This is a genomic window from Pseudomonas sp. LBUM1678, from assembly GCF_059695575.1.
This window is the reverse complement of sequence record NZ_CP166775.1, coordinates 3,608,817-3,721,799: the sequence shown is the minus strand read 5'-3', so window position 1 is coordinate 3,721,799 and position 112,983 is coordinate 3,608,817. Positions and strand designations below refer to the sequence as shown.

At 58.2% G+C, this 112,983-nt stretch carries 106 protein-coding genes and 5 pseudogenes (2 of these 111 running past the window's edge); 42 read left to right on the top strand and 69 right to left on the bottom strand.

Annotated features, from left to right (window positions below; all coding sequences use genetic code 11):
• The 5 genes and pseudogenes from ACA070_RS16840 to ACA070_RS16820 form a co-directional block, all read left to right on the top strand.
• A protein-coding gene (locus ACA070_RS16840) for an ABC transporter permease (protein ID WP_429379194.1) crosses the window boundary here: on the top strand, positions 1-543 show its 3' portion. It extends 168 nt beyond the left edge of the window; the window shows 543 of its 711 coding nt (coding positions 169-711); the start codon falls outside the window, past its left edge; the stop codon is at positions 541-543.
• A gap of 53 nt (positions 544-596) precedes the next feature.
• Entirely contained in the window at positions 597-1,358 is a 762-nt protein-coding gene (locus ACA070_RS16835; protein ID WP_497447553.1) for an ABC transporter ATP-binding protein, read from the top strand.
• Positions 1,359-1,370: 12 nt separating this feature from the next.
• Positions 1,371-1,874 carry an Lrp/AsnC family transcriptional regulator gene (locus tag ACA070_RS16830; RefSeq protein WP_497447552.1) on the top strand — a complete coding sequence of 168 codons (504 nt, stop codon included), beginning with the start codon at positions 1,371-1,373 and terminating at the stop codon, positions 1,872-1,874.
• A gap of 32 nt (positions 1,875-1,906) precedes the next feature.
• Positions 1,907-2,893 (top strand): annotated as a pseudogene (locus ACA070_RS16825) (cache domain-containing protein); the annotation flags it as partial.
• Between the two features lie 120 nt (positions 2,894-3,013).
• A complete protein-coding gene (locus ACA070_RS16820; protein ID WP_497451966.1) occupies positions 3,014-3,799 on the top strand; it encodes a methyl-accepting chemotaxis protein in 786 nt (261 codons plus the stop codon).
• Between the two features lie 59 nt (positions 3,800-3,858).
• Here the strand turns inward: ACA070_RS16820 and ACA070_RS16815 are convergent, their stop codons facing one another.
• Together ACA070_RS16815 and ACA070_RS16810 are read right to left on the bottom strand one after the other, a co-directional pair.
• On the bottom strand, positions 3,859-4,647 hold the full coding sequence (locus tag ACA070_RS16815) for a PhzF family phenazine biosynthesis protein (protein ID WP_497447551.1): 789 nt from the start codon (positions 4,645-4,647) through the stop codon (positions 3,859-3,861).
• Between the two features lie 88 nt (positions 4,648-4,735).
• Positions 4,736-5,371 carry a LysE family translocator gene (locus ACA070_RS16810; RefSeq protein WP_497447550.1) on the bottom strand — a complete coding sequence of 212 codons (636 nt, stop codon included), beginning with the start codon at positions 5,369-5,371 and terminating at the stop codon, positions 4,736-4,738.
• A 24-nt stretch (positions 5,372-5,395) separates the two neighbouring features.
• Between ACA070_RS16810 and ACA070_RS16805 the strand changes: the two genes are divergently transcribed.
• The 7 genes and pseudogenes from ACA070_RS16805 to ACA070_RS16775 all read left to right on the top strand — a co-directional run.
• Entirely contained in the window at positions 5,396-5,695 is a 300-nt protein-coding gene (locus ACA070_RS16805) for a hypothetical protein (RefSeq protein WP_497447549.1), read from the top strand.
• A gap of 192 nt (positions 5,696-5,887) precedes the next feature.
• Complete coding sequence (locus ACA070_RS16800) at positions 5,888-7,015, top strand: efflux RND transporter periplasmic adaptor subunit (RefSeq protein ID WP_497447548.1); 1,128 nt, start codon at positions 5,888-5,890, stop codon at positions 7,013-7,015.
• A gap of 13 nt (positions 7,016-7,028) precedes the next feature.
• The gene (locus ACA070_RS16795; protein WP_497447547.1) at positions 7,029-10,091 is read left to right on the top strand and encodes an efflux RND transporter permease subunit; all 3,063 of its coding nucleotides are present in this window, start codon (positions 7,029-7,031) and stop codon (positions 10,089-10,091) included.
• Between the two features lie 5 nt (positions 10,092-10,096).
• Complete coding sequence (locus ACA070_RS16790) at positions 10,097-13,228, top strand: efflux RND transporter permease subunit (RefSeq protein ID WP_497451965.1); 3,132 nt, start codon at positions 10,097-10,099, stop codon at positions 13,226-13,228.
• Entirely contained in the window at positions 13,219-14,628 is a 1,410-nt protein-coding gene (locus ACA070_RS16785; RefSeq protein WP_497447546.1) for an efflux transporter outer membrane subunit, read from the top strand. Before ACA070_RS16790 ends, ACA070_RS16785 begins: the two co-directional genes overlap by 10 nt.
• A gap of 60 nt (positions 14,629-14,688) precedes the next feature.
• Positions 14,689-14,834, top strand: a pseudogene (locus ACA070_RS16780) (GlxA family transcriptional regulator); the annotation flags it as partial.
• 29 nt (positions 14,835-14,863) lie between these two features.
• Positions 14,864-15,055 (top strand): annotated as a pseudogene (locus tag ACA070_RS16775) (ATP-binding protein); the annotation flags it as partial.
• On the opposite strand, the gene ACA070_RS16770 reads toward ACA070_RS16775, so the two are convergent.
• The 8 genes from ACA070_RS16770 to ACA070_RS16735 all read right to left on the bottom strand — a co-directional run bounded on the left by ACA070_RS16770 (position 15,039) and on the right by ACA070_RS16735 (position 22,835).
• Positions 15,039-15,455: a PhzF family phenazine biosynthesis protein gene (locus ACA070_RS16770; protein ID WP_497451964.1), complete on the bottom strand. Its 417-nt coding sequence runs from the start codon at positions 15,453-15,455 to the stop codon at positions 15,039-15,041. The pseudogene ACA070_RS16775 and the gene ACA070_RS16770 overlap by 17 nt on opposite strands.
• Positions 15,452-15,670: a PhzF family phenazine biosynthesis protein gene (locus tag ACA070_RS16765; protein WP_497447545.1), complete on the bottom strand. Its 219-nt coding sequence runs from the start codon at positions 15,668-15,670 to the stop codon at positions 15,452-15,454. Before ACA070_RS16765 ends, ACA070_RS16770 begins: the two co-directional genes overlap by 4 nt.
• A gap of 236 nt (positions 15,671-15,906) precedes the next feature.
• A complete protein-coding gene (locus tag ACA070_RS16760; protein WP_497447544.1) occupies positions 15,907-17,058 on the bottom strand; it encodes an MFS transporter in 1,152 nt (383 codons plus the stop codon).
• Between the two features lie 27 nt (positions 17,059-17,085).
• Positions 17,086-18,189, bottom strand: coding sequence for a GlxA family transcriptional regulator (locus tag ACA070_RS16755; RefSeq protein WP_497447543.1), 1,104 nt, complete (start codon positions 18,187-18,189; stop codon positions 17,086-17,088).
• A 48-nt stretch (positions 18,190-18,237) separates the two neighbouring features.
• A complete protein-coding gene (locus tag ACA070_RS16750; protein WP_497447542.1) occupies positions 18,238-19,587 on the bottom strand; it encodes an MmgE/PrpD family protein in 1,350 nt (449 codons plus the stop codon).
• Between the two features lie 85 nt (positions 19,588-19,672).
• Positions 19,673-20,716, bottom strand: a complete 1,044-nt coding sequence (gene proX, locus ACA070_RS16745) for a glycine betaine/L-proline ABC transporter substrate-binding protein ProX (RefSeq protein ID WP_497447541.1) — start codon at positions 20,714-20,716, stop codon at positions 19,673-19,675.
• A 67-nt stretch (positions 20,717-20,783) separates the two neighbouring features.
• Entirely contained in the window at positions 20,784-21,749 is a 966-nt protein-coding gene (gene proW, locus ACA070_RS16740) for a glycine betaine/L-proline ABC transporter permease ProW (RefSeq protein ID WP_497447540.1), read from the bottom strand.
• Positions 21,750-21,797: 48 nt separating this feature from the next.
• Positions 21,798-22,835, bottom strand: coding sequence for a quaternary amine ABC transporter ATP-binding protein (locus tag ACA070_RS16735; RefSeq protein WP_497447539.1), 1,038 nt, complete (start codon positions 22,833-22,835; stop codon positions 21,798-21,800).
• A 450-nt stretch (positions 22,836-23,285) separates the two neighbouring features.
• On the opposite strand from ACA070_RS16735, the gene ACA070_RS16730 reads away from it, so the two are divergent.
• Complete coding sequence (locus ACA070_RS16730; RefSeq protein WP_497447538.1) at positions 23,286-24,248, top strand: LysR family transcriptional regulator; 963 nt, start codon at positions 23,286-23,288, stop codon at positions 24,246-24,248.
• A gap of 104 nt (positions 24,249-24,352) precedes the next feature.
• Here ACA070_RS16730 and ACA070_RS16725 read toward each other — a convergent pair whose 3' ends face one another.
• Complete coding sequence (locus ACA070_RS16725; RefSeq protein ID WP_497447537.1) at positions 24,353-25,588, bottom strand: aromatic ring-hydroxylating oxygenase subunit alpha; 1,236 nt, start codon at positions 25,586-25,588, stop codon at positions 24,353-24,355.
• 711 nt (positions 25,589-26,299) lie between these two features.
• On the opposite strand from ACA070_RS16725, the gene ACA070_RS16720 reads away from it, so the two are divergent.
• From ACA070_RS16720 to ACA070_RS16695, 6 genes are all read left to right on the top strand, one after another.
• Positions 26,300-27,211, top strand: coding sequence for a dihydrodipicolinate synthase family protein (locus ACA070_RS16720; protein ID WP_497447536.1), 912 nt, complete (start codon positions 26,300-26,302; stop codon positions 27,209-27,211).
• The gene (locus tag ACA070_RS16715) at positions 27,204-28,721 is read left to right on the top strand and encodes an aldehyde dehydrogenase (protein ID WP_497447535.1); all 1,518 of its coding nucleotides are present in this window, start codon (positions 27,204-27,206) and stop codon (positions 28,719-28,721) included. Before ACA070_RS16720 ends, ACA070_RS16715 begins: the two co-directional genes overlap by 8 nt.
• On the top strand, positions 28,718-30,064 hold the full coding sequence (locus ACA070_RS16710) for an NAD(P)/FAD-dependent oxidoreductase (protein WP_497447534.1): 1,347 nt from the start codon (positions 28,718-28,720) through the stop codon (positions 30,062-30,064). The genes ACA070_RS16715 and ACA070_RS16710 overlap by 4 nt, the downstream gene beginning before the upstream one ends.
• Positions 30,065-30,302: 238 nt before the next feature.
• Complete coding sequence (locus tag ACA070_RS16705) at positions 30,303-31,316, top strand: GlxA family transcriptional regulator (RefSeq protein ID WP_497447533.1); 1,014 nt, start codon at positions 30,303-30,305, stop codon at positions 31,314-31,316.
• Between the two features lie 475 nt (positions 31,317-31,791).
• Positions 31,792-32,499 carry a TetR/AcrR family transcriptional regulator gene (locus ACA070_RS16700; protein WP_497451963.1) on the top strand — a complete coding sequence of 236 codons (708 nt, stop codon included), beginning with the start codon at positions 31,792-31,794 and terminating at the stop codon, positions 32,497-32,499.
• Positions 32,489-33,265 carry a pyrroline-5-carboxylate reductase family protein gene (locus ACA070_RS16695; protein WP_497447532.1) on the top strand — a complete coding sequence of 259 codons (777 nt, stop codon included), beginning with the start codon at positions 32,489-32,491 and terminating at the stop codon, positions 33,263-33,265. The genes ACA070_RS16700 and ACA070_RS16695 overlap by 11 nt, the downstream gene beginning before the upstream one ends.
• A gap of 103 nt (positions 33,266-33,368) precedes the next feature.
• On the opposite strand, the gene ACA070_RS16690 is transcribed toward ACA070_RS16695, so the two are convergent.
• A complete protein-coding gene (locus ACA070_RS16690; RefSeq protein ID WP_497451962.1) occupies positions 33,369-35,405 on the bottom strand; it encodes an oxidoreductase in 2,037 nt (678 codons plus the stop codon).
• Positions 35,406-35,766: 361 nt separating this feature from the next.
• Here ACA070_RS16690 and ACA070_RS16685 point away from each other — a divergent pair, with 361 nt between their 5' ends.
• From ACA070_RS16685 to ACA070_RS16675, 3 genes are all read left to right on the top strand, one after another.
• Positions 35,767-36,747 (top strand): isopenicillin N synthase family dioxygenase, encoded by a 981-nt coding sequence (locus tag ACA070_RS16685; RefSeq protein WP_497447531.1) that lies wholly within the window; start codon positions 35,767-35,769, stop codon positions 36,745-36,747.
• A gap of 10 nt (positions 36,748-36,757) precedes the next feature.
• A complete protein-coding gene (locus tag ACA070_RS16680; RefSeq protein ID WP_497447530.1) occupies positions 36,758-37,684 on the top strand; it encodes a 2-hydroxyacid dehydrogenase in 927 nt (308 codons plus the stop codon).
• A gap of 191 nt (positions 37,685-37,875) precedes the next feature.
• Positions 37,876-38,184 (top strand): hypothetical protein, encoded by a 309-nt coding sequence (locus ACA070_RS16675; RefSeq protein ID WP_497447529.1) that lies wholly within the window; start codon positions 37,876-37,878, stop codon positions 38,182-38,184.
• Positions 38,185-38,556: 372 nt separating this feature from the next.
• Here the strand turns inward: ACA070_RS16675 and ACA070_RS16670 are convergent, their stop codons facing one another.
• The 7 genes from ACA070_RS16670 to ACA070_RS16640 all read right to left on the bottom strand — a co-directional run bounded on the left by ACA070_RS16670 (position 38,557) and on the right by ACA070_RS16640 (position 46,198).
• Positions 38,557-39,153: a sarcosine oxidase subunit gamma gene (locus ACA070_RS16670; RefSeq protein WP_497447528.1), complete on the bottom strand. Its 597-nt coding sequence runs from the start codon at positions 39,151-39,153 to the stop codon at positions 38,557-38,559.
• A gap of 3 nt (positions 39,154-39,156) precedes the next feature.
• Positions 39,157-42,054: a 2Fe-2S iron-sulfur cluster-binding protein gene (locus ACA070_RS16665; protein WP_497447527.1), complete on the bottom strand. Its 2,898-nt coding sequence runs from the start codon at positions 42,052-42,054 to the stop codon at positions 39,157-39,159.
• Complete coding sequence (locus ACA070_RS16660; protein ID WP_497447526.1) at positions 42,051-42,353, bottom strand: sarcosine oxidase subunit delta; 303 nt, start codon at positions 42,351-42,353, stop codon at positions 42,051-42,053. Before ACA070_RS16660 ends, ACA070_RS16665 begins: the two co-directional genes overlap by 4 nt.
• A 13-nt stretch (positions 42,354-42,366) precedes the next feature.
• Positions 42,367-43,608: an FAD-dependent oxidoreductase gene (locus ACA070_RS16655; protein WP_415764325.1), complete on the bottom strand. Its 1,242-nt coding sequence runs from the start codon at positions 43,606-43,608 to the stop codon at positions 42,367-42,369.
• A complete protein-coding gene (gene folD, locus ACA070_RS16650) occupies positions 43,590-44,495 on the bottom strand; it encodes a bifunctional methylenetetrahydrofolate dehydrogenase/methenyltetrahydrofolate cyclohydrolase FolD (RefSeq protein WP_497447525.1) in 906 nt (301 codons plus the stop codon). The genes ACA070_RS16655 and folD overlap by 19 nt, the downstream gene beginning before the upstream one ends.
• Positions 44,492-45,358: a formyltetrahydrofolate deformylase gene (gene purU / locus ACA070_RS16645; RefSeq protein WP_497447524.1), complete on the bottom strand. Its 867-nt coding sequence runs from the start codon at positions 45,356-45,358 to the stop codon at positions 44,492-44,494. Before purU ends, folD begins: the two co-directional genes overlap by 4 nt.
• 240 nt (positions 45,359-45,598) lie before the next feature.
• A complete protein-coding gene (locus ACA070_RS16640; RefSeq protein ID WP_046052997.1) occupies positions 45,599-46,198 on the bottom strand; it encodes a helix-turn-helix domain-containing protein in 600 nt (199 codons plus the stop codon).
• A gap of 282 nt (positions 46,199-46,480) precedes the next feature.
• Between ACA070_RS16640 and glnT the strand changes: the two genes are divergently transcribed.
• From glnT to ACA070_RS16615, 5 genes are all read left to right on the top strand, one after another.
• Entirely contained in the window at positions 46,481-47,815 is a 1,335-nt protein-coding gene (glnT, locus tag ACA070_RS16635; RefSeq protein WP_497447523.1) for a type III glutamate--ammonia ligase, read from the top strand.
• 72 nt (positions 47,816-47,887) lie between these two features.
• Positions 47,888-48,796, top strand: coding sequence for a class II glutamine amidotransferase (locus ACA070_RS16630; protein WP_497447522.1), 909 nt, complete (start codon positions 47,888-47,890; stop codon positions 48,794-48,796).
• Positions 48,797-48,805: 9 nt separating this feature from the next.
• Positions 48,806-49,489 carry a protein glxC gene (locus ACA070_RS16625; RefSeq protein ID WP_497447521.1) on the top strand — a complete coding sequence of 228 codons (684 nt, stop codon included), beginning with the start codon at positions 48,806-48,808 and terminating at the stop codon, positions 49,487-49,489.
• Between the two features lie 15 nt (positions 49,490-49,504).
• Positions 49,505-50,833: an FMN-binding glutamate synthase family protein gene (locus ACA070_RS16620; RefSeq protein WP_497447520.1), complete on the top strand. Its 1,329-nt coding sequence runs from the start codon at positions 49,505-49,507 to the stop codon at positions 50,831-50,833.
• A gap of 120 nt (positions 50,834-50,953) precedes the next feature.
• Complete coding sequence (locus ACA070_RS16615) at positions 50,954-52,279, top strand: ammonium transporter (protein ID WP_497447519.1); 1,326 nt, start codon at positions 50,954-50,956, stop codon at positions 52,277-52,279.
• Positions 52,280-52,331: 52 nt separating this feature from the next.
• Here ACA070_RS16615 and ACA070_RS16610 read toward each other — a convergent pair whose 3' ends face one another.
• Both ACA070_RS16610 and ACA070_RS16605 read right to left on the bottom strand, forming a co-directional pair.
• The gene (locus ACA070_RS16610) at positions 52,332-53,375 is read right to left on the bottom strand and encodes an LLM class flavin-dependent oxidoreductase (RefSeq protein WP_497447518.1); all 1,044 of its coding nucleotides are present in this window, start codon (positions 53,373-53,375) and stop codon (positions 52,332-52,334) included.
• A 112-nt stretch (positions 53,376-53,487) separates the two neighbouring features.
• A complete protein-coding gene (locus tag ACA070_RS16605) occupies positions 53,488-53,973 on the bottom strand; it encodes a flavin reductase family protein (protein WP_128872071.1) in 486 nt (161 codons plus the stop codon).
• A 323-nt stretch (positions 53,974-54,296) separates the two neighbouring features.
• Here ACA070_RS16605 and ACA070_RS16600 point away from each other — a divergent pair, with 323 nt between their 5' ends.
• Entirely contained in the window at positions 54,297-55,703 is a 1,407-nt protein-coding gene (locus ACA070_RS16600) for a purine-cytosine permease family protein (protein WP_489078881.1), read from the top strand.
• 847 nt (positions 55,704-56,550) lie between these two features.
• Here the strand turns inward: ACA070_RS16600 and ACA070_RS16595 are convergent.
• The 5 genes from ACA070_RS16595 to ribBA all read right to left on the bottom strand — a co-directional run bounded on the left by ACA070_RS16595 (position 56,551) and on the right by ribBA (position 61,897).
• A complete protein-coding gene (locus ACA070_RS16595) occupies positions 56,551-57,705 on the bottom strand; it encodes an ABC transporter ATP-binding protein (RefSeq protein ID WP_497447517.1) in 1,155 nt (384 codons plus the stop codon).
• A gap of 17 nt (positions 57,706-57,722) precedes the next feature.
• A complete protein-coding gene (locus ACA070_RS16590; RefSeq protein WP_046049776.1) occupies positions 57,723-58,532 on the bottom strand; it encodes an ABC transporter permease in 810 nt (269 codons plus the stop codon).
• 6 nt (positions 58,533-58,538) lie between these two features.
• On the bottom strand, positions 58,539-59,483 hold the full coding sequence (locus ACA070_RS16585) for an ABC transporter permease (RefSeq protein ID WP_497447516.1): 945 nt from the start codon (positions 59,481-59,483) through the stop codon (positions 58,539-58,541).
• Positions 59,480-60,505, bottom strand: coding sequence for an ABC transporter substrate-binding protein (locus tag ACA070_RS16580; protein ID WP_497447515.1), 1,026 nt, complete (start codon positions 60,503-60,505; stop codon positions 59,480-59,482). The genes ACA070_RS16585 and ACA070_RS16580 overlap by 4 nt, the downstream gene beginning before the upstream one ends.
• Before the next feature lie 282 nt (positions 60,506-60,787).
• Positions 60,788-61,897 (bottom strand): bifunctional 3,4-dihydroxy-2-butanone-4-phosphate synthase/GTP cyclohydrolase II, encoded by a 1,110-nt coding sequence (gene ribBA / locus ACA070_RS16575; protein WP_497447514.1) that lies wholly within the window; start codon positions 61,895-61,897, stop codon positions 60,788-60,790.
• A gap of 71 nt (positions 61,898-61,968) precedes the next feature.
• Between ribBA and ACA070_RS16570 the strand changes: the two genes are divergently transcribed.
• On the top strand, positions 61,969-62,262 hold the full coding sequence (locus tag ACA070_RS16570) for a DUF1330 domain-containing protein (RefSeq protein WP_401321708.1): 294 nt from the start codon (positions 61,969-61,971) through the stop codon (positions 62,260-62,262).
• Between the two features lie 6 nt (positions 62,263-62,268).
• Here the strand turns inward: ACA070_RS16570 and ACA070_RS16565 are convergent, their stop codons facing one another.
• From ACA070_RS16565 to ACA070_RS16525, 9 genes are all read right to left on the bottom strand, one after another.
• Complete coding sequence (locus tag ACA070_RS16565) at positions 62,269-62,832, bottom strand: NUDIX hydrolase (RefSeq protein WP_019690464.1); 564 nt, start codon at positions 62,830-62,832, stop codon at positions 62,269-62,271.
• Between the two features lie 2 nt (positions 62,833-62,834).
• The gene (locus tag ACA070_RS16560; protein WP_497447513.1) at positions 62,835-63,587 is read right to left on the bottom strand and encodes a GntR family transcriptional regulator; all 753 of its coding nucleotides are present in this window, start codon (positions 63,585-63,587) and stop codon (positions 62,835-62,837) included.
• An 88-nt stretch (positions 63,588-63,675) separates the two neighbouring features.
• Positions 63,676-64,065, bottom strand: coding sequence for a carboxymuconolactone decarboxylase family protein (locus ACA070_RS16555; RefSeq protein WP_497447512.1), 390 nt, complete (start codon positions 64,063-64,065; stop codon positions 63,676-63,678).
• Positions 64,062-65,537 carry an NAD-dependent succinate-semialdehyde dehydrogenase gene (locus ACA070_RS16550; RefSeq protein WP_497447511.1) on the bottom strand — a complete coding sequence of 492 codons (1,476 nt, stop codon included), beginning with the start codon at positions 65,535-65,537 and terminating at the stop codon, positions 64,062-64,064. Before ACA070_RS16550 ends, ACA070_RS16555 begins: the two co-directional genes overlap by 4 nt.
• A gap of 71 nt (positions 65,538-65,608) precedes the next feature.
• Entirely contained in the window at positions 65,609-66,094 is a 486-nt protein-coding gene (locus ACA070_RS16545; RefSeq protein WP_095152789.1) for a flavin reductase family protein, read from the bottom strand.
• Positions 66,095-66,106: 12 nt separating this feature from the next.
• On the bottom strand, positions 66,107-67,588 hold the full coding sequence (locus ACA070_RS16540; protein ID WP_497447510.1) for an aldehyde dehydrogenase: 1,482 nt from the start codon (positions 67,586-67,588) through the stop codon (positions 66,107-66,109).
• On the bottom strand, positions 67,585-68,418 hold the full coding sequence (locus ACA070_RS16535; protein WP_095152791.1) for an alpha/beta fold hydrolase: 834 nt from the start codon (positions 68,416-68,418) through the stop codon (positions 67,585-67,587). The genes ACA070_RS16540 and ACA070_RS16535 overlap by 4 nt, the downstream gene beginning before the upstream one ends.
• A gap of 43 nt (positions 68,419-68,461) precedes the next feature.
• The gene (locus ACA070_RS16530; protein ID WP_003182108.1) at positions 68,462-69,052 is read right to left on the bottom strand and encodes an amino acid synthesis family protein; all 591 of its coding nucleotides are present in this window, start codon (positions 69,050-69,052) and stop codon (positions 68,462-68,464) included.
• A 794-nt stretch (positions 69,053-69,846) separates the two neighbouring features.
• Positions 69,847-70,683, bottom strand: coding sequence for an NAD(P)H-binding protein (locus ACA070_RS16525; protein WP_497447509.1), 837 nt, complete (start codon positions 70,681-70,683; stop codon positions 69,847-69,849).
• A 179-nt stretch (positions 70,684-70,862) separates the two neighbouring features.
• Between ACA070_RS16525 and ACA070_RS16520 the strand changes: the two genes are divergently transcribed.
• Entirely contained in the window at positions 70,863-71,528 is a 666-nt protein-coding gene (locus ACA070_RS16520; RefSeq protein ID WP_497447508.1) for a TetR/AcrR family transcriptional regulator, read from the top strand.
• Positions 71,529-71,678: 150 nt separating this feature from the next.
• Here the strand turns inward: ACA070_RS16520 and ACA070_RS16515 are convergent, their stop codons facing one another.
• The 8 genes from ACA070_RS16515 to ACA070_RS16480 form a co-directional block, all read right to left on the bottom strand.
• Positions 71,679-71,963, bottom strand: coding sequence for a hypothetical protein (locus tag ACA070_RS16515; protein WP_497447507.1), 285 nt, complete (start codon positions 71,961-71,963; stop codon positions 71,679-71,681).
• Positions 71,964-72,267: 304 nt separating this feature from the next.
• Entirely contained in the window at positions 72,268-72,498 is a 231-nt protein-coding gene (locus ACA070_RS16510) for a hypothetical protein (RefSeq protein ID WP_010460746.1), read from the bottom strand.
• A 115-nt stretch (positions 72,499-72,613) separates the two neighbouring features.
• Positions 72,614-72,835 carry a hypothetical protein gene (locus ACA070_RS16505; RefSeq protein WP_497447506.1) on the bottom strand — a complete coding sequence of 74 codons (222 nt, stop codon included), beginning with the start codon at positions 72,833-72,835 and terminating at the stop codon, positions 72,614-72,616.
• 72 nt (positions 72,836-72,907) lie between these two features.
• On the bottom strand, positions 72,908-73,948 hold the full coding sequence (locus ACA070_RS16500; RefSeq protein ID WP_497447505.1) for a DNA topoisomerase IB: 1,041 nt from the start codon (positions 73,946-73,948) through the stop codon (positions 72,908-72,910).
• A gap of 76 nt (positions 73,949-74,024) precedes the next feature.
• Entirely contained in the window at positions 74,025-75,104 is a 1,080-nt protein-coding gene (modC, locus tag ACA070_RS16495) for a molybdenum ABC transporter ATP-binding protein (protein ID WP_497447504.1), read from the bottom strand.
• Positions 75,105-75,107: 3 nt separating this feature from the next.
• Positions 75,108-75,788 (bottom strand): molybdate ABC transporter permease subunit, encoded by a 681-nt coding sequence (modB, locus tag ACA070_RS16490; protein ID WP_497447503.1) that lies wholly within the window; start codon positions 75,786-75,788, stop codon positions 75,108-75,110.
• Positions 75,789-76,556, bottom strand: a complete 768-nt coding sequence (gene modA, locus ACA070_RS16485) for a molybdate ABC transporter substrate-binding protein (RefSeq protein ID WP_497447502.1) — start codon at positions 76,554-76,556, stop codon at positions 75,789-75,791.
• A gap of 267 nt (positions 76,557-76,823) precedes the next feature.
• A complete protein-coding gene (locus ACA070_RS16480; protein WP_497447501.1) occupies positions 76,824-77,888 on the bottom strand; it encodes an NAD(P)H-dependent flavin oxidoreductase in 1,065 nt (354 codons plus the stop codon).
• A 235-nt stretch (positions 77,889-78,123) separates the two neighbouring features.
• Between ACA070_RS16480 and acuI the strand changes: the two genes are divergently transcribed.
• Positions 78,124-79,107 (top strand): acrylyl-CoA reductase (NADPH), encoded by a 984-nt coding sequence (gene acuI, locus ACA070_RS16475; protein ID WP_497447500.1) that lies wholly within the window; start codon positions 78,124-78,126, stop codon positions 79,105-79,107.
• Here acuI and ada read toward each other — a convergent pair whose 3' ends face one another.
• The 6 genes from ada to ACA070_RS16445 form a co-directional block, all read right to left on the bottom strand.
• Complete coding sequence (ada, locus tag ACA070_RS16470) at positions 79,108-80,172, bottom strand: bifunctional DNA-binding transcriptional regulator/O6-methylguanine-DNA methyltransferase Ada (RefSeq protein ID WP_497447499.1); 1,065 nt, start codon at positions 80,170-80,172, stop codon at positions 79,108-79,110.
• 87 nt (positions 80,173-80,259) lie between these two features.
• On the bottom strand, positions 80,260-80,940 hold the full coding sequence (gene alkB / locus ACA070_RS16465) for a DNA oxidative demethylase AlkB (protein ID WP_497447498.1): 681 nt from the start codon (positions 80,938-80,940) through the stop codon (positions 80,260-80,262).
• On the bottom strand, positions 80,930-81,634 hold the full coding sequence (locus tag ACA070_RS16460; protein WP_497447497.1) for a 2OG-Fe(II) oxygenase: 705 nt from the start codon (positions 81,632-81,634) through the stop codon (positions 80,930-80,932). Before ACA070_RS16460 ends, alkB begins: the two co-directional genes overlap by 11 nt.
• On the bottom strand, positions 81,631-82,137 hold the full coding sequence (locus tag ACA070_RS16455) for a methylated-DNA--[protein]-cysteine S-methyltransferase (RefSeq protein WP_497447496.1): 507 nt from the start codon (positions 82,135-82,137) through the stop codon (positions 81,631-81,633). Before ACA070_RS16455 ends, ACA070_RS16460 begins: the two co-directional genes overlap by 4 nt.
• 137 nt (positions 82,138-82,274) lie before the next feature.
• Positions 82,275-82,451 carry a hypothetical protein gene (locus ACA070_RS16450; protein ID WP_497447495.1) on the bottom strand — a complete coding sequence of 59 codons (177 nt, stop codon included), beginning with the start codon at positions 82,449-82,451 and terminating at the stop codon, positions 82,275-82,277.
• Positions 82,452-82,480: 29 nt separating this feature from the next.
• Positions 82,481-82,783, bottom strand: coding sequence for a DUF1883 domain-containing protein (locus ACA070_RS16445; protein WP_497447494.1), 303 nt, complete (start codon positions 82,781-82,783; stop codon positions 82,481-82,483).
• Between the two features lie 212 nt (positions 82,784-82,995).
• Here ACA070_RS16445 and ACA070_RS16440 point away from each other — a divergent pair, with 212 nt between their 5' ends.
• A complete protein-coding gene (locus ACA070_RS16440) occupies positions 82,996-83,352 on the top strand; it encodes a hypothetical protein (RefSeq protein ID WP_497447493.1) in 357 nt (118 codons plus the stop codon).
• A gap of 72 nt (positions 83,353-83,424) precedes the next feature.
• Positions 83,425-83,655: a hypothetical protein gene (locus ACA070_RS16435; protein WP_497447492.1), complete on the top strand. Its 231-nt coding sequence runs from the start codon at positions 83,425-83,427 to the stop codon at positions 83,653-83,655.
• An 11-nt stretch (positions 83,656-83,666) separates the two neighbouring features.
• Here the strand turns inward: ACA070_RS16435 and ACA070_RS16430 are convergent, their stop codons facing one another.
• Both ACA070_RS16430 and ACA070_RS16425 read right to left on the bottom strand, forming a co-directional pair.
• The gene (locus ACA070_RS16430) at positions 83,667-83,948 is read right to left on the bottom strand and encodes a hypothetical protein (RefSeq protein ID WP_497447491.1); all 282 of its coding nucleotides are present in this window, start codon (positions 83,946-83,948) and stop codon (positions 83,667-83,669) included.
• A gap of 143 nt (positions 83,949-84,091) precedes the next feature.
• Positions 84,092-84,280: a hypothetical protein gene (locus ACA070_RS16425; RefSeq protein WP_497447490.1), complete on the bottom strand. Its 189-nt coding sequence runs from the start codon at positions 84,278-84,280 to the stop codon at positions 84,092-84,094.
• A gap of 258 nt (positions 84,281-84,538) precedes the next feature.
• Here ACA070_RS16425 and galU point away from each other — a divergent pair, with 258 nt between their 5' ends.
• Positions 84,539-85,378: a UTP--glucose-1-phosphate uridylyltransferase GalU gene (galU, locus tag ACA070_RS16420; RefSeq protein WP_010460715.1), complete on the top strand. Its 840-nt coding sequence runs from the start codon at positions 84,539-84,541 to the stop codon at positions 85,376-85,378.
• 130 nt (positions 85,379-85,508) lie between these two features.
• Complete coding sequence (gene gorA / locus ACA070_RS16415; RefSeq protein WP_497447489.1) at positions 85,509-86,867, top strand: glutathione-disulfide reductase; 1,359 nt, start codon at positions 85,509-85,511, stop codon at positions 86,865-86,867.
• Here the strand turns inward: gorA and ACA070_RS16410 are convergent.
• The gene (locus ACA070_RS16410; RefSeq protein ID WP_497447488.1) at positions 86,864-87,883 is read right to left on the bottom strand and encodes a DNA-binding protein; all 1,020 of its coding nucleotides are present in this window, start codon (positions 87,881-87,883) and stop codon (positions 86,864-86,866) included. The two genes, gorA and ACA070_RS16410, sit on opposite strands and share 4 nt — an antisense overlap.
• 178 nt (positions 87,884-88,061) lie before the next feature.
• Between ACA070_RS16410 and ACA070_RS16405 the strand changes: the two genes are divergently transcribed.
• From ACA070_RS16405 to ahpF, 3 genes are all read left to right on the top strand, one after another.
• A complete protein-coding gene (locus ACA070_RS16405) occupies positions 88,062-89,000 on the top strand; it encodes a site-specific integrase (RefSeq protein ID WP_497447487.1) in 939 nt (312 codons plus the stop codon).
• Positions 89,001-89,150: 150 nt separating this feature from the next.
• Entirely contained in the window at positions 89,151-89,714 is a 564-nt protein-coding gene (ahpC, locus tag ACA070_RS16400; protein ID WP_010460707.1) for an alkyl hydroperoxide reductase subunit C, read from the top strand.
• A gap of 134 nt (positions 89,715-89,848) precedes the next feature.
• Complete coding sequence (gene ahpF, locus ACA070_RS16395; RefSeq protein WP_497447486.1) at positions 89,849-91,411, top strand: alkyl hydroperoxide reductase subunit F; 1,563 nt, start codon at positions 89,849-89,851, stop codon at positions 91,409-91,411.
• A gap of 177 nt (positions 91,412-91,588) precedes the next feature.
• Here the strand turns inward: ahpF and gloA are convergent, their stop codons facing one another.
• The gene (gene gloA, locus ACA070_RS16390; protein WP_010460703.1) at positions 91,589-92,110 is read right to left on the bottom strand and encodes a lactoylglutathione lyase; all 522 of its coding nucleotides are present in this window, start codon (positions 92,108-92,110) and stop codon (positions 91,589-91,591) included.
• Between the two features lie 145 nt (positions 92,111-92,255).
• On the opposite strand from gloA, the gene ACA070_RS16385 reads away from it, so the two are divergent.
• A complete protein-coding gene (locus ACA070_RS16385; RefSeq protein ID WP_497451961.1) occupies positions 92,256-92,780 on the top strand; it encodes a DUF4946 domain-containing protein in 525 nt (174 codons plus the stop codon).
• A gap of 175 nt (positions 92,781-92,955) precedes the next feature.
• On the opposite strand, the gene ACA070_RS16380 is transcribed toward ACA070_RS16385, so the two are convergent.
• The 3 genes from ACA070_RS16380 to ACA070_RS16370 form a co-directional block, all read right to left on the bottom strand.
• Positions 92,956-93,318 carry a histone-like nucleoid-structuring protein, MvaT/MvaU family gene (locus ACA070_RS16380; RefSeq protein ID WP_461981899.1) on the bottom strand — a complete coding sequence of 121 codons (363 nt, stop codon included), beginning with the start codon at positions 93,316-93,318 and terminating at the stop codon, positions 92,956-92,958.
• 233 nt (positions 93,319-93,551) lie between these two features.
• Positions 93,552-95,087, bottom strand: coding sequence for an EAL domain-containing protein (locus ACA070_RS16375; protein WP_497447485.1), 1,536 nt, complete (start codon positions 95,085-95,087; stop codon positions 93,552-93,554).
• A 115-nt stretch (positions 95,088-95,202) separates the two neighbouring features.
• Positions 95,203-96,075, bottom strand: coding sequence for a LysR family transcriptional regulator (locus ACA070_RS16370; RefSeq protein ID WP_497447484.1), 873 nt, complete (start codon positions 96,073-96,075; stop codon positions 95,203-95,205).
• A gap of 79 nt (positions 96,076-96,154) precedes the next feature.
• Here ACA070_RS16370 and ACA070_RS16365 point away from each other — a divergent pair, with 79 nt between their 5' ends.
• Together ACA070_RS16365 and hppD are read left to right on the top strand one after the other, a co-directional pair.
• Entirely contained in the window at positions 96,155-97,093 is a 939-nt protein-coding gene (locus ACA070_RS16365; protein ID WP_497447483.1) for a DMT family transporter, read from the top strand.
• 249 nt (positions 97,094-97,342) lie between these two features.
• Positions 97,343-98,419 carry a 4-hydroxyphenylpyruvate dioxygenase gene (gene hppD, locus ACA070_RS16360; RefSeq protein WP_219093983.1) on the top strand — a complete coding sequence of 359 codons (1,077 nt, stop codon included), beginning with the start codon at positions 97,343-97,345 and terminating at the stop codon, positions 98,417-98,419.
• A gap of 140 nt (positions 98,420-98,559) precedes the next feature.
• Here hppD and rarD read toward each other — a convergent pair whose 3' ends face one another.
• The 8 genes and pseudogenes from rarD to ACA070_RS16320 all read right to left on the bottom strand — a co-directional run bounded on the left by rarD (position 98,560) and on the right by ACA070_RS16320 (position 105,985).
• Positions 98,560-99,447, bottom strand: coding sequence for an EamA family transporter RarD (gene rarD, locus ACA070_RS16355; protein ID WP_497447482.1), 888 nt, complete (start codon positions 99,445-99,447; stop codon positions 98,560-98,562).
• 109 nt (positions 99,448-99,556) lie between these two features.
• Positions 99,557-100,510 (bottom strand): D-2-hydroxyacid dehydrogenase family protein, encoded by a 954-nt coding sequence (locus ACA070_RS16350; protein ID WP_497447481.1) that lies wholly within the window; start codon positions 100,508-100,510, stop codon positions 99,557-99,559.
• Between the two features lie 13 nt (positions 100,511-100,523).
• Positions 100,524-101,549, bottom strand: coding sequence for an alpha/beta fold hydrolase (locus ACA070_RS16345; protein WP_497447480.1), 1,026 nt, complete (start codon positions 101,547-101,549; stop codon positions 100,524-100,526).
• A gap of 84 nt (positions 101,550-101,633) precedes the next feature.
• Positions 101,634-102,068, bottom strand: a complete 435-nt coding sequence (locus ACA070_RS16340; protein ID WP_497447479.1) for a YqaA family protein — start codon at positions 102,066-102,068, stop codon at positions 101,634-101,636.
• Positions 102,068-102,514: a DUF411 domain-containing protein gene (locus tag ACA070_RS16335; protein WP_497447478.1), complete on the bottom strand. Its 447-nt coding sequence runs from the start codon at positions 102,512-102,514 to the stop codon at positions 102,068-102,070. Before ACA070_RS16335 ends, ACA070_RS16340 begins: the two co-directional genes overlap by 1 nt.
• Positions 102,515-102,784: 270 nt before the next feature.
• A pseudogene (locus ACA070_RS16330) lies at positions 102,785-103,309 on the bottom strand (methyl-accepting chemotaxis protein); the annotation flags it as partial.
• A 384-nt stretch (positions 103,310-103,693) separates the two neighbouring features.
• A pseudogene (locus tag ACA070_RS16325) lies at positions 103,694-104,776 on the bottom strand (cache domain-containing protein); the annotation flags it as partial.
• A gap of 213 nt (positions 104,777-104,989) precedes the next feature.
• Positions 104,990-105,985, bottom strand: a complete 996-nt coding sequence (locus ACA070_RS16320; RefSeq protein ID WP_497447477.1) for an aldo/keto reductase — start codon at positions 105,983-105,985, stop codon at positions 104,990-104,992.
• Between the two features lie 117 nt (positions 105,986-106,102).
• On the opposite strand from ACA070_RS16320, the gene ACA070_RS16315 reads away from it, so the two are divergent.
• Complete coding sequence (locus ACA070_RS16315) at positions 106,103-107,029, top strand: LysR family transcriptional regulator (RefSeq protein WP_497447476.1); 927 nt, start codon at positions 106,103-106,105, stop codon at positions 107,027-107,029.
• Here the strand turns inward: ACA070_RS16315 and ACA070_RS16310 are convergent.
• The 5 genes in view from ACA070_RS16310 to ACA070_RS16290 are tightly spaced (at most 52 nt apart) and all read right to left on the bottom strand, a layout consistent with a single transcriptional unit that may run on beyond the window.
• A complete protein-coding gene (locus ACA070_RS16310) occupies positions 107,018-107,953 on the bottom strand; it encodes a GNAT family N-acetyltransferase (RefSeq protein WP_497447475.1) in 936 nt (311 codons plus the stop codon). The genes ACA070_RS16315 and ACA070_RS16310 overlap by 12 nt on opposite strands.
• On the bottom strand, positions 107,953-109,239 hold the full coding sequence (locus ACA070_RS16305; protein ID WP_497447474.1) for a phenylacetate--CoA ligase family protein: 1,287 nt from the start codon (positions 109,237-109,239) through the stop codon (positions 107,953-107,955). Before ACA070_RS16305 ends, ACA070_RS16310 begins: the two co-directional genes overlap by 1 nt.
• Before the next feature lie 52 nt (positions 109,240-109,291).
• Positions 109,292-111,694: an acyl-CoA reductase gene (locus ACA070_RS16300; protein ID WP_497447473.1), complete on the bottom strand. Its 2,403-nt coding sequence runs from the start codon at positions 111,692-111,694 to the stop codon at positions 109,292-109,294.
• Between the two features lies 1 nt (position 111,695).
• On the bottom strand, positions 111,696-112,826 hold the full coding sequence (locus ACA070_RS16295) for a LuxE/PaaK family acyltransferase (RefSeq protein ID WP_497447472.1): 1,131 nt from the start codon (positions 112,824-112,826) through the stop codon (positions 111,696-111,698).
• A 20-nt stretch (positions 112,827-112,846) separates the two neighbouring features.
• Positions 112,847-112,983 carry the 3' portion of an MFS transporter gene (locus ACA070_RS16290; RefSeq protein WP_497447471.1) on the bottom strand. It continues 1,105 nt past the right edge of the window, so only the last 137 of its 1,242 coding nucleotides appear in the window; its start codon lies beyond the right edge, outside the window; the stop codon is at positions 112,847-112,849.

Here is a 112,983-nt window from a genome sequence, read left to right as displayed (position 1 = left end):
TGGCCGGTGCAGTTTTACACCTATCTGTTCAGGGGGACGCCGCTCTACATCCAGTTGCTGATCTGCTACACCGGGATCTATAGCCTGGCTGCCATACGAGCACAGCCTGTGCTTGATGCGTTTTTTCGCGATGCGATGAATTGCACCATTCTTGCCTTCGCACTGAATACTTGCGCTTACACCACGGAGATATTTGCGGGGGCTATTCGCAACATTGCCCATGGCGAGGTTGAGGCTGCGAAAGCTTACGGCCTCTCAGGTTGGAAGCTCTATGCGTTTGTGATCATGCCATCAGCCTTGCGTCGCTCGCTGCCGTATTACAGCAACGAAGTCATCCTGATGCTGCACTCGACCACGGTGGCGTTCACCGCAACGGTGCCGGACATTCTTAAAGTTGCCCGTGACGCGAACTCCGCGACCTTTTTGACCTTTCAATCGTTTGGGATTGCGGCACTGATTTACCTGGCGGTGACTTTTGCACTGGTCGGCCTGTTTCGAATCGCCGAGCGTCACTGGCTGGCTTTTCTTGGTCCGACTCACTGAGCCCAGTATCTGACACTGCTGCTCCCAATCCGCTTTAGAGGATGATTGCGAACATGTACAAACTGACTGTTGACCGGCTACACAAAAGCTATGGTAACCATGAAGTACTCAAGGGTGTTTCCCTGCAAGCCAAAACTGGCGATGTAATTAGCCTGATCGGTGCTAGTGGTTCCGGAAAAAGTACATTCCTGCGTTGCATCAATTTTCTTGAAACACCAAACGACGGTGCCATGAGTCTGGATGGCAAGCCGATTTGCATGGTCAAAAACCACTTGGGGCTGCGAGTGGCCGACGACCGCGAACTGCAACGACTGCGTACCCGCCTGGCCATGGTGTTCCAGCACTTCAACCTGTGGGGCCCCATGACCGTGTTGGACAACATCACCCTCGCACCGCGGAGGGTGCTGGGTGTCAGCAAAAAAGATGCGGAAGATCGTGCCCGGCGATACTTGGAAAAGGTGGGGCTGCCGGCCCGTGTTGCCGACCAGTTCCCTGCGTTTCTTTCCGGTGGCCAACAGCAGCGGGTAGCAATTGCCCGTGCACTCGCGATGGAGCCTGAAGTCATGCTGTTCGACGAGCCTACATCAGCACTCGATCCTGAAGTGGTGGGCGAAGTGCTGAAGGTCATCCAAGGGCTCGCTGAAGAAGGTCGGACCATGATCATGGTGACCCATGAAATGGGTTTTGCCCGCAAGGTCTCGAACCAACTGCTGTTTCTTCATCAGGGTCTTGTCGAAGAGCAGGGCGGGCCAGAAATTCTGGATAACCCGCGCAGCGAGCGTCTGCAACAATTTCTGTCCAATGGACTGAAGTGAAAAACCTTCCGTATGAATACTGGAAGTAAAGCCCTGAGGACTTTTGAAACTTTGGAGCGTATCGACGAGGCAATCATTGATGTGCTGCGCCACAACGGGCGCATCACTTATAAAAAACCTGGCTCACTTGTGCACTTGAGTCAGAGCCCTTGCCAGCAACGTGTACGTAAGTTGGAAAGGCTAGGGGTCATTCGTGGTTATGGTGCCTTCATCGACGAGCACAAGCTCTCACCTGGTTTATCTCTGCTGGTGCTGGTTGGATTGGCTGATGGCAAGGGGCTCGGCGCGCAAAAGGCGTTTGAAGCCGTAGTCGATGCTTGCCCGCAGGTCATTGAGTGCCAACTCATCAGTGGTGCGCTTGATTACTGTCTGCGGATGCGTTGCCGGGATATGGAGCATTTCCGCTCGCTCACTGAACGTTGGTTGGAGAGTACTGAACTGCATATCGAGAAACTGGCGGCCTATCCAGAGTTGGCCGTCATCAAGCACTCATCGACACACCTTGGCATCGAATAACAACTACAACACTCCCGGTCTTCGGATAAAACATGATGATTGCCAACCTGAAGTTCAGTCATAAGGTACTGCTTGCGGCATCGCTCGTCGTCGTCGCAGCGTTTTCCCTCTTTACGCTGTACAACGATTCGATCCAGCGCAAAACCATCCGCACGAACCTTGAAAACCATCTTGAAGAAATGAGCAAAATCACGGCGAGCAGCGTCCAGGCCTGGCTCTCTGGACGGATATTGTTGGTTGACCATATTGCTCAGACGGTTGCCAACGATCCAGCACCGGACAGCGTCACGCGCCTGCTGGAGCAGAGGTCATTGCTATCGACCTTTACTTTCACCTATCTCGGAGGGCATGACGGTAGTTTCGCCATACGGCCAAAGGACGAATTACCCGCTGACTACGATCCGCGAACCCGGCCCTGGTATAAGGACGCGATGACTGCCGGGGCAACCACATTGACTGAGCCCTACCTTGACGTTACTACCGGCCAGTTGATGATGACGATTGCGACGCCGGTAAGCCATGACGGCCAGACGCTTGGGGTGGTGGGAGGGGACCTGACTCTCGATACATTGGCGAAGATCGTCAGCTCACTCGACCTGGGCGGAATCGGCTATGCCTTTTTAGTCAGTGCTGATGGCAAGGTATTGGTCCATCCGGACAAAGATAGGGTGATGAAACAGCTGGGCGAGATCTACCCGCAAAACCCACCGACTCTCAGTACCCACATCAGTGAGACTGAGCAGGAAGGGGAACCTCGGATTTTGATGTTCTCCCCGATCAAGGGGCTGCCCTCGGTGAACTGGTACATCGCTTTATCGATCGACAAAAATAAAGCCTACGCAGCACTGACGGATTTTCGTATCTCGGCTTTGTTGGCCGCGTTTATAGCGGTAGTCGTCACGCTTTTACTGCTGGGCCTACTGATCAGTGTGTTAATGCGGCCGATTAAGGTGATGGGTAACGTCATGCGCGATATCGCTCAGGGAGAGGGTGATCTTACCCGACGCTTAGGGATTCACTCACGCGATGAGTTTGGAAGCCTGGCAGGCGACTTCAATCTTTTCGTGGAAAAAATTCATCGTTCAATCCGCGATGTATCTTCGGCTACTACCGAGGTCAATGAGGTGGCCGAGCGCGTGATGACTTCTTCCAAATCATCGATGTCGTTTTCTGACGAGCAGAACCAGCGCACCAATAGTATCGCTGCTGCGATCCATGAGCTGGGCGCCGCCTCGCTGGAAATTGCGCGTAATGCAGGAGACGCATCAGCCCAGGCGACTGAAGCGCGTCGGCAGACCGAGAGCGGCCTAAAAGTGGTCGCGGAGACCATTGAAGCCATGAGCGGTTTGTCAGGAAAAATTCGAGCGTCGTGCGGCAACATTGAAAGTTTGAATGACAAGACGGTCGATATCGGTCGGATATTGGAGGTCATACAAGGGATCTCCGAACAGACCAACCTGCTCGCGCTTAATGCAGCCATCGAGGCGGCGAGGGCAGGTGAGGCTGGTCGTGGATTCGCCGTTGTGGCTGATGAAGTACGCAGCCTTGCATATCGTACCCAGACGTCCGCTCAAGAGATTCATACGATGATCGACGCGTTACAGCGTGGAGCCGATGAGGCAGTGTCCACCATGAGCGAGAGTGAGCGCTATAGTAACGAGGGCGTGATCATTGCCAACCAGGCGGGAGACCGACTGGGCAGAGTCGCACAGCGCATCAGTGAGATAGACGGCATCAACCATTCGGTGGCAACGGCGACTGAAGAACAGACATCGGTGATTGAATCGTTGAATATCGACATCACCGAAATCAACTCGCTCAACCACCAAGGGGCCGATAATCTGCAGGCTACGTTGCGTGCCTGTGATGACCTGGAACGGCAAGCCAGCCAACTCAAGCAGTTGGTGGATAACTTCCGTATTTGATCAACTACAGAAGTTATCGGATATACAACGCCGTTGCGACTAAGCTGGGGGCTACCCTCTCAATCGGGCAGATAAATCTCTGCTTTCATGAAGGTGGCGGCCTTACCTTTGATCAAAACCCTGTGCTCTTGCAGCTCACACTGCAAAATCCCCCCTCTGGACGACGCCTGGAATGCCGACAGGCGAGTCTTCCCAAGTCGTTCGGCCCAGTAGGGCACCAACGTGGCATGGATTGAGCCGGTCACAGGGTCTTCGGGGATTCCGGCACCTGGGGCGAAGTAGCGCGAGACGAAGTCGTACGTTTCGCCGGCAGCGGTGATCACCACACCGATCGGCCCCAGTTGCGCAAGCGTGTTGAAGTCCGGTTGATAAGCGCGAACATCCCTCTCGGTGGCAAGCTGAATAAACACGTTCTCAAAGTTCTTGAAGTGACTGACGGCATTGTCGCGAAACAACGGAGCAATGCTATCGGGCAGTTGAGTGAGGTGTTCCGGCTCAATGCAAGGCAGGTCCAGCAGGTATTCGTTTCCCAATGCCTGCACTTTCAGATCACCCACTCGGGTGGAGAAGCATAACGGGCTGGGCACATCGTATTCGGTTATCAATATATGGGCGGTGGCCAGCGTTGCGTGGCCACAGAAACTTACTTCAACGGTGGGGGTAAACCAGCGTAGCGCCCAGTGGTCTCCGGATGGCTTTACAAACGCGGTCTCTGCCAGGTTGTTTTCATTGGCGATCGATTGCATCAGTTGATCCGGGAGCCAGTCCTCCAGCAGCAGGACCGCCGCTGGATTTCCGCCGAATACGGTTTCAGAAAAGGCATCTACCTGGAACATTTTGAGCATCATACGCATCTCTTTTTATAATGACTTAAAAGGTCAATATACCGACTATGCGTTCGCCGGGGGAGTGCTATTTTGTTTTCTGCTCGTTGTTTCAACTGCGCGAGAGCAGCAGCTTTATCCCCGCCGCACCGAACACAAGTGCAAGGGTTCCTTCAATCCAGCGCCGAGCCTTGCGGTAGCCCCGAATCATCGGTGCAGTGGAGAAGACAATCGCATAGCCACAGAAGATTGTGATGCTCAGTACGGCGCAACCGGCCAAGATAATTGCGACTGTAGTTGGGGTAGCTTCAGGGCCCAGGCCGAGGGTCATAGTTGCGATCCAGCCCAGCAGCGCCTTTGGGTTTGTGAGGTGCATGAGCAGACCGCGTCGGTAGAGGCTAAAACCTGACACAGTTTGCGCAGCAGCCATCATTTGTTCGATTCGCTCGCCAGAGGCAAGGGCGGAGCGGCCGGCTTTGATGGCGAGGTAAATCAGGTAGATCCCGCCGACTATTTTCAGGGCAACAAGCGCCTGTGCAAACTGCGCCAGAATGGCCGAAACGCCCGTGGCGGCCATTGAGCCCCAAAAAAATGAACCGCTGATTACACCGGCTGCCAGCAGCAGCGCAGGCTTGCGCCCCTGGTGCATAGCGACACCCATAATCCGCATGTTGCTGGGGCCGGGGCTGGCTGCTCCGACGACATAGGCTGTGAACACGAGCAACAGATGATGAAGATCAAATGACATGTTGGACCTCTTGGCTATCGCTGCATGCTGAGCATCAGCCTGGGTGGCGGTAATGTGCCTTTCATTGCGCCTACTGTCCAGACGTCCACCAGCACCAACCACTCGTGTGCTGGCGTCGGTGGTGGGAGGCATGGGGCGACGGCCAATGCGTTGCGTTCGGCCTTATACGCGACTACCCCATTGGCAGAGTTGACCCTGACGCAGCCACCGTTGCATGCCGATCTGGTCCGCGGCGAAGACTGTGTCGGCACGCAAGCCGGCCTGTTGTGCCCGCTGGAAGTGGCGGTTCAAACGCCTGGATCACCACAGACCGCACGACGCTGACACCCTACAGGTATCGTTGATTGTCTGTGCGCGGCCTTGCGTTACGGGGCCGCAGGTGATTTTTTCTGTCTTGATGCTGAACGCAAACACGGTTGTACAAACATAGACCGAACGCGCTGTTAGATTGCAATCAGCGAAGTGCCACTTGGCCTTGGCGAGGCATCCTGATTTCGGCGTTCGAGTGAGAAACCCGTGGAGAAAATCAGACGACGTACGTTCGCCTGGGCAGTCGGCACGTTGTTGCTGGTCGCGTTGTTGATTGCCCTGGGTTTGCACTTCTTTGGTGGCCAGCACAAAGGCAAGCCGCCGGTGCCTGGTGAACCGGTCGCGGTGGTACCGGTCGCCTTGCAAGATGTGCCGGTCTATATCGACGCCCTCGGCACCGTCACGCCGACCCGCAGTGTGACCGTGGTCAGCCAGGTCGACGGCATTCTCAGCAGCGTGGAATTCAAGGAAGGCCAGCGCGTGAGCAAGGGCCAGGTCATCGCCCGAATCGACGACCGTGCCTTGAAAGCCCAACTGGCGATGGCCAAGGGCAACCTGGCCCACGACCAGGCGGTATTGAGTAACGCCCAGCGCGACCTGGCGCGCTATCGCGAATTGGTCAAGGCCGGCTCCACCAGCCAGCAAACCCTCGATACGCAAGCCTCCCTGGTCCAGCAACAACAGGGCACCGTGGCCGCCGACCAGGGCAATGAGCAGAACCTTGAGGTGCAACTGAGTTATTGCACCATCACTTCCCCCGTCGACGGCAGAGTCGGCCTGCGCCTGGTGGACCCCGGCAACTACGTCACCACCACCAGCAATACAGGCATTGTGGTCATTACCCAGATGAATCCGGCCACCGTGGTGTTCGCCGTGCCCGAGGATGACCTAGGCGCGATCAACCAGGCCATGGGTCGTGGCGCGGTGACCGTGCTGGCCTACGACCGCGATAAAAAGAACTTGCTGGCCACCGGCAGTCTGTTGGCCTTGGATAACCAGGTGGACACCACCACCGGCACCATCAAGGTCAAGGCGCAGTTCGATGATTCGGGCAATGCATTGTTTCCCAACCAGTTCGTCAACGCGCTCCTCAAGGCCGACACCTTGACTCAATTCGCCGTGGTACCGACCCGTGCGATCCAGCACGGCAGCAAGGGGGACTTCGTGTTCGTGGTCAACGGCACCTTGGCCAGCCTGCGCAATATCAAGACCGGCCCGGCCATGGGCGATGTCTCGGCGGTGCTCGACAACGGTGTGAAGCCGGGCGAACAGGTGGTTACCGAAGGCGCCGACAAACTGGATGACGGCTCGCTGGTGAAGGTCGTCGTACAGTGAGGAGCTGCCGATCATGAATATTTCGCGGCCCTTTATCGAACGTCCTGTAGCCACCACTTTGATGATGGTCGCGGTGCTGTTGCTGGGGATGCTGGGTTATCACCTGTTGTCGGTGTCGGCGTTGCCTGAGGTGGACTACCCGACCATCCAGGTTTTCACCCAATACCCCGGTGCCAGCCCGGACGTGGTCAGCTCGTCGATCACCGCCCCCCTGGAACGTCAGCTCGGGGAAATGCCCGGCCTGAAGTCGATGAACTCCACCAGTTCCGACGGCGCCTCGGTGGTGACCCTGCAATTCGAGCTGTCGCTTTCCCTGGACGTTGCCGAACAGGAAGTGCAGGCGGCCATAAACGCGGCCGGCACTTTCCTGCCAGCCAACCTGCCGTACCCGCCGGTATACAGCAAGGTCAACCCGGCAGATGCACCGGTGCTGACCTTGTCCCTGACCTCTGATGTACTGCCGTTGACCAAGGTCGAAGACCTGGCCGACACCCGCCTGGCGCAGAATATTTCGCAGATCACCGGCGTTGGCCTGGTGACCATCAGCGGCGGCCAGCGACCGGCGGTGCGGGTCGAAGCCAATACGTCGACGCTGAACAACCTCGGGCTTTCCATCGATGACCTGCGCACCTCCCTGGGCACGGCCAACGTCAACCAGGCCAAGGGCAATATCGACGGCAAGTTCCAGGCTTATTCCATTGGCGCCAACGACCAGCTGCAATCCGCCGAGGAATACCGCGACCTGGTGATCGCTTATAAAAACGGCGCACCGATACGCCTGTCGCAGATCGCCAGTTCCACCCAGGGCCCAGAGAACCCGCGCCAGGCCGCATGGACCAACAGCACGCCGTCGATTGTGCTGAATATCCAGCGCCAGCCCGGCGCTAACGTCATTGAGGTGGTGGACCGCGTGCAGCAATTGCTCCCCAAATTGCGGGCCAGTCTGCCGGGGACCTTGAAGGTCGAGGTGTTGACGGACCGTACGCAAACCATCCGCGCCTCGGTCACCGATGTGCAGTACGAACTGGCAGTGGCGGTGCTGCTGGTAGTGATCGTGATTTTCATCTTCCTGCGCAATATCGCGGCCACGATGATTCCGGCGGTCACCGTGCCGCTGACCCTGGTGGGCACACTGGCGGTGGCCTACGCCCTAGGCTTTTCCCTGAATAACCTGACGCTGATGGCGTTGACCATCGCCATCGGGTTTGTGGTGGATGACGCCATCGTCATGATCGAAAACATCACCCGCTACATCGAGGCCGGCGACTCACCGCTGGAGGCGGCGCTCAAGGGTTCGGAGCAGATTGGCTTCACCATCATTTCGCTGTCTATCGCCTTGATTGCGGTGATGATCCCGCTGCTGTTCATGGGCGATGTGGTTGGCAGACTGTTCCGCGAATTTGCCATGACCGTGGCCGTGACCATCGTTATTTCGGCGCTGATTTCCCTGACCCTGACGCCGATGATGTGCGCGCGGATGCTGAGGAATAAGCACGAGGAGCGTCGTGCAGATTTCTTCGACCGCATCAACACCCAGTACGTCCGAGTCCTGGACTGGGTCCTGGCCCACCGCACCCTGACGCTGATCTCGGTGGTGTTCACCGCCGCGCTGACCCTGATGACCCTGGTGATCATGCCCAAGGGCTTTTTCCCCGACCAGGACACCGGCCTGATCCAGGGTATTTCCCAGGCGTCGCCGACCATTTCCTTCCAGCAGATGCAGGTCGAGCAGCAGCGCTTGGCGGCACGGATCCTCAAGGACCCGGCGGTGCAGAGCCTGTCGTCCTTCGTCGGCATCGACCAGACCAACCCCACCATCAACCAGGGCAACCTGCTGATCAACCTCAAGCCCCGGGGCGAGCGCGACAGCGCCACCGAGGTGATCCGCCGACTGGCCGATGTCAACGCCGACGACGCCGGCATCCGGCTGTACCTGCACTCGGTGCAGGACCTGACCCTCGACGCCACGGTGTCCACCACCAGTTATCGACTTGGCCTGCAAGCCAACGACCTGGATGAACTGGAACAGTGGACCAACAAGCTGCTGGCGGCGGTCAAGCAAGACCCAGTGTTTATCGATGTGCAAAGCCAAGCGATGCAGTTCGGCAACCAGATCCAGCTGACGTTCGACCGCGCCACTGCCTCACGACTCGGCATCACCCCGCAAGCCATCGATGACGTGCTGTACGACGCTTTTGGCCAGCGTCAGGTGTCGACCATCTACACCCAGCTCAACCAGTACCACGTGGTGATTGCCACCGATCATCTGCCGCGCAACCTGCCGGATCTGCTCACCGGTTTGTACGTCGACATTCCCGCCGGCGGTGTGGCGCCGCTGTCAAGTATGGCGACCCTGCAGGTGGTGCGCACGCCGCTCACCATCAACCGCATGGGACAATTTCCCTACGCCGATGTGTCCTTCAACCTCGCTCCCGGCCAGACCTTGGGCGCGGCGCTGACGCTGCTGCAGGACATCGAGGCCAAGGTCGGTTTGCCGCTGTCGGTGCAGGCCAACCTGGAAGGCGCGGCGGCGACGTTCGAGTCGTCGTTGTCCAACCAGGTGTTCCTGGTGGTGGCGGCGATTGTGGTGGTGTACCTGATGCTGGGGATTCTCTATGAGAGCTTCGTGCACCCTGTGACGATCCTGTCGACGCTGCTGTCGGCGGCCCTCGGGGCGTTGCTGGCGCTGCTGGTAACCGGTACGCAATTCGACATCATCGGCCTGATCGGGATTGTCCTGTTGATTGGCATTGTGATGAAAAACGGCATCATGATGGTGGACTTCGCCCTGGAGCTGTTGCGCAAGGGCGACCTGAGCCCGACGGCGGCGATTCGCCAGGCGGCGCAATTGCGCTTCCGACCGATCCTGATGACCAGCATGGCTTCGCTGTTTGGCGCGGTGCCACTGGCGCTGGGTACCGGTATCGGTTCGGAGCTGCGGCATCCACTGGGGATCGCGATCATCGGCGGCCTGTTGCTCAGCCAGTTGTTGACGCTGTTTTCCACCCCGGTGATCTTTCTCGCCATGCACGGCCTGGGGCAGCGTTTCAGCCGACGCCCGGTTGAAACGGACTGATGGCGATGAACCTCGGCGCGCCGTTTATCAAGCGTCCTATCGCCACCACGTTACTGGCGGCAGGGCTGGCGCTGTTTGGGGCGCTGGCGTTCATGCTGTTGCCGGTGGCGCCGCTGCCGGAGGTGGACTTCCCGACCATCAGCGTCAGTGCCTCGCTGCCCGGTGCCGATCCAACCACTGTCGCCAGTTCCGTGGCCACACCTCTGGAGCGAGAGTTCGGGCAGATCGCCGGGGTCACGCAAATGACCTCCTCCAGCAGCCTGGGCTCGGCCAACATCATCTTGCAGTTCGACTTGAACCGCGATATCGACGGCGCCGCCCGGGATGTGCAGGCGGCAATCAACGCCGCCCGCAGTAACCTGCCCAGCGACCTGTCCGGCAACCCGACTTACCGCAAGGTCAACCCGGCCGATTCGCCGATCCTGATTATCAGCCTGACCTCCGACAGCGCCACGCCGGGGCAGATGTATGACGTGGCCTCGACCTTGCTGGAGCAACGGCTGTTGCAAACCTCCGGGGTAGGCGACGTCACCGTGGGCGGCGGCGCATTGCCGGCGGTGCGGGTGGAACTGAACCCGGACCGGCTCAACCAGTACGGCGTCAGCCTGGAACAGGTGCGCCAGGTGATCAGCGCCTCCAACGTCAACCTGCCCAAGGGCTCGGTGGTCATCGGTGACCAGTCCTATGGCATCGGCGCAAATGATCAACTGCTCAACACTGAGGACTACGGGCCGCTGGTGGTCAAGGAGCACAACGGTGACCTGATCCGCATAGCCGACCTTGGCTACGTGCGCGAGGACGTCCAGGACCTGCGCAACTTCGGCCTGTCCAACGGCAAGCCCGCGGTGCTGTTGGTGGTGTTCAAGCAGCCGGGGGCCAACGTGATCGAGACGGTGGACGCGGTGAAGGCCTCGCTGCCGTTCCTGCAAAGCTCGATCCCGGCGTCCATCAAGCTCAACCTGCTGATGGATCGCACCACCACCATTCGCGCGTCTCTGCACGACGTCGAGGTGACGTTGTTGGTGTCGATCCTGTTGGTGACCCTGGTGACGTTCGGCTTCTTCCGTGACTGGCGCAGCACCCTGGTGCCGGCGATCGTGGTGCCGCTGTCGTTGCTGGGGACCTTCGGCGCCATGTATTTCCTTGGCTATAGCCTGAACAACCTGTCGCTTATGGCGCTGACCATTTCCACCGGTTTTGTGGTGGACGATGCCATCGTGGTGGTGGAAAACATCATGCGCCACCTGGAGCACGGCAAGACCCGGGTGGAAGCCGCAATGGCCGGGGTGCAGGAAGTGGGTTTCACGGTGTTGACCATCAGTGTGTCCCTGGTGGCGGTGTTTATTCCGCTGCTCTTGATGGGCGGGATTGTCGGGCGGTTGTTCCGTGAGTTTTCGGTGACGCTGTCGACGGCCATCGTGATTTCGATGCTGATTTCCCTGACGGTGACACCGATGCTGGCCAGCGTATTGCTGCGGGCACCGAAGGAAATCCGCGAGGGCAACGAACACCCGGACTCACGCTTTCACCGCTTCTATGACCGCACCCTAGGCTGGGTCATCGACCACACGCTGCTGATGGGCCTGGTGACAGTGCTGGTGATCGTCCTCGCCGGGGTGCTGTACGTGCTGGTGCCCAAGGGCTTCTTTCCCCAGGAAGACACCGGCCGCTTGCAGGGCAGCATCCTCGCGAACCAGAGCATTTCCTATGGGGCGATGCAGAAGGACTTCACTGAGATTAACCGCAAGGTGATGCAAAACCCCAATATTGAAAACACCGCCGGCTTTGTCGGCGGCGGGGGTGGGGGTGGTGGCGGAGCGGTCAACAGTGCGCGGCTGTTTGTGTTGCTCAAGCCACTGGCCGATCGCAAGAACAGCGCCACAGACGTGATCGGGCAAATTCGCCACGCCCTCGGCGACCTGCCGGGGACCAAACTGTACCTGCAATCGGCACAGGACATCACGGTTGGCGGCCGGCAAAGTGGCGCGCTGTACCAATACACCCTGACCGCCGATGACCAGGAATCCCTGGACGAGTGGGTGCCCAAAGTGGTGGAGGTGTTGCGCAAGTTGCCGCAAATCACAGACCTCAATACCGACCAGCAGGACAACAGCCTGCTGGCCAATGTGACGATCAATCGGGATACGGCGGCGCGGCTCGGGGTCAGTATCTCGGCGGCGGACCAGACGCTGTACGACGCATTTGGCCAGCGGCAGGTCGCGACCCTTTACCGCGCCGCCAACCAGTATCACGTGGTAATGGAAATCGCCCCGCAGTACTGGACCGATCCCGCGGCGCTCAAGGGTACTTACGTGCCGACGGGCACCGTGGTGACCACCAAAGGCAGTACGCCAGCCCCCAACCTGGCCATCCAGAAAACCCTGGTGCCATTGTCGGCGATTGCCGATAACTCGGTGGCACGCACGGCGATCTCCATCAGCCACCAAGGCACCTTTCCAGCGGTGACCGTATCGTTCAATCTGGCCCCTGGCACCTCCATCGGCCAGGCTACCGCGCTGGTGGACGACGCCGTGAAGCAGTTGCGCATGCCTGCCAGTGTGGTCGGCCAGTTTGCCGGAACAGCCCAGGTGTTCCAGTCGTCGGTGGCCAGCGAGCCGTTGCTGATCGTCGCTGCGCTGCTGTCGGTGTATATCGTGCTGGGCATCCTCTACGAAAACCTGATGCACCCACTGACCATCCTCTCGACCTTGCCCTCGGCCGGTGTGGGCGCGTTGATCGCCTTGCTGCTGACGGGCACCGAGTTGTCGATCATTGCGCTGGTGGGGGTGATTCTGCTGATCGGTATCGTGAAGAAGAACGCAATCATGATGATCGACTTCGCCATCACCGAGCGCCGGGAGTTCGGACTGACGGCCAAGGAAGCGATTCGCCGCGCCTGCCTGATTCGTTTCCGGCCAATCATGATGACCACCCTGGCGGCCATTCTCGGCGCATTGCCGCTGGTGCTGGGCACCGGCTACGGCTCGGAGTTGCGCCGGCCTTTGGGTATTTCGATTATTGGTGGTTTGCTGCTCAGCCAGGTGCTGACGCTGTACACCACTCCAGTGATCTACCTGTGGCTCGACCGGGCGTCCCAGCGCCTGGGGCGGCGTAAGGAAGCAAGGTTATGGAACTGAAATACAGCGTGCTGTTCATCAGCCTGATACTCGGGGGCTGCATGGTCGGGCCTGACTACCAGAAGCCTGCAATGGAGTTGCCGCAATCGTTCAAGGAAGGCGCGCAGTGGCAGCGAGCGGCGGCCAATCCTCAAGGCGCATTGGACAGCCAGTGGTGGCTGGCTTATCAGGACCCGGTGTTGAACGACCTTGTGGCGCGCTCGGCCAAGGCCAACCAGTCGATCATTGCTGCTGAAGCGGCTTATCGGCTGGCCAAGGCGCAGGTGGCGTCGAGTCGGGCCGGGCTGTGGCCGACGGTTGGCGTTGGCTTCTCGGGTTCGCGGGGGGAGGGCGGCGATAGCACCACCAGCACGACCTCAAGCGGGGTCAAGAACAGCTTCAGCGCCACCTTGACCGCCAGTTGGGAGCCGGACCTGTGGGGCGAGGTACGCCGTAGCATCGAGTCGAGCCAAGCGACGGCCCAGCAATCCGATGCCTTGCTGGCTGGGGTGCGGCTGTCCATCAGCTCCAGCGTCGCCAGTAACTACCTCGCGCTGCGACAGATGGATATCGACGTGCGGCTGCTGCAACAGCAACAGAAGATCAATCAGCAGCTGCTGGACATGATCCAGTCCCAGTACACCCAGGGTGTCGCCACCAACGACCAACTGCTGGTAGCCAAGGACCAACTGACTACCTCGATTGCCGATCTGCAGACCTCGCTGCGCGATCGCGAGCAATATGAACATGCCTTGGCGGTGTTGGTGGGCGTGGCACCGAGCGAGTTTGCTGTAGCACTGCGCAATGACTTCACCTTCGTCCTGCCTCGGCCACCGCTGACCTTGCCTTCGACCCTGCTCCAGCGCCGCCCCGATGTGGTGTCTGCCGAACGCTCGGCGGCGGCGGCCAACGCGAAAATCGGCGTCGCCGAAGCCGCATTCTTTCCCTCCCTGGACCTCACCGCCCAGCTCGGCTATCGCGGCAGCGCCCTTGGTGGCTTGTTCTCCTTGCCCAATCTCATCTGGACCCTGGGCCCTGCATTGGCCGAAACCCTGTTCGACGGCGGCGCCCGCGAGGCAGCGGTCAAACAGGCCGAGGCCAGCTACGACCAAATCGCCGCCAATTACCGCGGCACTGTGCTTAGCGCCTTGCAGAACGTTGAAGACAACCTCTCGGCCATCAACCACCTGCAAACCCAGGCCGACGCCTTCCAGCAGGTTTATCAGCGCAACCAGCAACTGTTCGGTAGTCAGGAGGCGCAGTTACGCGCTGGCACCGCCAGCCAAGAGTCGGTGCTGACCCAGCAACTGGTGTTGCTGCAAGCCGAGCAGAACCTGCGGGACACCCAGGGCCAGCTCAGTCAGGGCAGTGTCGCGCTGATCCAGAGCCTGGGGGGCGGCTGGCAAGCCACCGGGCACTGAACGGCTCGCTTCCCGTGCAGGCCGCGCGTTATTCGCGGCGCACTTTAATTGACGCCGAGATTGATCGAACGACGCCAATTCAGCGGGGCATTAAAGGCAAAAATCTTCGCTACTTGAATGAGACCCCAGGCCAGACCCATCAAACGGTTCGGACAGGGTTTGTGTTGCTCGAGAATCTCTTGCTGCCGGCGTTCACCAAGTCAGTTTGTTGCTCGACGCAGATTTCTAAATCGGCCCAATGCATCGTGACTTGGCAGGTTTCGATTTCAGCGCCTCCAGCGCGGGTGCCCGCCTGGACAGAGAACTGGCCAGCCTGGAGTTTACGGATACCGCTCAGAACGTCGTGCTCATCGGTGGGCCGGGAACTGGTAAGACACACCTTGCTACAGCCTTGGCCTTATCCGGAATCACTACACGCAACAAACGAGATCTTCAGAGCAGAAATAACTTTTACATGTCGGGCAATATAAGATAGCCCTCTCTTCAATTGGAAGATAAATTTCAGCTTTCATGAAAGTTGCTGCTTTTCCTCTTATGGTGACTCTATTTCTTTTTAGTTCACATAACAAAATGCCCTCTCTTTGTGATGCTTGAAACGCAGTTAAATGATTTTTACCCAGTCGTGCTGCCCAGAAGGGAACCAGTGTTGCATGGATAGACCCTGTAACCGGGTCTTCAGGAATACCGGCGCCGGGGGCAGAGTAGCGCGAAACGAAGTCATACTCATCGCCCTTTGCTGTTATTACTACTCCGGTTGGTCCCAGACTAGATAGTTTGTTGAAGTCTGGTTTGTATGATCTAACTTCCCTCTCGTCGGCTAACTCTATGAAAATATTCTCAAGGTTTTATATTCAGTTATCAATAAATGCGCTGCAGCAAGGGTCGCGCGACCACAAAAATCCACTTCTACGGTGGGTATAAACCACCGCAGATCCCAGTGATCCCCCGCTGATCTGACAAATGCTGTTTCCGCTAGATTGTTTTCGCCTGCGATAGATTGCATCAGATTGTCACTAAGCCACTCTTCTTCTAAAACAAGCACAGCTGCAGGGTTGCCACCGAAACCTTGTCAGAAAAAGAATCAACCTGAATCATTGATGTCTCCACGTTTAATTAATTATGCGCCACTGGCTGGTAACTCTGGGGCCAGCTCCCCCTAGCATTCGCCTGCGCATACTGTGAGTTCAGTGATGCATCCATCGAGATGTCTCCTGGCTTTCTGAACGATGAGCTCGATTCGCAATGGCCAATGCTGAAATCGCGCCTGAAAAAATTGAGTTAATTGCGAAGTAATCGAGCTGTCGCACTGACAAAAACCAGCAGAACACTCACGCAACCAAGAGCGAATGACAAGGTGCTCAGATGGGCGACCGCCCCGATAAATACGGGACCTATCAGAATCCCCGCGTAGCCCATCGAGATGACAGCGGGGATGGCGACCGCCTGTGGCATACGTTGCTGGCGGCCTACAGCAGTAAAGAGCACAGGGACAATGTTTGAGCATCCAGCACCGACCAGAGCGTAGCCAATCAAGGACGCGGGCCAGCCATCGATTCCAAGCGACACGATCATGCCTGCGGCTGCGCAGAGTCCGCCAAGCGCAACGACGCGCACGCCACCTAGTTTGCTGACGATGGCATCTCCTGTCAGGCGGCCCACCGTCATCGCAGCGGCGAAGGATGCGTAGCCCAAACCGGCGATGCTCGGCTCTAACTCTCGGCTCGAAACAAGGAAAACCGCACTCCAGTCGAGTATTGCGCCTTCAGTGAGGAAGACGATGAAACAGAGCGCCCCTAAAAACAGCACGATCCCCCTGGGCACCGCGAACAGTGGCCCACCCCGTTCAGTGCCATAAGTCAGCAAAGCAGGCGCAGCTTTGTAAAGCGATCCCAAAACTGTCGCAACGATACAGAGTGTCGCAATGAGTGGATCCAGCCCGAAGCTCAGTAACGCCGTCATCGCCCCGGCGCCCAATATGCCTCCGACGCTGTAAAGGCCATGGAAGCCGGACTGAAGTGCCTGCCCGCTGTTTTTCTCGACAATGACGGACTGTATGTTCATGGCACAATCGAGCATGCCCATACTGGCACCGAAGATAATGACAGCGATGACCAGGCCAGGCAGCCAGACTACGGTGCTCAACAGCGGAAAAACGGAGCACAAGACAATCGTCGCCCAGATTACGACTGGGCGGCATCCATAGTGTGCAGTGAGATATCCGGCGAAGGGCATGGCCACAATAGATCCACCGCCGAGGCCTAGAAGCAGCAACCCCAAGCCACCATCGTCCAAGCCTGCGCGTGCTTTAACCAATGGAACCAGTGGCGCCCATGCGGACATGAGTAAGCCTGCGATGAGGAAGGCGATGCGGGTAGACACCCGCTCGCTGTGATTTGCCGTGGAGATCAATACCGGCGATGGAGCATTCATGATTCTCGGTTGTCCTTATCGATGATGCTAGCCATGATTGCTCGGCTCAGATATTGCGGGTTCATATGTGTGTTGCGTAGGCGGATTTCGGAATACTTCGCGCCTGCGCTCATACGTTGCTCTATAACTACTAGGTGCTACCCCAAAGAAGTCACGAAAGCGCATATGGAAATTGGCGAAACTACAGAAGCCGGTCGCAATCGCGATATCGGTGATGGGCCGATTGCTCTGCAGAATAAGCTGACGTGCTCGAGTCAAGCGCAGTTCCAGATAGTAACGTGTGGGCGTGGCACCTACGAAACGGCAGAAGCGGCGCTCCAATTGTCGTCGGGAAATCTTCACACATTCAGCCAGTTCGTCGATCGACAGCGGCTCTTCGATGTTCTTTTGCATCAGTTCTAAAGCGAGCTTCAGGGTTTGTGGCAAGGTGGGGTCAGAGTCAACTATGACAGTCGATATCCCAGAGACTTCAGTGGTTTGATCGCAACTGAGTATTTCCTCGACGGCATGGGTCAGCGACACGCCTTGTTTAGCGGTGATGAGCTCCAGCATCATTCGTAACGAGCTGCTGGCGCCAGCGCACGTGATACGGTTTCTGTCTATTACGTGAGTTCGACAAGAGACCAGGACTTTGGGGAAAACATCTTCCATCATCGCTCGCCCATCTGGATGGAAGGCACACTCGACACCGTCCATTAGCTGAGCTTCCGCCAGGAAAAATGCACCGTTCCACAAACCTCCCATGGTCGCACCAAGAGAGGCGGCGTTGCGTAGCTTGCGCCGTAATAGCGGGTCGCTAATCAGCTTCACTCGCAAACCACCGGCGACGATGAGAACGTCGATACGATCCGGTAGTTGTGATAGCTCCAGGTCTGCTGAAATCGCAATTCCCAGATCGCTCATTACCAGACGGCTCCTGATGCCGACCGTCAACACCTCAAACGCCGGTGCATCGCTAATCAGGTTGGCGGTCACCAGCGCATCGATAGCGCCGGTGAACGACATCATCGAGAAATTGTTCAAAAGCACGAAAGCCACACGAGTCACTACCTGCGGCTTTATTGGTTTCTTCGCCGGATAGGAGTACCCCATGTTTTTGTCTTTGAGCACGCTCTCGAATACGAATGGCATAAATCCTCTTTGACACCTGAACCAATAGCCAAGAAACCGTTGCGCTATCTAGACAGCGTTTTTTGGAGCGGACAGCAACAAATTAAAAAATGAGTGGCAGTCATCACTACCGGGCAATGCTTCAACACTGTTCTTGATGGCATTGCTGAGTGTGGTTCCCAAGCTGTCATCAGCCAGTAAATGGTATTTAGCAATGAGTTCGACATTCGACATAGGGTTGTCGGGGTCGCCCTTGGCCGTCGCGGTCGGGCTGGTAAGACGCGTACCGTCTTTCAGGGTAACCGTAACGCGGGACAGAATTTCCTCCGGGAACCTTGCTGACAGGTCAGGCGCCTCATGAAGGGTTATCTTCTCGCTGATGCTCAAGATGTCTGGCGCATGAATGGAGTCGCCGGTGACCTCGTTTGGGCCCAGCTTTCCGCGAACGATCAAGGCGGCCAGTGGGAACGCTAGCGCATACTGGGCCTCGTCCGCGTTCTTCGGAAAATGCCCCTGCAAGCACACAGACTCATGGAATGTCTCGACATCGATGGTCTCGATCAACTCCGCCGTGATGACTGGATGTGCTCGCATCAAATCGGTCATGGCCGTGAGTGCCGGTTGCGCCCAGCGGCATACCGGCCACGGTTTGAAATATTGCTCGTCGATCTCCCATCGGGTTCCGATGTCCTGCCAGAAAGTGGAAATCTCCAAAGGTTCAACGGTGGCGGCTGGAGCGCCAGTGACACCTATTTGTGCCATCAGTAGTGCGTTCAGTCCGGCATACGCCCCGGCGCCGTGGGCATCACGCAACATCGTTGGAAAGCTCACCAGGCGCATCATCGGGCACCTCGGGCCAAAATATTCCGCGATACCCAGCGCATGACGGAACGTCGTTTCATCAAGCTTCAGCAGGCGGGCTCCGGCGCAAACGACCCCGATCCCGGAAAAGGCACCTGAAGCATGATATTCCGGGGCAGTGGCCATCAAGGCCTGGCCCGCACGCAAGGCGGTCTCGTACCCGATGCACAGTGCGCTGAGGAATTCCTCTCCGTTGATGTCTCTACCTTGACTGAGATACGCGTCTACCAATGCAACAATGGCCGGGACTACGGTCGCACCCGCATGCCCCTTGGAAGTGAAGTGACCTTCATGTGCGTCCAGGCTATCAACGCAGAAACCGCCTGCATACGCGGCGCCTAACGGATGTACGGCTCTGCCGTCGAACCAAAGGCGGCTGGACAGCTTATTGGCGGAGTAGTGAGCGTCAGCGTAGGTTTTGAGCATAACGCTGGTTTGATTGTTGCGAGCTCCAGCGGCCACACCAATGATGTCGAGCAGGCAAGTTTTAATCAGCTCGCGTGTGTGCAGGGGCGCGTCCTTGTAACTGAAATTCTGGACGAATGAATACAACTGCATTTCATGATTCCTGATTGATAAATGCCGAAACGGGTAAAAAGTTGCCCGGCAAAGGGCAACCTTTACGCAGCTTTAGATGAAGAGATTATTTCTTTGCCGTGGCGGTATTTGCCGCGGCGCGTGCGTCCGCCAACCAACTATCGTACTTCGCGCGATGGGCCGCGATCCATTCTGCGGCATGCCGAGTAATGTCAGCGGCACTTTTCTCACCATTGTGCATTTTAAGATTTTGCGCGCTTTCATCGTCGGTAGTGATCTGCATTTCAGACAGGAATTTCACGGCAGCCGGATTTTTCTCGGCAAACTCTTTGTTAATAACCGCTTTGACACTGTCTACTGCGAAACCAAGGTTTTTGCCATTAAAGGTAGTGTTGGTATCGTTTTTGCCACCTGGAAGATCCGTGCGCGGCACGGTTAACCACACAACATCTTTACCTTCGACTAGAACGCCGGAGATCCACTGAGGCACCCAAGTGTAATAGAGAATCGGCTTACCTTGTTTATAACGAGCAATGGTGTCCGCCATCAACGCAAAGTAGGAGCCTTGGTTATTGGAAACGGTCTTTGTCAGGTCATAGGCTTTCATATGGTGCGCAATGATGAGCTCACAGCCCCAACCCGGGTTGCAGCCCGTGAGGTCAGCTTTACCGTCATCATTGGCATCGAACAGTTTGGCAATTTCCGGTTTCTGTAGATCTGCGATAGACGTGATGTGATGTTCATCGGCAGTTTTCTTGTCAATCATGTAACCCTGCAACACGCCCGGCATAATTTCGCCGGTTTTCACCATCGTCTCATCGCCGCCGGCCTTCTCGTAGAAAGATTTGTGCAGTTCATTCCACAGGTGTACCGAGAAGTCAGCGTCACCATTGGAAATGGCTACCATCATGGTGGCGTACTCGGTTTCCTTTGGGGTTTCAACGTCGTAGCCCAATTCCTTCAGACCCGCCATTGCAATCTCGCCGCGAAACCGCTCTTCGGCGATTGACGGGAAAATGGGGGTGATAGATACCCCTTTTCCGGGCTGCTGTGCCGTGGCGGCCGATGCAAAAACAGGTGCGACTGCTAGTACTAAAAGCGCCACAGAGTGAATGAGTTTCTGCTTTATTCCGAGGATTATGAAGTTCATAGTCGTTTACCTTGGCTGGGTTAATAAGTTGGCAGTTCTTTTGGTTCACAACGCGACGCTAAACGGGTTAACTTTCTTTGGGACTAACTTCTATTTTTGTAACTGCATTTTTTCTTTTCAGACGATAAAAGACACCCGCCGGGCCGGTCTGGTACCAGCGCTCACCTTTGGTTGCTCTGTTACTGCGCTCGCCCATTGCCTGGGTCAGGCGGTCAAGGAAAATTGCCAGCAATACCAGGCCCAGGCCACCGACGGTTGCCAAGCCCATATCAAGTCGGCCAATCCCGCGAAGCACCATCATCCCCAACCCGCCAACCGAAATCATTGACGCGATCACCACCATCGAAAGTGACAACATTAATGCCTGATTCAGGCCCGCCATGATCGTCGGTGCCGCTAAAGGAAGTTGAACTCTCCTCAGCATCTGGCGAGGGGTACAACCGAAAGCACGGGCGGCCTCAACCTTATCTTCCGGCACTTGCCGAATTCCCAGATTAGTGAGCCTGACGAGTGGTGCTACCGAAAAGATGATCGTGACCAGTACACCCGGTACGTTGCCGATACCGAACAGCATCACGACGGGCACCAGATAAACAAATGCAGGCAGCGTTTGCATTGCGTCGAGTACTGGACGCAGAAGCATCTCGAGTCTGTCACTACGGGCACACAGGACACCCAGCGGTATGCCGATAACTGCGCAGAAAAACAGTGAAGTGAGCACCAGCGCGAGGGTAATCATGGCGTCATGCCAGACGCCGATTACCCCTAAAAGAGATAGCGTCACGAAGCACAGAATGCCTATTTTTCTTCCGCCTACCTGCCAGCCAAAGAGCGTCGCGATAGTAATGAATATTGACGGAGGAATAGCCAGCAATCCGTACTGAATACCATTAAGTACCTGGTCGATAGGCCATCTTATCGAACGAAATATCTCGCGGAAATTTTGGACCATATAATTCAGGGCAACTTCTACCCATTGGCCCAACGGGATGTTAATGGATTGAAACGGGTCTAGAAAACTGAATTCGTTCATGCTTACCACCTGAATGTCCGAACCTGGCTAGCCAGCAAATAGAGACTGTTAGTGACGGCTCATTGTCTGGAGCAACAGGCTCTTGGAGATCGTGCCTTTGAACACACCCTGGCGATCCAGCACGGCCACTGGATTGACGGCGTCAGCAACAATGTGAAAGACATCCTGCAGGAGTACGTCGTCGCGCAGCGTAGGCGTGGATTGGTCCATGGCATACGGATGCTCTGCACAAATCCTGGCAACATCGCCAGCCTTGAGGATCTTCGAGGCGTCGAAACCTTTGAAGAACGCTTTGACGTAATCGTTCGCCGGGTTGCACAGGAGCTCTTGCGGCGTACCGATCTGTACCACCCGGCCACCCTCCATGATCGCAATGCGATGGCCTATGCGAATCGCCTCGTCAATGTCATGGGAGATGAAGATGATGGTGCGATGTTGTTCTGCCTGCAGGCGGATCAGTTCGCCCTGCATTTCGTGGCGAATCAACGGATCGAGTGCCGAGAAGGCTTCGTCCATCAGCAGGATAGAAGGGTCATTGGCCAGCGCTCGAGCCAGGCCTACGCGTTGTTGCATGCCGCCCGACAGTTGGTGTGGATAGCTGTAGGCGTGGCCATCGAGCCCCACCTGTTTGAGTGCCTCGAGTGCACGTTTATGCCGCTCACTCTCCTGGACACCGGAGATTTCCAGTCCGAAAGCAACGTTGTCGATCACACTCATGTGGGGCATCAGCGCGAACGACTGAAACACCATGCTCATGTCTTTGCGACGGACGTTAAGAAGATCAGCGTCCGAGAGACCGGTGATTTCCCGGCCGTTAAGATGGATCGTTCCGGAGGTTGGCTCGATCAGTCGATTGAACAACCGTACCATCGTCGACTTTCCAGAGCCGGAAAGCCCCATGATGACGAAAATCTCTCCACGTTTTACGGAGAAACTGGCATCAAAAACGCCGACGACTTGACCGGTTTTGCTGAAAATTTCATTTTTATCAGCACCGCGAGCCAGCATATCCATCGCGAGCTTCGGCTCAGCACCAAAGACTTTATAAATGTTTTTTACCGAGAGTATCTCGTCACCAAGACTCATAACCCCTCCTGCTGCAAATACAACGTAAGATCAAGAATTTAGACTTATGTATCTTGATCAGTTAAGACGGTGCTTGTGGGGGCAGTCAAGCTGGGAGAAAGGTTGGGAATTAGTCATTGTGACCATCCTCTTTATTATGTTTGATGTTTATTATTCTTGTTTTATCGGCGCTGAATTGAGCAGTTCCTTAAGACCCAAGTTATTACCTTATAGAGTCAGCGTCTAACAACATTTCTTCTTACCAATCAATAACGTCATGTTATCAATCAATTTATTATGTCCATTTGCGACTGTGGCAGTGCTGGTTACGAAGACGACTGCCGCTGGCCCTGTCTTAGAACCTCTGTTTCAGCTACGCTCCAGCGTAGTCTCTAGGTGGAACCCTCTTGCCGAGCTCGTCCCAAATGGCCTTTAAAAGGGCCCCGAACTGGATATTCAATACTTTAGGTTATGGTTAAGCACATCGATCCAGATATGACGCTGCTGAAAATGCCGTCTCTGAAAGCCGTGAAGTCATTTGTAGCAGCCGCCAAATATCAGAGTTTTACGCGTGCGGCGGAAGCACTGTGCGTTACGCAAGCGGCAATCAGCCGTCAGATTCGGGAGCTTGAGGCGTACCTTGGCGTGGATCTTTTCAAGAGGGTGGGTCGGGCGGTCGAGTTGACGGAAGCCGGCACCATTTTTTTTGATGCTGCTCAGCTTTCTTTCGTCAACATTTCCCAGGCGGCGGAACGCATTCGCACCAACAATGCCGGCAAGCGCACGTTGACGCTTTGCTGTTCTCCAGCGTTTTCAGCCCTCTGGCTTGCAGCCAAGCTGCCGGGTTTTTTTACCAAGAACGCAGACATCGACCTCAATCTGGTCACCACTCAAAATTTTCTGTCGATGGAACCGGGTGTAACACCGGACATCTTCATCACAAAAATGGCCAGGATTCAGGATGGTTACCGCAGTTATCCGTTGTTTCATGATGTCATCTACCCGGTGTGTACGCCTCGTTACAAAGAGGAGCACCCTGAGCTGTCCAGCCTGGAAGGATTGCGCGACGGGGTTTTGCTAAACCTCAGTCCCTATGGCAGATCCCAGGTAGCGGAGCACGTTGACTGGGGCGTTTGGCTGGCTTATCACGATGTTGATATTGAGAAACGACCCCACGATAGCCCTCACGTTTTCAACGCGAACGACTACAACCTGGTAATCAGCATGGTGTTGACCCATCAGGGTGTAGCCCTCGGATGGAATCACCTGGTTGCAAACCTGATCGAAAACGGCACGCTGATTCGGCCAATAGAAGAGGAAGTGGTTCTCCATGAAAGTCAGCACTATCTGACCTTTCGTGAAGACCGGATCAATGACGACGCCTGTTGCCGGCTACGCGACTGGATTCTCGCCCAGTTTTCCAGAGATGTTTAAAAGATAGGAGTAATGGCGAAGCAGTAACTCGGATTACGAGGAGGGGAGAGGTTGGGTGTGCCGGTGGTGATCATTCGTGGTTCTAACCACCGGCGGTGTTGCACTTAGCCGACAGATCTTAACGGGATCGTGTCATTGAGCTGCTCAAGCATCGTTTTGCAGTACCAATCATCAAATTGGCACACACCAATTTCGCTGGCCACCGACAACGGGCCTGGCTCGAAAGCTGGAGAGCTGACGCCCACCTGTGCGCCTTCAACCAAGGTGCGATCCTGGTCATTGGTTGCAAGCCAAACCTTGGTCAGGCGATCGATGTCGTAGTCGACACCTTCCTGTGCGTTCTTCTTGACGATCCATTTTGTAGTGACCAACGTCTCGCCTGGACCGATGGGCAGCACGCGGAAGCTCAGCGCGTGATCGCCCAGAAAGTGGTTCCAGGTTGATGGGTAGTTGAAATAAAGCAGCGCACCAATGTTAGCTTCACCGGTTGTGTCCAGCCGACCAGCGACCGCAGGCTTGCCATCCATTGTGTAACTGACGGCCCCGGAAAACAGTGGTATGCGCGTCATTCGGAAACGGCCTTCATCATCCATGACCAATCGGCTAGGCAATCCTGCCGCTTCGCAGCGATCCCAGTGCTCTTTGAGTTCGAGATCCTCTTCGCCGCCAGCGCCGCCCACTGATGGGTTGTCCACGAATGAGTGCATCAATTCCGGGTGAGTACAATCGCAGTGGTAGCACTCACGGTTGTTCTCGAAAACCAGTTTCCAGTTGCCTTTCTCAATGATGTTCGACTCAAACGCGACTTTGCAGTCGTCCAGGTTATGAGGCGCAACGAAAGGCGTGACGGATTTTCTGAACGACGAAAAGTCTGGGGCGACATCAGCTACGCACACATAGATGTACGTTTCGACGACCTCACAATGCACGGACTTCAACCCATGCTGAGACTTGTCAAAATCCTCCCCCATGTTTCCGGCGAAAAGCAGTCTGCCATCCAGCTCGAACGTCCATTTGTGGTAAGGGCACACCAGCTTGGCGACCTTGCCGCTGGCTTCCGGGCACACCTTGGAGCCGCGATGGCGGCAGGAGTTGTGGAAGGCCCGAATCTGTTTGTCTCCGCCACGGACGACCGCGACAGGGTAATCACCGATTTGCAGCGACATGTACTGACCCGACTTCTCCAGCTCAAATGTGTGCCCTGCGAAGATCCAGCTTTTGTGCCAGATCTGTTCCAGATCCTGCCTGTAAACGTCTGGATCGCTATAAAGGGCACCTGGCAGCGCGTGGTCAGGCTTGCGCTGCGCGATTAGATTTGAAACTGCCGATTTAGTGCTCACGGTCAACACACTCCAAAATACCAAGGGGGCGACACGTTCAACCTGCTCAGCGAGATGAGGCCAAACGGTCTTGAGTTCGCAGTACCGTCTGTGGATGCAAGCCCATCAAACCGTGCTGCTCTATCCGCGAACCGGAACGGTTTGCCACGTCCAGGAAGCGCCTTTAATGCAGATGTTTGCATCAACAGCCATATTTCTACAGCACCTTAATTCGAGCCCGGGCAAACAGATCCTAACTAATGGGACGAATGTACGAGAAATCCGATTATTCAGTTTTTCGGTAGAATATCGCCGTTGTAAGGCTACGACGACATTCATGCATCAACAAGAAACATTTACTCTTATCAATGCATAAACAAATGTTATCGATCGACGTCGCGGCTTCAGCGTGGAAATCTTAAGTTGTTGATATTCAACGACAAATAATTTTCGCTGTTAAGCGATGCGACCCTTCGTAAGTGTATACGGGAGAAATACACTCTATTGACCACCTTCTTGGCCCATGCGAGTCTGGATTCAACAGTTCACCGTACTAGTTGATAACCAAACTTTTGGAGGTCATTTGTGAAAGGCAGCAGAACTGCTCTTTACGAAGACTTTAAATGTCCGATCGTCTGTCCTGTGAAACATAGAAATTTTTATCGAGCCTCAAGGCATCAAGGCTGACGCGCTCGTTGATCTTCCACGCAACTCGCATTCGGAGAATTTATCTTGAAATTTGAAGGTATTTATACGCCAGCAGTAACTCCTCATAAACCTGACAGGGAGATCGACTGGAGTGTGTACTCGGAAGTCTTAGAGTCGCTGATTGAGGCGAAGGTACACGGCATTATTATCGGCGGGTCGACCGGCGAATATTATGCGCAGACTTCGGAAGAGCGAACCGAGCTGGCCGCCTACGCCAAAGATGTCATCGGCACCCGGGTGCAACTGATCGTCAGTACCGGTGCCATTCGCACCGAAGATGCCGTTCAGTACGCGAAGGAGGCCAAAGCAATCAAAGCGGACGCCATTCTCGTCACTTCTCCGCCATACGCGCTGCCAACCTCCCAGGAAAACGCGATCCACGCATTGACCATCGATCGCGCCGCCAACTTGCCGATCATGCTTTACAACTACCCGGGTCGCATGTGCGTTTCGATGGATGAGGAATACCTCACCCGAGTGAGCGAATCGAAAAACGTCATTGCCATCAAGGAAAGCTCCGGCGATATGGGGCGTGTGCATCTGCTCGCTCGCGAGTATCCGAACATCGGCCTGTCATGTGGCTGGGACGATCAAGCGCTTGAGTTCTTCGCATGGGGTGCCAGAAGTTGGGTGTGCGCAGGTTCAAACTTCCTGCCCAAGGAACACGTGGCGCTTTATGAAGCCTGTGTGATCGAGAAGAACTTCGACAAAGGCCGTCAAATCATGTCGGCAATGATGCCGCTGATGAATGCTCTGGACGGCGGCAAGTTCGTGCAGTCGATCAAGTACGGTTGCGAGTTTGCCGGGTTGAAAGTAGGCGACGTGCGCTTGCCGCTTCAGCCACTTGAAGCAGAAGAAAAACAAAGCCTTGCCTCGGTCATCGCCGAACTTAAACGTAACGTAGCTAACATTTCTTCGGGAGCCAGCCATGGGTGATCTTCTGAGCAAGGCCGAATATGTCGCTCTGGCCAAAGACATTTCGTTGCCATCCAAGGCGTTCATCAATGGCGCGTTTAAACCCGCGATCTCTGGCAAAACCTTCGCCACGAACAATCCGGCGACCGGTGACTTTTTAACCGACGTCGCAGCTTGTTCGTCCGAAGATGTCGACTTCGCGGTAAGTAATGCCAAGGTGGCCTTTGAGGATGGACGCTGGAGATCTATTTCTCCTCGGGAGCGCAAAGCGGTTCTGTTGAAGTTTGCAAGCCTGCTTGAAAGCCATCAACACGAACTGGCCGTCCTCGAAAGCCTTGATAGCGGCAAACCGGTCAGTGAATGTCAGTTGGTCGACATCCCTGACACCATCCACACGATCCGCTGGCACGCAGAACTGATCGACAAGATTTATGACAACACTGCCCCGGTTGGCAGCGACGCGCTGACTATGGTGGTCCGGGAGCCCATCGGCGTGGTGGGCTGCGTACTGCCCTGGAACTTCCCGCTGCTGATGCTGGCCTGGAAAATCGGCCCGGCGCTGGCAGCAGGTTGCTCGGTGATCGTCAAACCGGCTGAACAAACCTCGCTGACCACGTTGCGTGTCGCTCAGCTGGCGTTTGAAGCCGGTATACCCGCTGGTGTACTGAACATTGTGACCGGCACGGGCAAAGACGTCGGTGAACCGATCGGCCTGCATCACGACGTCGACATGGTGAGCTTCACCGGCTCTACCGCGACCGGTCGCCGATTCCTGCACTACGCCGCCGATTCGAACCTGAAACGCATCGTCCTTGAATGCGGCGGAAAGAACCCGGCCGTGGTGATGGACGATGCGCAAAACCTCGATGTCGTCGCTCAGCATGTCGTCAACGGCGCGTTCTGGAACATGGGCGAGAACTGCTCTGCAACCTCGCGCCTGATCGTCCACGCCTCTGTTAAAGACGAACTGCTGGAGCGCATGGGCGCCTACATCCGCGAATGGAAGATGGGCGATCCGCTCGATCCGGTAAACCGCGTAGGGTCGCTGGTCAGTCCTGAGCATTTCGCAAAAGTGAAGTCGTACCTTGAGCACGCCGCCGCCGGAAAGCTTCAAGTTGTTTACGGCGGCGCGACCAAAGACGGTGCCTTCGTAGAGCCAACCGTGATTGACGGTGTCGGTCGAGACAACCGGCTGTTCCAGGAAGAGATCTTCGGCCCGATTCTTTCGGTCACTACCTTCAACACGCTCTCCGAAGCCATTGCCTTGGCCAATGACACGGTGTACGGCCTGGCAGCCTCGGTTTATACCGGCAGCCTGCGTCGGGCGATCAAGTTGTCGCGGGAAATTCGTGCCGGCATCGTCACTGTCAACTGCTTTGGCGAGGGTGATGCGTCGACGCCATTCGGCGGCTACAAAGAGTCGGGCTTCGGCGGTCGGGACAAATCCATTTTTGCCCATGACCAGTACACCGAAATCAAAACAATCTGGATCGATGTCTCTGATCGGTCGGATGAAGAGACCGAAAAATGAGCACCCATACCATCAAGCGCCTGCCGGTAGACACCGGGGTTTCAGGTTGGGAGGCGATTTCCGCACGCACTGCGCCTGTCCGCATGCTTGATGGAAACGTGACGGCGGATTGGCTGATTATCGGTGCTGGTTTTGCCGGCCTGTCCGCCGCTCGCAGACTTTCACAGTTACACCCGGGTGACAGCATTGTTGTGGTCGATGCTCATGAAGTCGCCAAAGGACCAGCAGGCAGAAACTCTGGCTTCATGATTGATGTGCCGCACAGTCTGTCGTCCGGGGAATATTCCGTGGCCAGTGAGTCTGCAACGGCGCTGGAAATCACCCAAAATCGTTTTGCGATTGATTTCGCTGCGCAGGCGGCACGCGAGTACGGTATGTCCGCAGACACGTTCGACCCATCAGGGAAGATCAACGCGGCCGCCACTGAACGGGGATTGAAGCTGAACGTCAATTACGCCAAATCCCTTGAACGTATTGGCGAGAAGTTCGAGATGTTTGATGCCGCGCAAATGCGTAAAATCACCGGTTCCACCTATTACCACGGTGGGATCTATACCCCCGGCGCAGTGTTGATTCAACCCGCGCAATACATCCGGGACCTGGCAGCAGGGCTCGTAGGGAAAATCACGCTGTTTGAACGCTCTCCCATTATTGAATTGACCAAGAAGGGAAGTGGTTGGAGCGCTCGATCTCATAATGGGACGGTGCACGCACCCAAGGTCATCCTGGGGGTTAACGGCCACATTGAAGACTTTGGCCATTATCAAGGACGTCTGCTGCACGTCTTCACTTACGCCTCCATGACGGCCGCTTACAGTGATGATGAGTTCAAGAAAGACGTCCCTGGCAATGCTAAATGGGCATTGTTGCCGGCTGATCCAATGGGAGCGACCGTTCGCAAGATCTCTTCAGACGGTCTCTCGCGTATCGTCATCCGGACAAAGTTCACCTATGACCCGAGTATTCAGGTCACTCCAGAGCGTGTAGCTGCGGTCGCTCAAGAACAGAGACATTCCCTGGATGCACGCTTTCCCGAATTGAAATCCACTGCGTTGGAGTTCAGTTGGGCCGGACGGCTATGCCTGAGTCGTAACAGCGCCGCTGCATTTGGCGAGATTGAAGAAAACCTGTATTCGGCTTGCTGCGAAAATGGACTGGGCACAGTCAAGAGTACCCTCGCAGGCGTGATGGCTGCGGAGTTGGCATCGGGTACGCGTTCGGAGTTTCTCGATAGCTTCAGTCACGCACCAGGCCCCAGCAAGCTCCCCCCCAAGATAATAACGAAACTGGGCGTCAGTTCGGTTATTCGCTGGCATGAGTTTTGGGCCGGGCGAGAAGGTTAACAAGTTTAAGTCGTCGGCTTTTGCAATAAAGGCCGTTAAACAAGTCACTAATAAGAACGGAACAATCCTTGAAGAATATTTGGAAGGCATTCTGCGCGCTCGCGTTTGTGGGCTTGATGAGTTTGCAGGCACACGCTAAAGAAAAAAACATAGTAATCGGTTGATTCTTCGGAAGCGCGGATTCAACTGTGATTTGCACAAAGGCTGCGTTCGTCAGTGTAAAAAAGCGAGGCGTAAAGTGATCGAACGACGAGATTTCAGCGGGTGTATGAAGGGTAAAAACCTGCGCTATCTGGAAGAGACTCGGAGTGAGCCGACGGCTCATGCTCGAGCAGGATTTTTACTTCTCGAAAACTTCTCGTTGCCTGCATTTACGCAAGCGCTCGATACGATTGTCACTGCCAACCTGTTGCGTCCCTCGTTGTTCTCTTCACGAACCTTCGGGTTGCAGGACGGAGAGGTCACCAGCGACCTTGGCCTGGTGATTCGACCGGATGGGCGTTTGCACATCGCAGCACTCAAAGACCTGAATCTGTTGGTCATATGCGGTGGCTACCGTACGGAACTCAAAGTCAATCACGAGCTGATCAGCATCCTCAAAACAGCATCGGAACTGGGTATCACACTGGCCGGGCTGTGGAACGGGGCTTGGTTTTTGGGCGTGTCAGGTTTGCTTGAAGGGTATCGTTGTGCGATTCACCCCGAGCACCGACCCGCGCTCGCAGAAATTTCAAAAGTCACGCATGTCACCAGTGAAGCATTTGTCATGGATCGCGACCGGCTCACGGCTTCGAGTCCGGCGGGTGCTTTTCATATGGCCCTGGAGTGGATCAAGGGGTTGCACGGCAAGGCGCTTGTCGAGGGCATCGAAGACATTCTTTCTTTCGAAGAGTCGCGATATCGGCGGATCAAACCGACGCAGAACATCTCGTTGAGCGCCCCCCTAAAGGAAGTGGTCAAGCTGATGGACGCCAACCTTGAAGAGCCGCTGCAGATGGACCAACTGGCGGTCTATGCCGGACGTTCCCGTCGACAAATAGAGCGCTTGTTCAAGGAACAGCTGGGTACCACACCGCAACGGTATTACCTGGAATTACGCATTACCGAAGCACGGCGATTGCTTCAGCACACAGAGCTGTCTCAGGTTGATGTGCTGGTCGCATGCGGCTTTGTTTCCCCGAGCCATTTCAGCAAATGCTACAGCTCGTATTTTGGTTATCGGCCTTCGAGAGAAACGCGGCTGGTGAAGTAAAGAACGCCTGACCAATCCTTTGTGACCGGCAGTGAAAGCATTCATGAATGCCCAGTCGGCAGCCATGCCCGCGTCTGATACGGACAAACAAATTCTCGCGTTTTTCACCGGGCTTGCCCTGAGCCATCCGTCCTATACCTACGTCTCCTATGGGCCGTGGTGGATGGCGCTATCCGCGCCCGCAGCCCCCAGGATTGGGCCTCACGATTGATCGGGACGTCATCGGTGAACCCGTAGCGGTATATCGCTGAGTGGACCTCCAGCCGCGCGGCGCAAGAAGTACTTTGTGCGCCGCGTTTTTTTGTTTGGAGTCCGTACTTTTTCGACCAGTCAATTGATTCGGCTTCATTGATCGCGTGCTCACTTGATTTGACGATCAAGCGTCTCGAAAATGTACGCCTATGTACATGCCGTGTACGCCAAAGATTCCGGGGTGTACAGTGGCGAAGAATTTTCAAAGAAAGGTGCAACCCCGATGTCGCAGACAGGAAGGGCGAAAACCAAAGCGCAGGACGCAGGCTGGCGAGGCTCTGTCGATGGTTGGCTGGACGCGGCCTACGATGCTCTTAAAGAGTCGGGTGTGGACGCTGTGCGGGTGATGCCGCTGGCCAAACGCTTGAATTTGTCTCGCACCAGTTTCTACTGGTTCTATGAAGATCGGGAGCAGTTGCTCGTGGCACTCCTGGCTCGATGGCGGGACAAGAATACCGGCGGTATGGTCAGCCAATGTGAGAGTTATGCAGAGAGTATTTCCGAAGCGATTCTCAACGTCTTCGAGTGCTGGGTGAATCCTGAGCTGTTCGACTCGCAATTCGAATTTGCCGTGCGCAGTTGGGCGCTGCAATCGGACGAGGTCACTGCTGAAATCGCTCTGGCCGATGAGGCGCGGATGAATGCCCTGGCCGCTATGTTCCGACGGTTTGGCTACGACGGCGAGGGGGCCGACGTTCGGGCCAGGACAATCTACCTGACGCAGATCGGCTACATCTCCATGAAAACCAGTGAAGACATCGTCATACGATTTCGACGGATTCCTCAGTACGTGAGCGTGTTTACCGGCAAGGTACCGAAGCGGCGCGAGCTGGACCGCTTTTATGGAAAGTTCGGCTATGCGGAAAAAGAGCACGGCGTTTTCGTTCCCTTGGTAGAAACGTTCGAGGAGTCCCCGGCCGATGGAGAGTAGAACCCTGGGCATCATCGGAGGTACTGGCTGGCTGGGGCGTGCAATCGCCGAGGCGCTGCTCGCTAGCGGGTTCGTCGAGCCTGACCGGTTGTTGATCTCGAACCGCTCCGGCGTTAGTACCTTCGAGCCTGGCGTGAGACTGCTGGCCGATAACCAGCAATTGGTGGATCTCAGCGATATTGTCGTGCTGTCTATCCGTCCGGAGCAGTTTCGTGAACTGCAGATCAACGCCCGCGGCAAGCTGATGATTTCTCTGATGGCCGGAGTTCCTGCGGCAACCATCAGCGCAGCAACGGGTGCGGATGTCATAGTGCGAGCCATGCCGAATGCGGCCGTGGAAATCAGGCAGTCGTTCACGCCCTGGCACTGTGTCGGAAACCTTGTTGAACGTGACCGCCAGTGGGTGCAGCGACTGTTCGAGTGCGTAGGTTCGGCGGACGAAGTGCCTGATGAAGACTGTATTGATTACCTCAGCGCGCTGTCCGGGACTGGCCCGGCCTTCCCGGCAATGTTGCAAATGGCACTGACTAATCAGGCAGTGGCTGCAGGGATTCCCCTTGCCATCGCGCAGCGTGCTGCACAAGGCGTGGTGGTGGGAGGCGGCCAGATGCTTGCCAGCCGCGATCCGCAGCAAATGATTGAGTCGTTGATGGCTTACCGTGGCGTGACGGCGGCAGCGCTGCAGTCGATGGCCGATCAGAACATCGAGTCCATTGTGGGGCGGGCGCTGGAGGCAGGCGCTGAAGTGGCGCGGCGAGGAATGTAGCCGGGGCAGGGGATATGCAGTGAAGGCCCGTTGAAGGGCCTTCACTGTGGAAAGTGTCAAACGGTAGCAGTAATCCCCTGCCACCACGGAAGGAGGCTTGGATTCAGATTTCTTTCACCAGGCGCAAAGCGTCGTAGATGGCCGCGTGGGTGTTGCGAGCAGACACGGCGTCGCCGATCCGGAACAGCTGGAAGCGTCCTTCGGGATTGGTGACGATGTTCTGTGCCGTGCCGGCGATCAGGTTATGTTGCTCTACCGCGCCGCCATTGGTGGAGAGAGGACGCAGGTCGAAGTACAAGTCGTCCAGGGGAAGGGTGCCGTGGTTGACGACCACCTGATCGACCACGCGCTGCTTGTGCACCTGTCCGTAATCGCTGCCAAAGGTTGCAACGAGCCCGCCATCACGTTTTTCCACTGTATCGACCCGATAGGTGACGGTGAAGGTGACGTCCAGGTCCTGCAGGCTACGCATGTAGGGCACCAGGTTCATGGCCATGACTTCAGGTGCAAACGAGCGGTCAGGGGTGACGATCTCCACGGTCGCACCGCTTTGCGCGATGACCTCTGCAGCCTGCAGGGCAGCATGATCCCCCGCATCGTCGAAGATCAGTACGTTGCGACCGGGCTTGATGTCACCGGAAATGATGTCCCAGGTTGAAACCACGAGTTCATTGCCTTCGCGGAGGACCTCGGTATCAGGGAGGCCGCCGGTCGCAACGATGACCACGTCAGGCTCGAAGGCTTGCACAGTGTCGGCTTCGGCCCAGGTGTTGAAGTGAAATTTCACCCCCAGCCGTTCGCATTGCGCCATGCGCCAATCAATGATGCTGATCATCTCGCGACGACGCTCGCTCAGCGCAGTCAGGCGAATTTGCCCGCCTGGTTGGTCAGCCGCTTCAAGCACCGTCACATCATGGCCGCGCTCACCGGCGACCCGTGCCGCTTCCAGCCCGGCAGGGCCGGTACCGACCACCAGCACCTTGCGCTTGACGGCGGCTTGGGGAATGTCATGAGGCATGGTGGTTTCCCGCCCCGTCGCTGCGTTGTGGATGCAGTAGGCCGCGCCGCCCTGGTAGATGCGATCCAGACAATAGTTGGCGCCTACGCACGGGCGAATGTCTTCTTCGCGCTTCTCGATGATTTTGCGCACGATGTGCGGATCGGTCATGTGCGCGCGGGTCATGCCCACCATGTCCACTTTCCCCGAGGCGATCGCGTAGCGCGCCGTGGCCACGTCGGGAATCTTTGCAGCATGGAAGGTCGGGAAGCCTGTTGACGAACGGATCTCGCCAGCGAAGTCGAGATGGGGCGAGTTGCGCATACCCTGAATCGGGATGACATCGGTCAGCCCTGCATCTGTATCGATGTGACCGCGCACGACGTTCAGGAAGTCGACCAGGCCGCTGTCCTTGAGCATGTGAGAAACCTGCATCCCCTCGCTGGCAGTGAAGCCACCGGGCAATTTTTCGTCACCGGTGTAGCGAACCCCGAGCAGAAAATCTTCGCCTACCCGCTGGCGGATGCCACGCAAGATGTCGAAGGTAAAGCGCATGCGGTTATCCAGCGAGCCGCCGTAAGGGCCATCGAGGTCATTGGTCAACGGCGACCAGAATTGGTCCATCAAGTGTCCGTAAGCCTGCAGCTCCAGGCCATCGAGACCTGCCGCCTTCATGCGCTCCGCGGCGTCTACATAGTCCTTGATGATCCGCTCGATGTCCCATTCTTCCATTTTCTTAGGGAAGGAGCGGTGTGAAGCCTCGCGCCGGTGTGACGGCGACACCACCGGTAGCCAGTCGGCCTTGTCCCAGCGGGTGCGACGGCCCAGGTGAGTCAACTGGATCATCACTGCCGCGCCATGTTCGTGGCATTCATCGGTCAGGTCCTTCAACCATCCGACTACTTCGTCCTTGTAGGCCAGCACATTGTTGAACACCGGCGGGCTGTCTCGGGATACGGCAGCGGAACCGGCAGTCATGGTCAGGGCGACGCCGGCTTTGGCGCGCTCCACGTGGTAGGCGCGATAGAGGTCCTTGGGCATGCCGTCCACAGGGTAGGCCGGTTCATGGGAGGTGGTCATGATCCGGTTTCTGAGGGTCAGATTCTTGATTTTGTAGGGTTGCAGCAAGGGATCGCTGGACATCGTGGTGCGCTCCAAAGTGGGCTTCATCAGGCTCGGTGACTTAAAATTAGGATAAATGTACACTTGTGTCACCGATGGCTGACACTGGTGTACATTTTGCTTGCATGCAAAAAAAACCAGGATTAACATCCGTCAAAACCAAGACTGATTTGGCTCGTCCGCGCCTGTCGTCCATCGCATCGATTGATCAGTGCCCGAAGGAGTTACGAAAGTGTTCGCAGCGGTAAACCGCGCCATCGACCCGAACTCAAAAGTAGGTGTTAAAGGTGACGGTTCAGATGTGTTTCATGGGGGTTAAAGAGGGCGCACCCGTGCTTTCTGAAGCTTCGGACTTATTGAAATTTTGGAAAGGAGAGCAAGCGTGACAGAGTTATTTGATATTCGTTTGGCTAGCAAGCAAACAGCTTTTACTGAGATTCCATTCATAGATATATCGTCGCTCATCAACGACGAAAATCCGCTGCAGGTTGCAAACCAAATAGGTGACGCATGCGAAAAGGTGGGTTTTTTTTATATAAAAAACCATGGTATTGACCAGCAATTGATAGATGAGATGTACACGCTTACCAAAAGATTTTTCGAGCTTCCTTATGAGGAGAAAAACAAGCTCAATGTCGTAAATTCCGGGCTCACGCTACGTGGATATATACCGATGTATGCGGAAAACGTTGACCCTGCCAATACCCGAGATTTCAAAGAGTGTTTTGATTGTGGAGCTCACTATGATGAGATTTCTCCGTTCTTTGGGCCTAATCAAATGCCGTCTGCACTGCCGCAATTCGAGAAGATTGCCGAAGCTTATCATTCCGCTGTATTGGCGCTCGCGAGAAAACTCATCGGCGGGATAGCGCTGAGTTTGGGGTTGCCACAAGATTACTTTGAACGTCTTCAACGCAAACCCATCACTATTCAGCGAATTTTGCACTACCCACCCCAGGCCGGAAAGGTTTCTCAAGAGGAGATCGGTATAGGGGCTCATACGGACTATGGTTTCTTGACCGTTCTATCCCAAGACGCAGTTGGAGGTTTACAAGTCAGGAATCGCGCAGGGGAATGGGTTACTGCCCCACCAGTTGAAGGCACTTTTATCGTCAACATTGGTGATCTAGTTCAAACCCTCACCAACGATCGCTACACCTCCACAATGCATCGTGTCATAAATACTAGCGGTCTAGAGCGCTATTCAATACCTTTCTTTATTGATTTGGATTTCGATGCGGTTGTTGAGCCTGTGCCAACCTGCGTGAGTGAGGCTCTACCTGCGAAGTACGAAGCGTACACTTGTGGTCAACACAAATTTAAGCGTTTCGTAGATAGCTATGCGCATCTGAAAGGCGAATAGGGAGTGTTCAATGTGCATCCTATACATGGCCGACCCAGCCGATGCGGAGAAATGGCGAGATTGCCTGTCAACGCTCGCCCCTGAACTAGAGTTCCGCCAATGGCCTGATATCGGTAACCCGGCGGAGGTGCACTACATCCTGGCTTGGAAGCTTCTTGCCGACGTTGCGGAGCAGTTTGGTAATCTTCGACTCCTCTACGCTGCCGGGGCTGGAGTCGACCAGTTTGATCTGACCCGTTTGCCTGCTCACGTGTCGCTAATACGGCTGGTAGATAGCTCTATGGCTGACATCATGGCCGAGTATGTTCTGTTTGGTGTTCTCGCCTTGCATCGAGACATCCTCGCTTACAGAGAGGATCAGCGCAGTGGTCGCTGGCAACCTCGACCAATCGTGCACGCTTCACAGCGGCGTGTCGGTGTCATGGGGGTTGGCAATCTCGGACGCGCCGCGCTTGATCGCCTTCAGCCATTGGGGTTCCCGCTCAGTGGCTGGAATCGTTCTTTGAAGGAGGTGCCAGGTGGCCACTGTTACGTCGGCCCTGACGAACTGGAGGCGTTTTTAGGGCAGTGCGACATCCTTGTGAACATGTTGCCGCTGACTCCCGAAACAGGCGGGATACTCAATGCAGCAAGGCTTAATTGTCTCCCTCATGGCGCTGGACTGATTAACGTGGGACGTGGCGCTCACGTTATAGAAGCGGCTCTGCTTTCTGCGTTAGATGAAGGCCGTCTCGGAGGTGCTGTACTGGATGTCCTGGTACAAGAGCCTCCCTCTCAAGACAACCCACTCTGGAAACACCCTCGAGTGTTCTTGACCCCTCATATTGCAAGCGATGTGCAGATTGAAGGTGGTGTGGCGTTGATAGTTGAGAACCTCCAAAGAGAGTGCGAAGGAATGCCTCTCTTGAATGTGGTTGATCGGTCTAAAGGCTATTAGATTTCGTGTTGCAGGGGAGCTGCTCGCAGCCTTGTGAGTTGTTACTGGTGCTCGGCGCAGGGGCGGTCGCTCGGTCACTGACATACGCCTACTTGCACATCCGTCCTTCGATTCGCCAGGTCCTGCTGTGGAATCGTTCGCCGGAGAAATTGCTGTAAGCCTGCACTGACTTGCAGCGCCGGGGCATTGAGGTGACCATCGTGCAGGATTTGAACGAGGCGATAGCCCGGGCCGATATCATCAGCTCGGCTACCAGCTCTTCTGCTCCGCTGATCCTCGGATCCCACGTGCGGCCGGGTACTCACGTTGACCTGGTCGTCGGTTTCCGTCCGGACATGCAGGAGGTGGATAACGAGTTACTGGGCAAGGCGCGGATTTTTGTCGATGACCGCCAGTCAGCTGCAGTGGCGGGAGATATCCTGATTCCGTTGGAAGCGGAAGCGATCAGTGATATGCAGATCGAGCGGGATCTTATCGATCTGTCAATTGCTGGCCTTTGAACGGGGTGAGGAGGAGATCACCGTGTGCACTGGTACCGCTGAAGCCAATCACCACCAGAATTAGCTAGGAGCAGAGCCCAGTCGACTGCCATGGAAATTTCTCCTTGGTTTCTCTTGAAACATATAAAAACAAGTCCAGGATTAAGTCTTTTCCTGCTTCGGGAGGAAAATAAATCCCCTAAATTTCAATGGGTCGAACGCCAGGTGCAAGTCTCGTTTCCCGCTCCAAGATTCACAAAAAACGCCACTCAATGAGTGCGTTTTTTTTGTTCGTGACATTTACAAGCGGCATTGTCATCACTGTCGGCATCTGCCCATGCATGCTCAGAATGGAATCTCGTCTCAGCATGCATGACCAGTAGGGCGGCAGAGTCAGCGCGTTGTCACAGCCGTAGCCAGACCTGAATACTCCTGCATTGCATCCTCCAACGCCCCCCGAAAATACTCCTGCGACGCCCGGTCACAAAGGATGTGCAAGCTCGTCTGTTGCACGGTGCCTGAATTGATGACGATCACGTTGATGCGTGCCGCCGACGTCTGGGCCACCGCTCCCGGGCCGAACGCCTGCGGGCTCAGATCAACCCCGCAGAGCTTGGCCAACACTTCGCTCAGATGATCCCCCGTCAGCTGAAAACAGGCATGGCTGTCCTGACGAGGCAGCAGATAGTTGGCTTGATGATCGAGTTCCCAGCGGGCCTCTTCATCCGCCATTCGTTGGCCCTGATCATCTGGACTGCCCAGCAGTAGGTACTCGGTCTGCGACAGCCGCGCCACCTGACTGCCATCGGCTTGAATCACCGCACGGTTGGGCGCATCCGGCAGGGCGAAGCCGCGGCTGCGCAGGTACTCGGCAGTGTGGGCGCCGCGGAAACCGACCCGTGGCAGATCGGTCAGGTCCGCCAGGCAGCACCCCGGCAACGGCGTTAGGGATTGCCGGGTGATGCTGTGTTGTTCTCTCAGACTGGTCATGACTCAAAGCTCCTGGCGTTGGTTGTCGGGATCGAAGAAGGGCAACTTCACCACCTCGGCCTGGAGCACGATGCCGCCTTCGACGCGAATCGGAATCCGTTGCCCAGGCGTGCTCTGGTCGATGCCGGCGTAGGCCAGGCCGATGATCTTGCCCAGGGAGGCGGAATACTCGCAGGAGGTGACGTTGCCGCTGATGTCCGGGCCGTTAAGCACCAGATGGCCTTCCAACGGTTGCAGGCTGCCTTTGGGCAGGCTGAAACCCACCAGTTTGCGTTTCAGTGGCTGGGCTTCGAGGATGTCTACCGAGCGGCGGCCGACGAAGAACGGCTTGGTGCGACTGACCGCCCAACCCATGTCGATTTCTGCCGGGTGGGTCATGCCGTCGGTGTCCTGGCTGATGATCACGTGGCCTTTTTCCAGGCGCAGTATGCGCTGCGTTTCGACGCCAAAGGGGCGGATGTCATAGGCCTTGCCGGCGTCTATCAGCGCATCCCAAAGCTTGAGTCCATGACGTGCCGGGACGTGGATTTCATAACCCAGCTCGCCGACAAAACCGACTCGCAACAGCCGTGCCTTGATGCCGGCGACGGTGCCTTGACGGACGCCCAGATAAGGGAAGGCTTCGGCGCTCAGATCGAGATCACTGCAGACTTTCTCAAGCACTTTGCGCGAGTCTGGCCCGGCGACGTTGACCGCGCAAATGGCCGCGGTGACGTTGGCGACGTCCACGTCCAGGCGCCACTGTGCATTCCACTTGAGCATCTGCTGATAGATCCGGTCGACACCGCTGGTGGTGGCAGTGACATAGAAATGGTTTTCGGCAAACCGCGCACAGACGCCGTCGTCGATTACCACGCCGTGCTCATTGGTCATCAGCGCATAACGGGAGCGGCCGATCGGCTGCTTGAGGAACGCAAAGGTGTACATCCGATTGAGCAGTTCGGCGGCATCCGGGCCGCGCACGTCCAGGCCGCCGAGGGTCGAGACGTCGATGATGCCGACCTTGTTGCGCACGTGCAGGGCTTCGGCCTGCATGCACGCCTCGCGATCCTTCGCGTTGCCGTAGTAGGCCGGGCGTTGCCAGATGCCCGTAGGCATCATCTTCGCGCCAGCTTGCAGGTGACGAGCGTGCATCGGCGTTTGCCGGTACGGGTCGAACGCGCGACCGGCGACATGCGCCAGTTTTTCAGCCACAAACGGTGGTCGCGCAGTGGTCACGCCGGTTTCACTGATGTTGCGTTGGGTGGCCCAGGCCACCAACCGCGCGGTCGGCAGCGCCGAGTGACGACCTTGAGACGGGCCCATGCCGACGGTGGAGTAGCGCTTGACCAGTTGCACGTCGCGATAGCCGATTTTGGTCGCGTTGACGATGTCGGCCACTTGCAGGTCTTCGTCGAAGTCGACGAAGTCCTTGCCTTTGGGGTGCGGGAAGATTGGCCAATTAAAGTTGACCCGAGCCTCGCCGCTCAATGGCGCGCGTTGCGTGCCGACTGTCAGGCCCAGCGCGAGGGCGGCTTCGGTACCGGCATTCACGCCATCGGCAATCACGTTATCCAGCTGGTGACGACCGTTGACCGAGCCGGCGACATTTAGATTCTTTGGCAGGCCGCTGAGCGTGAACTCGGCACGCTGATCGTCGTAGGCCAGTTTGCCGCCGGCCTGGCACAGCAGTTGATAGACCGGCATGTAGCCGGCGGACATACACAGTAAATCGCACTCCAGGCGTTGTCCGCTCTCGGCGACCTGGCCTTGTGCGGTGATTTTGCGCACGTCGACGCCGTTGATATGGCGCATGCCTTTCTCGTGCAGGGCTTCATAGACGGTGCTGTTGCCCTGGCGGTAGATCTTGCGTTGCGCCAGTGCGCGGAGCAGGGATTCGTCCGAAGGACCATGACGCAGGTCCACCACAGCGACGACCTCCACTCCCTGGTCATGCAGATCCAGCGCGGCGAGGTAACCGTCATCGTTGCCCGTCAGCACCACGGCGCGTTTACCGGGTTTGACCGCGTACAGCTTCATCAGCCGTTGCGCCGCGCTGGTCAGCATCACACCCGGCAGGTCGTTGTTGCGAAAGATCACCGGCTGATCGAAGGAGCCACTGCACACCAGGCACTGGCGGGCACGGACCTTGTACATGCGTTTACCCTGAATCACCGGCAGGTAGTTATCGGTGAACCAGGCGTTGCAAGTGGCCTCGGTCAGGATCTGGATATTGGCGTGTTGCTCTACCGCCGCGAGCAGTTTTCGGCGCAGGGTTTCAGCCCTGTCGCCTTCGATATCGAAGCGGGCATAGGTTAACGAACCGCCGAGAACAGGTTGTTGCTCGATGAGCAACACGTTGGCCCCTGCGTTGGCTGCCATCAGCGCTGCATGGAGCCCGGCGGGACCCGCGCCGATTACCGCGACGTCGGTAAACAAGTAGGCCTTGTCGTAGTACTCGGGCTGAAATTTCAGGTCGAGCACGCCGAGGCCGGCCTTCTTGCGAATGATCGGTTCCCAGACTTTCCACATGCCCTTGGGCTTGTAGAAAGAACGGTAGTAGAAACCCACCGGCATGAATTTGGAGAACTTGCCCAGGTAGGCGTCACGATCATTGTCCAATGAGCCGTTGACGTTCTGCGCCGTCACCTGCAACCCGGCGGACAAGGTGTGGGCATCGGCCAGCACGTTGGGTTCTTCGGGCAACTGCACCAGGCTGTTGGCGTCCTGGCCGGCCATGGTCAGCGGGCCACGCGGGCGATGGTATTTGAACGAACGGGAGATCAGGAAACGCCCGTTGGCCAGCAAGGCGCTGGCGATGCTGTCGCCCTGCAAGCCTTGGTAGCGCTGGCCGTCGAAGCTGAAATCGAGCGGTTGATCACGGTCGATCAGCAAGCCCATGGGGGCGGGTAGGCGATTCATCCTGCGATCTCCTTGGTGGCGGCGTTGAATTCGACACGGGTGCTGAAGAGCTCTTTGGGATCGAAGGTGCGCAGGATTTCGTCGGTTACGGTGTGCCGCTCCGCGAGAAACCAATAGCTGGAGGGCGTGTGCATCCACCACTCGCGCACCACGCCGGCGAGGTTGTCGGTGTTGAACACGTAATCGGCCCATTCGGCATCGCTGCAACTGACGGGATCAGGCATCGGCTTGAATTCACCGCCATAAGTGAACTCGCTGATATTGCGCGGCCCGTTGAGCGGGCAATTCATGATTTTCATAGTCCGCTCTCCGTCAGTGACTGGCCGCTGTGGCGCCCATTTCGTTGACTTGCTGGAAGGTTGAGAAGCGCTCAAGGCTGAAGGGCTTGATCAGCTCCGGCACCTTGCCGCCGCTGGCCACCAACTCGGCCATGGTCTTGCCGCAGATCGGCGTGGCCTTGAAGCCCCAGGTGCCCCAGCCGGCGTCGAGGTAATAATTCTTCACCGGCGACAGGCCCATGATCGGGCTGTAATCCGGGGTCATGTCGGTGATGCCGGCCCATTGGCGCATCAGCTTGGCGTTGGCCAGGAACGGGAACATTTCGATCGCATGGGCGAGCAGGCTTTCCTTGAGGTCCAGCGTCGAGCGGGTGTTGAACAGCGGATAGGGATCGGAGCCACCGCCGAAAACCACTTCACCACGGCTGGTCTGTTGCACGTAGCAGTGCAGGGCGGAGGAACTCACCAGCGGATCGAGAAACGGTTTGAACGGCTGGGTGACCATCGCTTGCAGCGGGAAGGTCTGGATCGGCGAACGGATCCCGGCCTTGGCCATCAGCAAAGAACTGTGCCCGGCAATCGCCTGCACCGCACAGCCGCATTTGATGGTGCCTCGGTTGGTCTTGACTGCGGTGATGGCGCCGTTCTCGATGATCAGGTCCTGGACTTCGGTGAGCTGATGGATTTCCACGCCGCGCTTGGCGGCTTGTTTGGCGTAACCCCAGGCCACCGCGTCATGGCGGGCAGTGGCGCCGTCGATATGCCAGAGCCCGGCTATCACCGGCAAGTGGCCGGGATCGAGGTTGAGGCTGGGTACCAGTTCGCGGATCTGCTGCCGGTCGATCATCTCCGTACGGCCGCCAAAGTGTTTGTTGACCTCGGCGCGCTGCCGGAACGAACGCACCGTGGCATCGGTGTGGGCCAGGGTCAGTTGGCCGCGCTCGGAGTACATGATGTTGAAATCGAATTCGTTGGACAGCGACTGGAACATGCGCACCGACTCGGCATAAAAGCGCACACCTTCGCTGGTCAGGTAGTTGGAGCGAATTACCGCGGTGTTGCGCGCGGTATTGCCGCCGCCCAGGTAAGACTTTTCCAGCACCGCGATGTTGGTGATGCCGTGGTACTTGGCCAGGTAGTAAGCGGTGGCCAGACCGTGGCCGCCGGCACCGATGATCACCACGTCATAGCTCGACTTGAGTTCCTTCGGTGGCGGCAAATCCACTTCCACCGGGTACTCCGAACTCAGCCCGTATTTCAATAGATTGAATGGCATAGGGCCTCCGATTGGCTGCGTTGAGCCTGGTGCTGCGCAAGGGCTGCGGTCACGGTGTTTTTCATCAGAAAGGCGATGGTCATCGGGCCGACGCCTCCGGGTACCGGGGTGATTGCCGCGACGTGGGGCAGGGCGCTGTCGAAGTCGACATCGCCTACCAGACGGCTGCGGCCATCGTCTTCGATGCGGTTGATGCCGACGTCAATCACCACGGCGCCTGGCTTGAGCCAACTGGCGTCGATCATTCGCGGCCGACCTACGGCGGCAATGACGATGTCTGCCTGACGACACAGGGCCTGTGGATCCGGGCTGCGCGAATGCAGCACAGTCACCGAACAGTCAGCCTTGAGCAGCAGGGCGGCCATGGGTTTGCCGACGATGTTCGAGCGACCGATGACCACCGCATGCTTGCCGCGCAGATCGCCGCAGGTTTGCTCCAGCAAAAACAAACAACCACTGGGGGTGCAGGGCGCGAGTACGGTGCGACCCTGGCTGAGACCACCGACGTTCTGGCTGTGGAACCCGTCTACATCCTTGTCCGGAGCGATAGCCTCCAGTGCGCGTAATTCATCGATATGCGAAGGCAGCGGCAGCTGCAGAAGAATGCCGTGGATCGAGCGATCGGCATTCAATCGGGCGATCAGAATGAGTAACTGTTCAGTGCTGGTGTCCGTGGACAGCCGATGTTCCAGCGAGCGGATGCCCACCTCTTCGGCGCGCAGGATCTTGTTTCGCACGTAGACCTGGCTGGCCGGGTCGCTGCCCACCAGAATCACCACCAGTGCCGGTTGAATATCTTGCTCGCGCAGGCGCTCCACGTCCTTGCGGACCTGTACCAGCACGCGGGCAGCGGTGGCTTTGCCGTCGATCAACTTGTGCATGTTCACCGGAAGATCACCGTTCTGTCCTGGTTGAGGAAAACCCGGTGCTCCAGGTGGTACTTGACCGCCTTGGACAGGGCCACGGTTTCGGTGTCGCGGCCGGTGGCGACCAGGTCGTCGGGCAGGTAGACGTGATCGACACGCTGCACTTCCTGTTCGATGATCGGTCCCTCGTCGAGGTCGCTGGTGACGTAATGGGCGGTGGCGCCGATCAGTTTCACGCCACGCTGGTAGGCTTGGTGATAAGGCTTGGCGCCTTTGAAGCCGGGCAAGAACGAATGGTGAATGTTGATCGCCCGCCCCGAGAGTTGCTTGCACAGGTCATCGGAGAGGATCTGCATGTAGCGCGCCAACACCACCAGTTCAGTGTTGGTGTCGTCAACGATCTTCATCAGCTCGGCTTCCTGTCGAGCCTTGGTGTCCTTCGTCACCGGCAAGTAGATGAAGCGAATGCCCTCGCGTTCGGCCATGGGCCGCAAGTCGAGGTGATTGGAGACGATGGCGGTGATGGTCATGTCTATCTCGCCCTTGTGGTAGCGGTAGAGCAGGTCGGTCAGGCAGTGGTCGAACTTGCTGACCATCAGCAGCACGCGCATCGGCTCGCGGGTGTCATGCAATTCCCAGGTCATCTCGAACGCCTTGGCGACGTCGGCGAAACCGTCCTTGATCTGTTGAATGTCGCCCTGATGGCCGTCGTTGAAACGGAACACTGCACGCATGAAAAAACGGCCGCTGAAGTCGTCGTCGAATTGCGCCATCTCCCCGATGTAGCAACTTTTGTCCGCCAGGTAGGTGGTGACGGCAGCGACAATGCCGGACACCGCGGGACAGGTGATCTTGATGATGAAATGGTTTTTTTCGTGTTGCATGACACGTCCTCGGGATGATGGCGGCAGCTCATCGCATAGCGAAAAAAGTGTCAGCGGACAGCAGGCTCATCCATGAGCGCAATTTCTTGTGGGGAATAAATTATTCCTGTTGGTGGCTTTATAGGGGAAGTGGGTGTGTCACGTCCAGAGCTTTTAAGAAAGTTTTTTAACTGACAGGAAAATGCGTGAGGCCGACGTGGGTCGGCCTCAATGCAGGGCAAAGCGGGGGAAGAGGGGGCGTTACTCTTTGTCGCTGCCGTAATTCATGATCGACAGCAGGCGGATCGGCACGTGCACCAACTGCTCCGGACCGTGAGGAATTTCACCCTCGAACGTCAAGCTGTCACCCGCCTCCATGCGGTACAGCTGATTGCCGTGGCGATAGATCAGTTCACCTTCCAGCAGGTGGAGGAATTCGGTGCCGGGGTGGGAGAAGGTCGGAAACTCCTCACTCGCATCATCCATGCTGACCATGTAGGCCTCGAAGCTCTTCTTCGGCCCACGGGTGTGGTTGAGCAAATGGTACGTATGGCCTTTCTCGGTGCCGCGGCGCACCACTTCCATGCCCTGATCGGCCTTGACCAACAGCGCGCTGCCGTCCTGCTGGTCATATTCGCTGAACAACTTGGACAGTGGCAGGCCAAGCACGTCGCACAGACGGCTCAGAGTATCGAGGCTGGTGGACACCTGGGCGTTTTCGATCTTGCTCAACATGCCCTGACTGATATCGGCAATCTTGGCCACGTCAGACAATTTCAGATCCTGAGCCTGGCGCTGGCGCTTGATCTGCAATCCCAGATATTGCTCAAGCTTGAGGCGCGGGGCGGTTTCGGTCGACATAGTCATCAGATCCTGCACACTTTCCGTTCAGTAATATTAGTTTCGCACTGAGAAAGTGCAAATGGCGACGCTTGGCGCCTACCCTGTGGGCAGTATTCCCACAGGGAAAAGAATATTCCCATATATACAGCACAAAAGCGCCTGTCACGGCGTTTCGACGTTTCACTCGCGAATCTGGCAAGGGCTTTGCATTCCTATTGGGAAAATAACTTTCTTTTTAGGAATAAAAAGACGGTCAAGGCCCATCCAGAATGTTTTGCCTTTCGCGAGGAGTGACGAGCAATGTTGCCAGCAGAAACCCAGCGCATCATCGACAAGCACGGGATCAAGTACGTGCTTGCGCAATTTGTGGATATTCACGGTGCGGCCAAGACCAAGTCGGTGCCGATCTGTGGGCTCAAGACCGTCGCCGAAGAGGGGGCGGGTTTTGCCGGGTTCGCGATCAGTGGCATGGGCATGGAGCCCCACGGTCCGGACTTTATGGCTCGCGGCGACTTGTCCACCCTGACCCCGGTGCCCTGGCAGCCGGGTTACGGGCGGGTGGTGTGCGTCGGCCACGTCGACGGTAAGCCGCATCCGTATGACAGCCGTTATGTGCTGCAGCAACAAGTGCAGCGTATGGAAGAAAAGGGCTGGACCCTCAACACCGGTCTGGAACCCGAGTTCAACCTGATGCGTCGCGACGAGCAGGGCAAGCTGCAATTGGTCGACCCCAGCGACAACCTCGACAAGCCTTGCTACGACTATAAAGGCCTGTCGCGCTCCCGGGTGTTTCTTGAACGCCTGACCGAAGCCTTGCAGGCGGTGGATTTCGAGGTCTATCAAATCGACCACGAAGACGCCAACGGCCAGTTCGAGATCAACTACACCTACAGCGATGCCATGACCTCGGCGGACCGATTCACCTTCTTCCGCATGGCCGCCGGCGAGATCGCGAACGATCTGGGCATGATCTGCTCGTTCATGCCCAAGCCTGACCCGAAACGCGCTGGCAACGGCATGCACTTTCACCTGTCGATCAGCAGCGCCGAGAACACAAACCTGTTCCATGACGCCAGCGACCCGAGCGGCATGGGGCTGTCGAAAATGGCCTATCACTTCGCCGCGGGCCTGCTTGCCCACGGCCCGGCGCTGTGTGCCTTTGCCGCGCCGACGGTCAACTCCTACAAGCGTCTGGTGGTGGGTAATTCGTTGTCCGGTGCGACCTGGGCGCCAGCCTTTATCGCCTTCGGCGCCAACAACCGTTCGGCCATGGTGAGGGTGCCTTACGGGCGCCTCGAATTCCGTCTGCCGGACGCTGGTTGCAACCCTTATCTGGTCAGCGCCGCGATCATCGCCGCCGGCCTGGATGGCATCGATCGGCAGCTGGAAATCGACCAAGTCTGCAATGAAAACCTCTACAGCCTGAGCCTCGAGCAGATCGCCGCGCGGGGCATCAAGACCCTGCCGCAATCGCTCAAGGAATCCTGCGACGCGCTCGAAGCCGACCCGTTGTTCGCCGAGGTGCTCGGCCCGCAGATCGTTGGCGAGTTCATCAAGCTCAAGCGTATGGAGTGGGTGGAATACAGCCGCCACGTCTCTGACTGGGAGATCCAGCGCTACACCGAATTTTTCTGACTGTGTGCTTTGACAACCATTCGGGCACCCGGCACGGCGCCGGGCGTTCACTGCCTCCGAAGGAGACTTGATATGTGTGGAATCGTAGGTCTTTACCTGAAAAATCCGCAGCTGGAATCCCAGCTCGGCAAGCTCTTCGAGCCGATGTTGCAGGCCATGACTGATCGTGGCCCGGACAGTGCCGGCTTCGCCATTTACGGCGATGAAGTGGCGGACGGCTGGGTCAAGCTGACCTTGCAGGCGACCACCGAAGGCTTCGACTGGAAACTCCTGATGGGCGAATTGGAAGGGCGCCTCGGCTGTTCGCTGGACTGGTTCCAGAACGCCAGCGCCGCCGTGCTGAAGATCCATGCCGAAGAGTTGCCGGTACGTCTGGCCCTCGCCGAACTGGCGCCGAGCGTGCGCATCATGAGCGCCGGGCAAAGCATCGAAATCCTCAAGGGCATGGGCTTGCCCCAGGAGATTTCCCAACGCTTCGGCCTGGCCGGCATGAAGGGTAGCCACATTATTGGCCACACCCGAATGGCCACCGAAAGCGCGGTCACCATGGAAGGCAGCCATCCGTTTTCCACTGGCGCCGACCTGTGCCTGGTGCACAACGGCTCGTTGTCGAACCACTTCCGCCTGCGTCAGGAACTCAAGCGCGAAGGCATTCACTTCGAGACCGACAACGACACCGAGGTGGCCGCCGGCTACCTGACTTGGCGCCTGCAGCAGGGCGATTCATTGAAGGAAGCGCTGGATCACTCACTGGAGGATCTCGACGGTTTCTTCACCTTCGCCATCGGCACCCGCAACGGTTTTGCGGTGATCCGCGACCCGATCGCCTGCAAGCCGGCGATCCTCGCCGAGACGGACGACTACGTTGCCATGGCCTCCGAGTACCAGGCGCTGTCGAGCCTGCCGGGTATCGAACACGCCAGGATCTGGGAGCCGGCACCGGCCACTCTGTACATCTGGGAACGCGAGACAGCTGCTTAAGGAGCGCACATGAAAACTATCGATCTTTCCACTGCCACCGTGCGTGACCTCAATCAGGCGCTGCACGATCAGGTCAATAACGTGACCGATCACGAGTGGCTGGTGACACACTCCGATGGCATGCACAACCTCGCGGTCGGGGTGAATGAAGCGGTGTCCATCGATATCCAGGGGCACGCCGGTTACTACTGTGCGGGGATGAATCAGAAGGCCTCGATCACCGTTCACGGCAACGTCGGTGTTGGTTGCGCCGAAAACATGATGTCCGGCTACGTCCGGGTCAAAGGCAGCGCCTCGCAGGCGGCAGGTGCCACGGCACATGGCGGCTTGCTGGTGATTGAAGGCGATGCCGGGGCGCGTTGCGGGATTTCCATGAAAGGCATTGACATCGTGGTCGGCGGCAGCATTGGCCACATGAGCTGTTTCATGGGGCAGGCCGGTCGCTTGGTGGTCTGCGGCGACGCCGGCGATGCGCTGGGCGATTCGTTGTATGAAACCCACATCTACGTGAAAGGGACCGTTGAGTCCCTGGGCTCGGATTGCATCGAGAAAGAGATGCGCGCCGAGCACCTGGAAGAGCTGCAAGGGCTGCTGAACCGTGCCGGTTTCGAGCACAAGGCGGCTGACTTCAAGCGCTACGGTTCGGCCCGTCAGTTGTACAACTTCAAAGTCGATAACGCGTCCGCGTACTGATCCAGGAGCCATAACATGAGTGAGAAAACCCCTCCAGTGTTGCGCGAGTCGGCCACCTTCGACCGCCTGACCATCCAGGAAATCCAGCGTGCCGCGGAAACCGGCATCTACGATATTCGCGGCGGTGGCACCAAGCGCAAACTGCCACATTTCGATGACTTGCTGCTGCTCGGCGCCAGCATTTCGCGCTACCCGCTGGAAGGCTATCGGGAGAAGTGCGGCACCGATGTAATCCTCGGCAACCGCTTTGCCAAGAAGCCGATTCACCTGAAGATTCCGGTGACCATCGCCGGCATGAGCTTCGGTGCTTTGTCGGCCAATGCCAAGGAAGCCCTGGGCCGTGGCGCAACCATCGCTGGCACTAGCACCACCACCGGTGACGGTGGCATGACCCCGGAAGAACGCGGCCAGTCGCAGCATTTGGTGTATCAGTATTTGCCGTCCCGCTATGGCATGAACCCGGACGATCTGCGCAAGGCCGACGCCATTGAAATCGTCCTGGGGCAGGGCGCCAAACCCGGTGGTGGCGGTATGTTGCTGGGCATGAAAGTCACCGAACGCGTGGCCGGTATGCGCACCTTGCCGATCGGTGTCGACCAGCGCAGCGCCTGCCGTCACCCGGACTGGACCGGCCCGGATGACCTAGCGATCAAGATTGCCGAACTGCGGGAAATTACTGACTGGGAAAAACCGATCTACGTGAAGATCGGCGCGAGCCGACCGTACTACGACGTCAAGTTGGCGGTAAAAGCCGGGGCTGACGTGATTGTGCTCGACGGCATGCAAGGCGGCACTGCAGCGACTCAGGAAGTGTTCATCGAACACGTCGGGATCCCGATTTTGTCGGCCATCCCGCAAGCGGTACAAGCTTTGCAAGAGATGGGCATGCATCGCAAGGTTCAGTTGATCGTTTCGGGAGGGATTCGCAACGGTGCCGACGTCGCCAAGGCGATGGCGCTGGGTGCGGATGCGGTGGCCATCGGGACGGCGGCGCTGATTGCCTTGGGCGATAACCATCCACGCCTGGACGAGGAACTGAAGAAAATCGGCTCGGCTGCCGGTTTCTACGATGACTGGCAGAACGGCCGCGACCCGGCCGGGATCACCACGCAGGACCCGGAGCTGTCCAAGCGTCTGGACCCGGTGGAGGGGGGGCGGCGTCTGGCCAACTACCTGCGCGTGCTGGTGCTGGAAGCCCAGACCATGGCCCGGGCTTGCGGCAAGTCGCACCTGCACAACCTCGATCCCGAGGATCTGGTGGCGCTGACGGTGGAGTCGGCTGCCATGGCTCGGGTGCCGCTGGCGGGAACCAGTTGGATTCCTGGTTCTGGTTCCGGTTACTGAGAGAGTGCTCGTTCCCACGCAGGAGTGGGAACGAGCAGATTGAGAGGCCCGCCAAGAGGCCCATGAAATAACCATTGCTCGCTGCCAGACACTTTCCATTCTTTTGCAGGAGCTTTGAAAATGGTCAATCGTCTTCTCGGCAAATCCCTTCTTGTCTTATTGGCGGCCGGCGCGCTCGCGCCGCTCGCCCAGGCGGCCGATGCACCCACCTTGAACACCGGCAGCACCGCCTGGATGGTGACCGCAGCGGTGTTGGTGTTGTTCATGTGTCTGCCGGGCCTCGCATTGTTTTACGGCGGTCTGGTGCGGGCGAAAAACATGCTCTCGCTGTTTACCCAGTGCTTCGGCATCGCCGGCCTGGTCGGCGTGCTGTGGGTGATCTATGGCTACAGCATGGTGGTCGACAGCACCGGCATGGTTGATGGGCAAGTGACCTTCAACAGCTTTGTCGGCGGTCTGAACCGGGCCTTTCTGGCGGGCATGACCCCGGAGAGCCTGGTCGGTGACATCCCGGAAGGTGTGTTTGTGACCTTCCAGATGACCTTCGCGATCATTACCCCGGCGCTGATTGCCGGCGCGTTCGCCGAGCGCATGAAGTTCTCAGCGGCGCTGTGGTTCATGGCCTTGTGGTTCACCCTGGTGTACGCCCCGGTGGCGCATATGGTCTGGGGTGGTTCGGGCGCTTTGATGCATAACTGGGGTGTCCTCGATTTTGCCGGCGGCACTGCGGTGCATATCAATGCTGGCGTTGCCGCGTTGGCCGCGTGCCTGATTCTCGGCAAGCGCAAGGGCTATCAGAATACGCCCATGCCGGCCCACAACCTGAGCCTGACCATGGCCGGTGCGGCGATGCTCTGGGTTGGCTGGTTCGGCTTCAACATCGGTTCCGGCGGCGGCCTTAGTGGCACTTCCGGCATTGTCATGCTCAACACCCAACTGGGCGCTTGCGCGGGGATTCTCGGCTGGATGTTCACCGAGTGGTTCAAGGTCGGCAAGCCGAGTGCGTTGGGCCTGGCCAGCGGTGCTTTGGCCGGTTTGGTCGGCATTACTCCGGCGTGTGCGTATGTGGGCGTCGGCGGCGCGTTGGCCATCGGTCTGCTGTGCGGAGTGTTCTGCTACTTGAGCGTCACTGTGCTGAAACGCCGCTTCGGTTATGACGACAGTCTCGACGTGTTTGGCCTGCACGGCATCGGCGGGATGATCGGTGCGGTATTGACCGGGGTGTTCTGCGTACCGTCGATGGGCGGATTTGTCGAAGGCGTGACGATGGGTGCTCAGGTCGTGGCGCAAATCAAAGGCGTGCTGTTGACGACGGTTTACTGCTTTGCCATCAGCTGGATCATTCTCAAGGTGATCAACGCCGTGATCGGCTTGCGCGCCGATGAGTCGGTGGAGGAGATGGGTCTGGACCTGGCGGAGCACAACGAGAGTGCCTACAACCATTGAGGTGTTTGTGACTCCATAAAACGCCGGGCATCAGCCCGGCTTTTTTGCAGGATCAGCGAAATGCTGGCACCACGTGTTTGATAAACAGCTCCAGGGATTTTTTCTTCTCGGCATGGGGCAGGCTGTTGTCGCACCAGAAGCTGAACTCATCGACTCCCAGTTCCTGGTAATACTTGATGCGCGGGATGATTTCTTCCGCGGTGCCGATCATGGCAGTCTTGTGCAGGCTCTCCAGTTCAAACTCCGGGCGCGCGGTGAATTTCTCTTCCGGGCTTGGCGCCAGGAAACCATTGACCGGCACTTCCTTGTTGCCGAACCAGGCATCGAACGTGCGGTAGAACTTCGAGATCGCCTTGGCCCCGACTTTCCAGCCCTCGGGATCGTCGACCGCGTGAACGTGGGTGTGGCGCAGCACCATCAGTTGTGGGCGTGGCACGTCCGGGTTGTTGTCCAGGGCGGTTTGGAATTTGTTCTTCAGGTCGAGGACTTCTTCGTCGCCCTTCATCAGCGGCGTGACCATGACATTGCAGCCGTTGGCCACCGCGAAGTTGTGCGAGTCCGGGTCGCGAGCGGCGATCCACATCGGTGGATTAGGCTTCTGGATCGGCTTCGGCACGCTGGTGGACGTCGGGAATTTCCAGATGTCACCGTCGTGGGCGTAATCGCCTTGCCAAAGGGCGCGCACCACCGGAACCATCTCACGCAGGGCTTGACCGCCGGAGGAGGCGGGCATGCCGCCGGCCATGCGGTCGAACTCCACCTGATAGGCGCCACGGGCCAGACCGACTTCCATGCGGCCGTTACTGATGACGTCCAGCAGTGCGCATTCGCCGGCGACCCGCAACGGGTGCCAGAACGGCGCGATGATGGTGCCGGCGCCGAGGTGAATGGTGGTGGTTTTGGCCGCCAGGTAGGCCAGCAGCGGCATCGGACTTGGCGAGATGGTGTATTCCATGGCGTGATGTTCGCCGATCCAGACAGTGCTGAAACCGCCGGCTTCGGCCATCAGGGTCAGTTCGGTCAAGTCTTCGAACAGCTGACGGTGGCTGACGCTTTCGTCCCAACGTTCCATGTGCACGAACAGGGAAAACTTCATGACGCTTACCTCGGATCTTTTGTTGTTGGCCGGTCGATCGAGAGTCGACCGGGCTAATTATTGGAATCTGGATATTCGCAATGTACCCAAGCTATCTCTGAGTATTGTCGAATCAGGCGAGCACGGGCAGGGCGCCCATTTTGCCGTGGCAATACACCAGTGGCCCGGCGTTGTGCTGGGGCACGATCAGGTTCTTCACCGCGCCGACCATGATCGCGTGGTCGCCCCCTTCGTATTCGCGCCACAGCTCGCATTCGATCACCGCCGTGGCGTTAGCCAGAATCGGGTTGCCCAGTTCGCTCAAGGTCCATTCGATGCCTTGCGCCTTGTCTTTGCCTTTGCGCGCGAAGGCATAGGCTTCGCTCTGCTGGCCGCCGGACAGGACGTGAATAGCAAAGCGTTTGTTCTTGATCAGAACCGGATAGGAATCGGAGCTGTAATTGGGGCAGAACAGCACCAGGGCCGGGTCCATGGACAGCGAGCTGAAGGCGCTGGCGGTCAGACCGACGATTTGGCCGTCGTCATCCAGCGTGGTGATCACAGTCACTCCGGACGGAAACGAACCCATCACTTGTTTGTAGATGGCGGCATCGATCATGGGACGGTCCTCTGGCGGTGAAACAGGTTCTTATGAGTTGGTAGGTCTGATGGTATACCGTAATACATAGTTTGCAAGGGCTTTTTCTTTCGCCCGATAAACGCACATATTGGGCGTAAAGCCCAATGATTACGGGGAATTCAACGAGAGGACGTTAGCGGTCATGCATCGGGATTACGGGTCAGATGGGCGCTAAAAGACCGGATCAGTCTTGTTTAAAAGTTGGAATACCATAATATGGCTCGCATCTGAGGGGCAGCCAAAGAGCTCCCCCGGTTTGGCTTCGTACAACTATAAGATCAGACAAACTAGAGTTCATGCACATGTCCCAGATGTCCCGGCAAGATCCCCTGATCGAGAATCACACGGTCGATTACGTCCCACTCGCGGAACGCCACGGGAAGGCCCGCGACCTTTTCACTTTATGGTTCAGTACCAACATCGCGCCGTTGCCCATCGTGACTGGCGCCATGGTGGTTCAAGTGTTCCACCTCGACCTGTTCTGGGGGCTGCTGGCGATTGCGCTTGGGCATATGGTCGGCGGCCTGGTGATTGCCCTCGCGTCGGCCCAGGGGCCGCGCATGGGGATTCCGCAGATGGTACAGAGCCGCGGGCAGTTCGGCCGTTATGGTGCGCTGCTGATCGTGTTCTTTGCGGCGATCATCTACATAGGTTTTTTCATCTCCAACATCGTGTTGGCTGGCAAGTCGATTGTCGGCATTGCGCCTTCGGTTCCGGTGCCGGCGAGCATCCTCATCGGCGCCCTCAGCGCTACCGCGATCGGGGTGATCGGTTACCGCTTCATTCACACCCTCAATCGCATCGGCACCTGGGTCATGGGCACTGCCTTGCTTGCCGGTTTCCTTTACATCTTCGCCCACGACCTGCCGGCGGACTTCTTCACTCGCGGCGGTTTCAACTTGTCGGGTTGGCTGGCAACGGTGTCGTTGGGGATCATCTGGCAGATCAGCTTCTCGCCTTATGTGTCGGACTACTCGCGTTACCTGCCGGCGGATATCGGGATTGCCCGTCCGTTTTTCGCCACGTATCTGGGCGCGACCCTGGGCACTATTTTGTCGTTCACCTTCGGCGCGGTGGCGGTACTGGCCACTCCGGAAGGCACTGAAGCGATGGCTGCGGTGAAGCAATCCACCGGCTGGCTGGGACCGATTTTGATGGTGCTGTTTCTGCTCAACATCATCAGCCACAACGCCTTGAATCTGTATGGCGCCGTGCTGTCGATCATCACCTCGATTCAGACCTTCGCCAGTCAGTGGACGCCGAGCATCAAAGTGCGCGTGGTGTTGTCGAGTGCGGTGCTGGCGGGTTGCTGCGTGGTGGCGTTAGGCGCTTCGGCGGACTTCATCTCGCAGTTCATCGGGTTGATTTTGGCGTTGTTGCTGGTGTTGGTTCCTTGGGCGTCGATCAACCTGATTGATTTCTACCTGATCAAGCGTGGCAGCTATGACATTGCCTCAATCTTTCGGGCGGATGGCGGGATTTACGGGCGGTTTAATCTGCATGCGGTTGTTGCGTATTTCATCGGGATTATTGTGCAGCTGCCGTTTGCCAATACGTCGTTGTATGTCGGGCCGTATGCCAATTTGGTGGAAGGTGCTGACCTGTCGTGGCTGGTGGGGCTGGTGGTGACTTGTCCGTTGTATTACTGCCTGGCGACGCGTGGGCAGGTGCAAGAGAGCAAGGCAGCGAAACTGGGTTACACAAACTAGCGCCCGACTTGAGTTCGTCTGGAATGCCCGGCCTCTGCCGGGCATTTTTATTTGCGGGAGGTGGTGTGTATATCCGTTTCTGCGGTAACGGCGGCTATTGGTTCCGCCCTTACGGCGGGTCACTTTGAAAAGCGCAAAGTAACCAAACGCTCTTGCCCCTTTCGTTCGGTGCCTCGCCCAGGCTCGGCATGCCCTCGCTCCAGTCCTGCTCCGTGGGCCCGCCGCCATCGGCCATCCATGGCCGGGGGCGGCTAACCCGGCATCCATGCCGGGTTGCCCACTGCGCAGAACCTCCACTCGGCCTCTCGAGGGGGCGGTGCATCAAGATCAAAAGCTGCAATCGAGCTAACGCTCGGCCTGTTGAGTGGTAAGGAGCAAAAGATGTGTGCCGATCTGCTTCATGTGGGAGCAACTGTCTTCCCCCTGCCATTTGTCACCGCCACTCGGTACCGTTGCCGTTGTTTTGGCTTTGGCTTTGGCTTTGGCTTTTGATCTGTTGCCCCTTTCCCAGAGGCCGAACGCAGGCGTTGCGCAGGGGGCTACCGCGGCAAGGATGCCGCGGTAGCTGCCCCCGGCGATGGATGGCCGATGGCGGCGGGCCCCGGAGCAATGCCGAGTGAGGGCATGCCGAGCCTGGGCGAGGCACCGAATGGCGGGGCAAGAGCCCTTGGTTACTTGGGGCTTTTCCAAGTGACTCGCTGTAAAAGCGAAACCATAAGCCGCCGTTACCAAAACAATGGATATGCCCCCCACCCAAAAAGCAAAAAAAAGGTCGCCGCAACCCGACGTTGCAGCGACCCGAGGGTGACAGATGAATCACGGCCCACTGGCATGGACCGGCGCCAAATCAATGAGCCCCAGCAGCCTTGTTCAGATCACTCTCAGCCCATTCGGTATAAACGCAAGCATCCGCAGTGGCCCATCGCACGCGCACCGGGTCGCCAGTCTTAAGCGGCATGCCGGCAGCGGAGAGCGCCTTGACGGTCATCGAGGTGCCGCCCGAAGTCATCACCGTGCAGGTCTGGCTTTCACCCAGGAACAGCACCTCACCTACAATCGCCGACACTTCATTCCAGCCTGCCGCCAGCGGTTCCTGAGCCGCTTGCTCAACGCTCAACGCCAACGCTTTCTCCGGACGCACCATCAGCAGCACATCCTGATCGGTTTGCAATCCTGCGGTCAGTCGAATCGACAACGATTGCCCTTCAAACGAAGCCACCGCGTTGCCCTGAGCCTTGAGTTTGAGGAAGTTTGAGTTGCCGAGAAACGAAGCGACAAACGCATTCGGCGGGTTCTGGTACAGGTCGAAACCGCTGCCCAAACCGACGATCTTGCCGTGACTGAAAATCGCGATGCGCTGCGACAAGCGCATGGCTTCTTCCTGGTCGTGGGTCACGTAGACAATGGTGATGCCCAAGCGCCGATGCAGCTGGCGCAGTTCATCCTGCAAGTCTTCACGCAGTTTCTTGTCAAGCGCACCGAGCGGTTCATCCATCAGCAGAATGCGCGGCTCATAAACCAGCGCCCGAGCAATCGCCACACGTTGCTGCTGGCCGCCGGACAATTGCGAAGGGCGGCGATGCGCAAATTGCTCAAGCTGCACCAGTTTGAGCATGGCATCGACCCGGCGCTCGCGTTCGGCGCTGGCCAGTTTGCGAATGGCCAGCGGGAACGCGATGTTGTCGCGTACTGATAGGTGCGGGAACAGCGAGTAGCGCTGGAACACCATGCCGATGTCGCGTTTGTGCGGCGGCACGTTGACCAGCGATCGGCCATTGACCAGGATCTCGCCGCTGCTCGGGGTTTCGAAGCCGGCGAGCATCGACAGCGTTGTGCTTTTACCAGAGCCGCTGGAGCCGAGGAACGTGAGGAATTCACCGTCCTTGATGTCCAGCGAGATGTTGTCCACGGCGGCAAAATCGCCGTAGTACTTATTCAGGTTGCGCAGGCTAACCAATGGTTGGTCGTTCTGATGCGCGGAATCTTTGATCACTGCACTCATGTCGTACTCCTGGGCGCTCAGGCGCTGATTGGGTTGCGCCGGCGAAGGGCGGCGGCGATGACCATGACCAGTACCGAGAGGCCGATCAGCAGCGTCGAGGCGACGGCGATCACGGGCGTCAGGTCCTGGCGCAGGGTGGTCCACATTTTCACGGGAAGGGTTTGCAGGGTCGGGCTGGCCATCATCACGCTCAGCACCACTTCATCCCAGGACACCAGGAACGCGAACAGGGCGCCGGCCACCATGCCCGGACGAATCGCCGGAAAGGTCACCTTGAACACCGCTTGCAGGCGCGAGGCGCCACAGATCACCGCGGCATCCTCGATCGACTGATCGAACAGCTTCAGCGAGTTGATGATCGAAATGATGGTGAACGGCAACGCAACAATGACGTGGCTGACTACGAAAGCGAACATCGTCCCGGTGTAGCCCAGTTTCAGGAACAGCGCGTATACCGCCACCGCGATGATCACCAGCGGCACGATCATCGGCAGGGTGAACAGGCCGTAGAGCATTTCCCGTCCCGGGAAGCGTCCACGTACCAGCGCAAAAGCGGTCGGCAGGCCCAACGCCACAGCAAAAAATGTGGTCAGTACCGCGACCTTGAGGCTGGCCAAGGCCGCGTTCATCCAGTCGGGGTTGGAGAAGAACTGGCCGTACCATTTCAGTGTCCAGCCCGGCGGCGGGAACACCAGCCACTGGGAGGAACCGAAGGACAACAGCACGATGAACACGATCGGCAGCAACAGGAACAGCGCGATCAATCCCGTCGTGAAGTACAGGCCGAAGCGCATGCGCCGGCTCATGGCATTGGGGGTCAGGAGCATGACGGCTTACCTCGCGTTGCTGGCGCCAACCGGGGATTCCGGCTGGAGCTTCAGGTAGAAGTAGAACAACACCAGCGTAATGACGATCAGCAACGCGGCGCCGGCGCTGGCCAGGCCCCAGTTGAGGAATGACTGCACCTGCTGAATGATGAACTCGGGCAGCATCATGTTCTGCGCACCGCCCAGCAACGCCGGGGTGACGTAGTAACCGAGCGACATCACGAACACCATCAGGCCACCTGAGAACAGCCCCGGCCGGCACAGCGGCAGGAATACCCGGAAGAAGTTGGTCCAGGGGCTCGCGCCGCAGATCGAGCCGGCTTGCAGGATCATCGGGTCGATGGCCTGCATGGTCGCTTGCAGCGGCAGCACGACGAACGGGATCATGATGTAGCTCATGCCGATCACCACGCCAGTGAGGTTGTGCACCATCTCCAGCGGCTGATCGATGATGCCCATCGCCATCAATGCCTTGTTGATCACCCCGGAGGCTTGCAACAGCACCAGCCAGGAATAGGTCCGGGCGAGGAGGCTGGTCCACATCGACAACAGCACGATGTTGAGGATCCAGCGACCCCAGCCACGGGGCACCAGGGTAATGGCCCACGCGAGTGGAAAGCCCAGCAGCAGGCTGAACAATGTCACCAGTCCGGCCACTGAGAAGGTGTTGAGTAAGACCCGCGCATACGCCGAGTTGGCGAACAGCTGCTCGTAGTTGCCCAGACCCGGCACCGGTTCCAGCACGCCGCGCAGTAGCAGCCCAATCAACGGCGCCAGAAAAAACAAACCGAGGAACAGCAGGGCGGGGATCAGGTTACTTGCGCCACGCCAGCGCTGTGCCCGTGAAGGGGATTGGTTCATCGCAGCCGCCTTGCCGAGTGCCGAGCCGGCAGCGCCAGTGGCGCTCCCGGTCTGCGGGGGGTGGCGGGACGCGGTTGCCGTCATTTTCATTTGACCAGCCATTCGTTCCACCGTGTCGCGATGGCCGGACCGTTTTTGGCCCAGTACGCGAAATCAAGAGTGATTTGATCCTTAGCGTAGGCAGTCGGCAGGTTAGGGGCCAGCACCGAATCCAGGCGTGCCACGCTGTCGACGTTGACCGGCGCATAGGCGGTCAGGTTGGAGAAGTCAGCTTGTCCTTTGGCGCTGCTGGCGTTGGCCAGGAACTTCATGGCTGCGGCCTTGTTTTTCGTACCTTTGGGCACGACCAGAATGTCGGCCATGACCAGGTTCTGTTTCCAGCTCACGCCTACCGGTGCGCCGTCTTCTTGCAGGGCGTGGATCCGGCCATTCCAGAATTGCCCCATGCTGACTTCGCCTGAGGCCAGCAACTGTTGCGACTGGGCACCGCCGCCCCACCAGACGATGTCTTTCTTGATGGTGTCGAGTTTCTTGAAGGCGCGATCCAGGTCCAGCGGGTAGAGCTTGTCGGCGGCTACACCATCGGCCAGCAGGGCCAGTTCCAGCACGCCAGGGCTTGGCCATTTGTAGAGGGCGCGTTTACCGGGATAGGTCTTGGTGTCGAACAGCGCGGACCAGTCCTGAGGTTTGCTGGCGCCGAGCTTGCCTTCGTTGTAGCCGAGGACGAAGGAGAAGAAGAACGAGCCGACGCCATGATCGGAGACAAACCGCGGGTCGATCTTGTCGCGCTGGATGACTGAGAAATCGAGGGGTTCGAGCAAGCCTTCGGCGGCGGCGCGCAGGGCGAAGTCGGCTTCGACGTCGACCACGTCCCACTGCACATTGCCGCTTTCGACCATGGCTTTGAGTTTGCCGTAGTCGGTCGGACCATCCTGGACCACGGTGATGCCGCTGGCTTTGCTGAACGGATCGGCCCAGGCCTGCTTTTGCGCATCCTGGGTGCTACCGCCCCAGCTGACGAAGTTGACGCTTTCGGCCGCCATTGCCACGTGACTGGCCGTGGCCAGTAAACCCGCGAACAGTACTGCGGTTGCACGTTTGTTCAACACCATTTTCACGCCCTCATTTGTTGTGTTTTGAGCGGGCTTTGTAGTGCCCGCCTATCGGGAGCAGTAGGTCCATCTGGCCTCTAAAGGCGACCGTGCCAAGGGCTGTTATTGGTGCTTTCCCTGTCGGGGGCACTTGGCTGAAGCGTCCGGTCTATGGAATATCATATTATGGTATTCCAAACTTTGTGCAAGCACTTTGCCTTACCGGCTATCAGCCAAAAGTGTTTTTTTTTACCGTCAGGCCACAGGGCAGCGGCCTGCACGTTTATAGAGAGAAGCCAGGAATCATTCGGTGAAAAGAATGCTCTCCACCACTTCCAGGTTGTAACCGGTCAATCCCGCGTATTTCAGCGGAGGACCAAGATGACGCAGCTTACCCACGCCAAGATCCTGCAGAATCTGCGCGCCGGTACCGACTTCAGAATAGATGCGCGATTGGGAGCGGCTGAATTGTTTTGGCGGCTGGGTGAGTTGGGGGACGCGTTCGAGGAGCGCTTGCGATGACTCATGATTGGCCAGCACCACCACCACGCCACGACCTTCCTCGGCTACTCGTTGCAGCGCTGCCCACAACGTCCAGTTGGACGGCCCGCTGTATTCGGCGCCCACCAGATCACGCAGCGGGTCGATCACATGCACGCGCACCAGCGTCGGTTCGTCTCGGTGCAACTTGCCCATGACCATTGCCATGTGGACGCCGCCTTCGATGCGGTCTTCAAAGGTGATCAGGCGGAAGGTGCCATGCACCGTGGGCAATTCACGTTCACCGATACGCACCACGGTGTGTTCGGTGCTGAGGCGATAGTGAATCAGGTCGGCGATGGTGCCGATCTTGATCCCATGCTTGCGCGCGAACACTTCAAGGTCCGGGCGGCGGGCCATGGTGCCGTCATCGTTCATCACTTCGACGATCACCGAGGCCGGGGTGAAGCCGGCCAAGCGTGCCAGGTCGCAACCGGCCTCGGTATGACCGGCGCGAGTCAGCACGCCGCCTTCCTTGGCGCGCAACGGAAAAATGTGGCCGGGTTGCACGAGGTCGGTGGCCCCTGCGTCGGGGGCGACAGCGGCTGCAACGGTGCGCGCCCGGTCGGCGGCGGAGATGCCGGTGGTCACGCCGACGGCGGCCTCGATGGATACGGTGAAAGCAGTACTGAAGACGCTGCCGTTGCTCGGCACCATCTGCTCCAGCCCGAGGCGTTGGCAGTGCTCGTCGGTCAAGGTCAGGCAGATCAGGCCGCGCGCTTCCCGAGCCATGAAGCTGATGGCCTCGGCCGTGCAGCAATCGGCGGCCAGCAGCAGGTCACCTTCGTTTTCACGGTCCTCGTCATCGACCAGGAGCACCATCTTGCCTTGCCGATAGTCTTCGATAATTTCTTCGATGCTGTTGAAGGCCATGTCAGGATTCTCAGTGTTTGATGGAAATATATTGTGGTATACCATAATACAAAATAAACCGAGAGGTCACTATGAAGGCGTACTGGATTGCTCATGTAGATGTCACCGACCCCGATCAATACAGCCAATACACCCAGCGGGCGCCGGCGGCCTTCGCGTTGTATGGCGGGCGGTTGTTGGCCCGGGGCGGGCGCAGCGAAGCACTGGAAGGCGGGCCCACACCGCAGCGCAACGTGGTGATTGAATTCGACTCGTACGAACAGGCGCTGGCCTGCTATCAGTCGGAGGAATATCAGGAAGCGAAACGGCACCGCGAGGGCGTGGCCCGGGCCGAGATCATCATTGTCGAGGGCGTGGCGCCCTAAGGGCTGTCAGCGGATGAAGTGGATCTTGCCGGTATCGTCGTTACCAATGTAGATGCCATACACCCCGGCCTGGCGTTCCTCGATATAGCGTTCGAGGATCTGCCGGATCGCCGGGTAGTAGATGCTGTCCCAAGGGATGTCCTCGGGCGCGAAGAATTTGTAGTCGAGGGTTTCCGGCCCGTACTGGCCGGTGATCTCCAACGCAATGGCGCGGAAGATGATGTACACCTCGCTGATCTTCGGCACGCTGAAGATCGAGTAGGGCGAGAGAATTTCCGCGCGCACGCCGCTCTCTTCCCAGACTTCCCGCAACGCTGCCTGTTCGGTGGTCTCCCCGCCTTCCATGAAGCCTGCCGGCAGCGTCCAGGTACCAGGGCGCGGCGGGATGGCGCGCTGACACAGCAAATACTTGCCGTCCTGCTCGATGATGCAGCCGGCAATGATTTTCGGATTGACGTAGTGGATGTAGCCGCAACCGCGGCACATCAGGCGCTCGTGCGTATCGCCCGGCGGCAGCTGAGACCTGAGGTCATTGCCGCCGCACTTTGGACAAAAGCTCGGGCTGAACATGGTTAGCGACCTATGCGAGGTTCTTTAAGCGCGATGGGCAGGGTGATTTCGGGGATCTTCCCGGTCTCTTCCTGTTTGCGCTTGAGGTAGTCCAGAGCGACCGCAGCGGCGGCGCGCACGTGATCGACGCATGCTTGGTGGGCGACCAGTGGATCACCGCCCTTGATTGCCTCGACCATGCGTTCCATTTCCTGATTACTGGCGCCACGACGATTTTCCTGGGACACCGAGGTAGCCCGAAGGTAGCTGATCCGTGCCTGCAACTGACGCAGTTGAGTGGCCGCCACGTGGTTGCCGGAGCCTTCGAGCAAGACGTCGTAGAAACCCTGGACCGAGTCGATGACCTGCTGCAGTTCGCCTTCTTTCAGGGCCTTGCGGTTTTCCTCAAGGGCTTTTTCCAGGGCCTTGATGTCCTTTGCCTTGGCGCGCAGGGTAAACAACTGGACGATCAAGCCTTCAAGCACGCAACGCAGTTCATAGATATCGACCGCATCGGCCAGCGTAATGATGGCGACCCTGGGTCCTTTGGCGTCCGCGAACTCCACCAGACCTTCGGATTCCAGGTGACGCAAGGCCTCGCGAACGGAAGTGCGACTGACCCCCAGGCGATCGCACAGATCGCGTTCGACCAGACGGTCTCCCGGCATGAGCTGGAAGTTCATGATGGCGCTTCGCAGTTTATCCAGCACGATTTCGCGCAGGGTAACGGGGTTGCGATTGACCTTGAAGCTGTCGTCGAGTGGCAGGCGTTTCATGGGGTCCGCTCTGAATGTGGCTGTCCATGCAAAAAGAGCACTTTGATTGCAAGAATCTCCGTGCTCGGTCCGATCAAACAGCCAAGGGTTAACTGGAGGCCTCGGCATCGGCTTCGGCGAACGCTTCACGGGCGAGCCGGAAACTGTCTACGGCAGCGGGGACACCGCAATAAATACCGACCTGAAGCAGAATTTCGCGTATTTGTTCACGAGTCAGTCCGTTACGCAAGGCGCCACGCACATGCAGCTTGAGTTCGTGAGGCCGATTGAGGGCCGAAATCATGGCCAAGTTTATCATGCTGCGCTCTTTAAGCGACAAACCCTCACGGCCCCAGACATGGCCCCAGCAGTACTCGGTGACCATTTCCTGCATCGGCCGGGTGAAGTCGTCGGCGTTCTCGATGGAGCGTTTCACGTAGGCTTCACCCAGCACCTGGGTGCGGATTTTCAGCCCCTGTTTATATTTCTCGTTGCTCATCGCTGTGTACTCCCGAAGTCTTCCAAACCGCCCATCAGGGTGTATTTGAGTTCCAGATAATCCTCGATGCCGTACTTGGAACCTTCACGGCCCAGGCCCGAGGATTTGATGCCGCCAAAAGGCGCGACTTCGGTGGAAATCAGCCCTTCGTTTATCCCGACCATGCCGTACTCCAACGCTTCGCTCATGCGCCAGGCGCGACCCAGATCGCGGGTGTAGCAATAGGCGGCGAGGCCGAATTCGGTGTCGTTGGCCATGTGGATCGCCTCGGCTTCAGTCTCGAAGCGGAACACTGCCGCCAGAGGGCCAAAGGTTTCCTCTTGGGCGACTTTCATTGAGGAGGTCACGCAGGCCAGCACCGTCGGCTGGAAGAAGCCGTGTCCGAGGGCATGACGCTCACCGCCGCAGAGAAGTTGAGCCCCCTGAGCGAGCGCGTCCTGAACGTGGTCTTCGACTTTGGCCACGGCGCGTTCGTTGATCAGCGGACCTTGATTCACGCCGGTGTCAAAACCGCTGCCGACGTGCAGTTGCTTGACCCGCTCAGCGAGGCGAGCGACGAAGGCGTCGTGAATGCCGTCCTGCACCAGGAAGCGATTGACGCATACGCAGGTCTGCCCGGCGTTGCGGAATTTGGCAATCAGCGCACCCTCAACGGCACGCTCCAGGTTGGCGTCGTCGAAGACGATGAAGGGCGCATTGCCCCCCAGTTCCAACGAGACTTTCTTCAGCGTAGGCGCGCACTGGGCCATCAGCAATTTGCCAATGGCGGTGGAGCCGGTGAACGACAGTTTGCGCACCAGCGGACTGGCAGTCAGCTCGCCACCGATGGCCACCGCATCGCCGGTGATCACGTTGAAAATACCTGGCGGAATGCCGGCCTGTTCCGCCAGCGCGGCCATCGCCAATGCCGAGAACGGTGTTTCCGGTGCCGGTTTGACGATGCACGGACAACCGGCAGCGAGCGCCGGGCCGGCCTTGCGGGTGATCATCGCCGCCGGGAAATTCCACGGTGTGATGGCAGCAACGACGCCGATCGGCTCTTTGCTGACCACGATGCGCGCATCGCCTTTATGGCTGGGAATGGTGTCGCCGTAGATGCGCTTGGCTTCTTCGGCAAACCACTCGATAAAGCTCGCGGCGTAGAGGATTTCACCCTTGGCTTCGGCCAGTGGCTTGCCTTGTTCGAGGGTGAGGATTTCTGCCAGCGCATCGGCATTTTCAATCATCAGCGCGTGCCAGCGTTTCAGCGTCTGGCTGCGTTCTTTAGCGGTCAGCGCACGCCAGGCCGGCCATGCTTTATTGGCGGCGGCGATAGCCTGACGGGCGTGCAAGGCACCAAGGTTCGGCACCCGGCCGATCAGCTCGCCGGTGGCCGGGTTAAAGATGTCCTGACAGGCGCCGTCCGGGGCATCTAGCCATTGGCCGTCGATGTAGGCCTGCTGACGGAAAAGTTGCGAGGCTGCTGGGCTCATACCGGCTCCCGTAGTAGTAATAAAAAAAGGGCCACACCGGGGGGTAGTTAGATGCAGCCCAAAAACAGACGTCAGGCCAGGGCGGGCAGGGGACCCAGCTTGCCTTTGTGATAGATCATCGGCGTTACCGGCTGGTCGGGCAGAATCAGATTCTTCACCGCACCGACGATAATCGCGTGGTCACCGCCGTCGTATTCGCGCCACAGTTCGCACTCGATGATCGCCGTGGCTTTGCCCAGCAGCGGGTTGCCCAGTGCGCTGAGGTGCCATTCGATATCCTTGGCCTTGTCCTTGCCTTTACTGGCAAAGGCATAGGCTTCGGCGGTCTGATCGGCAGACAACAAGTGAATCGCAAACTGCTTGCTGTCGCGCAGGATCGGGTACGTGTCAGAGGCATAGTTGGGGCAGAACAGCACCAGTGCCGGATCAATCGACAGCGCACTGAACGCACTGGCGGTAATGCCGACGATGCCGCCATCCGGGTCCAGGGTGGTGACCACCGTGACTCCGGACGGGAACGAGCTCATGACGTCTTTGTAGATGCCGGGTTCGATCATTTCGTCAATCTCCTAGCGCATCACAAACGGATCAGGCATTGGCGCCTGGGAAAGGTTGATCCACACCGTTTTAAGCTCGGTGTAGGCCAGCACCGAATCGATGCCGCTCTCGCGTCCATAGCCGCTGTTCTTGAAGCCGCCGATCGGCGCCATGGCCGACACGGCGCGATAGGTGTTGACCCAGATGATCCCGGAGCGCACGTCCCGGGCGAGGCGATGAGCCCTGCCCAGATCGCGAGTCCAGATGCCGGCAGCGAGGCCGAACTGCGAGTCGTTGGCAATCGCCAGCGCCTCGGCTTCGTCCTTGAATCGAATGACCGAGGCCACCGGACCAAAGACTTCTTCCTGCATGATCTTCATCGAGTTGCGGTCGCATTCGAACAAGGTCGGCTCGTAGAACCAGCCATCGCCCAGATTCTGCGCACGCTTACCGCCCAGACGCAGGCGCGCACCTTCGGCGATGGCATCGGCCACCAGGCCTTCGACGACGGCCAGTTGTTGCGCGGTGGCCATAGGGCCCATTTCGCTGCTGTCTTCCTGCGGGTTACCGATGCGGATGCGTTTGGCGCGTTCGACCAAACGATCGACGAACTCATCGTAGATTTCGTCCTGCACCAACAATCGCGAGCCGGAGACGCAACTCTGACCGGAGGCCGCGTAGATCCCGGCAATCGCGCCGTTGATCGCGCTGTCGAGGTCGGCGTCGGCAAAAATGATGTTGGGCGATTTGCCGCCCAGTTCCAGCGACAACTTGGCGAAGTTCTCGGCGCTGCTGCGCACCACATGCCGTGCCGTCGCGGCGCCACCGGTGAAGGCGATTTTGCGGATCAGCGGATGACGGGTGAGGGCCGCGCCGGTGCTTGGGCCATAGCCGGTAACGACGTTGACCACGCCCGGCGGGATGCCGGCTTCCAGCGCCAGACGGGCCAGCTCGAGAATGGTCGCCGAGGCGTGCTCCGACGGTTTGATCACGATAGTGTTGCCCGCGGCCAGGGCCGGGGCGAGTTTGATCGCGGTCAGGTACAGCGGACTGTTCCAGGGAATGATCGCGGCGACCACGCCCATGGCTTCGTGCACGGTGTAGGCAAACAGGTCCGGCTTGTCGAGGGGCAGGGTGCCGCCTTCGAGTTTGTCCGCCAGGCCTGCGGTGTAGTGGAAGAACTCTGGCAGATAGCTGACCTGGCCACGGGTTTCGCGGATCAGCTTGCCGTTGTCACGGCTTTCCAGCTGCGCCAGATGTTCCTTGTTTTCCGCGATCAGATCGCCCAGGCGTCGCAGCAGTTTGCCGCGGGCGGTGGCGGTCAGACTGCGCCAGGCCGGGCTGTCGAAGGCGCTCTGCGCCGCTTGTACGGCGCGCTCGACGTCGGCTTCGTCGGCATCAGGCAATTCAGCCCAGGCTTCGGCCAGCGCCGGGTTCAGGCTTTCAAAGGTCTTGCCGGACAGGGCATCGACCCATTCACCGCCGATGCACATCTGGAAGCGTGCGAGTGTCATGCAACGATCCCCTTTATTTGGTTTTGTCGGGAGTGCGCGGTGTCGAGAAACCCCAGCAGCAGCTGGTTGACCAGGCGCGGTGATTCTACGGGCATCATATGCCGCTGCTCGGCGAGCACGGCAACTGTCGCGCCGGGAATGCGGGCGGCCAATTGCTCGGCCATTTCCGGTGTCGAACCCGGGTCCAGTTCACCGGTGGCGATCAGGGTCGGCACCTGAATGCTGGCCAGATCATCAGCGCGGTACATGTCCTGGGTCGCGAACAGCTCATAGGTGGTCAGGTAACCCTGCGGGTCATTGTCTGCCAGGGTTTGGCGCAAGGCCGCGATCTGCGCCGGGTTAGCCGCCTGATATTCGCGGCTGAACCAGCGCGACAGGGCGGCTTCGGCGTTGGCATCCGGTCCGTGCTCGGCCGCTTGAGCAGTGCGGGCGATGACGCCGGCACGCTGTTCGGGGCTGCGATTGAACACGCTGTTGAGCACCACCAGACCTTGCAGGCGTTGCGGGTAATGCAAGGCAAATGCCCGCGCTACCAATCCACCCATTGAAAAACCGATCACCGTCGCCTGGGGCAATTGCAGGTGATCGAGCAGCTCCAGCAACTGGTCGGCATAGCCGAGCAGCGGAGTGCCGCTTTCCGGGCGCGGGCTGGCGCCATGGCCCAGCATGTCATAGGCAATCACGCGGTACTTCGTGGCCAGGCCAACGACCTGGCCGCCCCACATTTCTTTGTTCAGGCCCACGCCGTGGATCAAGACCACGGGCTGGCCTTGGCCGGTCGCCAGGTAACTGGTGCCAGCCGGGGTGAGTTCAGCGGTGAGCCGAATCATGGAGCGCTCCTGCATGCCTTTTTGTTGTTCTTACCGACCTTGATTACTGGGCGTTTTCAGCGGCCAGCTCTTCCAGGTCGATGTAACGGTTGCCGATGCGTGGGTGCAGGCGGCCGCCATCGGCGCAACCCAGCACCACCACGATTTCGTCGGCGCGCGGTGCATCTTCGATTTGCATTTCCAGGGTGATGTAGTGCGAACGCAGGCCTTCGTCGTCCTTGTGCATCATCGGGATCTGGATCGAGGTGCCCGGGCCGCCGCGCTTGTTAGTGAAGCTCAGGTAGCTCTTGGCTTTCACCGCTTCACGGTAATGGTTGCCAAAGCGCAGGGTGTGGATGACAGCGGAGGCGTGTTCAATTTCACCGTCGGCGCCCACGACAGCGGCCTTGCCATAAGCCTCGATCTTCTCGGCGCCGCCAATGATGCCCACCAGGCGCTCGACCATCAGCGCACCGAGGTCGGAGCAGTTGGCACGAATTTCCGGTTTCAGGTCTTCGACAAAGCCGCGACCCAGCCAAGGGTTTTTCATCACCACTGCCAAACCGACCATGGTCACTGGCTTATCAGTGGCCTTGCCGCCTTCGATAAAGGTTTCTTCGACATAGCTGACGATCTTGCGGATTTCGAAACTCATGAGCTGCTCCGTGTAGGGTGAGAGTGTCTGTGCGTATGATGGTATACCATAATACCGGCAGCGCAAGTCCCTGAAATGAGTTTCTGGTCGGCAGGCGATAAAAGGAGGGCAGGTATTGAGCCGTTGCCCGGAGTACATCGCTGCATCAAGGCTGGTTCTATCGATCGTGTAGCGGTCGATGGTTGATAGACGGTGAGGCGTACGACTACGGTACCTGTTGGGTCGAAAACCAGGATGTTCATTGCACCGGGATTTGTTGCTGTTCGGAATCACGCCTTGGGGAGGCTGTTATCGCGCTGCTGCTGTTGACGTCCTTGATCTGGACATCGGTCAACCTGCACGTAGGATTCTGGACTGCGGCTTCTATCGAATTCGATGCTCGATGAGTTAGGTGACGTTCGAATCCGAAGACAAGTGCAGTTATGGCTCAGCTACCGAATCGTAAAAAGTTGAGATTTGGAGGGGCCTTCATATGTGATTAAACCAGTGAAGGTAGAAGGGGGCGTGAACCGGCACGTTTTCACGGCGGTTTGACGAGGAACGCAAAAACACCCGGGATATTTTCGTCTACGCGGTGCCCCACTGCGTTCCAGTCGTACCATTGGAAAAGCCCAATGAAGGTACACATAGAGGTACAGAAATTTTCGAACTTAAAATTTTCCTCTATTTTCAGCGACGAAGAGGAGGGTTCGATTCCGGCTTCGACCATACATATCAAAGGCCTGCATGAGGAAACTCATGCAGGCCTTTGTCGTTTCTGCTCCGCAATTTTTGACAGGCAATCCTCGTCGACCTCAACTCTGGTGCCGCCATGCTCCGGAAGCGGCAGTGCGCCGAACGTAATCGCTGAAGTCTCGTGCAGGCCGGCCTAGTGCACGCTGAACCCCATCAGTCAGTGGCGTGTTGCGACCATCGAGCACCGTTGTGAAGAGGTACAACACCAGGTTGATTAACTGGGTTGGAAGCTGTGCCTGTTCTAACGCCTGACGATAATCTTCCGACGGCACAGCGGCGAAACGGATATCGCGCCCGGTTCCCTGAGCGATCTCATCGACCGCCTCGGCAAACGTCAGCGCCCGTGGCCCGGTCAATTCATAGAGTTGGCGCGAGTGCCCGGGTTGGGTCAGCGCCTGGACGGCGATTTCGGCGATGTCCTCCACATCGACGAAGGGTTCCGCGATGTTGCCGACGGGCAGCGCCAGTTCTCCTTCAAGAATGGGCTCCAGAAAATGCGCCTCACTGAAGTTCTGGAAGAACCAGCTTGCCCGCAGGATCGTCCAGTCGACACCGCTGTCCTGTATCACGCGCTCGGCTTGTTCCGCTTCGATCTCGCCGCGCCCGGACAGCAACACCAGTTTGCCGACGCCACTTTTGACGGCCAGGTCGGTAAACGCCTGAACTGTCTCAAGGGCGCCTGGTACGGCGAGGTCCGGCTGATAGGTAATATAAACCGCGTGAACACCATCAAGCGCTGCATCCCAGGTCGTCCGGTCTTCCCAGTCAAAGGGTGGATTCGCCTCGCGCGATCCCAGGCGCACAGTCAATCCCGCGGCGTTGAGATGTTGAGTGATTCTGCGCCCTGTTTTACCGGTCGCACCGAGAACGAGGATGGCGTCTTGTTTGTTTTTCATCGCGTTCATCTCCATCGGGTTATGTGAGTGATGCTCACGTTTAGAAGATGATAAACGCTCATGTTCTGCCGTCAACCAACGTGGGAGAGAAAACCGACGTGCGGACGCAACCTCTTGGGGGCATCCGTGGCGGGTGCTAAGGTGAGTGCTTGTCATGTTATTAATCGGGAACCACGCCAGTGCGAAAGAAAGCCGCCGCAGGGCTTGAGCAACCTGTTTCAGAGCCGAGCCGACGCAATCCCACGCAACAACGCAGTCGCGAGCGCCAGGAGCGAATTCTTGCCGTGGCGACTCAACTGATCGCGACCAAGGGCAGCGATCAAGTCAAGATGAGCGAAATTGCCGAACGCTCTGAGATCTCGATCGGATCGCTTTATCAGTACTTTCCCGACAAGAGTTCGGTCATTCGCACGCTGGCCGAGCGCTACAACGCCGCAAGCCGTCGCTGTATCGAAGAGGCGCTGGTCGCGGTGCAGGATGCGCAAGGGTTGGCGGATGCCTATTCGGACCTGCTGGATCAGTACTACGAGATCGTTCAGGCCGAGCCTGCGATGCGTGATATCTGGTCGGGTATGCAGGCGGACAAGCAGCTGCTGGCGTTGGAGCTGGAGGAGAGTCGCGTGGCGGGCGGGTTGCTGGCCGATGCGATGCTGCGGGTGTTTCCAGGCAGCGATGCGCAGCGAGTTGCTGATTCTGCCTTTCTGATCTGGCAGCTCGGAGAGGCGACCATGCGGCTGGCCATTTCATGTGCGCCCGAGGAGGGGCGGCGGTTGTTTGAAGCATTCAAGCGCATGTCGCTCGCGGAGATCATGGAGCCCATGTGCATGAAAGCGTCGGAGTCATAACCGAATCGGGCTGAGCAGAGCAAGTCGCCCCAAATGCAATTCACTGTGGGAGCGAGCCTGCTCGCGATGGCTGAGTATCAGTCAACATCAATGTTGAAAGACCGTCCTCATCGTGAGCAGGCTCGCTCGCACATTGAATCTTCATTGCCTTTAAACAAAAGGCTGGCCGGTAAAACCACGAGGTAGTCTTTGCAACCCGGTCATGGCGGTAAGCCGTTCTACCCAGGCTGCGCGCCAGTCATTGGCGGTGTGGGTGACTTTGGCCTTGCGTGCAGCACGGCGTGCTGCGTTGCGTTCGTCTTTGCGCGCGTCCTTGAACGCGTCGGTGTTTCGGCAGCTTCTGCACTTAACGCGGGTCAATTCGCTGCTTGATGTGAGATTGCTGCCTTTGTGACCGCAGGCCAGATGCCCGCTGACTTTGAAGTGGGTGACCATGGGACGTCTCCTTCGCGACGTGTGATCGTTTGACCCCCCGATAACGTCGACGTTCGCTGGCTGACAGACAGGCAAAAAAAAGGCCTGCATGCGGGCAGACCAGGGTATTTCTCAAAGGAGTGGTTCACTGTAGGACGTGTGTTGTGAACATTACGTGAAAAGAGGGCCACAAAAAAATCCCGGCGAAAGGCCGGGTGTGTGTGTAGCGCAAGATAATCAGACAGGCACGGGCGCGGTGACGATGGAGTCGCCGTTCATGCTTCCTGAATCAGGCCCTGTACTCGTGTCGCGCGTCCAGATCGAATCATCTGAACCGCGGAAGAGGCGGGTCGACAGGTTTTAACGAAGACAGGGTGTTTCGAATCAGTGGCGCGTCTTTCTCGATGTCGTTCAGGCGGTCACGAATTCTGAGGGCTGTCGGGTGCCCTCCTTGATGATCTACCCAGTCGGCAATCTCCTTGCACGCAGCGGCAAGTCGAGCCTGGCGGGAGTCGAGCAGGGTGAGCAGGGTGGTGATGGACTCTTTTTCGGACATGGCAAACACCTCCGTTCAAGAAACCTGACAAATAGCAGCAAAAAGCCCGCGTGGTGCGAGCTCTCTGCCGATGGGGTCGCTGGTCCTTCAGCTGATTTCAGTATAGACGCAGACTTCAGCCTTGGCGGACCTTCACTTGTGACCTGGCATTGAGCTGCTGGCATTCACGCTTGGCATCTTTTTCAAGATCAAAACCGTCACCGATGAAACCATGGGTGCGGGTATCGAAGATGCGATACCAGACTTCGGCCTCGGGTGGCGAGTGACCAACTTCTCCGGCACGGCGGCCATGAATGATGATCTTGTTGCATTGTTGCACAACGAAAATGTCTTCCATGGCGTCACCGCAGCTGGTTCATGTCCACATCAACTATAGAAGTTCTTTGCGATCGTGCAAAAAACGGACGGGTCATTTCGTCGATTCGGTTGCCGCGATCATCTTTTCCAGATACATGGCCAGCCCGACTTCCTCTGCCCTGAGCCCTTTACGCAGCCTCGGCCGGGGCAGTTGGGCCAGGGCGCCGAGCATGAAGCCTTCGAGCACCGCCGGGTGGATGTAGCACTTGCGGCACACCGCCGGGGTGTTGCCGAGTTGCCTGGCGACGTTCTTGACCATCTCCACCACATGCCGTTTCGCATCCGACTCGGGTTCCCACTGCAACTCGCGCAGCACCGACAACGCCAGAGCACTACCCGCCCAGGTGCGGTAATCCTTGGCCGTGAAGTCGGCGCCGGTAAGGGTTTGCAGGTAGGCATTCACGTCTGAGGAACTGACGGTGTGCCGCTCGCCATTTTCGTCCAGGTACTGAAAGAGGTTTTGCCCGGGAATCTCCAGGCAGCGCTTGATGATTCGCGCCAGGCGTCGGTCTTTTACGGTGATCTGGTGCTCGACACCACTCTTGCCGCGGAACTGGAACAGAATCGCACTGCCGTTGACCTCGACGTGACGGCTGCGCAGGGTGGTCAGGCCGTACGAGCGATTTTCCCGCGCATATTGAGTGTTGCCGACCCGGATCAGCGTCGCATCGAGCAAGGTAATGACGGTGGCCATGACTTTGTCTCGGCTGAAACCGGGTGCGTCCAACAGTGCTTCAAGTTGTTTGCGCAGTTTCGGCAGTGCCAGGCCAAAGTCCCGCAGGCGCGAGTATTTGTCGGCATCGCGGACTTCGCGCCAGCGCACGTGATAACGGTATTGTTTGCGCCCGCGAGCGTCACGCCCGGTGGCTTGCAAATGGCCGCGTGGGTCAGCGCAGATCCACACATTTGTGTAGGCCGGCGGCACCGCAAGGGCGTTGAGGCGTTTTATTTCGTCGGGATCGGTAATGCGCTGGCCTGCCGGATCGAAGTAGCAGAATTTGCCACGCAATAGTTTGCGGGTGATTCCAGGCTGCGTGTCATCGACATAATGCAGGTCGGGTGGCAGCACATCGGGCAGCGCGGTGTCGGACATGGCGAAAATCCTTGGCGATCAAGTCAGGGGGCCTGTACAGCCATTGACCGCGCCCGTTCGCCGTGGTGCCGACGATTTACGCCAGGACGGCCACCGCTTTGATCTGCGCCCAGAGTTGCTGGCCGGGGTGCACGCCCAGTTGGTCCCGGGAGTAGCGAGTGATGCGTGCCAGCAACGGCGTGCCAGCGGCATTCAGGCGGATCAGCACGTGGGCGGCGTTATCGGCGCCGATTTCACTGATCACCGTCACCGGCAAGCGATTGAGGATGCTGCTTTGCTCGACACCTTGCAGGCTCAGGCTGACATCCCGTGCCTGGACCTTGCAGCGCAGTGCCTGACCTTGGCTCATCGGAGCGTGCGCCACGCGAATGCTCAGGTCGGTATCGGGCAGTTGCAACGTCAGCAATTGGTAGTGGGGGTCATAGGCGCTGACCTGTCCTTCAATCACCACGCCGGCATCGTCGCCCAGCGCCAAGGGCAAGTCGAGACGCGCCAGGGTTTCGCCGATGGGGCCACTGGCCAGCGCCTTGCCGTCGCTCATCAGGACGATGTGGTCGGCCAGTCGGGCGACCTCATCCTGAGAGTGGCTGACGTACAGCACCGGGATGTCGAGCTCATCGTGCAGGCGTTGCAGGTAAGGCAGTATTTCGTTTTTGCGCTGGCTGTCCAGCGCCGCCAGCGGTTCGTCCATCAGCAACAGCTTCGGGCTGGTGAGCAGCGCACGGGCGATGCCGATTCGCTGCCGTTCGCCACCGGAGAGGTGCTGCGGATGGCGGTCCAGCAGATGACCGATGCCCAGCAGCTCAGTGGCATGCGCCATGTCGACCCGACGTTGCTGCTTGGGAATGCGCTTGAGACCAAATTCCAGATTGGCCAGCACCGACAGATGGGGAAACAGACTCGCTTCCTGGAAGACGTAACCCAGCGCGCGTTTATGCGGCGGTACGAAAATCTTCCTGTCGCTGTCCTGCCAGACTTCATCGTTGACCTGGATAAAGCCCTGTTCGGGGCGTTCCAGACCAGCGATACAGCGCAGGCACGTGGTCTTCCCTGAACCGGAATGTCCGTAAAGTGCCGTCACCCCACGGCCGGGCAATTGCAGATCCACCTCCAGGGCGAATCCCGAATAATTCAGTTTCAGTCGCGTATGAATCATCGATCAGCTCCAGCCCGCTTTGGTTTTACGGCTGGAGTAGAGCGCCAGCAACACGACAAAGGAGAACACCAGCATTGCCCCGGCCAGCCAATGGGCCTGGGCGTATTCCATGGCTTCAACGTGATCGTAGATCTGCACCGAGACCACGCGGGTCTTGTCGGGAATGTTGCCGCCGATCATCAGCACTACGCCGAACTCGCCGACGGTATGGGCGAAACCGAGAATGGCCGCGGTGATGAAGCCGGGTCGAGCCAGCGGCAGGATCACGCTGAAGAAGGTGTCCCAAGGATTGGCGCGCAAGGTGGCGGCCACCTCCAGCGGGCGAGTGCCAATGGCGGAAAAAGCGTTTTGCAGCGGCTGGACCACAAAGGGCATCGAATACAGCACCGAACCGATCACAAGGCCTGCAAAACTGAAAGTCAGGGTGCCGAGCCCCAGTGACTGGGTGAATTGGCCGACAAAGCCGTGAGGGCCAAGGGCCAACAACAAATAAAAGCCGATCACCGTGGGTGGCAGGACCAGGGGCAGGGCGACGATGGCCCCGACCGGGCCGCGCCACCAGGATTGGGTGCGCGACAGCCATAACGCAATCGGAGTGCCGATGATCAACAGGATAACCGTCGTCAGGGACGCCAGTTTCAGGGTCAGCCAGATGGCGGAAAAGTCGGCACTCGTCAGCGTCATTTAGAGTTGGTAACCGTAGGATTTGATGATAGCGGCGGCTTTTGGTCCCTTGAGGTAGTCAACCAATGCCTTGGCAGCCGGGTTGTCCTTGCCCTTGTTGAGGATCACCGCATCTTGTTTGATCGGGTCGTGCATGTCGGCCGGAACGATCCAGGCCGAACCGCCGGTGACTTTGCCGTCTTTGTAGATCTGCGACAAGGCCACGAAGCCGAGTTCGGCGTTGCCGGTGGAAACGAACTGATAGGCCTGGGTGATGTTCTGGCCCTCAACAACCTTGTCTTTGACCTTGTCGGTCAGTCCCTGCTTGGCCAGCACTTGAGTGGCGGCCAGGCCATAAGGCGCCGCCTTCGGGTTGGCAATGGAGAGATGCTTGTAATCGTTGTTTTTCAGCACATCGCCCTTGGCATCAACGTAACCCTCTTTGGCTGACCACAGCGCCAGCGTGCCGATGGCGTAAGTGAAGCGCGAACCCTTGACGGTATCGCCTTCGGCTTCGAGTTTTTGCGGGGTGGTGTCGTCCGCCGAGAGGAACACTTCGAACGGCGCACCATTCTTGATCTGGGTGTAAAACTGGCCGGTCGCACCAAAGGAGGTGATCAGTTTATGCCCGGTGTCTTTCTCGAAATCTGCAGCGATGGCCTGGAGCGGCGCGGTGAAGTTGGCCGCGACGGCCACCTGGACTTCGTCCGCCTGAGCGGACCCGAAAGCGAATACAGCGAGCAGGCTTGCGAGGCAGATGGGGGCAAAACGTGAGTCACGAATGGACATGAAACGGCTCCGTTATAGGCAAATGCAGCGAGGTGTAACGCTATATAGCGAAATATATAGCGAAATGCCTGAAAACGGAATTGTTGGACGCTGAAGTCGCGCATGACCTGTAGCAGCTGCCGAGTAACACGAGGCTGCGTTCGGCTGCGAAGCAGTCGTAAATCCAGGCGCCACGGTTAACCTGAATGACCGCGGTGGCTGGTTTGACGACTGCTGCGCAGCCGAACGCAGCCTCGTGTTACTCGGCAGCTGCTACAACAACATGCGTTACCGATGAAGCAACTTGGCCAGGCCTTCCTCCGCCAAACGCCGGGTCAGCTCCGCCGTGGTCATTTCAACGCCCAACGTGAACGCCTGCCCGGCCCAGAGGTTGCTGAAATCCGCTTCACCCTTGGCGCGCAACGGCATCAACGCACCACCGGCCAAAGGGAAGGCTGGTGCTTTATCGCTCATGGGCCCGAGTTCGCGCATCACCCGATTGAGAATCCCCCGTGCCGGGCGGCCGGTGAAAAGGTTGGTCACCGCGGTTTCGCTTTCCTTGGCTGTGCGCAACGCTTTGTGGTGAGACGCGCTGACCTTGGCTTCCGGCGTGAACAGATAAGCCGTCCCCACCTGCACCGCAGAAGCGCCCAACAGAAACGCCGCCGCAACGCCCCGGGCATCGCTGATCCCGCCCGCTGCAATTACCGGCACTTTTACCGCATCGACGATCTGAGGCACGAGGGCGAATGTGCCCACCTGGCTGCTCAAGTCATCGCTGAGAAACATCCCGCGATGTCCGCCCGCCTCGTAGCCCATGGCGATGATCGCGTCGCAGCCCTGTTGTTCCAGCCAGATGGCTTCTTCGACCGTAGTCGCCGAAGAGAGAATTTTCGCCCCCGTGGCTTTTACTCGATCCAGCAGCGATTTTTCCGGCAGGCCGAAGTGAAAGCTCACGACTTCGGGGCGAAATTCTTCGAGCACTTCGCAGGCGGCGTTATCGAAAGGGGCGCGATTGGATACCGGCGTGGGTGCATCAAAATCGACGCCCAGTTCCCGGTAATAAGGTTCCAGCAAATTCTTCCAGTCCCGAGCGCGTTGCTCATCGGCGGCTGGCGTCTGATGGCAAAAATAGTTGATGTTGAACGGGCGCTGGCTGTGTTGACGGATGGTCGTCAGCTCTTCGCGCAGCTGTTCGATGCTCAGCATTGCCGCAGGCATCGAGCCCAGGCCGCCGGCGTTACTCGCCGCGATGACCATGGCCGAACCGGTTGCTCCGGCCATGGGGGCCTGGATGATCGGCAGTTCAATGCCAAGCAGGTCAAGAATGCGGGTGTCTGGCCATTGGCTCATTTGAATAATTCTCCGACGGGTAGACCGGTTTTTTACCAGCAATGGCTGACGCAGGGCCAGCCGACTTTTGTATCCGGGACGTTTTCCGGTATTCCAGGACCGAAAAAAAAGCGTAGCCGCATGTCATGGAAAGGCTCGGCGCTTTGGCGGTTTGGCTAAAGTCTTGTACGGCCAGATGTTTCTTTGTGGTATTTCAATGGCCTCACCACCTGATTGATTCCATTGAGAGGCAATGATGTTCAAAGGTATTTTGATCGACAAAGACGACAGCGGTTACCGGGCCACACTGCAAGAGATCAATGACGATCAACTGCCTGAGGGCGATGTGACGGTGCGCGTGGCGTACAGCACGCTGAACTTCAAGGATGGCCTGGCGATCACCGGCAGCAGCCCGGTGGTCAGGAAATTCCCGATGGTGCCGGGGATCGATCTGGCCGGTACGGTCGAAGTCAGTGATCATCCGGACTACAAGGTGGGAGACCAGGTCCTGCTCAATGGCTGGGGCGTGGGTGAAGGGCATTGGGGCGGACTGGCGCAAAAAGCGCGACTTAATGGCGACTGGCTGATTGCTTTACCCAAGGAATTCACCGCGGCCCAGGCCATGGCAATCGGCACGGCCGGTTACACGGCGATGCTGTGCATCCTGGCGCTGGAACATAACGGCGTAACGCCTGAGCAGGGCGAAGTCCTGGTCACCGGTGCCAACGGCGGTGTAGGCAGTTTCGCCATCGCGCTGCTGAGCAAGCTCGGCTATCGCGTCGTGGCGTCCACGGGCCGCACCTCCGAGCACGATTATCTCAAGCAACTGGGTGCCAGGGAGATCATCGATCGCGCCACGCTTTCCGAGCCGGGCAAACCGTTGGCCAAGGAGCGCTGGGCGGCGGTGATCGATTCGGTCGGCAGCCACACGTTGGCCAACGCCTGCGCCAGCACCAAGGCCAATGGCACGATCGCCGCCTGTGGGCTGGCACAAGGCATGGACTTTCCGGCCTCCGTCGCGCCGTTCATTTTGCGCGGCGTGACATTGGCCGGGATCAACAGCGTGACCCAGCCCAAAGCCAAACGGGTACAGGCCTGGAATCGCCTGGCCAAGGATCTGGACTTCACGTTGCTGCCGCTGATCAGCCATGAAATCGGCTTGAGCGAAGCCATCGACGCCGCGCCGTGCTTGCTCGCCGGGCAATTGCGCGGGCGGGTTGTGGTCGATGTGAATCGCTGATCAGCGAGTCTCGCGTTCCAGCAACTGGCGCTTGCGTTCAACGCCCCAGCGATAGCCCGACAGGTTGCCGTCACTGCGCACCACGCGGTGGCAAGGAATCGCCACCGCAATGCTGTTCGCGCCACAGGCCTGGGCCACGGCGCGCACGGCTTTGGGAGCGCCGATACGCTGAGCGATATCGGCGTAGCTCGCGGTACTGCCCGCAGGAATCTCCCGCAGTGCCTGCCAGACTCGCTCCTGAAACGCCGTACCGCGCACGTCCAGCGGCAAGTCCAGGCCAATGGCCGGGGCTTCGATAAACCCCACAACCTTGGCGATCAACTGCTCGAACGCGTGATCGGAGCCAATCAGATTCGCACGCCGAAACTTGTCCTGAAGATCGCAGACCAGTTGATGCGGATCATCCCCCAACAATATCGCGCAAACGCCGCGTTCACTTTGCGCCACCAGAATCGCCCCCAGGGAACACTGACCGACGGCAAAGCGGATGTCGGTGTTCTGGCCCGCCGCGCGGTAATCGCCGGGCTTCATGCCCAGCAGCTGATCGGCCGACTCATAGAAGCGACTATTGGAGTTGAAACCGGCGTCGTACAGGGCGTCGGTGACCGAGCCGCCGTCGGCCAGGCGTTCGCGAACCTTGCGTGAGCGATGGGCCGTGGCGTAACCCTTGGGTGTCAGCCCGGTCACCGCTTTGAACACTCGGTGAAAGTGGAAGCTGCTCAGACCCGCAGCGTCTGCCAGTTCAGTCAACGCAGGTAGATTTTCGGCGGACTCAATGTACCGGCAAGCGGCGGCCACGGTTGCCGCGTGCTGTGCGGCGGCGTCGCTTTGATCCTTTGTGGCCCGTTTGCTCGGACGATAACCCGCCGCCTGGGCTTGTTCCGCCGTGTCGAAAAACTCGACATTCTGCGGGTTCGGCAAGCGCGCCAGGCTGCTGGGGCGGCAATAGATCCCGGTGGTTTTCACGGCATAGACAAACTGCCCGTCGGCGCCGGGATCCCGTGCAACGACGGCGGCCCAGCGAGGATCGTTCTCGGTGGCAATCTTTGTCGAATGAGTTGTCATGGCTTCATGTCCGTTGACCCGTTTCCTTCAGATTAACCAGCCCGCAAAACCGCGGCACCCCGAGTCTTGCGGTTGAATTCGAGGGCTTCATCCGGCGGTTCGAAAGGTGAAGTTGATCCGTTGTTCACCCAGGCGCGGGTGATGGCCGTCCTTGATCGGCAGCACGCCGTGATAACGCAAGCGATCAACGCCGCCCCAGACCACGATATCGCCATGCAACAGCGGTACGCGTTGGCTTTTATCGCTTCGTTCAAAACCGCCAAACAGGAAGATGGCAGGCAACCCCAGCGACACCGAAACGATCGGTGCTGCGTAGGAACCTTCGTCCTTGTCCTGGTGCAATGACATCTTCGCCCCGGGGACATAGCGGTTGATCAGGCAGGAATCCGGCACAAAATCGGCAAATCCCGCTTCCCGTGCCGCGGCCTGTGCCAGTTCGAAAAACACCTGGGGCATCTCGGGCCAGGGTTTTCCGGTCTGTGGGTCATTGCGCGTGTATTTGTAGCCGCTGCGGTCCGTGGTCCAGCCCCAGGTGCCGCAACTGCTCAAGGCCACCGACATGGTAAAGCCGCCGGGCGTGATCATCTGCCGAAACGGCGCGGCCGTCAGAACCGCTTCCAGTGCGGGTAGCAACTGATCGAGCCGGGGCAGGGCGAAGCCGCGCAAGACGTAGGACTGTTCGCCGATCTGCTCGCGTCTTGGCGCTTGCTCGGGCTCGGCGTCGGCAAACAAATCCAGGGTGGTCGGGCTCATGGGGTCATAACGCATCGTGAAAGATGATTCCAAGGGTATGCCGTTTTCCACTGTGCAGGCGACTCACGCCATGGCGCATCGTCACTCGGTAATAGCCACGAACGCCTTTGACCGGGCGCTGGCTGACCGCAAAGATCAAACCATCGCCTTTTTTCAGACCGATAACCTGAGGCCGTGACTGCATCCGCGGGCGTTGTTCGGTCAGCACAAACTCGCCGCCGGTGAAATCTTCGTCCGGTTCTGACAGAAGAATCGCCACTTGCAGCGGGAACACGTGTTCGCCGTACAGATCCTGATGCAAGCAGTTGTAGTCCTGCGGGCCATATTGCAGCAATAACGGAGTCGGGCGCTCCTGACCGGCGGCATGGCAGCGTTGCAGAAATGCTTCGTGCGTGTCCGGGAAACGGGTCGGCAGGTCCATGCATTCGTACCAGCGGTTGGCGATCGGCACCAGCCGAGGGTAGAGCGCGCTGCGCAAGCGGGCGACCGGGTCCGGTAGCGGGTATTTGAAATACTTGTACTCGCCACGGCCAAAGCCGTGACGCGCCATCACAACTTGCGAGCGAAAGGGGCCTGGCTGGGCGTAGAGGGCGCTGACTTCGTCGCACGTCTGCGTACTTAAAAGCGACTTGATGACGGCGCAGCCATCCTGATCGAGTTGTTGCTCCAGGGTTGCCCAGTCCAGCGCATCGAAGGCTTGCTCGCTCATCGTTGAGCCTCGCGATCCAGCAACTGCCGTTTGCGCTCCAATCCCCAGCGATAGCCGCCAAGGCTGCCGTCCTGGCGCAGCACCCGATGGCAAGGCACGATAACGGCCACCGGATTTGCGCCACAGGCATTCGCCACCGCCCGAAAAGCGCTGGGCTGGCCAAGGCGTTGGGCGATATCGCGGTAGCTGGCGGTTTCGCCGACGGGGATTTGCCGCAAGACTTCCCAGACCCGGCGTTGAAATACGCTGCCGGTCAAATCCAGTGGCAGATCGAGTGCGCTGCGCGGGTCTTCGAGGTGCCGCAGGGTTTGCTCCAAAGCCGGCATCAAACCTTCATCGTGCTGCGGGGTGGGTTGGCCGGGGAAGCGCCGAGCCAGATCGCGCTCGAGCGTGATCAAGTCGTTGCCAAGCAACAACGCGCACAGGCCCTCGGCGCTGAACGCCAGCATCAAGACGCCAAGGCTGGAAGTGCCGCTGATGTAGCGAATCGGGGAAGTAAGCATGTTCTGACTCCTTAACCAAAGGTCGAGGTGGCCAGTCTAGGGAGCGCCATGGGAGTGAACACTCCGGCGCTTGCGGTCGAATTCGAAACGGGCGCGGAGCATGACGTCCTTGTTGTCGCTCCGGATGCCGGGTCGCGTTACAGCGCTTTGCTGACGGCGATGTCGCTGATGACGTCTTCGCTCGAACCATGAAGGGCGTCCAGCGCGACTTTGGCTTCTTCTTCGGTGCCGTTTTCAAGCTGGGCAAATTCGAAGCGGCGTTCGCCGTTGAGTTTGTATTTGATGACGTACTTGGTCGTCTGGGCCACGGTCATACCTGCCTGTCTTCGTGTGGGAGCGTCACTCAGCTCAGTTTCGTGCTGGAGCGACGGATGATCTTGATCGAGTGCGTCAGGGTCGGTTTGCGGGTCACGCTGATCGGCCGGCGGTTGACCGTGTCGATGGTGATGTTCCAGAAACCGGTAGTTGGCGCAGTGATTCGGGCCGGGAAGGTGTCGAACGCACCGCCGTGGTAAGTGTGACGGCCGCCGTTCTTGAAGCTGCGGAAGTTGGCGTCGTTCATCAAACGGATGTTGCAAGTTTGGGAGCACTGGATGACGACGATGTCGTCTTCGTTGAGGTGCTCGCGCTGGTGGATAAATTTCATGAGGCGCCTCCAGAAGGGCTTTTTCTACAAAATCAAAACGATAGCATGGGCGATTGGCGCAGTTTATCAGCCCGGACAGGTTATTATCCGGTCGTCGGGGTTCGCTTTGACAATTAAAAACAGTTATTCGGAATTCTATGAGCGATAAACGCAGTGAGCCTCGGAGAAAATTGGCATTTGTGCTGTCGGAGGGTCTTTATCGGAGGTTATATATGAAGTGGGGTTCGTTGGTCTTGCCGTTGGCATTGGTAGTGAGTGGCTGTGCGAGTGTCTCGGAGATTAACCAGACGCTGCCTACCATGAACGTGATCTCAGGCAAAAAGCCCAATGAGTACGCGCAATGTCTGGTTGAAAAACTGGCCGACAGTCGTGGTGCCCTGCAAGTGGAGTCGCACAAGGACGGGATGCGCGTGATCGTACCGGCGAAATTCTCGACGGCCCCGGCAGCGGTGTTCGACATCGAAGACCGCTCGGGTGGCAGCGGTATCAAGCTGCATGAGCGCATGTCCAATGTGCCGGTGCGTCCAAAGGACGTACAGAAAGCCGCCAATGCGTGCATTTCCGGCTGATAGACTGGCCACTGTTCATACCGATGCCGTCAAAGTCATGCTTTGGCGGCATTGTCATTTCTGGAGTCAAGCATGAAGCGAGAGCAGGTACGGGAATGCCATGCAGAGGGGCTGATCTCTGCCACCCACGTCATTCAAAATCCGGCGAATCCCGGGGAATGGATCGTATTTTTCAAGAAAAGCGCCGGGCGCAGTTATTTCCTGGTGGATGATAATGACGAGGTCGAATCGTTTGGTCGTCTCGACGATTTGATCGAGACCGTGCGCGGCCTCGGGATCAAATTCGCGGAAATTCACATGTAGGGCAGGGCGCCTTACTTGCAGACCACCACGACGCTGCGGTTCTTGAAGTTGCCGACATCAACGCCCAGGGTCTTGTCGCTTTCCTCGGGCGCCGGTGTTCCATCGGTGCCGACAATCCGGTAGCCGGTACCGGCGCAGGACGCATCGGCTTTTTCATAGCACGTGGCCCAGGAATTGGCTTCGCCGGAGCAATCGATTGCCAAACCTTGCTCGCCGTTGTTCAGGTACATCTTTTCGGAAGTGGCGCAACCGCTCAGGGCCAGGATCGCAATCAGGGGCAAAAATCTGTTCATGTTCATAGTGTCGTCTTCAGCGAGGGGGGGCTAGACGCTCTGACAGCGCCAGTGTGAAAAGGTTATAGCGATTGGCCACTTGTTTGCACCCGACCACAAAAAAGCCCTGCTCGATGGCAGGGCTCTGCGAGTGCTGCAGGAGATCAATCCTGATTCTTGCCGCGTCGCTTTGGCGCGGGGGGCGTGTAGTCGAGCACCGACGCCACTTCAATCGCCATCGCTTCGGTGGGTAACGGCCCGGAAACATCTTCGCCATTGGTGGCGGTAATGTGCCACTGGCCATCTTTTCCTATGTCGACCGTGTACCCGTTGATGATTTTTGCTACGGTCATCTATCTGTCTCGTTCACTGGTTCAAAGTCGCCATGATACCGGCAAATGCTCGCATCGGGGGACGATAAGCGTATGGTAGTCCAGTTTGCCGGCCTCTTTGAGCTACGCTGATTTGACCGCACAAAAATGCGGATGGAACTATCCGCGGGAATATTTCTCTATGATGGCATCGGTTAGCCAGTGCGGGGCATTGTAAGGTGCACGCCGCCTGATTAGACTGCGCCGAAACTCGTACACACAGCCCTTTCAAGGACTTATATGATCAAGAAATGCTTGTTCCCAGCAGCCGGTTACGGTACTCGCTTCCTGCCAGCGACTAAAGCCATGCCCAAAGAAATGCTGCCGGTGGTAAACAAGCCACTGATCCAGTACGGCGTCGAAGAAGCACTGGACGCTGGTTTGACTGAAATCTCCATCGTCACCGGTCGCGGTAAACGCGCCCTGGAAGACCACTTCGACATCAGCTACGAGCTGGAAAACCAGATCAAAGGCACCGACAAAGAGAAGTATCTGGTCGGTATCCGCAAGCTGCTCGACAACTGCTCGTTCTCCTACACCCGCCAGACCGAAATGAAAGGCCTGGGCCACGCGATTCTGACCGGTCGGCCGTTGATCGGCGACGAACCGTTCGCCGTAGTCCTGGCGGATGACTTGTGTGTCAATCTGGAAGGCGACGGCGTACTGACCCAGATGGTCAAGCTGTACAAGCAGTTCCGCTGCTCGATCGTTGCTATCCAGGAAGTCGATCCGCAAGAAACTCACAAGTACGGCGTTATTGCCGGTGAAATGATCCGCGACGACATCTACCGTGTTCACAGCATGGTCGAGAAGCCAAAGCCTGAAGATGCACCGTCGAACCTGGCGATCATCGGCCGTTACATCCTGACCCCGGACATCTTCGACCTGATCGAACAAACCGAGCCAGGCAAGGGTGGTGAAATCCAGATCACCGACGCTCTGATGAAGCAAGCCCAGAACGGCTGCGTCATGGCCTACAAGTTCAAAGGCAAGCGGTTTGACTGCGGTGGCGCCGAAGGCTACATCGACGCGACCAACTTCTGCTTCGAGAACTTCTACAAGACTGGCAAGGCTTACTGATAGCGCTTGACCTACTTGTATTGAAAAGCCACCTTCGGGTGGCTTTTTCATTTTCCGCCCCCATATCGCTTGCAGCGCTTGCCCAACGGACGTCTGCGGGTATGCTGGTTGCCTGCCGAGGAGATTGAAAATGGCCTACGATTTTGACCTTTATGTGATTGGCGCCGGTTCTGGCGGTGTGCGAGCTGCGCGTTTTGCCGCCGGTTATGGCGCGAAAGTGGCTGTGGCCGAAAGCCGTTACCTGGGCGGTACGTGTGTGAACGTTGGCTGCGTGCCGAAGAAGTTGCTGGTCTACGGCGCGCACTTCGCCGAAGACTTCGAGCAGTCTTCGGGCTTCGGCTGGACGCTGGGCGAAGCGAAGTTTGATTGGGCAACGCTGATCGCCAACAAGGATCGCGAGATCAATCGCCTGAATGGTATTTATCGCAATTTGCTGGTCAACAGCGGTGTGACCTTGCATGAAGGCCATGCCAAAATCGTCGACCCGAACACGGTCGAAATCAATGGCGAACGCCACACCGCCAAGAATATCCTGATTGCTACCGGCGGCTGGCCGCAGATCCCGGAGATTCCGGGGCACGAGCACGGGATCAGTTCCAACCAGGCGTTCTTCCTCAAAGAGCTGCCAAAACGCGTTCTGGTAGTGGGCGGTGGTTACATCGCTGTCGAATTCGCCGGGATCTTCCACGGGCTCGGCGCCGAGACCACGTTGTTGTATCGCGGCGAGCTGTTCCTGCGCGGCTTCGACGGTGCAATACGCAAGCATCTGCAGGAAGAGCTGACCAAACGCGGCATGAATCTGCAATTCAACGCCGACATCGAGCGCATCGACAAACAGTCTGATGGCAGCCTGAAGGTGACACTCAAGGATGGTCGCGAGCTGGAGGCGGATTGTGTGTTCTACGCCACCGGTCGCCGTCCGATGCTCGACAATCTCGGGCTGGAAAACACCGGCGTCAAACTCGACAAGAAAGGTTTTGTCGAGGTCGATGATCAGTATCAGACCGCAGAGCCGTCGATCCTGGCGCTGGGCGATGTGATCGGCCGTGTTCAGCTGACGCCCGTCGCACTGGCTGAAGGCATGGCTGTGGCGCGTCGTTTGTTCAAGCCTGAGCAATATCGCCCGGTCGATTACAAGATGATTCCGACTGCCGTGTTCAGCCTGCCGAACATCGGCACGGTGGGATTGAGCGAGGAAGAGGCGCGCGAAGTCGGCCACGACGTGCAGGTTTTCGAAAGCCGTTTCCGCCCGATGAAGCTGACCCTGACCGAATGCCAGGAGCGCACGCTGATGAAACTGGTGGTCGATGCCAAGACCGACAAGGTCCTGGGTTGCCACATGGTCGGGCCGGATGCCGGTGAGATCGTTCAGGGTCTGGCGATTGCCTTGAAGGCTGGCGCAACCAAGCGCGATTTCGACGAAACCATCGGCGTGCATCCTACTGCCGCCGAAGAGTTCGTCACCATGCGTACGCCGGTTGCCGGTTAATCACTCTTATCGGTCTCTGATGCGTCTGGCGCTGTCGCAATGACGGCCGCCAGGCGCAGGCTTTCATCGAGGCTCGCCTGAGTCTTGAGCAATTCCATTTCCAGCACTTTGTTTATCTGCGACTGCTCGTCGACGTTTTGCTTGAGCGACTGACTTTCCAGCAGGGCGGCGCGCAAGCGTTCCTGGAGGAGGGTGCGTTCGCTGTCGATGCGGTTGACCTGCTCCAGCAGTTGATCCTGGCGGCTGTGGGTGTGTTTGAGTTGCTCCTGCAGCAGCCCCAGTTCCCGCAGCGTTCCGCGGTTCTCGGTGAGCAAGCGCTCATTGTCGCGGTGCAGTTGAGTAATCTCATCCTGACGCACCAATGCGCTTTGCTGGGCCTGGCGCAATTCCATTTGAATCTGCTGCACCTGGCCTTCGTGGCGGCTTTGCTCCTGCTCGCGCTGTTCCTTGACGGCGTTGCGGTAGTGTTCCAGGGCCTCGCGTGCGTGCAGGTGCTTTTCTTCCAGTGAGCGGATCTGCTCATCCTTGTCCTGCAAGCGCAGTTCGAAATCGGCCAGCGCCTGGTTCAGTCCGGCGTTGCGGGTTTGCTCGGTCTGCAACATGGAGCGGATTTCTTGCAGGGTATCGGACTCTTGAGTCAGTGCCAGGCTTTGAATCTCGTATTGCTGGTGCAATTCAGTGTTGGCTTGCCGGGCTTCAGTCAGCTGAATTTCCAGCTCTTTTCGTTGCTGATCGAACTGCGCGCGAGCCTGGTCGATGGGTTCTTGCGCCTGCTCCTTGAGGCGTTGCGCCAGGCGCGAGACCAGGCCTGCCAGCTCATCATCGATAGGTTCTGAAGGCGTTTCGGCGCGTTCGCTGCCGTCATCCAGTTCCTTCAAATAGCGGTGAATGGTGGTTTTTGAGCCGGTATTGCCCATCTCGATTCGTACTGCATCGATGCTGGGGTTTTCGCCACGGGCGAGGATTGCCAAACGTGCCGCCTGCACCACCGCTTTATTTACGCCGCCACGAGCCATGTGTTCTCCTACGATTTCGTACTGTGGTACATACCACCAAAGTACGCAGTGTACCATCTTGTTTGAGAAGATAAAAATTGTGAGTTATTGATACGGGATATACTGGTATTACCCCGTGTGACACAGCTTGCGAACGGTTTCGCGTCGTTGCAGAAGTACGTTTTAGAGAATTGAGCCCATGACCGATCTGGATCGCTACCTGCAAGCCGCCACCCGCGACAACACCCGTCGCAGCTACCGCGCGGCCATCGAACACTTCGAAGTCGGTTGGGGTGGTTTCCTGCCTGCGACGAGCGACAGCGTGGCGCGTTATCTCGTCGCCCATGCGGGCGTGCTGTCGATCAATACGTTGAAACTGCGGTTGTCGGCGCTGGCGCAGTGGCATAACAGCCAGGGTTTTGCCGATCCCACCAAGTCGCCGGTGGTGCGCAAAGTCTTCAAGGGCATACGGGCGCTGCACCCGGCCCAAGAGAAACAGGCCGAGCCTCTGCAGCTTCAGCATCTGGAACAGGTGGTTGCCTGGCTGGAACAGGAGGCGCAAACCGCCAAGGCGCAAAACGATCAGCCGGGATTGCTTCGCGCCAGACGCGATACCGCGCTGATCCTGCTGGGCTTCTGGCGTGGCTTTCGCAGCGATGAGTTGTGCCGCGTACAGATCGAACACGTGCAGGCGAGCGCCGGTTCAGGCATCACCCTTTACCTGCCACGCAGCAAGAGCGATCGCGAGAACCTCGGCAAGACTTACCAGACCCCGGCCTTGCAGCGTCTCTGCCCGGTGAACGCCTACATCCAATGGATCACCGAAGCCGCACTGGTCCGCGGGCCGGTGTTCCGCGGTATCGATCGCTGGGGCCACTTGAGCGAGGAGGGCCTGCACGCCAACAGCGTCATCCCCTTGCTGCGCCAAGCCCTGGAGCGTGCCGGCATCTCCGCCGACCACTACACCAGCCACTCACTGCGACGCGGTTTTGCCAGTTGGGCCCATCAGAGCGGTTGGGATTTGAAATCGTTGATGAATTACGTGGGTTGGAAGGATGTGAAGTCAGCCATGCGCTATGTTGAAGCCAGCCCGTTTCTCGGGATGGCCCGAGTCGCTGAAAAGCCATTGGCGCGCTAGATACCGTTTTCTTCTATTAATACTGTCTGCTAATAGCGAAAACCAATCAGCAGCATGAGCTTTGCCAATGAGCCAGGCGGTGATCGAGTGGGTAGGATTCACCACATCAACTTTTCAACCAAACTTTTCAACCCTGACGGAGAGTCATCGATGCCTATCATCAACAGCCAAGTTAAACCGTTCAAAGCTGACGCCTTTAAAAATGGCGACTTCGTAAAAGTGTCGGACGCTGACCTGAAAGGCAAGTGGTCTGTCGTGTTCTTCTACCCAGCCGACTTCACCTTCGTTTGCCCGACCGAACTGGAAGACCTGGCTGACAACTACGACGCGTTCCAGAAACTGGGCGTCGAAATCTACAGCGTTTCCACCGATACCCACTTTGCTCACGCTGCCTGGCACAACACTTCGCCAGCCATCGGCAAAATCCAGTACACCATGATCGGCGACCCGACTCACGCCATCTCCCGCAACTTCGACGTACTGATCGAAGACGCTGGCCTGGCTGACCGTGGCACTTTCGTGATCAACCCTGAAGGCCAGATCAAAATCGTTGAACTGAACGATGGCGGCGTTGGCCGTGACGCTTCCGAGCTGCTGCGCAAAATCAAGGCTGCTCAATACGTCGCTGCTCACCCAGGCCAGGTTTGCCCAGCCAAGTGGAAAGAAGGCGAGGCCACTCTGGCTCCGTCCCTGGACCTGGTCGGCAAGATCTAAGTCTGTGAAAGCATCATCAGGGCGGGTTTCCGCACCTAAGTAAGCTGCAACCGCCCTTTAAAAAACGCCCGGGCGAGATTCGCTCGGGCGTTTTTTTTGAATCGACTTTTTACAAAATCAAGGAAATCGCCCGTATGTTGGACGCCAATCTTAAAGCCCAGTTGAAGTCATACCTGGAACGGGTCACCCAGCCGATCGAGATCATTGCATCCCTCGACGACGGTGCGAAATCCCAGGAAATGCTCGCATTACTCAAAGACGTTGCCAGTCTTTCCAGCCAGATTACGTTGCTCGACAACGGTGACGATGCACGCAAACCATCGTTCTCGATCAACCGCCCGGGTGCCGATATCAGCCTGCGTTTTGCCGGCATCCCGATGGGCCACGAATTCACCTCCTTGGTGCTGGCTTTGCTGCAAGTTGGCGGCCACCCTTCTAAGGCCAGTGTGGAGGTGATCGAACAGATCCGCTCGATCAAAGGCGAATTCAGCTTCGAGACTTACTTCTCGCTGTCCTGCCAGAACTGCCCGGATGTTGTCCAGGCGCTGAACCTGATGGCGGTGCTGAACCCGAACATCCGCCACGTCGCCATCGACGGCGCGTTGTTCCAGGCAGAAGTCGATGATCGTCAGATCATGGCCGTGCCCAGCATTTACCTGAACGGTGTGAACTTCGGTCAGGGCCGCATGGGCCTGGAAGAAATCCTCGCCAAGATCGACACCAGCGGCATCGAGCGTCAAGCCGAGAAGATCAGCGCCAAGGAAGCCTTTGACGTGTTGGTCGTCGGCGGTGGCCCGGCCGGTGCTTCGGCCGCGATCTACGCTGCTCGTAAAGGCATTCGCACCGGTGTAGCGGCTGAACGTTTTGGTGGGCAGGTGCTCGACACCATGGCCATCGAGAACTTCATCTCCGTGCAGGAAACCGAAGGGCCGAAACTGGCCGTGGCGCTGGAAGAACACGTCAAGCAATACGACGTCGACATCATGAACCTGCAACGCGCCGACAAGTTGGTGCCGGGCAAAACTGGTGAGCTGCACGAAATTCACTTCGCCAGCGGCGCGACCCTGAAAGCTAAAACCGTGATCCTCGCGACCGGTGCTCGGTGGCGTGAAATGAACGTCCCGGGCGAGCAGCAATACCGCAACAAAGGCGTGGCGTACTGCCCGCACTGTGACGGTCCGCTGTTCAAGGGCAAGCGCGTGGCGGTGATTGGCGGCGGTAACTCCGGTGTCGAAGCCGCCATCGACCTGGCGGGCATTGTGTCTCATGTCACCTTGCTGGAGTTTGACGTACAGCTGCGTGCCGACGCGGTGTTGCAGCGCAAGTTGCACAGCCTGCCGAACGTCACCGTGATCACCAGTGCGCAAACCACTGAAGTGTTGGGCGACGGTCAGAAGGTCAACGGCCTGCGTTACAAGGATCGCCAGTCGGACGAGTTGCGCGACGTCGAGCTGGAAGGGATCTTCGTGCAGATCGGTTTGCTGCCTAATACTGATTGGCTCAAAGGCACCATCGAACTGTCGCCTCGCGGCGAGATCATCGTCGATGCCCGTGGTGAAACGTCGATGCCGGGTGTGTTCGCTGCCGGTGACGTCACCACCGTGCCGTACAAGCAGATCGTGATTGCGGTGGGCGAGGGCGCCAAGGCTTCGCTGAGCGCATTTGATCACCTGATCCGCACCTCTGCGCCGGCATAAACGCCGACGCTGAAAACACAAAACCCCATGAGTGATCATGGGGTTTTTTTGTGCCTTACACATTCCTAATGTGGGAGCGAGCCTGCTCGCGATAGCGGACTGTCAGTCACATCCCATTTTGAATGTACCGACGCTTCGCGAGCAGGCTCGCTCCCACAGGGATCTGTGGCGAGAATGTTACATCGGGGCTGGCTGTATGATCTCAACCCAGTACGCATCCGGGTCTTTGATGAACGCCAGGCTCTTCATGCGACCATCATTCAGACGCTTCTGGAAATCACAGCCCAGCGCCTCGAAACGTTCGCAAGCAGCGCGAATGTCCGGCACGGAGATGCAGATATGGCCGAAGCCACGCGGGTCGGTGTTGCCGTTGTGGTAGGCGAAATCCGCGTCGTTCTCGGTGCCGTGGTTGTGGGTCAATTCCAGAATGCCCGGGATCGATTTCATCCATTCGGTTCGGGCGGCAGCGTCGGCTGGAATCTGGTTTTTATCGACCAGCGCCAGGAAATACAGGCTGAACTCGGCTTCAGGGAAGTCGCGTTTTTCCACCAGCGAAAAACCCAGGATGCGCGTGTAGAAATCCAGGGACTTGGTGATGTCCTTGACCCGCAGCATGGTGTGGTTGAAGACGAACTTCTGGGTGGCGGTGTCAGGTTGAGCGGTCACGCCGGGGAAAGTGTTCAATTCGTGCAGGCTCATGGGCCCTCCGGAAAATAAGTGGGGCTAACGAATGGCGACAATGATACGCAAGGGCTGGGACATCACCAAACGCAAACAGTCGGCTATTGCCTGACAGACGGGTGAGGCTCAGACTTTACGGTTCAATCCGTGAGTGTTCATTGCAATGATCCGATTCTGTAAATCGACGTTCGTCCTGTTCTGCCTGCTGTCGGGTATTACCAGCGCTCATGCGGATGCGCCGGTGGTGACGTGGCCGGAAGGTTGGGAGGTCGAGGCCGTCCCGCAGGAAGATGCCAACACAACGGTGTCACGTCAGCGCGCAGTGAAAAACGATCAGGGCGGCACACCGGTGATGGTGATGGAATTGACCATGACGCCAGTAGAAAGCGGTCATCAAGTCAATCTGGAAGGCGTGTTGCTGGAAATGCGCAAGTCGGTGCAGAAAGACTTTTTTCAAAGCGGCTATCAAAGCGTCTGCAACAAAATTCATCCAGCGCCCTTGAGCCGCTTATCGGGGTTGGAAACTACCTGCACGATTACACAGAATGGTCGACATGTGCTGTCGCAAACATTGGTCGCGGCAGTGGATGCCGATAAAGCCTATGTTCTTTCCTACGCGGGCCAGGCCGAGGCTTATAAGGCAAGTCAGGACGAAATAGCAGCAGCTCGTAACAGCTTGAAACTTTAGCTGGCGATTTGCATGACTGCAGATTTCAGCGCGATCCGAAATTTTTAGATACCCAAATGGATTAAGCACAAAGTTGAGTCGACAAGTAGCGAGTTGATCGTCTCCTTTCGTTGCATTTAGATGGCGTCCATAAAAAAAGCCCTGCGTTGGCAGGGCTTTTTATCACCGCGAGTGCTTAGCCTCGCAGCCAGGAATCAACGGTAGCGGCACCGTACTGTTCCTTCCAGGCTTTCAAGCCGCGGTGGTTGCCACCCTTGGTTTCAATCAGTTCGCCGGTGTGCGGGTTATGATAAACCTTGACCACGCGAGCACGGCGGGTTTTAGGGGCTGCTGTCTGCAGGCCGGATTTTGCCGGGTTCGGATCGAGGATGGCGATGATGTCGCGCAGGCTTTTGCCGTAGGTTTTCATCAGCCCCTGGAGCTTTTCTTCGAATTCGATTTCTTTCTTGAGCCCGGCATCATTCTTCAGCGATTCCAGCTGCTTGAGCTGTTCTTGAAGGGCCTTTTCAGCGGCACGAAATTCAGCGAGTCTGGACAAATTCATTACTCCAATAGTGTGTTTGGCTGATACCAACCGCAAACAAAGCTATAAGCCAAGAGCCTTGAAGCGACTCGGTGATAGTGGCTCACCTGCTAATCTTGCACAGGCATGAAAAATTGTAGTAGTTAATTGGCCAAGAGTAAATCCTGACTTTTTCTTCATGTAACAACAGTAGTCTTTTGATTCAATTTGGTGCGCCGTTTCGTAGTCTCGTCGCTTAAAACCGCCGGTTAATGGTGCCTTAATGCATTAATGAACTCTGTGCCGGGCATTGGTCGACCGAACAAATAACCTTGCAGGAAGTTCACACCATGGGCGGCCAGATAGTCACTTTGCTCCTCGGTTTCCACGCCTTCAGCGACGATCCCCAGATCAAGCTTGGCCGACAGTTCAATAATACTGTCCAGAATGTGCCGGGAAAGCGCGTCAACGCCGATCATCGCGACAAAACTCTGATCGATTTTCAGGAAGTCCACATTGAACTGGCGCAGGTAACCGAGGCTTGAGTGACCGGTGCCAAAGTCATCGATGGCGATCATCACGCCCAATGCGTGGAGCTGCTCAAACAGTTGGTGCGTGATGGCCGTCGGCTCGATCAGTTCGCGCTCGGTTAACTCCAGCACCACGTTGACGGCACCCGGTGCAAAGGCACTTAGAAACTCACGGCAGTCTTCGACCAGGTCCAGGTCCTTGCAATGGCTGGCGGTGATGTTGATGCCGATGTGGAACGGTCCGTCGAACGAGGACGCAGCGGGTGCCAACAACGCTGCGGTCTGGCGCATCAACGAGCGGGTCATCGGCACGATCAGCCCGGAATGCTCTGCAAATGGAATAAACAGGTCCGGGCGCACCAGGCCTTCCTTCGGATGATTCCAGCGCATCAACACTTCGGCCCCGGACCAGGTTTTAGTATCGCCATGCACCACGGGCTGAAAATACGGAACGAACTCGGCAGCCTCAAGCGCGCGCTGCATTTCGTGGCTGGGGGACGACGAGCGTTTCTGCAGGACATGTCCGATTGCTCCCGACACCATCCCGAAGAAGATCAGCAAACTGAACAGCGGCGGATACTCGCTGCTCATGTAACGCCAGGTTTCTCCCTCGGGAAAGCCGGCTGCGACCGTAAAGCCATAACGCGTGGACGTCAGTTTGCTTTCGGCCACGGGCAGGACGGGCAGGGGATCTTCGTGAACCTTGCCGTCGGCGGATAACCACTCGGGACCGACTTGCAGCAGCAGCGTCGTCTTGCGGCCAATCATGCGCAGCGCGTTGCTCAAGTGATAACCGTCCAGCGTGCTCAACGCCCCCTGTTTTCCTTCACTGAGCCGATACACCAGAACCGGGGTATCTGGCGTGACCGGATTGCCCTTCATCAGCAACAAACGGCCTTTGGAGTCCTCGCCGGCTTTGAGCTTTTCCTGATAGTCCCCGAACAAGGAACTGCAATAGATGTTGTCGTCCCACACCAGATTCGTCGCACGTACGAATGGACGACGGGTGACCTGTTCACGCAGGGCCAATTTGACGTCATAGCAGCTTTGGCCGGCCAGCGGCAGCAGTTCGCGTGCAGCCTGGGCGGTATTGTCGAGCATCAACTCGAATTGGCGGACGGCTTCTTCGGCCGTCATTTCGGAGCTCTGCTGGAGCGTGCGCTCAGCCTGCATACAGAGGATGACGCCCCCCAACAGCACCGGCAGCACGCCGCTCAGCAGAGTAACAACCAGTCGCTTGCCGTTTTTATGGCGGGTTTTGGCGTTCAGTGGCATTCGCAAAGCCTGTGGCGATGAGGGACGGCTCTCAAATGCTGGGAGGACGACGGCACGCCTCCCATAAAGAGTTCAGGTAGTGGGCATGATAGATGGCCCTGGATACTTATGCCGCTCAACGATAGTTCAGGCTTGAAGCCAGCTGGATAAACGCCAGCGTTGCGGGCGACGACTGGCGCTGGTCGAGCACCGCCAGGCCTACCTGCCGATTGACGGGTGGCGACAGCGGTGTTTTCACGTAGCGGCTGTCGTTGTCGTCGGGCAATGAGCTTTCAGCAACAACGGTCACGGCATCACCACGGCCCACGGTGTCGAGAGTACTGAGTAGCTGCGAGCAGCGATAACGGATGTTCGGTGTCAACCGGGCAGCACTGAACAGCCGTGAAACCAGCTCCGAAGACCCGGCTTCGGTCAGCACGAACGGGTCGTGACACATGTCGCTCAAACTCAGGCTGTCGCGACCCGCCAGCGGATGATCAGCGGGCAGCAGCGCGACCATCCGGTCTTCGATCAGTGGGAAGGTGTCGAAACGATCTTCGGGCAGCACCACGAAACCGATATCGATTCGCCGCTCTTCCAGCCACTGGAGAATCTGACGGTCCGGACCTTCGTCGATGTGGACTTCGATGCCGGGGTGAGCGGCACGGTAGTGTCGCAGGATCTGTGGCAGCAGTTTGATCGATGAGGTCGGGCCGAACGAACCGATGCGCAACGTGCCGCGCTTCATCCCCCGAGCATCGGCCGCTTCCTGGCGCAAAGTGTTGGCCAGCCCGAGCATCGCCCGGGCGCGCGACAAGAGCTGTTGGCCGATGTCGCTCAGTTCGATTTGGGACTGGCGGCGCCTGAACAACTCGACGCCCAATTCCTGTTCCAGCGACTTCAGGGCATGAGACACCGCCGATTGGGAAATCCCCAAGCGATTGGCCGCCGCCGTGAAACCACGCAGTTCAGCGACCAGCGAGAAAATCTCAAGTTGTGTCAGGGTCATGAGTCTTTACTCATTTTACGATGATGGCGCATTAGTCGAATGATACGTCATCTACCCCTGATTAAAGTCCTGACGCCTTATGAATAGTTACGCGCAAACCACATCATCGAATATGCCGGTGTACCTGAAACTCGCCGCCGTCACCATGATCTGGGGCGGGACGTTCGTGGCCGGCCGGTTTCTTGCGGACAGCCTCAGCCCGTTGTTCGCCGCCAGCCTGAGATTCCTCCTGGCCAGTGTGGCGTTGCTGGTGTTTTTGCTGCTGGCCCGAGTGCCGTTGGCGAAACCGAGTCCCAGGCAATGGCTGCAACTCACGCTGCTGGGGTTCTTCGGGATCTTCTTCTATAACCTGTGTTTTTTTTACGGGTTGCATTACATCAATGCGTCGCGTGCGTCGTTGATCGTGGCGCTGAACCCCGCCGTGATCGGACTGGCGTCATGGCTGCTCTTCAAGGAGCGCTTGAGCCGGACGAAGGTCGTAGGGATCGCGATTTGTATCGCCGGGGCGAGTCTGGTGATCGTCAGCCGAAACCCGCAGCTGCTGGCCGGCAATGCCGACGCCTGGATCGGCGACCTGTTGATTCTCGGGTGTGTGCTCGGCTGGGGGATTTACTCGCTGTTCTCCAAGGACCTGAACCAGACGCTGGGGCCGGTGCAGACGGTGACGTATTCGATTCTGCTGGGCACGCTGATGCTCTGGGTGGCCAGTGCGGTGCGCGGTGAACTGAGTGTCAGCGCGCTCGTCGGCCTTGGTCCGCAACAATGGTTGAGCCTGATGTACCTCGGTGTATTGGGCTCGGCGCTGGCCTACATCGGCTATTACGACGGCATTCGCCAGATCGGCGCGACGCGTTCGGGGGTGTTCATTGCCTTGAATCCGCTGACCGCGGTGATCCTCGGCGCGTTGCTGTTGGGTGAGCAGTTGACGCTGGCGATGTGCCTGGGAGGAGGGCTCATTCTCGCGGGGATTTTCTTGTGCAACAAACCCCTTGCGCGAGTAGGGAAAAAGGGGATTTGATACAGAAGGCGGACAAACCTATTTACGCTGTGTAGAATCGGGTTACGCATACAATAATAATCGTCTTCTGGAAGCAGAAGCCACGCCCGCATCAGCCTTGGGTCGACAATGAAAAGTTTCGGGTTTCAATTGATCTACGGTGACTTCCTCGCCCGCAGCGTGCGGGGCATCTCCTGCGCGCCACCCGCCGGCTTCAGCATTCTTAGCATCTAACGTTCCGTTAATTCTAAAAAATGATGAGGCGCCAAAATGGCAGATTTATACGAAAACCCAATGGGCCTGATGGGCTTTGAATTCATCGAGCTCGCATCGCCGACCCCGAACACCCTGGAGCCGATCTTCGAGATCATGGGCTTCACCAAGGTCGCAACCCACCGCTCCAAAGACGTGCACCTGTATCGCCAGGGCCAGATCAACCTGATCCTCAACAACGAACCGCACAGCGTCGCTTCATACTTCGCGGCCGAGCACGGCCCGTCGGTGTGCGGGATGGCGTTCCGCGTCAAGGATTCGCAGCTGGCCTACAAGCGTGCGCTGGAAATCGGTGCCCAGCCGATCCACATCGAAACCGGCCCGATGGAGCTGAACCTGCCCGCGATCAAAGGCATCGGCGGCGCGCCGCTGTACCTGATCGACCGTTTCGGCGAAGGCAGTTCGATCTACGACATCGACTTCGTGTTCATCGAAGGTGTAGACCGTAACCCGGTCGGCGCAGGTCTGAAAATCATCGACCACCTGACCCACAACGTGTATCGCGGTCGCATGGCTTACTGGGCCAACTTCTACGAGAAGCTGTTCAACTTCCGTGAGATCCGTTACTTCGACATCAAGGGCGAATACACCGGCCTGACCTCCAAGGCCATGACCGCACCGGATGGCATGATCCGCATCCCGTTGAACGAAGAATCGTCCAAGGGTGCCGGGCAGATCGAAGAGTTCCTGATGCAGTTCAACGGTGAAGGCATCCAGCACGTGGCCTTTCTCAGCGATGACCTGATCAAGACCTGGGATCACCTGAAAAGCATCGGCATGCGCTTCATGACCGCGCCACCGGAAACCTACTACGAAATGCTCGAGGGCCGCTTGCCGAACCACGGCGAGCCGGTCGATCAGCTGCAATCGCGCGGAATCCTGCTGGACGGTTCGTCCGAGTCGGGCGACAAGCGTCTGCTACTGCAGATCTTCTCGGAAACCCTGATGGGTCCGGTGTTCTTCGAATTCATCCAGCGTAAAGGCGACGATGGTTTCGGTGAGGGCAACTTCAAGGCGCTGTTCGAATCGATTGAGCGTGATCAGGTTCGTCGTGGCGTACTCGCCACCGAATAACCCGCTTCAGATGTATAAAAAACCGGTCAGCAGCAATGCTGGCCGGTTTTTTTTGGATCATGCAAAACCCATGTAGGAGCGAGGCTTGCCCGCGAAGCTTTTAGCGTCTTCATTGGCCCCTTCGCGGGCAAGCCTCGCTCCTACATTGGTTTGCGTCGTTGCCGGACCAGGTGTTTGAATCCTTCGAACACCAGCACCACCACCGCCAACCAAATCGGAATGTAAGTCAGCCATTCTCCGGGCTTGATGCTTTCCCCGAGCAGCAACGCCACGCCCAGCAACAACACCGGTTCCACATAGCTCAACAGCCCGAACAGACTGAACGGCAACAGGCGGCTGGCGATGATGTAGACCACCAGCGCCGACGCACTGATCACCCCGAGAATCGGGATCAGCAGCGACAACCACGGATGTTGATCAAACACGCCGAAACCCTGTTCACCACTCTGCACGAACCAGAACGCCACCGGCAGCGTCAACGCCATGTCCAGCCATAAACCGCCAAGGTTGTCGGCTGCCAGACGCTTGCGCAGGATGAAATACAGGGGATAGCCGATGCAGACCAGCAAGGTTGCCCAGGAAAAACCACCGACCTGATACACCTCGTTGATCACGCCGAGGCAGGCCAGCACCACGGCGATTTTTTGCAGATAGGACAGGCGCTCGCCATAAGCAAGCCGCCCGGTCAGCACCATGGTCAGCGGCAACAGAAAATACCCGAGCGACACATCCAGGCTGTAGCCGTTGAGTGGCGCCCACATGAACAGCCAAAGCTGCACGCCGAGCAGGGCCGAAGAGGCGACCAGGCCGGCCATCAATTTCCGGTTGCCAGCGATGCGCCGGAAAATTTCCAGCACACGCTTCCATTCGCCGGAGACCACCATGAACACGGTCATGCACGGTACGGTCAGCAGCATGCGCCAGCCGAAAATCTCCACGCCACTCAGGGGCGTGAGCAACGAGGTGTAGTAATACATGACGGCAAACAGCACCGAGGCCGAGACCGATAAAGCGATACCTTTAGACAAACTGCCCTCGCGAGGTTGGACGTGAAACGGGCGCAGAGGATACGTGGTTTTCGCCTTCAGTATTGACTAACCGATTTACATCGGTCGATTGCGAGAGCGGCGGTGCGGCTTAGCTCAGAAGCCGAATCGGCTCACCGGCCGACCACGCCTGAATGTCCTCGATCATCTGTGAAAAGAACTGATGGTAGTTCTGTTGACTGACGTACCCGACATGGGGCGTCGCCAACACGTTGTCCAGCGTTCTGAAAGGATGATTCGCCGGCAATGGCTCCACGTCGAACACATCCAGTGCAGCCCCCGCCAGACGACTCTTCTGCAACGCCTTGATCAGCGCGGCCTCATCAACAATCGGCCCGCGGGCGGTGTTGACCAGCAGCGCCGAAGGTTTCATCCAGTTTAGCGCCTCGGCGTCGACCAATCCGCGGCTGCGATCACTGAGTACCAAGTGGACCGACAGTACATCGGCCTGCTCGAACAGCTGCTGCTTGCTGACATAGGTCACGCCCACTTCAGCAGCACGTTCAGCCGTGAGGTTCTCGCTCCACGCGATCACCCGCATCCCGAACACCTGACCGAACTGCGCGACACGTTGGCCGATGCTGCCAAGACCGAGGATCGCCAGCGTCTTGCCGTGCAAGTCGCCACCCAGGCCTTGCTGCCATTTCCCTGCGCGCAAGGCATTGGCTTCCACCACAAGATTGCGGGTCGCGGCCATGATCAGCGCCCAGGTCAGTTCCGGAGCGGCGTGTTTGTAGCTGTCGGTGCCACTGACCTGGATACCCAGCGCTGCAGCGGCCTTGAGGTCCAGCGCGGCATTGCGCATGCCGCCGGTGACCAGCAATTTGAGTGTCGGTAACTGGCGCAGCAGGTCTTCATCGAACCGGGTGCGCTCGCGCATCACGCAGATCACCTCGAATTTGCGCAGACGCTCAGCCAGGGTTTCGTTGTCGGCCGGGTAATCATGGATAAAACTCACTTCGCCGAGGCTGTCCAGCACTGACCAGTCGACCACGTCACGGGCCACGTCCTGCCAATCATCGATCACCGCAATCTGCACAGCCATCAGCCTTACCTCATCAACGAGCGGGATTGGATTTGTTCAGCCAGTCGAGCAGTGCCTGGTGGAATTGCGCCGGTTCTTCCATCTGCGGCGCGTGGCCCATGCCGGGGAATTCAACCAGTGTGGACTGGGGAATCAGTTTCGCCACTTGCTTGCCGAGCACGTCGTAATGACCGAGCTTCGCCTTGACCTCCGGGGAGGCAATGTCGCTGCCGATGGCCGTGGTGTCGGACATGCCGATCAGCAACAGCGTCGGCATCTTCAGGTCCTTGAATTCGTAGTACACCGGTTGGGTGAAGATCATGTCGTAGATCAACGCCGAGTTCCATGCCACTTGCGTGTGCCCCGGGCCTTTATTCAGGCCGGCAAGCATATCGACCCAGCGATCGAATTCGGGCTTCCAGCGGCCACCGTAATAGGTGTTGCGTTCGTAAGTGCGGATGCCGTCGGCGCTGAGTTTGAGTTCGCGCTCGTACCATTGATCGACGGTGCGATACGGCACGCCGAGGGCTTTCCAGTCTTCCAGGCCAATAGGGTTGACCAGCGCCAGTTGCTCGACCTGATCGGGATATTGCAGCGCATATCGGGTGGCGAGCATGCCGCCGGTGGAATGCCCGAGGAGGCTGGTTTTCTGGATGCCAAGGGCTTTGAGCAGTTGCTGGGTATTGGTCGCCAACTGCTGGAACGTGTACTGATAGTTGTCCGGTTTACTCGACGTGCAGAAACCGATCTGGTCCGGCGCAATGACCCGGTAACCGGCTTCGCTCAGGGCTTTGATCGAACTGTCCCAGGTGGCGCCGCAGAAGTTTTTGCCGTGCATCAACACCACGCTGCGCCCGTTGGCCTTGCCGTGGGCGGCGACGTCCATGTAACCCATCTGCAGGGATTTACCCTGGGACTCAAACGCGAAGTGCTTGACCGTGTAGGGATACTCGAACCCTTGCAGTTCCGGCCCGTATTCCGGGCCGTCAGCGTGGGCCAGAACAGGCAGTGCAGCCGTCAGGAACAGGCCGGGCAACCAGCGCGAGAGAACAAGGGACATGGGTGAACTCCGTAGGAAACGGCCGATGCTGGATCGGCATGATTAGGGCGACATTAAACACAGGCAATCGCCGCAGCTGATCGTTCAACCGATCCAGCCCAGCGTGGCCAGGGCCAGCACCCCATAACGAGCGCCCTTGGCGAGGGTCACGATCAGCAGGAACCGCCCAAGCGGCTCGCGCATGACGCCGGCCACCAGCGTCAGCGGGTCACCAATGATCGGCACCCAGCTCAGCAGCAATGACCAGTGACCATAGCGTTGATAGTGTTTTCGCGCGTGTTCCAGATGGCGCGGGCTGACCGGGAACCAGCGCCGGTCGCGAAACTGTTCGATGCGCCGGCCGAGCCACCAATTCACCACTGAGCCGAGGACATTGCCCAGCGTCGCGACCGCCAGAAGCGACCACAGCCAATACTGTTCGCTGAGCAACAGCCCCACGAGCAGCGCTTCGGACTGTAGCGGCAGCAAAGTCGCAGCACCGAATGCCGCAAAGAAAAGCCCGATGTACGCGCCGCCCATCAATGGGCAGGGTAGTCCGCCACCACCACATCAGTGCCGTCTTTTTTCAGGCCGATCACTTGATAAGCATCGCTCATGCCGTCCATTTCCATGCCGGGCGAGCCCATCGGCATGCCCGGTGCCGCAACACCCAGCAGGTCATCGCGTTTGCTCAAGGCCAGGACTTGATCCGCCGGAACGTGGCCTTCGACGAATTTACCGTTGATGAGGCCAGTGTGGCAGGACGCCAGGCGCGGAGGCACGCCGTGCTGTTGCTTGAATTCGCTCATGTTGGATTCGACGTGGTCTTCAACCTTGAAGCCATTGGCTTCGAGGTGGCTGATCCATTTTTTGCAGCAGCCGCAGTTGGCGTCACGGTGGACTTCGATCGGGACCAGGTCGGCGGCCTGGGCCAGGGAGGAGATAAAAAGGGCGCTCAAGGCGACCAGACGCAGGTGGTTTCGCATGGGGGGATCTCGTCTCGGGGTTGCAGCCAAAAAGATGCATTTTGACCATTTTTTGCCGCGAAGAGATACGAGGTTGTTTCGAAGTAATACCGCCCAACCAAGTTGCACCGCATTCCTTGTAGCAGCTGGCGAAGCCTGCGTCCGGCTGCGCAGCAGTCGTAAAATCTGAACCCGCGGTGCAACAGACAGACCGCACATTCCGGATTTACGACTGCTGCGCAGCCGGACGCAGGCTTCGCCAGCTGCTACAGGTTTAGCGATGGGCGCATATTAACGCACCTTGAACCGCCCCATAATCGCGCTGACGCGAGCGTTGGCTTGCAGCAGTTGTTGGGTATTGAGTTCGCTGGCCTGACCGCTTTTCACCAGTTCATCCACCATGTGGCGGATCTGCACCATGCTGCGGTTGATCTCTTCGGTCACCGCGCTTTGCTGTTCGGCGGCGGTGGCGATCTGCGTGCTCAGGCTGTTGATGTGGCTGACCGAACCGGCCATTTCATCCAGCCCCGTGTTGACCCGCGCCGTGGCATCGGCGGCGGACTGGCAACTGGCCTGGGTATTTTCCATGGCGCTCACTGATGAACTCACGCCTTGGGTCAGGCGCTTGAGCATTTCATTGATTTGCGAAGTGCTGGCCTGCGTGCGAGCGGCGAGGGCGCGCACCTCATCGGCAACCACCGCGAAACCGCGACCTTGCTCACCGGCCCGGGCCGCTTCGATCGCGGCGTTGAGTGCCAGCAAGTTGGTCTGGCCGGCAATGGCGCCAATCACCCCGAGAATCTCGGTGATGCGTTGCGCATCCTCCTGCATGCTTTCGACTTTATGAGTGGCGCTCGCCACTTCGCCGATCAAGGCGATCACGCTGCTGGACGCTTCGCCGACGACGACGCGCGAACGGTCAGCGTTTTCGTTGGCGCGCTGGGTGAAGGCAGCCGTTTCTGCGGCGTTCTGCGCGACGCTCTCGGCGGTCGAACTCATCTCGGTGATCGCCGTGACCGTTTGATCGGTTTCAGAGGCATGGCGCACCAGAATCTGGCTGGTGTGGGCGGAGGTGCGTTGCAGGTTGTCCAGGCTGGACGCCATCGCGCCGGTGGCCTGGGTGACTTCGCCGATCATGTTCTGCAAGTAGACGATGAAGGCGTTGACCGAGTGCCCGATGGCGCCCAGTTCGTCTTCGGCGCGGATGGTGATGCGCTTGGTCAAGTCGGCATCGCCAGCGGACAGTGCGTCGATGTTGGCCTTCAGAATTCTCAAGCGCTGGACCAGTTGGCGAATCGCGTAGATTTGCAGCAGTGCCAGCAGGATCACCATCGGGATTTGCAAAAGGCTCAAGGTGCTGAGCACATCGTCACGCTGGGCGGTGATCAGCTTGGTCGGCAGGGCTGTGGCGAGGAACCACGGGGTTCCTTCGATCGGGCGCATGAAGAAGGTGCTGGCTTCACCGTTGTTATCGAACTCGACCCGCTGCGACTGATCACGGTTTTGCAGGCCAGCCTTTACTTGGCTGGCGAAGGGCGAGTTGCCGGCCAGTTCGCTGATGTTTTTCAGCACGATCGGCCCACTGATCCGCGAGCTGTTGCTGATGATCTTGCCGTCAGCCTCGACGATCAGCATTTCTGCGCCGAGGTCTTTTTCCTTGCGCGCGATCAGGTCATTGAAGAAGCCCAGGGTCACGTCGATGGTCGAGACGCCATACGCCGCGCCATTTTTCTGAATGGCCATGGCGCAGTTTGTCCGCGGCTCGGCGCTGGCATCATCTTTATAGGCTGCAGCCCAGGCGCATTGGCCGCGCGGGGTTTGCATGCCGCCCTTGTACCAGGCCTGGTCGTAATAATTGGGGGCGGCGTCACTGTTCCAGAATGTATTGATCGCCAGCTTGCCCGTGGCATCGCGGTGCCAGAAGGTGCTGAATTTGTTGCGTCCGGCCTCACGCTGGCCGGGCAGCGGCCAGATCCCGCCACCGAACACCTTCAACTCACCGTACTGATCGACCAGGCCGGGCAGCACCGTGTCGATGGCGGCGCTGTCGAGCAACGGAATGGTCTGGGTGATGCTGCGTTGTTGGGCCTGAACCTTGTTCAGTTCGCCCTGGATTTGCTCGGCCACTTCGGCGATGCGGTTGAGGGCCACCTGTTCTTCAGTGTGGCGAAGTTTAGGGGCGACCAACTGGCTGATGCCAACCACTGTCAGGACGAATAACAGCAGGATAAACAGGACCAGAAACAGCGTATAGCGAGCCTGGATGGTGCGGAATGCGGGCATGGAACCGGTCCTTGTGCAGCGTTTTTATTGTGGTTTTCGATCAAAAGATCGGCGCTTCGAAGGGCTATCGGCCTGCAACAGGCGAGCTTTAGGTACGAACGTACAAGAATGGGGCAGGGGGACGGACGGTCAGGGCTTGAAAGGTGTCAATATCGAGGTCCTGACGCTCGGAAGTGCTGGCCCACTCAGCTTGTGGAGTGGGCCAGGCGTCGGTTACCGGTCAAGCAACTTCATGACTTCCTCTGGATAGCGCAAGCCCGCGGTGGCATTGGCCGGGAAGATCGCTTCCAGTGCGTGCAGTTCGTTGCGGCTGAGCTTCACCTCCAGTGCGGCGACATTCTCTTCAAGGTATTTACGCTGTTTAGTCCCTGGAATCGGGATCAGGTAGTCACCCTGCGCCAACACCCAGGCCAATGCCAATTGGCCTGCTGTTACACCTTTGTCGGCTGCCAAGGCCTGCACTCGCTGCACCAGCAACAGGTTTTTCGCAAAGTTTTCCCCTTGAAAGCGCGGGCTGAAGCGTCGGTAATCATCGGCAGCGAAGTCATCCGGGCTTGTCAGTGCGCCCGTCAGAAAGCCGCGACCCAATGGGCTGTAGGGGACAAACGCAACGCCCAGGCGCTGGCAGGCGGCCAGGCAACCGTTCTCTTCCTGATCGCGACTCCACAGCGAATATTCACTTTGCAGAGCGCTGATGGGATGAACCTTGTGCGCCCGTTCCAGGGTAGCCACTGACGCCTCACTCAAACCCAGGTAACGCACCTTGCCGGCTTTCACCAACTCGGCCATGGCGCCGACGGTTTCTTCGATGGTCACCTGCGGGTCGATCCTGTGCTGGTAATACAAATCCAGGGTTTCAACGCCCAGGCGTTTAAGCGTGCCGTCGATAGACTTGCGGATGTAGTCCGGTCGACCGTTGACGCCCCGTGCGTCGGGGTTGGACGGATCGCGGACAATGCCGAACTTGCTGGCCAGGAATACCTGCTCGCGCTTGCCGACAATGGCCTTGCCGATCAGCTCTTCGTTGGTGTGCGGGCCGTACATGTCAGCGGTGTCGAGCAGGTTGATCCCCAATTCCAGCGCCCGATGCAGAGTGGCGGTGGCTTCGCGGGTATCGACACCGGTCGTATAGAAATCGGTCATGCCCATGCAGCCCAGACCGATGGCAGAAACCTGCGGGCCGTTTTTGCCCAATTGACGTGTTTGCATGAAATCAACTCCCTGTGGTGTAAGCCCCCAGTGTTGACCTCGACAGAAACAAGATAAACCGGCTAAAACTGCTATCACTGTTTGTAATTTCTAAATAATCATCCGGATCACCTGACAATGGACCGTTTTAACGCCATGCGCGTGTTCACCCGAATCGTCGAGCTGGGCGGCTTTGCCAAAGCGGCGGACAGCCTGCAGTTGCCCCGCGCTTCGGTGACTATCCTGATCAAGCAACTTGAGGCGCATCTTGGCGTGCAACTGCTGCAACGGACCACGCGGCAGATCAGTCTGACCCTCGACGGCGCCGCCTATTACCCCCGGTGCGTGCGATTGCTGGCCGACCTGGAGGAAACCGAAGCGGTGTTTTCCGCCGCCCACCACAATCCCAAAGGTTTGCTGCGCGTGGACATGCCGTCCGGGATCGGGCGCCTGATCGTGATTCCGGCATTGCCGCAATTCACCCGCCGCTATCCATTGATCGAACTGGACATCGGGTTGAATGACCGTCCTGTCGACCTGATCCGAGAGGGCGTCGACTGTGTGCTGCGCGGCGGTTCAGCACTGGATGATTCGCTGGTGGCGCGGCCGCTGGTCATGCTGGACCAGGTGACCTGCGCCAGCCCGGAGTACCTGCAACGCCACGGCTCGCCTCAACATGTGGCTGACCTTGAGGGCCATCTGATGGTCGAGTATTTCTCCAGCACCACCGGCAAGCGTTACGGGCTGGAGTTCGTGGTCGATGGCCAGCTCCAGCTGGTCGACCTGCCCAAGCACGTGTCGGTCAACAGTGCCGACGGTTACCTGGCCGCTTGTGAGGCAGGCTACGGATTGATCCAGACACCTTACTACCACGTCGCCCGCCAGCTGAATGAAGGGCGATTGTGCGAAGTATTGAAAGCGACCCCACCACCGGGGATGCCGTTGACGGCGCTCTATCCCCCACACCGCCAGTTGTCCCGGCGGGTGAGGGTGTTTGTCGACTGGCTGGTGGAGCTGTGCGCGCAGCCGGGCAATGACTTTCACAGAAAAGACTCAAGCGGCTGAGCGAGCGCTGCCCAGTGTTTCGGTGTTGCGCTGCAAGCCGTCGTGCAACTGTTGCATGTAGGGGCAATGCAGGTTGAGGGGCCGAGGTTGCGCCCCTCGATGAAACAGTGCGAACCATCCATGACTGCCGGCCGCGGGCATCAACCCGGTGAAGGTGAAACCAAGCCGCGTCAAGCCGCGCAGGTCCTCGGCAAAGTGCTGCGACAACGCCAGTCGGGTCGAGATCATCCAGTGACCGGGTAATTGCCGGACCTGTTCGAGCAGGCGTTTGCTCAAGCGGTGAATGACCATGTCGAAGCGGTGGTGGTGTTGCGTGATCTGCAAGGGCAGCGAAGGGGGTGTTGTGGTTTGCGGGTGAGTCCCGAACAGCGAACACATGTGCTGCATAAACCCCCGGTAGCGCTCGGGCCAGGGAATGTCGGGGAGCGGCCGCGCGTGACCGTCGACCAGGTAGCAACCCATCACGATGGTTTCCGGGTGCGGCTCGGCGAACGGCGAAGGAACGTAGTCGGGAAGCACGCCCGTGCTGTGGAAGCCAATGTTTGCGGCCATGCGTTGCGTGTAGGGATGGTGGGTCACTTGTTTGATCAGGACGCTGTTGAAACCCAGCGGCCCTGCCTGCAACAGTAGCTCCCGGCCCAGACGGGTCGCGATACTGTGTCCCTGCGCGGCAGGATGCACCACGCTGAGGGCCAGTTCTGCGGTCTGCGGCGACGCGTCATGGCACAACGCGGCATGCCCGAGAACCCGTACGTCGTCCACCGCCAGCATTGATTTCCAGCGTCCGTCGGCAATGTGCTGGCTGATCATGTCCGGCAGGTAAACATCCGGTTGAACGTAATGATCGCCATAGACCTCGCGAAACAACTGACTCACGGCGCGGGCGTCGGAAGGGCGATAGCGTCGAAAAATCAGATGAGACATCACGCAATCTCCGGCGATGGCGCGTCATAGATGCGCAAGTCCAGAACCCGCATCTGCTTGCCCGAACGAGGGTGAAGCTTCAGTTCGGTGACGGTGCAGGACAGCACCCGCAACTCCAGCAGCCCTTCACGATTCAGATGCTCGAGCGCGGGGTAGTGGGCCACAAGCGCTTCATACAGCGCCTGGCACATCGCAGCGGTGGCCACGGTTTTAGCATCAGGCACCCATTTCACGCTCACGATGTCCTTGTAGCCGTCATGTTCGATACGCAATTGCCATTGGTCGGTGTCAGCAACGCGCTGGACGATCTGCTGCATTTCGTCGATCAACAACGACATCGACCCCACCCGAACCCGCTGACTATGGGCACTGCGTCCCTTGAGGGCGAATTTGCGCATCGGGGTTGTGCCAGGCTCACGCCAGCAGGCGCGGTCGCCTACCGGATAACGCAGCAGTGGCATGAGCCGGCGTGTCAGGTTGGTCACCACCAGCAACCCGGTGCGGTCGCATTCGTCGATGACTTCACCGGTGAGCTCATCGACGATCTCCAGCAAGGTCTGTGGTTCAAACACCCGATGCTCGCCCAGAGCGCAGTCGCGGCTGGTGGCCCCGATCAGGCCCGCATCGACGCTGGCGTAGCCGATTGAGGCGATGCGCACGTTGGGAAAAACCTGGGTGAGAATTGCCAATTGCGGACCGAACAGGCTTTCGCCGCCGTACAGCAACGTATCAACCCCACACAGCACTCGCCGATGCTGGGTCAGGTACGCCGCGAAGCGCAGTAACTGCGCCGGCACGCCGACCAGCACGTTGATCCGGTGCTGATCAAGCGCATCGGCCAGGACGTCCATGCTGACTTCGCCGGTGAACGGAAACTCACAGATGGAGCGTTTGACGTGCGCCAGCGAGTCGTGGATGAACAGAAAACTGGCGTAGAGATCGCCGGAAAAGAACAGGTTGGCGACCCTGTCGCCGTTCTCCAGTTGAGAGGAGACACTGTCTCCAAAGGTACTGACCAAGGCCTGCCACTCGCTGGTCGAGTAGACCGTCAGTTTGCCGTGGCTGGTCGATCCGCCTGTTTTGAATACCAGCGCGTCATCGATTTGGCCGGTCAGCACAGGCCACTCATTCAGGTCGTTACTGTCAGCCCAGTAGTCGGCCACGTTGGTGAGCGGCAAGTCTTTTAAAGTAATACCTTCTGCCGGTAAATGGCTCAGGTGGGTGCGGTAGAAGTTTGAATGCTGCCTTATGTAAGGCACGAGTTGTTCAAGCGAAGTTGTTTTCACTGGGTTCTCTTTTTTATCAGGCGTGTTAATGGTTAAAAGACAAACAATCAGTTTATTTTCTATTGTCGATCACCAAAGGTGTTTTTCCGCTGTGGTTGTTTCTGGTGAACTTGGATTCAGCACACTCGTGAACTTCCACTGTTAAAAGCGCAGCGTTCACGGCATTGGCCAGTGCTTCATGGGTCAATAATTTTTCATAAACCTTTTCGGCCGCCAGGTTCGCTGAAACTTTCAGCCGCTCCCTGCCATCGGGGGCGTGGTCCAGGACCAGTTGCACAGGCATGCCGACGCTATCTTGCAGCGCCAACGGTGAAATGAATTCCGTGCCCATCCGTATCAGCTTGCCGTGGCGCTGCAGCAATTCGAATCGCGGAGCGTCAAGTCCGCACGGGCAGGCTCCGGGGACCCAGCGCCCGGTGTCGCCAACGTCACACCGGCGCACTTCCTGGCCTTGCCGGGCTCGGGAGGTGAATAGCAGCCGGCCGATCTCATTGCCCTGCACCGGCACATCGTGTTCGAGGTGCACGATTTCCAGATGCTGGGTATCGCACATCAAATGAAAGACGCCGTCCTTTGTTGCCGTGCAGGCATGCCCCAGCGGGCCCGCATCGACCGAGCCATAGATCGCCGAGCGGATCGTAGTGACCCCGCAGCTTTCCATCAGGCGAAGGCTGGCCTGGCCGGGGTGCTCACCGCCGAGGAATACTTTGCCGATGCCGGCGTACGCGCGGAGCAGGCTTTGTTCATTGAAAAACAGCCGATGCAACGTACTTGGCATGCCGATCAACACGGTAATTCGGTGGTCCACAATCAGCTGGGCAATTTCGCTGAAATCATCATGCTGCGGCGCGCCCATGGGGAAATGCGTAGCGCCCATCTGTTCCAGCACCTTGGTGAAGCTGGAGAAACCTCCATACAGGCTGCCGCCGTAAAACAGGTTCATCACCCGGTCCGTTGAAGGGTCGAGGCCGGCGGCAAACATCCCGTCAGCCGCGGCGCGCATCTGCCGTTGAAAGTCGTGGTAGCTGAACCCGGCCAGGGCCGGCGTGCCGCTGCTTCCCCCGGAGCGGAAATACAGCTGTGCCGTGGCGTTGATCGGCTGGGTCATGAACGTATTTTTGTCCATGATCGGTTCATGACGTGTATCGGGCGCGGTGGGTAGCGCATCAAGCGTTGCCCGGCCCGGCACGGCCTCCGGCGTCAGACTCACCGAGAGGCGACGACTGAAGCGTGACAGCGCGTAGACGCCGTCATGGGGTTCGCCGGGGTAGCCGTCATGAATCAACCCGCACGGCGCGATACGCGTGACACCGGCGTTGACCAGCGTCCGCACCAGCCCAGGCGTCTCTGCCGGAGCGCACATCAACGCGCAGCTTTGCAGGACCGTGCGCCAAGGCAATAGCGTCTCGGCGATCAAATGTTGCGGCACGGGTTTGAGCAGCAGCGTGCGAAACAGCGGCGAGGGCGCGAGCGTTTGGTGGTGGTCCCAGATGACTCGCCATCCTTCGCCGGCCCAGACCTTGCCGGTCTGGTTCGCAAAGCAATGTTCCAGTTTCGCCATGGCGGTGCGGGTGGTGATCTCGGAGGCCTCCTGATCTGTCGGAACCAGCGCCGGCCACTGCGAGGCGCGGCGTGCGAAGGCTTCAGCCAGGCGTTCACCCACGTCCAGCAAAACTGCCGGATCGCTGCTGTCCACCAACAGCCATTGCGGGCTGGAACACGCTTGCTGATCGAGACTGCACACCTCATCCACCAACGCGTCCAGCGTCGATGGACTCGCAGCGTCCGGCGACAGGTACGCGAAACTGATCCTGTGGCCCCAATCGATCCAGCGACACCCGGCCGGGATCTGCTGACGAATCGCCTTGAGTGCCTTTTCACCGCCCCAGGCGGCGACACCATCGGCGTGCATACAGAGTTGTGCGATCCGAGCGGTGTCGACCGGCAGCACCGCAATGAAGTCAGCTAGCTTGCCGCTGGTGTCGCAGTGCACCAGCGCCGCGAGTAACCGGGCGGTCAATCCGTCATCGCTTGAACTGGGGCGCAGCCAGTTGATATTGCCGGCCAACAGGCTTTCCAGGACCGCGCAGAACGCCAGCATCGGCGCATTGCCCGGCGTCACGTGCACCACCAGTCCCAGCGGGTGCCAGCTTTCAAAACACGCTTGCCGGTAATCGATCCGCCGCAGCGAACGCGGTTGCACACCGAGCTCTCGCTCAAGCTTGGTGCCAAGGTTGCTGCGCTGGCAGAAGTCGACAAGCCCCAGTCGTTGATCGTTGTCGAGGGACACATCCAGCCTGTCCGCCTGCAATTGCAGGGCAAACCGGGCCGCTGCGTCGATCACGGTGTCGCTGTCGATCGGCGCACTCAGCAGTCGCGGCAGTTGTGGGTGCAGCGCCTCGAGCGCTGCTTCGAGGGTGATATCGTCACGCAGTTCGCCATTGATCAAGTACATGTCAGGCTCCTCCAATCAGTTCAGACGCGGCCATCGCGCAGCTTCGGCTGGCGGTCGTGCCAGCGCGTCCATGCAGTTCAAACCAGTCGGTCTTCAAGCCGCACCCGCAGCTTGCACCGGGGTGCAACGTCGCCAGATCCCCCATGACCACGGCGTGCGCGGGGCTGGACGAAATGTACGGCGACACGAACGCCAGCAAGCCGCGCCGGCCGTAGGGCTGGACGCTGAAATCGGAGGGATTGCGCACGAAGACCTTCGAGTAAACCGGCACATGAAAATGCTGGCGAGCACACTGGATGTAGGGCACGGCATGCTCGACAGCGCCGTAGCCGTCACGGCAGCGGGACAGGTCGATACCCAGTTGGCGGTTGATCCGCTCATACAACTGCGCCAAAGGAATCTCCTGCGCCGCCTGGGTTTTCCAGCCGCCACCAAGAAACACCAGTGACTCGGCCGGTAGCCTCAGGTCCGCCACGCCGGTGTCTTCCATGTGTTGCAATGCGTGGGACAGGAAGGCCGGGAAGCCGAGAATGCGCACAGGCAAACCTTCTTCGGCAAACGCCTGCAAGGCGCTGATCACCCCGAACAGATCGAACTCATGACCGTTGCCAGTCAGGCGCAATCCATAAGCGATACGGTTGACCGGCGCATAGCTGCACAGAAACTGGTCGGTGTAGGCAGTGCCCAACGTGATCGCAGCCTTGGGTTCATAGCTCAAGAGCAAGTAATTGCAGGGACTGTGCGGAGTGTCCCAGCCGTAATGGCGAAAAATGTGGCTCACCATGCCTTGGGCAGCGGCCATGCTGCGTTGGTCGTAGCGCAGGCGACTTTTCTGGCCGCTGGTGCCGGACGATGTCAGTTCCAGCGCGCCTTCGCCTGTGGGGCCGTACAACAAGTGACGTTTGAAATAGTTGGCGAAAATCGGCGGCAGTCTTGACCAGTCATCCAGCGTCTCCAGGTCCTGCGTATCGAGGCCGTTGGTATTGAGCCAGCGCTCATAGCCAGGCGTTTGGTGACAGTGGAACAGGCTGATTTCCCTCATGGCCCGGTCGAACAGGCCTTCAGGCACGGATTCCAGGCAATAAGGTTGCGTTAACGCGCAAAGCGCATCGGTGTGGGGTAAATGGATCATCAAAGGACCTATCGGGTGGGTCAGGCAGCAAGCGGGAGGTGGGAGCGCCGCAGGAACAGGCGCAAGGGCAGCAGGCACATGAGCCCTGCGATACCTGCCATCAGGGCGAAGGATTCGTGGCTGTCACCGGCGCCGGCCGCCGCGATCAGTGAGCCGC

Excerpts from the sequence above, each read along its gene's own strand:
- ACA070_RS16835 (WP_497447553.1), top strand. The coding sequence starts at position 597 with ATGTACAAACTGACTGTTGACCGGCTACACAAAAGCTATGGTAACCAT.
- ACA070_RS16830 (WP_497447552.1), top strand. The coding sequence starts at position 1,371 with ATGAATACTGGAAGTAAAGCCCTGAGGACTTTTGAAACTTTGGAGCGT.
- ACA070_RS16820 (WP_497451966.1), top strand. The coding sequence starts at position 3,014 with ATGACTTCTTCCAAATCATCGATGTCGTTTTCTGACGAGCAGAACCAG.
- ACA070_RS16815 (WP_497447551.1), bottom strand. The coding sequence starts at position 4,647 with ATGATGCTCAAAATGTTCCAGGTAGATGCCTTTTCTGAAACCGTATTC.
- ACA070_RS16810 (WP_497447550.1), bottom strand. The coding sequence starts at position 5,371 with ATGTCATTTGATCTTCATCATCTGTTGCTCGTGTTCACAGCCTATGTC.
- ACA070_RS16805 (WP_497447549.1), top strand. The coding sequence starts at position 5,396 with ATGCTGAGCATCAGCCTGGGTGGCGGTAATGTGCCTTTCATTGCGCCT.
- ACA070_RS16795 (WP_497447547.1), top strand. The coding sequence starts at position 7,029 with ATGAATATTTCGCGGCCCTTTATCGAACGTCCTGTAGCCACCACTTTG.
- ACA070_RS16790 (WP_497451965.1), top strand. The coding sequence starts at position 10,097 with ATGAACCTCGGCGCGCCGTTTATCAAGCGTCCTATCGCCACCACGTTA.
- ACA070_RS16785 (WP_497447546.1), top strand. The coding sequence starts at position 13,219 with ATGGAACTGAAATACAGCGTGCTGTTCATCAGCCTGATACTCGGGGGC.
- ACA070_RS16760 (WP_497447544.1), bottom strand. The coding sequence starts at position 17,058 with ATGAATGCTCCATCGCCGGTATTGATCTCCACGGCAAATCACAGCGAG.
- ACA070_RS16755 (WP_497447543.1), bottom strand. The coding sequence starts at position 18,189 with ATGCCATTCGTATTCGAGAGCGTGCTCAAAGACAAAAACATGGGGTAC.
- ACA070_RS16750 (WP_497447542.1), bottom strand. The coding sequence starts at position 19,587 with ATGCAGTTGTATTCATTCGTCCAGAATTTCAGTTACAAGGACGCGCCC.
- proX (WP_497447541.1), bottom strand. The coding sequence starts at position 20,716 with ATGAACTTCATAATCCTCGGAATAAAGCAGAAACTCATTCACTCTGTG.
- proW (WP_497447540.1), bottom strand. The coding sequence starts at position 21,749 with ATGAACGAATTCAGTTTTCTAGACCCGTTTCAATCCATTAACATCCCG.
- ACA070_RS16735 (WP_497447539.1), bottom strand. The coding sequence starts at position 22,835 with ATGAGTCTTGGTGACGAGATACTCTCGGTAAAAAACATTTATAAAGTC.
- ACA070_RS16730 (WP_497447538.1), top strand. The coding sequence starts at position 23,286 with ATGGTTAAGCACATCGATCCAGATATGACGCTGCTGAAAATGCCGTCT.
- ACA070_RS16715 (WP_497447535.1), top strand. The coding sequence starts at position 27,204 with ATGGGTGATCTTCTGAGCAAGGCCGAATATGTCGCTCTGGCCAAAGAC.
- ACA070_RS16710 (WP_497447534.1), top strand. The coding sequence starts at position 28,718 with ATGAGCACCCATACCATCAAGCGCCTGCCGGTAGACACCGGGGTTTCA.
- ACA070_RS16700 (WP_497451963.1), top strand. The coding sequence starts at position 31,792 with ATGTCGCAGACAGGAAGGGCGAAAACCAAAGCGCAGGACGCAGGCTGG.
- ACA070_RS16695 (WP_497447532.1), top strand. The coding sequence starts at position 32,489 with ATGGAGAGTAGAACCCTGGGCATCATCGGAGGTACTGGCTGGCTGGGG.
- ACA070_RS16690 (WP_497451962.1), bottom strand. The coding sequence starts at position 35,405 with ATGTCCAGCGATCCCTTGCTGCAACCCTACAAAATCAAGAATCTGACC.
- ACA070_RS16680 (WP_497447530.1), top strand. The coding sequence starts at position 36,758 with ATGTGCATCCTATACATGGCCGACCCAGCCGATGCGGAGAAATGGCGA.
- ACA070_RS16670 (WP_497447528.1), bottom strand. The coding sequence starts at position 39,153 with ATGACCAGTCTGAGAGAACAACACAGCATCACCCGGCAATCCCTAACG.
- ACA070_RS16665 (WP_497447527.1), bottom strand. The coding sequence starts at position 42,054 with ATGAATCGCCTACCCGCCCCCATGGGCTTGCTGATCGACCGTGATCAA.
- ACA070_RS16660 (WP_497447526.1), bottom strand. The coding sequence starts at position 42,353 with ATGAAAATCATGAATTGCCCGCTCAACGGGCCGCGCAATATCAGCGAG.
- ACA070_RS16655 (WP_415764325.1), bottom strand. The coding sequence starts at position 43,608 with ATGCCATTCAATCTATTGAAATACGGGCTGAGTTCGGAGTACCCGGTG.
- purU (WP_497447524.1), bottom strand. The coding sequence starts at position 45,358 with ATGCAACACGAAAAAAACCATTTCATCATCAAGATCACCTGTCCCGCG.
- ACA070_RS16640 (WP_046052997.1), bottom strand. The coding sequence starts at position 46,198 with ATGTCGACCGAAACCGCCCCGCGCCTCAAGCTTGAGCAATATCTGGGA.
- glnT (WP_497447523.1), top strand. The coding sequence starts at position 46,481 with ATGTTGCCAGCAGAAACCCAGCGCATCATCGACAAGCACGGGATCAAG.
- ACA070_RS16630 (WP_497447522.1), top strand. The coding sequence starts at position 47,888 with ATGTGTGGAATCGTAGGTCTTTACCTGAAAAATCCGCAGCTGGAATCC.
- ACA070_RS16625 (WP_497447521.1), top strand. The coding sequence starts at position 48,806 with ATGAAAACTATCGATCTTTCCACTGCCACCGTGCGTGACCTCAATCAG.
- ACA070_RS16620 (WP_497447520.1), top strand. The coding sequence starts at position 49,505 with ATGAGTGAGAAAACCCCTCCAGTGTTGCGCGAGTCGGCCACCTTCGAC.
- ACA070_RS16615 (WP_497447519.1), top strand. The coding sequence starts at position 50,954 with ATGGTCAATCGTCTTCTCGGCAAATCCCTTCTTGTCTTATTGGCGGCC.
- ACA070_RS16610 (WP_497447518.1), bottom strand. The coding sequence starts at position 53,375 with ATGAAGTTTTCCCTGTTCGTGCACATGGAACGTTGGGACGAAAGCGTC.
- ACA070_RS16605 (WP_128872071.1), bottom strand. The coding sequence starts at position 53,973 with ATGATCGATGCCGCCATCTACAAACAAGTGATGGGTTCGTTTCCGTCC.
- ACA070_RS16600 (WP_489078881.1), top strand. The coding sequence starts at position 54,297 with ATGTCCCAGATGTCCCGGCAAGATCCCCTGATCGAGAATCACACGGTC.
- ACA070_RS16595 (WP_497447517.1), bottom strand. The coding sequence starts at position 57,705 with ATGAGTGCAGTGATCAAAGATTCCGCGCATCAGAACGACCAACCATTG.
- ACA070_RS16590 (WP_046049776.1), bottom strand. The coding sequence starts at position 58,532 with ATGCTCCTGACCCCCAATGCCATGAGCCGGCGCATGCGCTTCGGCCTG.
- ACA070_RS16585 (WP_497447516.1), bottom strand. The coding sequence starts at position 59,483 with ATGAAAATGACGGCAACCGCGTCCCGCCACCCCCCGCAGACCGGGAGC.
- ACA070_RS16580 (WP_497447515.1), bottom strand. The coding sequence starts at position 60,505 with ATGGTGTTGAACAAACGTGCAACCGCAGTACTGTTCGCGGGTTTACTG.
- ribBA (WP_497447514.1), bottom strand. The coding sequence starts at position 61,897 with ATGGCCTTCAACAGCATCGAAGAAATTATCGAAGACTATCGGCAAGGC.
- ACA070_RS16570 (WP_401321708.1), top strand. The coding sequence starts at position 61,969 with ATGAAGGCGTACTGGATTGCTCATGTAGATGTCACCGACCCCGATCAA.
- ACA070_RS16565 (WP_019690464.1), bottom strand. The coding sequence starts at position 62,832 with ATGTTCAGCCCGAGCTTTTGTCCAAAGTGCGGCGGCAATGACCTCAGG.
- ACA070_RS16560 (WP_497447513.1), bottom strand. The coding sequence starts at position 63,587 with ATGAAACGCCTGCCACTCGACGACAGCTTCAAGGTCAATCGCAACCCC.
- ACA070_RS16555 (WP_497447512.1), bottom strand. The coding sequence starts at position 64,065 with ATGAGCAACGAGAAATATAAACAGGGGCTGAAAATCCGCACCCAGGTG.
- ACA070_RS16550 (WP_497447511.1), bottom strand. The coding sequence starts at position 65,537 with ATGAGCCCAGCAGCCTCGCAACTTTTCCGTCAGCAGGCCTACATCGAC.
- ACA070_RS16545 (WP_095152789.1), bottom strand. The coding sequence starts at position 66,094 with ATGATCGAACCCGGCATCTACAAAGACGTCATGAGCTCGTTCCCGTCC.
- ACA070_RS16540 (WP_497447510.1), bottom strand. The coding sequence starts at position 67,588 with ATGACACTCGCACGCTTCCAGATGTGCATCGGCGGTGAATGGGTCGAT.
- ACA070_RS16535 (WP_095152791.1), bottom strand. The coding sequence starts at position 68,418 with ATGATTCGGCTCACCGCTGAACTCACCCCGGCTGGCACCAGTTACCTG.
- ACA070_RS16530 (WP_003182108.1), bottom strand. The coding sequence starts at position 69,052 with ATGAGTTTCGAAATCCGCAAGATCGTCAGCTATGTCGAAGAAACCTTT.
- ACA070_RS16525 (WP_497447509.1), bottom strand. The coding sequence starts at position 70,683 with ATGAAAAACAAACAAGACGCCATCCTCGTTCTCGGTGCGACCGGTAAA.
- ACA070_RS16515 (WP_497447507.1), bottom strand. The coding sequence starts at position 71,963 with ATGGTCACCCACTTCAAAGTCAGCGGGCATCTGGCCTGCGGTCACAAA.
- ACA070_RS16510 (WP_010460746.1), bottom strand. The coding sequence starts at position 72,498 with ATGTCCGAAAAAGAGTCCATCACCACCCTGCTCACCCTGCTCGACTCC.
- ACA070_RS16505 (WP_497447506.1), bottom strand. The coding sequence starts at position 72,835 with ATGGAAGACATTTTCGTTGTGCAACAATGCAACAAGATCATCATTCAT.
- ACA070_RS16500 (WP_497447505.1), bottom strand. The coding sequence starts at position 73,948 with ATGTCCGACACCGCGCTGCCCGATGTGCTGCCACCCGACCTGCATTAT.
- modC (WP_497447504.1), bottom strand. The coding sequence starts at position 75,104 with ATGATTCATACGCGACTGAAACTGAATTATTCGGGATTCGCCCTGGAG.
- modB (WP_497447503.1), bottom strand. The coding sequence starts at position 75,788 with ATGACGCTGACGAGTGCCGACTTTTCCGCCATCTGGCTGACCCTGAAA.
- modA (WP_497447502.1), bottom strand. The coding sequence starts at position 76,556 with ATGTCCATTCGTGACTCACGTTTTGCCCCCATCTGCCTCGCAAGCCTG.
- ACA070_RS16480 (WP_497447501.1), bottom strand. The coding sequence starts at position 77,888 with ATGAGCCAATGGCCAGACACCCGCATTCTTGACCTGCTTGGCATTGAA.
- acuI (WP_497447500.1), top strand. The coding sequence starts at position 78,124 with ATGTTCAAAGGTATTTTGATCGACAAAGACGACAGCGGTTACCGGGCC.
- ada (WP_497447499.1), bottom strand. The coding sequence starts at position 80,172 with ATGACAACTCATTCGACAAAGATTGCCACCGAGAACGATCCTCGCTGG.
- alkB (WP_497447498.1), bottom strand. The coding sequence starts at position 80,940 with ATGCGTTATGACCCCATGAGCCCGACCACCCTGGATTTGTTTGCCGAC.
- ACA070_RS16460 (WP_497447497.1), bottom strand. The coding sequence starts at position 81,634 with ATGAGCGAGCAAGCCTTCGATGCGCTGGACTGGGCAACCCTGGAGCAA.
- ACA070_RS16455 (WP_497447496.1), bottom strand. The coding sequence starts at position 82,137 with ATGCTTACTTCCCCGATTCGCTACATCAGCGGCACTTCCAGCCTTGGC.
- ACA070_RS16450 (WP_497447495.1), bottom strand. The coding sequence starts at position 82,451 with ATGACCGTGGCCCAGACGACCAAGTACGTCATCAAATACAAACTCAAC.
- ACA070_RS16445 (WP_497447494.1), bottom strand. The coding sequence starts at position 82,783 with ATGAAATTTATCCACCAGCGCGAGCACCTCAACGAAGACGACATCGTC.
- ACA070_RS16440 (WP_497447493.1), top strand. The coding sequence starts at position 82,996 with ATGAAGTGGGGTTCGTTGGTCTTGCCGTTGGCATTGGTAGTGAGTGGC.
- ACA070_RS16435 (WP_497447492.1), top strand. The coding sequence starts at position 83,425 with ATGAAGCGAGAGCAGGTACGGGAATGCCATGCAGAGGGGCTGATCTCT.
- ACA070_RS16430 (WP_497447491.1), bottom strand. The coding sequence starts at position 83,948 with ATGAACAGATTTTTGCCCCTGATTGCGATCCTGGCCCTGAGCGGTTGC.
- ACA070_RS16425 (WP_497447490.1), bottom strand. The coding sequence starts at position 84,280 with ATGACCGTAGCAAAAATCATCAACGGGTACACGGTCGACATAGGAAAA.
- galU (WP_010460715.1), top strand. The coding sequence starts at position 84,539 with ATGATCAAGAAATGCTTGTTCCCAGCAGCCGGTTACGGTACTCGCTTC.
- gorA (WP_497447489.1), top strand. The coding sequence starts at position 85,509 with ATGGCCTACGATTTTGACCTTTATGTGATTGGCGCCGGTTCTGGCGGT.
- ACA070_RS16410 (WP_497447488.1), bottom strand. The coding sequence starts at position 87,883 with ATGGCTCGTGGCGGCGTAAATAAAGCGGTGGTGCAGGCGGCACGTTTG.
- ACA070_RS16405 (WP_497447487.1), top strand. The coding sequence starts at position 88,062 with ATGACCGATCTGGATCGCTACCTGCAAGCCGCCACCCGCGACAACACC.
- ahpC (WP_010460707.1), top strand. The coding sequence starts at position 89,151 with ATGCCTATCATCAACAGCCAAGTTAAACCGTTCAAAGCTGACGCCTTT.
- ahpF (WP_497447486.1), top strand. The coding sequence starts at position 89,849 with ATGTTGGACGCCAATCTTAAAGCCCAGTTGAAGTCATACCTGGAACGG.
- gloA (WP_010460703.1), bottom strand. The coding sequence starts at position 92,110 with ATGAGCCTGCACGAATTGAACACTTTCCCCGGCGTGACCGCTCAACCT.
- ACA070_RS16385 (WP_497451961.1), top strand. The coding sequence starts at position 92,256 with ATGATCCGATTCTGTAAATCGACGTTCGTCCTGTTCTGCCTGCTGTCG.
- ACA070_RS16375 (WP_497447485.1), bottom strand. The coding sequence starts at position 95,087 with ATGCCACTGAACGCCAAAACCCGCCATAAAAACGGCAAGCGACTGGTT.
- ACA070_RS16370 (WP_497447484.1), bottom strand. The coding sequence starts at position 96,075 with ATGACCCTGACACAACTTGAGATTTTCTCGCTGGTCGCTGAACTGCGT.
- ACA070_RS16365 (WP_497447483.1), top strand. The coding sequence starts at position 96,155 with ATGAATAGTTACGCGCAAACCACATCATCGAATATGCCGGTGTACCTG.
- hppD (WP_219093983.1), top strand. The coding sequence starts at position 97,343 with ATGGCAGATTTATACGAAAACCCAATGGGCCTGATGGGCTTTGAATTC.
- ACA070_RS16350 (WP_497447481.1), bottom strand. The coding sequence starts at position 100,510 with ATGGCTGTGCAGATTGCGGTGATCGATGATTGGCAGGACGTGGCCCGT.
- ACA070_RS16345 (WP_497447480.1), bottom strand. The coding sequence starts at position 101,549 with ATGTCCCTTGTTCTCTCGCGCTGGTTGCCCGGCCTGTTCCTGACGGCT.
- ACA070_RS16340 (WP_497447479.1), bottom strand. The coding sequence starts at position 102,068 with ATGGGCGGCGCGTACATCGGGCTTTTCTTTGCGGCATTCGGTGCTGCG.
- ACA070_RS16335 (WP_497447478.1), bottom strand. The coding sequence starts at position 102,514 with ATGCGAAACCACCTGCGTCTGGTCGCCTTGAGCGCCCTTTTTATCTCC.
- ACA070_RS16320 (WP_497447477.1), bottom strand. The coding sequence starts at position 105,985 with ATGCAAACACGTCAATTGGGCAAAAACGGCCCGCAGGTTTCTGCCATC.
- ACA070_RS16315 (WP_497447476.1), top strand. The coding sequence starts at position 106,103 with ATGGACCGTTTTAACGCCATGCGCGTGTTCACCCGAATCGTCGAGCTG.
- ACA070_RS16310 (WP_497447475.1), bottom strand. The coding sequence starts at position 107,953 with ATGTCTCATCTGATTTTTCGACGCTATCGCCCTTCCGACGCCCGCGCC.
- ACA070_RS16300 (WP_497447473.1), bottom strand. The coding sequence starts at position 111,694 with ATGTACTTGATCAATGGCGAACTGCGTGACGATATCACCCTCGAAGCA.
- ACA070_RS16295 (WP_497447472.1), bottom strand. The coding sequence starts at position 112,826 with ATGATCCATTTACCCCACACCGATGCGCTTTGCGCGTTAACGCAACCT.